This window comes from Roseomonas sp. KE0001, assembly GCF_016107285.1.
Classification (GTDB): Bacteria; Pseudomonadota; Alphaproteobacteria; order Acetobacterales; family Acetobacteraceae; genus Pseudoroseomonas.
On the sequence record NZ_RCVQ01000003.1, the window covers coordinates 1 to 111,557 of the forward strand.

The window sequence follows — 111,557 nt, forward strand, 5'->3', positions numbered from 1 at the left end:
TTGAATCAGAAACAGAACATCGTGCGCAGCACTCCCTTCCTCTGGAAGCGGGTGCTAAAAGCCGTTTGTGCATTCCTCTCCGCCGCTGCGCCTGTCGCGCCTGATGCTGCATGATTTCCGCAGCTACGCCGAACTCGATCAGCGCTTCTCCGATCCCATCGTCGTTGTCACGGGCGCCAATGGCGTGGGCAAGACCAACCTGCTGGAAGCGATCAGCCTCCTTGCCCCCGGCCGCGGCCTGCGCCAGGCGAGGGCAGCGGAGCTTCCGCGACGGTCTGCCGATGCCGGGGGCGGCTGGTCTGTCGCGGGCCACTTCGAGGGATTCGCGGGGCCCCTGGTGGTCGGGACCGGCTGCGAGGCCGGCCAGGATCGCCGCAGCTTTCGGCTGGACGGAAACTTGCTGCGCAATCAGGCCGAACTGTCCGCGCATATCGCCGCGCTCTGGCTGACGCCGCAGATGGACCGACTGTTCCAGGAAGGCGCCAGTGGCCGTCGCCGCTTTCTCGACCGTCTGGTCTGGGCGTTGGAGCCAAGCCATGCACGGGACGTCGCCGCCCATGATACCGCCATGAGCCAACGCAATCGTCTCCTGAGCGAGGGGGGGCGGGACAGGCGCTGGCTCGCCGCGCTGGAGGACGGCATGGCGCGCCACGCCGTCGCCGCCGTGGCCGCCCGGCGGGCCACCCTTTTTCGGCTGAATGAGGCCCTGAGGGGCGGCATCGCCGGCGGCTTTCCCGCAGCCCGTCTCGAACTGCTCTGCCCCATTGCCGAGGCCCTGGACCGCGAGCCCGCCCTGGCTGTGGAAGATGTTTTACGGGAGGGTCTGGCGGCCGACAGGCCGCGCGATGCCGCGGCCGGCGGCGCGCGTCAGGGGGCGCACCGCACCGACCTTCGCATGCTGCTGCAGCCTGGAGACCTGCCTGCGGAGATCTGTTCCACCGGAGAGCAGAAGGCGCTGCTGGTCAGCGTCGTGCTGGCCCAGGCGGCCCTGGTGGCGGCGCATCGCGGCTTCGCGCCGCTTCTGCTGCTCGACGAGGTGGCGGCGCATCTGGATCCGTCGCGGCGACAGGCGCTGTTCGAAGCCCTGGTGGACCTGCCGGCGCAATGCTTCCTCACCGGCACCGAGCCCGCCCCCTTCGCCAGCCTGGCGGGGCGGGCGCAGATGCTGGAGGCCATGCCGGACGGGCTCCGGCCGGCCGCCGATTTACCCGTGCCGGCCCGGGCGTAAGGTGCTATAAAATCCTGTCTTTCAGCCTGCCAGATTCAGGAGTTTTCCGCCGGCATGAGTGAGTCTGCGCGCGCGCCGTCCCCCGCCTCCGAGCCGGCGGATTCCTATGACAGCGCCTCCATCACCGTGCTTCGCGGACTGGAGGCGGTCCGCAAGCGCCCCGGCATGTATATCGGCGACACCGATGACGGCTCCGGCCTGCATCACATGGCTTTCGAGATCATCGACAACGCCGTGGACGAGGCGCAGGCCGGCTACGCCACCACCTGCACGGTGGTGCTGAACGCCGATGGCTCCGTCACCGTCGTTGATGACGGCCGCGGCATTCCCACCGACATCCACGCCGAGGAGGGCGTCTCGGCAGCCGAGGTGGTGCTGACCCGCCTGCATGCCGGGGGCAAGTTCAACCAGAATTCCTACAAGGTTTCCGGCGGCCTGCACGGCGTCGGCGCCGCTGTCGTGAACGCCCTGTCCGAATGGATGGATGTCACGATCTGGCGCGACGGGCAGGAGCACTTCATCCGCTTCGAGCATGGCGACACGGTGCAGCCGCTGAAGGTTGTGGGCCCGGCCAGTCGCGGCAATGGCACGCGCGTCACCTTCAAGCCTTCGGCCGGGACCTTCACCCGCACGGAATATGATTATGCCGTGCTGGAAAAGCGCCTTCGTGAACTGGCCTTCCTGAATTCCGGCCTCGGCATCACGCTGCGGGACGAGCGCCTGGTCGATGCCGGCGAGGCGCCGCGCGAGACGGTGTTCCGCTTCGATGGCGGGCTCGTGGCTTTCGTCGAATGGCTCGACCGCAGCAAGGAGCCGCTGTTCCGCCCACCGGTCAGCCTCCGGGCCAAGGAGGGCGGCGGCATCCAGGTCGAGATGGCCTTGTGGTGGAACAGCAGCCCGCACGAGGTGGCGCTGTGCTTCACCAACAATATCCCGCAGCGTGACGGCGGAACGCATCAGGCCGGCTTCCGCCAGGCCCTGACCCGCGTGGTCATGAAGTACGCGGAGGAACTGGCCAGGAAGGAGAAGGTCGAGCTGTCCGGCGAGGACATGCGTGAGGGGCTGACCGCGGTCATCTCGGTCAAGGTGCCGGACCCCAAGTTCTCCTCGCAGACCAAGGACAAGCTGGTCTCCTCCGAGGTGCAGCCGGTGGTGCATGCCGCCGTCGCCGATGCCCTCTCGCACTGGTTCGAGACGCATCCCAAGGAAGCGCGGCAGGTGCTCGACCAAGTCGTGCTGGCCGCCGCCGCGCGTAAGGCGGCGCAACTCGCGCGCGAGAAGGTCGGCCGCAAGAACGCGCTCGATATCTCGACCCTGCCCGGCAAGCTGGCCGATTGCCAGGAGAAGGACCCGACGAAGTGCGAGATCTTCCTCGTCGAGGGTGATTCCGCCGGCGGTTCCGCCAAGCAGGGCCGCGACCGGCGCTTCCAGGCGATCCTGCCCCTGAAAGGTAAGATCCTGAATGTCGAGCGCGCGCGCATCGACAAGATGCTGTCCTCCGCCGAGATCGGCACGCTGATCACCGCGCTCGGCACCGGCATCGGCACCGGGCCGGTGGAGCGGGGCGGCTTCTCGGCCGACAAGCTGCGCTACCACCGCATCGTCATCATGACCGACGCCGACGTGGACGGCTCGCATATCCGCACCCTGCTGCTGACCTTCTTCTTCCGGCAGATGCCGGAACTGTTGGCCCGCGGCCATCTCTACATCGCCCAGCCGCCGCTCTACCGCGCCAAGCGCGGCCAGGAGGAACGCTACCTCAAGGACGACCGGGCGCTGGAGGACTACCTGCTCGAGAAGGCGCTGCACGGCGCCAGCCTGCGCTTCGCCGATGGCCGCGAGGCGCGCGAGGACGAACTGCGCGAGGTGGTCGAGAGCATGCGCCAGATCGCCAGCCGCATCCGGCGGCTGGCCGGCAGCCAGCCGGTGGAGCTGATCGAGCAGGCCGCCATCGCCGGCGCCCTGACCACGGATGCCGCCAGCGCGCTGGCCGCCGCCCCCGGCCTGGCGGCGCGCCTCGACACCCTGGCCTTGCCAAATGAACGCGGCTGGAAGGTCGCCACCGGCGCCGAGGGGCTGGTCATGGGCCGGACTGTGCGCGGTGTCGCGGAGCGGCACCGGCTGGATGCCGTCGCCCTCCGCTCGCCCGAGGCGCGCTGGCTGGCAGAACGGCACGGCGCGCTGGCCAGCGCCTGGAGCCAGCCGGTCAGCCTGGTGCTGGAATCCGGCGCGCCCATCGAGGTGCGCGGCCCCCTGGCCGGGTTGGACCGCATCCTGGCCCAGGGCCGCAAGGGCCTGGCCATCCAGCGCTTCAAGGGACTGGGCGAGATGAATCCGGACCAGCTCTGGAGCACCACCCTCGACCCCGCGGCGCGCACCCTGCTGCAGGTCAGGATCGAGGATGTGGAGGATGCCGAGCAGGTCTTCTCCACCCTGATGGGCGATGTCGTCGAGCCGCGCCGCGAGTTCATCGTTGGCAATGCGCTGAAGGTGGCGAATCTCGACGTGTAGCGAAGTTGTTGTCGCGGTCCAGCAATACCTGCACAAAGTGACTATTGCTCGCACTAAATGGGTGCCAAGTGGTTGATTTTGCTTCTTGGCCTCCGTCCTCTTTAGAGGCTGTTATGGATCTGCGGCGAGTTGAGCGGCCTGCTTGAGCCTGATGCAGGCGAAGGCGACGAGGTGGAGATCGGCAAGGGTGCTGGCGTAGCGCTCGTAGTCCCTTACCACGCGCCGGAAGCGGGTTGCCCAGGCGAATGAGCGCTCAACCACCCAGCGCCGCGGCAGCAGCACGAAGCCGCGCTTGGCGTCTGGCAATCTGACCACCTCCAGTTCGATGCCGGGGGCCTTCGCGGCATCGGCTGCTTTGCTTCCCGTATAGCCCTGGTCAACATAGGCCAGATCGACGCTCTGGCCTGTGGAGGCCTGCACTGCTTGGGCAAGCCGCCCAACCTCGGCCCGGTCGTCGACACTGGCGGGCGTGACGTGCAACGCCAGCAGATGCCCCAGCGTGTCGACCGCCAGGTGCAGCTTGGAGCCCTTCTTGCGCTTGGCACCGTCGTACCCGGCGCGGGTTCCGCTTTCGGGTGAGGAGCGCAGCGTCCGGCTGTCCAGGATCGCAGCACCGGGCCGCGCCTTTCTCCCCGCGGCGAGCTGTAGCACCGTGCGCAGATCCTCGGCCAGCGCCTCGAAACACCCCGCCGCCCACCAGCGCTGGGCCTGCTGGTACACCGCGGCCCAGGGCGGCAGGTCGTTCGGCATCCAGCGCCAGGGCGCGCCGGTCTTCACCACGTAGCGCAGACCGTTGAACACCTCGCGCAAGCCGTGCTCACGCTGTTGAGCATCCTCGGACAGCAATGTCAGGTAGGGCGCCACCAACGCCCATTCGTCGTCGGAAACGTCAGAGGGGTAGGGCTTGCGGGCACTCATGCCGCGCAGCCTGATCGTTACCCAGCCGCAGGTCCATAACAGACTCTAGGCATCTCATTGATGCCTCATGAGGTTGTCCCAGGGGACCATTGATGGCGGAGCTGGCCTGTGTCCCGACTCGGACATCGTTCAGGGTACCCTCAAAAGAAAGGCCACGGCCCTGAGAATGCGCCGATCGGCGAAACGTGGGTGATCAGCCCACGGCCTTCCTTCCACTGGTGTAGCAGCAGCGCTGGAGGCTCAAGGAAGGAGCCAGGTGCGGCGTCGGGCGAAAGGCGCAACGCGATCGCCGTCGTCGTGCTTGGGGCCGTCGCGAGCATCGTTCCCGCGAAACGGCACTGCATCGCTCGATGGATGTGCCCGCAGAGGATGCGCTCCACGTTCGGGTAGCGCGTGATGATGTCGGCGAGGCGTTCGCCGCCTCGGCAGTTGTATTTGTCGATGTAAGGGATGCCGCTCTCGACGGGTGGCTGGTGCATCATCACCAGGGTTGGCCGTGACGGTTCCTCGGCGAGCCTTGCGGCAAGCCAGGCGCATGCCTCGTCGGTCATATCGCCGTGGTGCTCGCCGGGCACGGTGATGTCGAGGCCCAGGATGCGCACCGGCCCGAAGGCGCCCTGCGCGAAGTGCAGCGGTCCCTCGGATGGCAGATACCCTCGGTCGCGAAAGCAGCATCGGAAGCGTTCGCGGTGGTCGTGGTTGCCAGGGATGGCAAGCAGTGGCTTCCGGATGGCGGAGAGGGCCTGACGGGCGGCGGCGTATTCCTCGGCCGTTCCCTCATCGACCAGGTCACCGCTGAGCAGCACGAGGTCCGGAGCCGGATCAAGGGCGTTCAGGTGGCGGACTGCCGCGTCAAACATCGCGTTGGAGTCCACCAGGCCCTGGTAGAGGATCCCAGGCGGCCGCAGGTGAGGATCGGATATCTGGGCGATCAGCATCCTTGCCCCCAGTGTAGGCTGCCGTCTCCGAACCTTCTCAGCCGATACCAAGTTGTCACGAGATGACAGCCGCGGTGGTTGCACGCTGCCGGGACGATCGGGGATTGGGCCAGGCCGGCAGGATCGCCGCCCGCAACGCTGCCATGGCAGGCGGTACCGGCCCGGGGCCGAAGGGATCCGCCACCTCCAGCGACTGGCCGTCCTGCATGACGTAGCAGCGGTCGGCGAAGCCTTTCACCAGCCGCAGGTCGTGCGTGACAAACAGGTAGGCCATCCCGGTTCGCCGCCGCAGGCTCCGCAGCAGCTCCAGCACGCGCGCCTGGGTTTCCAGGTCCAGGCTGTTCACCGCCTCGTCCAGCAGCACCAGGCGCGGCGCGGGCGCCAGGGCGCGGGCGATGCAGAGGCGCTGCAACTGCCCGCCGCTCAGGCGATGCGCCAGCCGGTCCATGGCCGCCGGGTCGAGGCCGACATCCTCCAGCAGCGCGGCCACCCGGTCGCGCAGGGTGGACCGATCCAGCTCCTCGGCATGCAGCGGCTCCGCCACCACCTCGAAGGCCGTCAGGCGCGGGCTGGTGGCGCCGTGCGGGTCCTGGAACACCGCCTGGACGGCGCGGCGGTTGCCGGGCGCCATGCGGCCGCGCCGGTTCAGCAGCGGCGCGCCGTCGAACAGCACCTCGCCCGCCCAGGGCCGCTCCAGCCCCAGCGCCAGGCGGCCCAGCGTGCTCTTGCCCGAGCCGGTCGGGCCCAGCAGCGCGACGCACTCGCCGGGCGCGACGCGCAGGGAGGCCTCCCGCAACACCGGCTTCGCCCCGCGCCGCGAGAACAGCCCGCCCTGGCGGTAGCCGTGGGAGACGGCACGGAGGTCCAGCAGGCTCATGCGTAGAGCGCCAGATGCGCGGCCATCAGGGCCTGGGTGCGCGGATGGGCCGGGTCCTCGAAGAGGCGGTGCACGGGTTGCTGCTCCACGATGAGCCCGGCATCCATCACCACGACCTGGTCCGCCAGCCGGGCGATGACGGAGAAGTCGTGCGTCACCAGCAGCAGCCCCAGGCCGCGCCGCACCACCAGCCGTTCCATCAGGTCCAGCAGCTGCGCCTGCACCACGAGGTCGAGGTCGGTGGTCGGCTCGTCGGCCAGCAGGAAGTCGGGGTCGCGGCAGAGCGCCAGGGCCAGCATCACCCGCTGCAACATGCCGCCGCTGAGTTGCGAAGGGTACCGGCCGGTGACCGAGGCCGGATCGTCGAACCCGACTTCTCGCAGCAGCCCCTGCATGGCGTCGCGCGCCGCGGCGCCGCGGACGCCGTCGCAGGCCAGGGTCTCCGCGAAGTGGCGGCCGATCGTCACCAGCGGGTTGAAGCCGCCGCGCGGCGCCTGCTGCACCAGCCCGACCGTCCCGCCGCGCAGCGCCGCGCGGTCGGCCGGCGCGTTGTCCAGCGCCACCATGCCGGAGATCTGCCGCACGCCGGGCGGCAGCAGGTCGAGCATGGCCAGCGTTGTCAGGCTCTTGCCGCTGCCGCTGGTGCCGACCAGCCCCAGCACGCGGCCGCGCCGCAGCGTGAAGGACACGCCCCGCACCAGCAGGCGCCCTTCGGCAGCCAGGTGCAGGCCGCCCACCGACAGGCTGCGCGCGCTCAATGCACGTGGTCCGGCATGGCGGGGTCCAGCCTGTCCCGCACGGCGTCGCCCAGCAGATTGAAGCCCACCACGGTCAGCAGGATGGCGGCGCCGGGCAGCACCACCAGCATCGGCGCGGTGCGGAAGAAGGGCCGGGCGTCGTTGATCATGATGCCCCATTCGGCGGCCGGCGGCGCCAGCCCCAGGCCGAGGAAGGACAGGCCCGCCACATGCAGCATCCAGTGCCCGAGGTCGAGGCTGGCCAGCACCGCCAGCGGCCCGGCGAGTGCCGGAAGCAGGTGCCGCCGCATGATCGCCAGGCGCGACAGGCCCGCCACTTGCGCCGCGGTGACGTAATCCCTGCCGCGCAGCGACAGCGTGATGCCGCGCACCAGCCGCGCGTACCAGGCCCAGTGCGACAGCGCGATGGCCACCACCACATTGGTCAGCCCGGTGCCCAGCGCGCCGATCATGAACAGCGCCAGCACCAGTGTGGGCACGGTCATGAAGGCGTCGCAGATGCGCATCAGCACGGCGTCCACCGCGCCGCCCAGCAGCCCCGCGACCATGCCGACCGTGCAGCCCAGTGTCAGCACAAGCAGCAGGATGGCCGCCACGGCGGCGAAGGAGGCGCGCGCGCCCCAGAGCAGCCGCGACAGAAGGTCGCGCCCCAGATGATCGGTGCCCAGCCAGTGTTCGGCGGAAGGCGGCCGCAGGCGCTGCGACAGGTCGGTCATCGCGGGGTCGTAAGGCGCGAGCCAGGGCGCCAGGAGGGCGGCGCCCAGCATCAACGCCACCAGCGCTATAGCCAGGGGGACAAAGACCCGCTTCATGCCGCACGCTCCAGCCGGATGCGCGGGTCCAGCCAGGCATAGGTCAGGTCCACCAGCAGGTTGCACAGCACGAACACCGTGGTCATCACCACCACGAAGCCTTGCAGCACCGGGTAGTCGCGGTTGGAGATGGCCAGCAAGGCCCAGCGGCCCAGGCCCGGCCAACCGAACACGGTTTCCACCACCATGGCGCCGCCCATCAACTCGCCCAGATGCAGGCCGATCGCGGTTAATGGCGGCACCATGGCGTTGAGCACGATGTGACGACCCAGCAGGGTGCGGGCTGGCAGGCCACGGGCGCGGGCGAAGCGCAGGTGAGGCTCCCCCAGCACGCCCAGCACCGAGGCGCGCACCAGCCGCAGCATGACGCTGGCCGACATGGCCGCCGTGGCCAGCGCGGGAAGGATGATGCTGGAAGGGCCGTCCCGTCCGACGGCAGGCAGCCAGCCCAGTGTCACGGCGAAGAGCAGCACCAGCAGGAAGCCCAGCCAGAAGTTCGGCACCGACACGCCGAGGAAGGTGATGGCCCGTGTCAGGTGGTCCGGCCAGCGGTCGCGGTTCATCGCCGCCCAGATGCCCAGCGGCACCCCGGCCAGGATGGTGACCAGCATGGCCGTGCCCGCCAGTTGCAGGGTGGCGGGCAGGAAGAGCGCGATCTCCTCCGTCACCGGCCGCCCGGTGAACCAGGAGGCGCCAAGGTCGCCGCGCAGCGCGTCGCCCAGCCAGTGGAGGAACTGCACCAGCAGCGGCCGGTCCAGCCCGAGTTGTTGCCGTGCCGTGGCCAGCGCCGCATCGGTGGGCGGGATCTGCGCCAGCCGCAGGTAGTCCAGCGCCGGGTCGCCGCGCCCCAGTCGCAACATGGCAAAGAAGCCGAAGGAGACGATCAGCAGCAGCGGCAGCAGCGTGGCCAGCCGCCGCAGGGCGAAGCCGAGCACGCTCAGCCCCGGCCGATGCGGTCGAAGGGGATGTCCGTGCGCATGTCGCCGAACGGCACCCGGCCGAGCGCGGGGCGGTGGACGACCTTGTTGGTGAAGAAGGAGACCGGGAAGTAGACGGCCTGCTCGTGCAGCGTGGTCAGCAGCCAGCGGTACTCCTCCGCGCGCCGGGCCTCCTCGGTGATGGACAGGACGGCGCCGATGCGGCGGTCGATCTCGGACTTCATCGGCAGGCCGCGCTGCGCCTGGTAATCGGCGTGCGACGGCGCGCGCATGGAGCTCATGAAGGCATGCGGGTCGTAGGGGGCGCCCCAGCTGTCGCCGAAGATCATGCCGAACTCGCCGGAGCGCTGGCGGCCGTAATAGGTGCTGGCATCCTCCCCCACCAGCCGCACCGCGATGCCGATGCGGGCGAGATCGCCCTGTACGGCCTCACCGATGGCCTTCTGCAAGGCATCCGCGCCGATGAAGCAGAGATCCAGCGCCAGTTCCTTGCCACCCTTGCTTCTGACGCGCCCACCCGCGGGCAGGCGCCAGCCCGCAGCGTCCAACCGGGCCGTCGCCGCCGCGCGGTCGAAGGCGGGCGCGCGCAGGCCGAGGTCGGTATAGGGGAAGTTCCTGGCGAAGAGGGTCTCGGCCGCGGGCTCGGTGTCCAGCAGGATGTGGCGGACCAGTGCAGCACGGTCGATGCCCTGGGCAATGGCTTCTCGCACCGCCAGCTCATCCGTAGGAAAACGCGCCGAGTTCAGCGCCAGCATCCGCGTGCCGATCGGCGGCGAGATGGCGGTGGTGAAGCGGGGGTCGGCGGCGAAACGGCGGAAGGTGTCGGCGTCGAGCTGGTCGGTGCCATAGGTCAGGTCGATCTCGCCGCTCTCCAGTGCCAATGCCCGGGCGTTGCTGTCGCCCAGCACGCGCACCAGCACCTCTTCCAGCACCGGCTTCTCGCCCCAGTACTGCTCGTTGCGGCGGAACCGGTCGTGCTGCCCGTGCGCGGTCTCGGCCAGCACCCAGGGACCGGTGCCCACCGGCGCGGCGATGCTGCCATCCGGTCGCAGCGCCGCCGGAGAGACAAAGCGCAGGGGGCGCGGGAGGGCGAGCTCCAGCAAGGCGGGATAGTAAGGCCCCTTCAGCCGCAGGCGGACCGTGCCCGGATCGATGGCTTCGGCCCCGTCGATCTGGTTCACCAGCTCCAGCCAGGCATGGCGCGCCCGGTTGCCCAGCACCGCGTTGACATTGGCCACGGCGGCGGCGGCATCGAAGGGGGTGCCGTCAGTGAAGCGGACACCAGGCCTTAGGGTGAAGCGCCAGGCGCGGCCGTCTTCCTCCATTTCCCAGGCCGTGGCCAATGCCGGGAGGATCTTGCCGCCCTCGACGTAGCGCACCAGGGGCTCGTAGAGCATGGACTGGGCGTACATCTGGTTGGGCGAGTAGAGGTGCGGGTGCAGCGGCCCGGCATTGGTGGGCCAGGAGAAGGTCAGCCTGCGCCGCACGTTCTGGCCGAATGCAGGGGGCAGGGCCGCCAGCGCCGCGAACCCGGACATGGCGTGCAGCATCGAGCGGCGCAGCATGGTAATTCTCGTCCTCGCAAAGAGCGCGGTATGCTAATTTCCATGAATTCGCATATCAACCCCAGCCCGAGAGGCGGCATGCAGCGCATCACCATCACCCTCGACGACGACCTGCTGCGGGAGGTTGATGGCCTGGGTTACGACAACCGCTCGGAAGCGATACGCGACCTCGTTCGCGCGGGTCTCCAGCAGGCGGCGGAGACACGGCAGGCGGCGGGTCCCTCTGTCGGCGCGCTGGCCTATGTCTACGACCACCATCGCCGCGACCTTCCGGAGCGCCTGACGAACTCCTTCCACGACCACCATGACCTTTCGGTGGCCACCCTGCATGTCCACCTGGACCACCACGCCTGCCTGGAGGTGGCGGTGCTGAAGGGCGACGCGGCCCTGGTCCGGCGCTTCGCCGATGCCGTCAGCGCGGAGCGCGGGGTGCAGCATGGCAAGCTGCTGCTGCTCTCCCCCGCTGAGGTCAAGGCATCCACCAAGCGGCAGGCGGCCGAATGAACGTGCTCACGGGCAAGCGCCCGGCCGACCTCAAGGCAATGGGATGTGACCCGACGACCCTGATGACGCCGGACGCGGAACCGTAGCCTTAGGCTTGGCGCCACTCAGGGAACGGGTCCGGTAGCCTTGCCCAAGCCTTCGGCCCGCCCCGCATCTCGACATCTGTCAGTAGGCAGGCATCCAATGCATGGCGCAGCGCAGCCTCGTTCATCTCGACGCCGATGAAGACGATCTCCTGCCGCCGGTCGCCATGAGGCTCTACCCAATTGCGCAGCACGCCCTCACGCCATTCCGGGTCGGTCGGCCAGCGGCTCTCAGGCACGGCAGCGAACCAGAAGCCTGCGGCCTCATGCCGCCCTACCGCCCCGGCCAGTTGCCATGATCCCGCCCAGGCCATACGGCTGGCCAGCCAGAAGAAGCCCTTGGCGCGCACCACCCCGGGCATCTCGGATTGCAGGAAGCGATGGAAGCGCGCCGGACGAAGCTGCGGATGCCGAACTCCTCCGACTCCGGCAGGTGGTGGCCCGCCAGCGCCTGGCTCCACCCCGCCGCCTGCTGGGCGCGGGCGAAGTCGAAACGGCCGGTCTCCAACACCGCCGCCAGCGGCACTTGGCCCAGCGTGGCCGGGATGATAGCCGCTTGCGGGTTGAAGGTGGCCAGGATGCTGGAGAGGCGCTGCAACTCCTCCGCGTTCACCAGGTCCGCCTTGTTCACCACGATGACGTCGGCGAACTCCACCTGCTCCACCAGCAGGTCCACCAGCAGCCGGGTGTCGCCTTCGCCCGCCGTCTCGCCGCGCGTGGCCAGGGTGTCGGCGGAGCCGTAGTCACGCAGGAAGGCCTGGGCATCCACCACCGTCACCATGGTGTCGAGGCGGGCGATATCGTCAAGCGACTGCCCGTTCTCGTCGCGGAAGTCGAAGGTGGCGGCCACCGGCATGGGCTCGCTGATGCCCGTGCTCTCGATCAGAAGCGCGTCGAAGCGGCCTTCCTCGGCCAGGCGCCGCACCTCCTGCATCAGGTCGTCCCGCAGGGTGCAGCAGATGCAGCCATTCGACATCTCCACCAGCTTCTCCTCGGTACGCGATAGGCTGCCGCCCTGCTCGACCAGGGCAGCGTCGATGTTCACCTCCGGACATGTCGTTGACGATGACAGCGACACGCCGTCCTTCGCGGTTCGCCAGGACTTGGTTCAGCAAGGTGGCCTTCCCGGCGCCGAGGAAGCCGGACAGCACGGTGACAGGCAGCCGAGGGTCGGTCGGGGATTGCGCTTGGCTCGCCATGGCGGTCAGTCCTCTTCGGCCGGGTCGATGCAGAGCAGCAGGCGCGGGTGCAAGGCGCGGCCGGTCGCATCACGTGGCATGGGTGGGGATCGGTGGATGCAGCCGTGGCCAGGCATCCTGGCCTCGCCGCGCAGGATGGCGGCGGCACCGATGGGCAGATGCTGAATGCTGGCGCGGTCGGGCAGGGCGTCCCCGTCGCGCAAGCGCCGGGCTTCCGCCGCCCCGCCCGCTCGCGCCAGCCATTCGGTCCCATCGCCGCAATAGGTGCAGAGAAGGCGCAGGCGCACCGCATCGGCATGGAACAGCGCGCAGCTATCGTCCGAAACGGCTTCCAAGCGCAGGCGGACCTGCTGACTGTCCGACACCTCGGCGAACAAGTTGGCGAGGACCAGGATGTCGGCCAGCAGCGCCGGGTGCAGCGGAGGCTCAAAACCCGCGAGCGCCTGCATCACCGCGATATCTGGCTCACCTATCCCGGAACACACGAACGGCGCCTGCTGGGCCAAGCGCTGCGCATCCCGCAGAAGCGGCCTGGGCAGGTTGCGCCCTCAGACCGCGAGCGACACGGTGGGAGCGAGAATGCTGGCGAGGATGATCGGTTCGGCAGCGGCCAGCATGCGCGGCGCCTGCGGATCAGCCGACGTCAAGGCGTCTGATACCAAGGTCACTTAGTAGTGATGTTATAACATATTATCTTTTGCAAGACGGCATGGTGCTGCGGACTGGCGTAACTTCTTGAGTGGGCTGCCGGACAAGGGCTGTCAGAACTTGTACCTGCCAAGCGCCACACGATAGCCTAGGCGCCGCACCGGTCCCGCGCGAGCGGGTGAAAAGGGAACGTCGTGCGGCTCCGATCGGAGTTCAGTCGGCGGCTGCCCCCGCAACTGTTGGCGGATCACCGATGCGCCGTCTGCCCGTTGGGCAGGCCACTGGCACCCCGGTGCCGGGAAGGCAGGCGCATCGGTCAGGATTCGCGAGCCAGGAGACCTGCCGGGGCGTGGTCAACCTTCTGGACCGGCGCGGGGCGCGTCGGCGGAGCGCCTCCTCATGCAGATCCCAGCCACATCGGCTTCCATCCATCAGGCCGCGGCCAGCAGCACTGGCCGCGTGCTGGCCAGCGTCCTCGCCCTGGCCTTCGGCACCCTGCTGCTCTGGGGCGTCGGCTTCGCGCACAACGACCTGCTGCACAACGCCGCGCATGACACCCGCCACTCCAACGGCTTCCCCTGCCACTGAGCCGGACCATGATGGACCATCTCAGGCGGCTTCTGGCCGTGGCGCTGTTCGCGGGCATCCTGGCGGGCGCCGTGGCCAGCCTCGGGCACCAGTGGAACACGGTGCCCACCATCCTCGTGGCCGAGACCTACGAGCACCAGGACAGCGCCGCGCCGGGGCAAGCCGACCACGCTGCCGAGGCGCACGAGCATGGCGCCGAAGCCTGGGCGCCGGAGGACGGGCTGGAGCGGACGCTCTATACCGTGCTGGCCGACATGCTGACCGGCATCGCCTACGCGCTGCTGCTGGGGGCGGCCATGTCCCTGCGCGGCGCCGTGGCGGACTGGCGGCAGGGCCTGCTCTGGGGGCTGGCGGGCTTCGCGGTCTTCACCCTGGCCCCGTCAATCGGCCTGCCACCCAAGCTCCCCGGCACGCCGGTGGCAGAACTCGCCGACCGTCAGGTCTGGTGGGTGGCGACGGCGCTGCTGACGGCGGGCGGCCTGGCGCTGATCGCCTTCACCCGGCGGCTGCCCTGGGCCGTGCTGGCCGTCATCGTCATCGCTCTCCCGCACCTCTGGGGCGCCCCGGCGGCGCCTGCCGAGGCATCGGCCGTGCCGGACGCCTTAACCCAGCGCTTCATCGCGGGGGTGACCGCAGTGAGCCTGCTGTTCTGGGCCACGCTGGGACTGGCGACCGGCTGGCTCCAGGCGCGCCTGAGCCACGCCTCGCACGGCTGACGTCCCTACCGGCCTGATGCAGCAAGAACCTGCGTCAGGCCAACCAACCTTCAGTTCCCACCCGGCTTGCCACAGGACAGCACGAAGCTGTTCCAGATGCCAATGCGCAGCTTCTGCCGCAGCGGCGCACCCCGGCGCTGCGCCGCGTGCGGGCCGCGTGGCTTTTCCAGCCGGAAGTCGGTGAAGCCCGCCTCCTCCAGCATGGCCCGCAGCGGCTCCGGCCGCAGGCCCTGGCGAAAGAACACCTGCCGCTGGATGGCCTCGTGTGCGGCGTAGTCCACCGCCGGGCCGACGACGCCCTGGCGCTCGCTCAGCCAGTCGGACAGCCGCAGACGGAGCCGCCCGATGCGGGACAGGCGCACGTAGTCGCCGTCGGCGATGACCACCCGCCCGCCCGGCCGCAGCACCCGGAACCAGTCGCGAAAGGCCGCCGCCGGGTCCACCAGCGTCCAGACCAGGTGACGGCTGACCACGGCGTCGTAGCGGCCGTCCGGCTCGCGCGTGTCCTCGGCATCGCCCAGGAACAGGCGCAGGTCCTTGGTGCCCGCATGCTTGGCCCGGGCGCGCAGCAGCATGGCCTCGGTCAGGTCCAGCCCCGTCACCTCGCACCCCATGCCCAGCAGCACGCGGGTGACCTCGCCGGTGCCGAAGGCCAGTTCCAGCACGCGACGTGCTTCGGCACCCATGTGGCGGCGGAGCAGCGCCGCCCAGGCGTCGCGCTCCTCCAAGCTCTTCATGCCGTGGCCGGGCGACAGGTCGAAGGTCTCGGCGCGCCGGGTCCAGTATTCCCGGATCTCGTCCTTCAAGGCGTAGTTGGCACCGTGCATGCCATGGGGTTCCCTGGTGCGAGGCACCTGTCTATGCGACCTGCGGCCGGACGCTCAGGATGGAGGCGATGACATCGGTCAGTTCCGGGCGGTCCGGCGTCTCCTCCAACGACATCGTCTCCGTGCACGGTCTCGGATCGCGCAATGCCGATCTCCGCGGCCGCTGGCGGGAGCGGTTCGATGTGTCCCGCCGATCCGTATCGGTGAGAATCTCCTCGGAACACCGAGGGAGCGATCCTCTTTAACCGGATCTGCGGTTCAGCGGCTCACCCCGCCCACCATGGACCAGTGTTCAGGCCGCGAGTTCCCGCCTGATGATGTCCGCACCTGCGCTGAGTGCCTGGAGCTTGCCTCGGGCAACGCGGCGCGAGAGCGGCGCCATGCCGCAGTTGGTGCAGGGACAGAGCTTGTCCGCGTCCACGAACTGGAGCGCCTTGCGCAGGGTCGCGGCGACTTCCTCCGGGGTCTCGATGGTGTCGGTCGCCACGTCGATGGCCCCGACCATCACCTTCTTGCCGCGTACGAGCTCCAGAAGTTCCATCGGAACATGCGAGTTGTGGCACTCCAGGGAAATCAGATCGATGCTGGACGCCTGCAGCTTGGGGAAGGTGGCTTCATACTGGCGCCACTCCGAGCCCAGGGTCTTCTTCCAATCCGTGTTGGCCTTGATGCCATAGCCATAGCAGATGTGGACCGCCGTCTCGCACTTCAGGCCTTCGATCGCCCTTTCCAGGGTCGCGATGCCCCAATCATTCACCTCATCGAAGAACACATTGAAGGCTGGCTCGTCGAACTGGATGATATCGACCCCGGCGGCTTCGAGCTCGCGGGCTTCCTGATTGAGGATCGTCGCGAACTCCCAGGCGAGCTTCTCGCGGCTTCGGTAGTGGGCATCGAAGAGCGTATCGATCATCGTCATCGGTCCGGGCAGAGCCCATTTGATGCGCCCCTTGGTCTGCTGCCGCAAAAATTTGGCGTCCTCGACGAAAACAGGCTTCTCGCGGGACACGGCACCAACGACGGTCGGCACGCTGGCGTCATAGCGATCGCGGATCCTCACGGTCTCGCGCTTCTGGAAATCGACGCCGTTGAGGTGCTCGATGAAGGTCGTGACGAAATGCTGGCGGGTTTGTTCGCCATCGCTGACGATGTCGATGCCCGCGCGCTCCTGCTCGGCCAGAGCCAACTGGAGAGCGTCCCGTTTTCCAGCCATCAGCTCCTCGCCTTCAAGCTTCCAGGGCGACCAGAGCTTCTCGGGCTCTGCGAGCCAGGAGGGCTTGGGGAGACTGCCAGCAGTGGATGTAGGCAAAAGCTTTGTCATGAGAAGCGGCCTCGTCAGGTGTGGCATCACTCAAGCTGCGTATCGGGCGGACCATTCATCCAGAACGGCGCGATACGGCTTGATGAAGTGATCTTCCGTGAACTTGCCTTGTTCGACAGCCAGTTGGCTGCGCTCGTCCCGGTCATAGACGATCCGTGTCAGGGAATGATCCTGGTGTTGCAGGCTGGGCCGATAGCACGCGCCAGCGGCGGAATTGGCGTTGTAGATCTCCGGCCGGTAGATCTTCTGGAATGTCTCCATCGTGCTGATGGTGCCGATCAGCTCGAGATTGGTGTAGTCATCCAGCAGATCACCGAAGAAGTAGAATGCCAGCGGTGCCACGCCGTTCGGCGGCATGAAGTACCGGACCTGCAAGCCCATCTTCCCGAAATACAGATCGGTCAGGGACGTCTCGTCCGTTTGATATTCAGTCCCCAGAGCGGGATGTTGATTTGTCGTCCGCCGATAGGTCTTGTTGTGCGAGACGCTGAGGCAGATCACCGGCATCTTCCGGAAATGCTCTTTGTAGGTGTCGGAGTACACGAAACTCTTGAAGAGCTTCCCGTGCAGGTCACCGAAATCGTCCGGGATGCTGATCCCCGCACGGCCTTTGTTGTGCTCGGGAAGGCGGACGCTGAAATCGTAGTCCCGTACATAGGAGGAAAAGTTGTTCCCAACGATTCCGTCAATCCGCGCACCGGTCTTGCGATCGAGGATGGTCGTTTTCAGAACCTCGATGGCCGGAAAGGCGTTGCCATCCTGGCCGATCTCCAGCTCGACGGAGATGATGTCCAGTTCGACGCTGTAGCGATTGCCGTCAGGATTGTCCCACTGCGCCAGGCTGTTGCAGCGGTTGTCGATCATCTGCAACGCGTTGCGCAGATTCTGCTGACGACGATCGCCTCTCGCGAGGTTCGCGAAGTTCGTGGTGATCCGCGTACTCTCGGATGGCTTGTAGTCTTCGTCGAAACGAATGCTCTTGATGGTGAAGGTCAAGTCTCTGGTCATCGTGATGGTCTCCGGACTTCCGAGACAATGCCCGAGGCCGTTTCGCGCTCGTTCAGGTGGTGCCTGAGCTGGCTGTCAAACAAGCTCAGTCATAGGTCTTCCGCGCCGTCAGCTTGGGGCGACACCTGTCGTATGCCCGAGCGCAAACATGAAGAAAAATGGTATTCCTTCATACAAACATGAATCGGTGTCATGTCGGGGCGGTGCTGGCATCAGTGCTGAGCCGCACGATGCCCTCAGCGCGGGCGTCGGCCCGGGACGAGGTGGGCGGCTTCTCTCAGCCCTGCGGCAACACGTTAGATCTGGACGCTCCTGGCCAGATCGATGAAGCCGTCCAGATAGCTGGCAGTCTTGCCGGTGCGGTGGCCGAGATGAATGGACTTGGCGATCCCCTCGCCGATCCGCACGCCCCTTACCCCTTTGACCCCGCGCAGCAGCCAATCGGGGGTTGCACTGACGGCGCGGCCCGAGGCTACCAGCCGCAACATCAGATCGGTCGTCTCCACCGTGCGGTGACGACGTGGCAGGGCATGGGACGGGACGAGGAACTGCGTATAGATATCCAGTCTCTCACGGGGGACGGGGTATGTAATCAGGGTCTCGCTCGCCAGATCCTCGGGTGCGATCCGCTGTTTCTGTGCCAACGGATGGCTGTCGGCCACCGCCAGAACCAGTTCGTAATCGAAGACAGGCTTATACTCGACGCCTGGACGCTCGGTCGGATCCGGGGTGACCAGAATGTCGATCTCGTGGCCCAGAAGTGCGGACATGCCGCCGAACTGGAAGGCCGTGGTCACATCCAGGTCCACATCAGGCCAGTCCGCCAGAAACGGGTCCACCACCCGCATCAGCCAATCCTGGCAGGGGTGGCACTCCATTCCCACCCGGATCGCGCCACGCCGCCCGCGGGCATAATCCTCCAGGACGACCGCACCGTTTTCGAGTTGTGGAAGAACCCGCATCGCCAGCGCCAGGAGATAGTCCCCCGCCAGCGTCAGCCGCAGCTTGTGTCCCTCGCGCTCCCAAAGTTTGACGCGGTAACGTTCCTCGAAGCGGCGAATCGCATGGCTGACCGCCGACTGTGTCAAATTCAGCCGATCAGCGGCCTGAGTCAGGCTACCGGTCCGGTCGATCTCGCGCAGGATGGCCAGGGGCTGGATATCGATCATAGGACATGAACCGTTGTCATAGACATCCTTCGTAGACTCACTTGGATGTCATGACCAACTGTATCCTGTACCTCTCCGGAAAGAGGCTTTGCAGCGATGGCGCCTGGTCACTTGGTCGAAGAATAATTACCCTCATTGACGACCACCGAACTGCTCATGAGGTCGATGCGATCTGCCGCAAGGACGGAAGCAAAACGGCTACGCCTGGAGTGTGAGTGTTTCCCCAGATGCAGATTGATGCACCTGATGTCCGCTTCCAGGATCTCAGCTCGCTGTCTTCGACGTCCGAGAAGGGCGCTGAGGCGAATGTGCGAGGCTGGCCATCCGGTGAAAAGCGGGTGCTGTGTTGATCCGGTGTGGACTGATCCAGGATCGCATGCTGCTTGACACGATCGCCACGGGCCATCCATAAGCGCCCCGCCTCAACGATCCTGACCACCCACTCTCATCGCTGGTGTACCATGCCCCGCCGACCGGCCCTGGTCGCGCGGAGCTTTCTGCTGGCGACTGCCCTGAAGTCCGCGCGGGCGCGGATCGGGGCCAACGGGCTGGCACCTGTGGGCAGGGACCCGGAGGCCCTCCTTCCCACCGGCCCCCGGAGAGCCTTCCCCCATGCCTCGTCACCGTAGCCCGCGCGCCGGTCGGCGCGTGGCCGAGCACCGTGCCGCCCTGCTCGACTATGCCGCCAACGCCATCGCCGCCGCGACGCCGCTGTCGCCCGAGACCCTGAAGCTGCTGACCCATCTGGAGGCCTCCGCTCCCGAACTGGGTTTGGTCGGGCTGCTGCCCGCCGCCAGCACCCTCTCGACAGGCATGCTGACGACGGGGCTGCTCGACGATCTGTCCCGCCGCATGCGCACGCGGTCACGAGGCCGGCGGCCGTGTCACGGCTTTGAACGGCGCCTGAAGGGATTGGCCGAGCTGGCGGGTCTAGATGCGTCCTCGCGTGCCATCCTTGGCCTGTTCCTGCGGGACGCCATGCTGCCGTCCCTCTCGAGGCTGGCGCAGTGCGTGGCCGAGACGCGGGGCAACCGGCATGCCCATAACCTCTGCCCTGACCTCGTGGCGGTCCTGACCGGCTTCGACCGTGAAACCGTCCATCACGCGCTGCGGCGCCAGGCGCCCCTGGTCTTCACTGGCCTGCTGCGAATGGACGATGAGTACGACACCCTGTTCGTTCCGCCTCTGATCCTCCGCTATGCCAGCGACGAGTTTTCCGACGCGGATGCCCGCGCCGCCCTGCTGGGGAAGCCCGCCGCGGGCTCCCTCGACTGGTCCGACTACGCCCATCTGGGCGAGGAGGCCGGGATGGTTGCGGCCGTGCTGGCCGGCGCGCTCCGGAGCCGCGAGGCGGGGGTGCATGTCCTGCTGTATGGCCCTCCCGGCACGGGAAAGACTGAATTCGCCAAGACCCTCGCCCGGCAGCTGGACGTGCCCTTGCACCCCGTGGCCGAGGCCGACGAGGAGGGTGACGAGCCGAACCGCAACGAGCGCCTGGCCGGCTGGCGCCTGGCGCAACGCCTGACGGCCACGACGCCCGCTCTGCTGCTGCTCGACGAGGCCGAGGATCTGTTCGCCGATCCGAAGCATGCGTCGCGCGTCTTCCTGCATCGCCTGCTGGAGAGCACGCCGACGCCGACGATCTGGACGGTGAACGACCTCGACGCGCTGAGCCCGGCGGTGCGCCGGCGCATGACCTGCTGCCTGGAAGTGAAGGTGCCGCCCGTGCCAGTGCGCGCCGCCCTCTGGCAGCGCCTCGCCGCGGCGGAGCGGGTGCTGCTGCCGGAGGCCGATGCCGAGGCGCTGGCCCGTGAGATCGCGGCCCCTCCGGCCCTGGCCCGCTCCGCCCTGCGCGCGGCCCGGCTCGCGGGCGGTGATCCCGCCCAGGTCCGCCGCGCGCTGCTCGGCACGGCGCGGGCGCTGTTCGGTGAGTCGGGCCGCGCAGGCGCGCCCCCTCCCGCAGCGCCGTGCGATCCGGCCTTGCTCAATGCCGATCTCGACCTGGCCACCCTGGCCGGTCGGCTGGCCCGGCCCGGGGCGCCGTGCGCGGTGTCGCTGCTGCTGTCCGGCCCACCCGGCTCCGGCAAGAGCCTCTATGCCCGTCACCTCGCGGCCGGGATGGGGCTGGAGGTGATGGAGCGCCGCGCCTCCGACCTGCTGTCCATGTGGGTCGGCGGTTCGGAGAAGGCGATCGCCGGGGCCTTCGCCGAGGCCAGGGAACGCGAGGCCTTCCTGATCCTCGACGAGGCGGACGGGCTGCTGTGCGACCGGGCGGGGGCGGTGCGGTCCTGGGAGGTGACGCAGGTGAACGAGATGCTGACCTGGATGGAGTCGCATCCGCTGCCCTTCGCCTGCACCACCAACCGTTCCGACCATCTCGATCCCGCCAGCCTGCGGCGCTTCCTGGTCAAGGCGCGCTTCGACTACCTGTCCCCCGCCCAGGTGACATTGGCCTTCGAGCGGTTCTTCGGCCTGGCGTTGCCGGCAGGGCAGGGCGTGTCCGGCTGCCTGACACCGGCGGACTTCGCCCTGGTGCGCCGCAAGGCCGAACTGATGGGGCAGCAGGGCGACGCCGCGGCGCTGTGCGACCTCCTGGCGGCCGAGGCGGCCGGGCGCCGTGGACCCGCAAGGCGGATCGGCTATGTCGCCGCGGCCTGACAGCAGGGCGGGCGCGCCGCCTTCGCCTGCGGCATGCCCGGGTTGCCGGCAGATCCTGCCCTTGGCAGGCGGAGGCCGGCATGGCCCTTATGGAACAAGCTCCTTCCGACCAGACCAGACTCAAGATTGACATGGCATCGCTTCGTATTTCCGCGAACAGGACCAGGGCCACCGCGATCGGGCTGCTGGCGATCCTGCTGTGGGGTTCCATCGTCGGGCTGATCCGCGGCGTCAGCGAGAGCTTCGGCCCGACCGGCGGCGCCGCCATGATCTACACGGTGGCCTCGGCGATCCTGGCCTTCACGGTCGGCTTCCCCCGGCTGGCGGAATTCCCCCGCCGCTATCTCATCTGGGGCAGCACCCTCTTCGTCGCGTACGAACTCTGCCTGGCCCTGTCGATCGGCTACGCCAACACCGGGCGGCAGGCCATCGAGGTCGGCATGGTGAACTACCTGTGGCCGACCTTCACGATGATGGCCGCGATCCTCTTCAACAACCAGCGGGCGAACCTCCTGATCCTCCCCGGCGTGGCGATGTCGCTGACGGGCATCGGCTGGGTTCTGGGCGGCGACCAGGGGCTGGACGTCCCCGCCATGGCGGAGAACATCCGCGACAATCCCCTGAGCTACGGGCTGGCCTTCACCGGCGCCCTGCTCTGGGCGGCGTATTCCATCCTCACGGTGCGGATCGCCCGGGGCCGGAACGGCATCACGCTCTTCTTCATGCTGACCGCGGCCGTTCTCTGGGCCAAGTACCTGCTGATGGGCGGCGGCGCGATGGAGTTCAGCCCCCGCTCGGTCGTCATCCTGCTCATGGCCGCCTCGGCGATGGGCTTCGGCTACGCCGCCTGGAACGTCGGCATCCTGCATGGGAACGTGACTGTCCTGGTAGGAGCCTCCCATTTCACCCCGGTCCTCTCGGCGGCCCTCGCGGCGCTGGTCCTGCGAACCAGCCTCCCGCTGTCCTTCTGGCAGGGCGCGGCCATGGTCTGCGCGGGGTCGATCCTGTGCTGGGTGGCCACGCGCGGGCGCTGAGGGACGCCCGTTTCCCGGAAGGGCGCCCATGGCCGTGGAATTGCCGGAACGGGCGCGAGGCTCGCCGGTTCCGAGGATTGATGCTGTGATCCCGCAGACGGGCGCCCATATTCGGGTCCGCTGCTCCGCCCTGTGCGACAGTGTCCGCGCCGCCGGCATCTCGGCGCTGATTCATCAAGGGGGCCGCATTGCCGGCTTGCGGTTCCGGGGTCCGCTCCCGGACGGATGGCTGCGTTCCTTGCTTGACCGGGTTCCGGCTCCGCAGATCAACCGCAACCATTTGCGCTGGTGCGGCCGGCCGGTCGTCCCGCCCATCAACCCGGCGATGGCCCCCGCTCCAGGAAGGTGGAGAGGGCGATATAGCTTCGCACCGAGCGGACACCCTCCAGGCTCTGGATTTCCATCAGGAAGGTCTCGAGGGATTCGGTGTCGGCCGCCCGCACCTTCACGAGGACGCAGCCATCCCCGGCGACGGTGTGAAGCTCCTCGACCTCGGGCCGGTTGGCGAACTTCAGCAATTCGCGCGTGGCGCTGTAGCTGCTGGCGTCGATGACGAGGAAAGTCAGCAGCGTCCGGCCGAGCCTGCAGCCGTCGAGGAGAGCGACGGTCCCCTTGATGACGCCGTCGCGTTTCAGGCGCTTCACCCGGTCATGCACGGCGGGTGCGGAGAGGTTCACGAGCCTGCTGAGCTCGGCGTAGCTCCGGGAGGCATCCTCGGCGAGCGCGCCTAACAGCTTTCGGTCAATCGGGTCGAGGTCGGCGGGATGGTGCCGCGTCTGCCGAACGGCATCTGTTTCTTTCTGTGATCCGGCCATTTGCGCTTCATCTCCGAATTTCATACAGGATATCACGATTATCGCTGAATACCATTCGGTATTCCATCGCTATTTCCGGAGCTTTCCCAAATGCCTCCCGCACTCTTCGCCCTGGCGGTCGGCGCCTTCGGCATCGGCCTGACCGAATTCGTCGTCGCCGGAATCCTGCCGCAGATCGCCCAGGATTTCGGCATCGAGATCCCGGCGGCCGGGCTGATGGCCACGACCTATGCGCTCGGTGTCTTCGTCGGTGCGCCGATCCTGACGGTTCTCGGCGCCCGGGTTCCGCGCAAGACCATGCTGATCGGCCTTGCCACCCTCTTCACGCTGGGCAATCTCCTCACCGCACTGGCGCCGAGCCTGCCGCTTGCCCTGGCCGGCCGGATCCTGACCGCCTTCAACCACGGCACCTTCTTCGGCATCGGCTCCATCCTCGCCGCCTCGCTGGTCGCGAAGGACCGGCAGGCGAGTGCCATCGCCTTCATGTTCTCGGGCCTGACCCTGGCGAACCTGCTCGGCGTGCCCTTCGGCACCTGGCTGGCGCAGGCCTATGGCTGGCGGCTGGTGTTCTGGCTGATCGCCGGCATCGGCCTCGCCACCATGCTGAGCGTCGCGCTGCTCGTGCCCCGCACCGAGGCGGGCCGGGCCATCGCGCTGAAGGCGGAACTGCGCGCCTTCGTCGATCCGCAGGTCCTGCTCGCCATGGGCATCACCGTCTTCGGCCCGGCGGCCTTCTTCACCTCCATCACCTACATCGCCCCGATGATGGTGGAGGAGGCCGGCTTTTCCGGCGCCGGTGTCGCCGGGCTGATGGTGCTCTTCGGCCTCGGCCTGGCGGTCGGCAACGCGCTGGGCGGCCGCTTCGCGGACCGCTCCCTCTTCGGCACGCTGTTCGTGACGCTGGCGGCGCAGGCCGTGGTGCTGCTGGTCTTCTGGATGGGCGTCGGCAGCGGCGCCGTGGCCGCGCCCGCGGTCTTCCTGATGGCCGCCTTCGGCTTCGCCACGGTCTCGCCGATCCAGAAGCTGGTGATGGACCGCGCCAGCCGTGCCGGCGCGCCGACCATGGCCGCCTCGGTGAATATCGGCATGTTCAACCTGGGCAACGCCATCGGCGCCTGGCTGGGCGGCGCGACGATCGCGGCCGGCTTCGGCCTCGCCTCCCCGAACTGGGCGGGCGCGCTCCTCTCGCTCCTGGCGCTGGGCCTGGCCACGGCCGCCTGGGCGAGCGCCGGGCGGGCGGCGCCGGCGATGCCGGCGGAATGAGACGGCGGTCCGGGGAGTTCCCTCCGCGGACCTTACCCCGCTATGGCTCATCGGGCGGGGCAGGGGCCGGATCCCGATTCGGCCCCGGGCCCCGCAACGGGCCGGAGCGGCTGGGGAGCGGCGGGTCATGCCGGAGGCGACAGCGAGGCGCGGCGCGTGGTGGCTGATCCGGCAGAGCGTGCTCGGCTTCATCGAGGACGAGGCGCTGAGCCGGGGCGCCGCCATCGCGTTCTACACCGTCATCTCCCTGGCGCCGGTGCTGCTGATCGCCATCGGCATCGCCGGCATGGCCTTCGGCGAGGAGGCGGCGCGCGGTGCCATCCTCGACCAGCTCGGCGGGCTGATGGGCCAGTCCGGGGCGGAGCTGGTGCAGAGCATCCTTCGCAGCGCCGCCAACCCGACCTCCGGCCTGCTGGCCAGCGCCTTCGGCTTCGCCACGCTGCTGGTCACGGCGAGCGGCGTCTTCGGGGAGATCCAGGCGGCGCTGAACGTCATCTGGCACGCCCAGCCCAGCCCGCGGGAGAAGGTCAGCGAGACGGTGTCGCGCCTGCTGCGGGCCCGCGCCCTCAGCCTCAGCCTGGTGGCGGCGCTGGGCTTCCTGCTGCTGGTCTCGCTGGTCGTCAGCGCCGGGCTGCAGGCGCTGGGCGGCCGGCTGGACATGACGATGCCGGGCCTCGCGCCGCTGATCCGCCTGGCCCATGCGGTGCTGTCCTTCCTGCTCATCGCCGTGCTCTTCGCGGCCATCTACAAGATCCTGCCGGATCGCCGGCTGGAATGGCGCGACGTGGCGGTCGGCGCCCTCGTCACCGCCCTGCTGTTCAATCTCGGCAAGGCGGTGATCGGCGCCTGGCTCGGCAACAGCACGATCGGCAGCGTCTATGGCGCCGCCGGCTCGGTCATCATCCTGCTGCTCTGGATCTACTATTCGGCGCAGATCTTCCTGCTGGGGGCCGAGTTCACCAAGGCCTATGCGATCCGGCGCGATGCCGAGAGCTGGCAGCGGCGCGGGCCGGAGTCGCCGGAACGCGCCGCCATCGGCCTGCCGCCGCAGGCGTGACGGCACGCGACAGCCCTTCCCATGGCGCGGCCGGGCCGATAGGCCATTGGCCATGTCCAACCCGCCGATTCCCGCCGCATGAGCCGGGGCCGCCCCTCCACCACCGCCTGGGCGGCCGTCGCCGCCGCCCTCCTCGGCCTGCTCGGCACCGCGCAGCTCACCGAAACCGATCTGCTGCGCCTCGGCCGTGCCGCCTTGCGGGCGGTGCTGCAGGACACCTCTCCCGACCGCGCCGCGCCGCCCGGCAGGGACGCCCTGACCGGCCACCCCCGCATCGCCGATGGCGACACGCTCACCCTGAACGGCACCCGCATCCGCATGCAGGGCATCGACGCCCTGGAATACGATCAGAACTGCACCGGGCCCCAGGGCCGCTTCGCCTGCGGCGCCGAGGGGCGCGCCGCGCTGGAGCGGCTGATCGGCGGGCGCCCCGTGACCTGCACGCCGGACGGCTCTACCTCGCATGACCGCATCGTCGCCACCTGCACCGTCCGGCGCGAGGACGGCTCGGTGCTGGACCTGAACGGCGCCATGGTGCGCTCGGGCTATGCCTTCGACTGCCCGAAATTCTCCCGCGGCCGGTACGCGCCGGAGGAGCGCGCCGCGCGGGCCGCGAAGGATGGCGCCTGGGCCGGGCGTTTCGACTATCCCTGGTCGCACCGCGACCGCGCCGGCGCCTGCGGGCGCTGAGGCCGATGCGGCGCTTCCCCTGGCTGCGGCGCCTGCTCCTGCTGCTGCTGGCGGGGCCGCCGCTGCTGATCCTGCTGTTCCGCTTCCTGCCGGTGCCGGTGACGCCGCTGATGCTGCTGCGCGCGGCCCAGGGCCATGGTTTCGAGAAGGCGTGGGTCGCCTATCCGCGCATCGATCCGCAGCTGGCCCGCTCGGTCATCGCCGCCGAGGACAACCGCTTCTGCGAGCAGTGGCTGGGCTTCGACGTCCAGGAGCTGCGCGGCCAGGTGGCGGCGCTGATGGCGGGCGAGCGGCCGCGCGGCGCCAGCACCATCACCATGCAGGTGGCCAAGAACCTCTTTCTCTGGCCCGGGCGCGACCCCGTCCGCAAGCTGCTGGAAGCCTGGCTGACGCCGCAGATCGCCCTGCTCTGGCCACGGCGGCGGGTGCTGGAGGTCTATCTCAACATCGTCGAGTTCGGCCCGGGGGTCTATGGCGCCGAGGCGGCGTCGCGCCGCTTCTTCGACCGCTCCGCCGCCACGCTGACCGATACCCAGGCGGCGCTGCTGGCCTCGGTGCTGCCGGCCCCGCTGCAATGGTCGGTGGCGCAGCCGGGGCCCTATGTGCGGGAGCGCGCCGGGATCATCCGGCGCCGCGTCGGGCAGCTGGGCGGGCTGACGGACTGCGCCGCGCCGTAAGGCCGGCGGCCGGGAGTCCTTGCTGTCGCGGGCGTCCTCGCCCGATCAGGCGATGCCGCCCGATCGGGAGCCGCTCTATCGCTTCGCCAGCATCTCCGCCAGCGTCAGCGCCACCACCTCGGTCGCCTTGTACAGATCGTCGAGCGGCAGGCGCTCGTCGGCGCGGTGGGCATTGGCCTCCTGGATGCTGCGCGGCCCGGCCCCGTAGAGCACGATTGGCACGCCGGCGGCGGCATAGTGCCGCGCGTCGGTGTAGAGCGGCACGCCCTTCGCCACCACCGGCTCCCCCATCACCGCGCTGGCATGGCGGCAGAGCGCCTCGGTCAGCGCCGCGCCGCCGGGCAGCGGCACCAGCGGCTCGGCCAGCAGGATGCGGCGGATGGTCAGGCGCGCCTCCGGGAAGCCGGCGGCGGCGCGCTCGATCACGCCGCGCAGTTCGGCCTCCACCTCTGCCGGCTTCTCCTCCGGGATCATGCGGCGGTCGAGCCGCAGCGTGACGCGGTCCGGCACGACATTGGTGTTGATGCCGCCCTTGATCAGCCCGACGGTGAGCTGCGGGCTGCCGATGCCCTCCACCGCCGAGACCCGCGCCGCCAGGCCCTTGCGCCAGTCATAGAGGGCGGTGAGCACGCCATTCGCCGCCTCCAGCGCGTCGATGCCGGTGAAGGGCATGGCGGCATGGGCGGAGCGGCCGTCGAGCTGCACCTCGAGGTGCAGGCAGCCATTGTGCGCGGTGGTGACGCCGTAGGAGAAGCCGGCGCCGAGGGCGAGGTCGGGCCTGCTGATGCCCTCCGACAGCAGCCAGGCCGGGCCGATCTCGCCGCCGGTCTCCTCGTCGTAGGTGAGGTGCAGCTCGACCGTGCCGGAGAGCCGCCCCGCCAGCGGCTCGAGCGCCAGCAGGGCGTAGGTGTAGGTGGCGAAGTCGGACTTCGAGACGGCGGCGCCGCGCCCGTACATCCAGCCATCGACCACCGCGGCGCCATAGGGGTCCTGCGTCCAGCCCTCGCCGGGGGGCACCACGTCGCCATGCGCGTTCAGCGCGATGACCGGCCCGCCTTCGCCGAAGCGGCGGCGCACCACGAGGTTGGTGGCGCTGACCATGCCGTGCGCCCGCGCCAGGTCCTCGGGCACCCTGTGCCGCTCGACCTCCAGGCCGAGCCCCTCCAGCAGCCCGGCGGCGAGTTCCGCATGGCGGTCGCAGTCGCCCGGCGGATTGTCGGACGGGCAGCGCACCAGCGCCGCGAGGAAGCGTGTCTCGGCCTCCCGCTGGCCGGCGAGCCAGGCGCGGATGGCGGCGGCGTCGGACTCGGGCAGGGTCTGGGTCATGGGTCGCTCCGTCGCGGCGCTCGGAAGGGGGCAGGGGATCAGGGGCGGGGGGGATCAGAAGAGGGGGCGGGTGAGGCCGGTGGCCAGCGCCGCCTCGGCCCGGCGGAGGTCCATCGGGGTGGAGAGATGGAACCAGGCGCCGTCATGTACCTGTCCGAAGGCGCGGCCGTTCTCGATGGCGCGGTTCCACAGCAGGTTGGTGCTGAAGGCGCCGTCCGGCGCGCCCGCGAAGAGGCGCGGATGCAGGATCTGCAGGCCGCCATAGAGGTAGGGCGCGATCTCCCGCTCCTTCGGGCGCCGCGCGCGGCCGAGCGGGTCGAGCAGGAAGTCGCCGCGGCCGGTCTCGCCCTGGACGGCGGCGGTGCGCACCATCAGCAGCAGGGCATCCATCGTCTCCGGATCGAAGCGCGCGGCGAGGCGCTCGATGGTCGGCACCGGCCCGTCGAGCCAGAAGGCATCGCCGTTCACCACCAGGAAGGGGGCCTGGCCCAGCAGCGGCAGGGCGTTGCGCACGCCGCCCCCGGTCTCCAGGACCGTCTCCTCATGCACCACGGTGGGCGGCCGGGGGCGGCTGGCGCAGGTCGCCTCCACCTGCTCGGCGAACCAGTGGGCGTTCACCACCACCGTATCGATGCCGGCCTCGTCGATGCGGTCCAGCGCGTGGTCGAGCAGGCTGCGTCCGGCGAGCTTCAGCAGCGGCTTGGGGGTCGCCTCGGTCAGCGGCCGCATGCGGGTGCCGAGGCCGGCCGCCAGCACCATGGCGGAGGAGAGGGTGATCACGCGGCGGGATCCTTGCTCGGGCGGAGGCTCTCCGGATTGCGGCGGAGGGCGGGAGGGACGTGGCGATCGAGGAAGGCGGCGAGCGGCGCCGCGGCGGGGTGGCGCAGCGCCTGCTCCAGGAGCGCCCAGCAGCGCGGGCCATGCGCCAGGTAGCGCGGCTTGCCGTCGCGCCGGGCGAGGCGCACCCAGAGGGCGGCGACGCGCAGGTGACGCTGCGCCGCCTGGGCGGCGAAGGCGGCGCGGAAGCCCTCGGCCTCCAGCTCCGGCCGGGCGGCGAGGTAGCGGGCGATGGTTGCCTCCCGGACATCCGGCCGCACGTCGCGCCGGGCATCCTCCACCAGGCTCACCAGATCGTAGGCGGGATGGCCGAGGCCGGCATCCTGGAAGTCGAGGATGCCGGTGCGGCGCGGCCCGGCGCGGTCCGGCAGGTCGATGAGATTGGCCGGGAAGTAGTCCCGGTGCACCAGGCAGCCGGCGCCGCGGAACGGATCGAGCATGGTGCGCAGCGCGTCGTGGAAGGCCGCGCGGATGGCGGGGGAGGGCGGTTCGCCGAAGCTCTCCGGCCACCACCAGTCGAGGAAGGTCAGACCCGCCGTCTCGGCCATGCGGGGCGCCTCCCAGGCCGGCAGGCCGGGCGGCGGTGGCGCGGCGTGCAGCGCCGCCAGGGCCTCGGCGGCGGCGGTGTAGAGCGGCAGCGGATCGGCCCCCGCGTCGAGCAGGGCGGCATGGGTCGCCTCGCCCAGATCCTCGACCAGCAGCAGGCCCCGGGCCGGGTCCTCGCCCAGCACCTCGGGGGCGGAGAGGCCGAGGCCGCGGATGTGCCGGGCGAGCCTCAGGAAGGGGATCAGGTCCTCCTCCGGCGTCAGCCCGACCCTGGCGGCGTCGCCGCAATCCATCAACAGGGCCGGGCGCGGGCCGCCGATGAGGCGGGTGTAGCGCCGGTGGCCGGCATCCTGGGGCAGCGGCCGGCGGGCGGCGCCGGCATAGCCCTGGGCGGCGAGGAAGGAATCCACGGGGTTCATCGCGCCGGGTGGTGACGCAGGCTGCGCCGCTTGCCAAGCGCGGATTTCGGGCGGCGGGGCGGCGCGCCCCTGGACGCCCCCCTCAAGCCGGCCTCACAGGCCGGCCAGCGCGGGCAGCCGCGCCTCCCAGCCGCTGAGCCGGACATGCCGGGCCTCGCTCTCGGGGTCCGGGCGCAGCGTGAGGCGCAGCGCGTCCCGCGGCGTCAGCCAGCCCAGGCGGTCCGGCCATTCCACCAGCACGATGCCCTCCCGCGCCTCCTCCCAGCCCAGCTCCTCGAGCTCCTCCGGCCCGGCCAGGCGGTAGAGGTCGAAATGATGCGCCGCGCCGCCCGGCAGGTCGTAGCCCTGCACCAGGGTGAAGCTGGGCGAGGGCACCTCCAGCGCCGGGTCGCCGGCGGCGGCGCGCAGGAAGGCGCGGCAGAAGGCGGACTTGCCGGCGCCGAGCGGCCCTTCCAGCAGCAGCGCGTCGCCGGGCCGCGCGAGGCGGGCGGCGCGGGCGGCGAGCGCCTCGGTGGCGGCGAGGTCGGGCAGCAGGAGGGAGAGGGTTTCGGGCATGGCGCGCGTCAATCTGCCCGCAGCCCGGCCCGGCTTACAAGCCGGGGTTCGGGGCAGGCCCTTTGCCGCTGCCCCGCAAAGCCTCTATGCACGGCGGCCAGACGCGGAGGTGCAGCACCATGTCCGATCCAGAGACCGCGCCGCATGTGGCGGTGGAGACCGATGTCGCCGTCATCGGCGCGGGGCCGACCGGCCTGTTCGCCGTCTTCGAATGCGGCATGCTGCGGATGAAATGCGTGGTGATCGACACGCTGGAGGCGATCGGCGGGCAATGCGCCGCCCTCTATCCGGAGAAGCCGATCTACGACATCCCGGCGCACCCGGCGATCGCCGGCGGCACGCTGATCGAACGGCTGGAGGAGCAGGCGGCGCCCTTCTCGCCGATCTACCTGCTCGGCCGCCGGGTCGAGGGCCTGGCCAGCGAGGCCGATGGCCGCTTCGCGCTGACCACCAGCAAGGGCGAGCGGGTGCGCGCCCGGGCGGTGATCATCGCCGCCGGGGCCGGCGCCTTCGGGCCCAACCGTCCGCCGCTGAACGGCCTGCATGAGTACGAGGCGAGCGGCGCCGTGCGCTACATGGTGGCGCGGCGCGAGGAGCTGCGCGGCAAGCGGGTGGTCATCGCCGGCGGCGGCGATTCGGCGGTGGACTGGGCGCTCAGCCTCAAGGACATCGCCAAGCGCGTGACGGTGGTGCACCGCCGGCCGAAGTTCCGCGCGGCGCCCGAGAGCGTGGCGCAGATGGAGGCGGCGGCGGAGAAGGGCGAGATCGAGCTGGCCATCCCCTACCAGTTGCACGGGCTCCGGGGACAGGACGGCGTGCTGGACCATGTCGTGCTGGCGACGCTGAAGGGCGAGGAGCGGGCGGTGGCGGCGGACCACCTGCTGGCCTTCTTCGGCCTGTCGATGGAGCTGGGCCCGATCGCCGAATGGGGGCTCGGGCTCGAGAAGAGCCACATCGCCGTCAACCCGGCGACGCTCGAGACCAATGTCCCCGGCATCCATGCCATCGGCGACATCGCCACCTATCCGGGCAAGCTGAAGCTGATCCTGCAGGGCTTCTCGGAGGCGGCGATGGCCGCGCACGCCATCCATCCGCGCGTCTTCCCCGGCGAGGCGCTGCACTTCGAATACAGCACCTCGAAGGGCGTGCCGGCGGAGTAAGGTTCCATCCCAGGCCAGAGGAGCGAAGTCATGGCGGAAGGACGTCTCGTCATCGGCACCAGGATGTACTCCTCCTGGTCGCTGCGCGGCTGGCTGGCGGTGCAGCTGGCCGGGCTGAAGGTGGAGGAGGTGGTGATCCCGCTGGCGGGGGGCAGCACGCCCGCGGTGAAGGAGGCGACGCCCTCCGGCACCGTGCCCTACCTGGAGCACCGCGGTGCCCGGGTCTGGGAGAGTCTCGCCATCCTGGAATACTGCGCCGGCCTGGCGCCGCGGCTCTGGCCGGCCGATCCGGTGGCCCGCGCCTGGGCGCGCAGCATCAGCGCCGAGATGCATGCCGGCTTCCGCGGGCTGCGGATGGCCATGCCCATGACCATCCTGAACACCTTCCCCGGCCAGGGCCGCACGCCCGAGGCGCTGGCCGATATCGCCCGCATCGAGGCGATCTGGCGCGAGGCGCTGCTCGATTCCGCCGGCCCCTTCCTGTTCGGCGGCGAGTTCGGCGCGGCGGATGCCATGTTCGCCCCCGTTTGTTGCCGCTTCCTGACCTGGCAGCCCGACCTCACGCCGCTCAGCCAGGGCTATGTCGAGGCGGTGCGCAACCACCCGCTGCTGCGCCGCTGGTACAGCGAGGCCGCCGCCGAGCCCGCCGCCTGGCGCATTCCCCGCTACGAGGCGCCGCAGCCGTGAGCGGGGCGGAGAGCCTCGACCATGTGGGCCTCTGCACGCGGGACGGTCCGGCGCTCTGGGCCGCCTACGAGGCGCTCGGCTTCCAGCTGACCCCCCTGGCGCGCCAGTCCGGCCGCCGCGCGCCCGGCGCGCCGGTCGAGCCCTTCGGCACCGGCAACCGCTGCGCCATGCTGCGCCAGGGCTATCTCGAGCTGCTGGCGATCCTCGACCCGGCGCTGTTCGACAACCGCCTCGGCGCCTTCCTCGACCGCTATGCCGGGATGCACATCCTGGCCTTCGGCATCGGCGGGGCGGAGGCGGAGCTGGCGCGGCTGCGCCGGGCCGGGATCGACCTCCCCGGCGTCGCGCATCTGGAACGCCCGGTGGACGATCCCGAGGGGCCGCGCGCCCGCTTCTCCCGCCTGCCGCTGCCGGATGCGCCGGAGGGGCGGCTGCAGCTGATCGAGCACCACACGCCGGAACTGCTCTGGCAGCCACGCTGGCTGGAGCACCCGAACCATGCCGTGGCGCTGGAGAGCGCCATCCTGGTGGCCCCCGCCCCGGCGGAGAGCGCCGCCGCCCTGGCGCGCCTGACCGGCCAGGTGCTGACGCCCGATCCGGCGGGCGGCTATGCCCTGGCGCTGCCCCGCGGCCTGATCCGCATCCTGCCGCCCGCGGCGCTGGGCGCCGTGCTGCCCGGCGTCACCGCGCCGGACCTGCCCTTCCTGGCCGGCTATGCGGTGCGGACCGATGACGGCAACGCGGCCGTCCGGGCGCTGCTGGGCGGGCGGCTGCGGCCGGTGCCGGGGGGACTGATGGCCCCGCCGGAACTGGCCGGGGGCGCCGCCCTGGTCTTCACGGAATGAGGCTGGCTCCCGGCGCCGCCGCCATCGGCCAGTCGTTGCGCACCTACTACGCCTCCGGGCGGGCGGCGCGGCTGGACCGGCTGCTGGGGCGCTTCCTGGGCCCGGGCGGGTTGGGCTTCGACATCGGCGCCCATGTCGGCGATCGCGCGGCGAGCTTCCGCCGCCTGGGCGCGCGGGCGGTGGCGGTGGAGCCGCAGCCGCGCCTCTGCCGCCTGTTGCGCCTGTTGTTCCGCCGCGACCCGGGTGTCCGGCTGGAGGCCGCCCTGGTCGGCGCCGCCGGGGGGGAGGCGGCGCTGCACCTCAACAGCGCCAATCCGACCGTCGCCACCGCCTCCACCGGCTTCGTCGCGGCGGCCGCCACGGCCGAGGGCTGGCGGGAGCAGCGCTGGGACGCCACCCTGACCCTGCCGGTGACGACGCTGGACGCGCTGGTCGCGCGCCATGGCCGGCCGGACTTCATCAAGATCGATGTCGAGGGTTTCGAGGCCGAGGCCCTGGCCGGGCTGACCTGGCCGGCGCCGGCGCTCAGCTTCGAGTTCACCACGCTGCAGCGCGCGGTGGCGCGGCAGGCGCTGGCGCGCCTCGCCGGGCTCGGCGCCTATCGCTTCAACGCCAGCCTGGGCGAGAGCCTCTCCCTCGCCCTGCCGGGCCCGGTCTCCGCCGTGGCGATGGCCGGCTGGCTGGATAGCCTGCCCGACGCCGCCAATTCCGGCGATGTCTATGCCAGCCTGGAGCCGGACCGCCTGGCATGCGACCGCTGACGCCGCGCCGCCGGCCCGCCGCTCTCCCCTGACTCCCTCTCCGCCGGGTCGATCATGACGCTTCACGCCTTCCTGGAACACCTGAGCTTCGCGGCGGTGCTGGCGCTGGTCTCGGCCCTGCTGGTGCGGCTGATGATCGCCTTCCCGATCCTCGACCACCCCGACCACCGCAAGGCGCACACCCGCCCGACGCCCAAGGGCGGCGGCGTCGGCATCGTCTGCGCCTTCATCCTCGGCATGCTGGTGCTCTACCAGGTGGCGGAGTTCGCCCGCATGGCGGACCGGCGGTTCATCGGCGTCATCCTCGCCGCCGTGGCCATCGGCGTTGTGGCGCTGCTCGATGACATGCGGGACTTCCGCTTCGTCGTGAAGCTCGCCGCGCAGGGTCTGGCGGCGCTGGTGGCGCTGGGCAGCGGGCTGGTGGTGGACCGGCTGGCGATTCCCTGGATCGGGACGATCGAGCTCGGCCTGCTCGGCGCGCTCGGCACGCTGTTCTGGATCGTCGCCTGCACCAACGCGGTGAACTTCATGGACGGGCTGGACGGGCTGGTGGGCGGCACGCTGCTGATCGTCTGCGCCGGGCTGGCCTGGATCGGGCTGCAACAGGGCGCCTGGTTCATCTACGCCGCCTGCCTGATCCTCGGCGCGGGCATCGCCGGCTTCCTGCCCTTCAACCTGCCTCCGGCGCGGATCTTCATGGGCGATGTCGGCAGCCAGTTCCTTGGCTTCATGCTGGCGGTGCTGGGCGTCGCCGCCGCCCGCTTCGACGCGGCGCAGGTCTCCTTCCTGCTGGTGCCGCTGCTGCTGTTCGCGCTGCTCTTCGACACCGGCTTCACCCTGCTGCGCCGGGCCTGGATGGGCGAGCGGGTCAGCGCGCCACACCGCACGCATCTCTACCAGATGGCGCAGCGCAGCGGCCTGCCGGTGCGGGCGGTGGCGGCGGTGCACTGGGGCTTCGCGCTGTTCCATCTGGCGCTGGCGCAGATCTTCCTGCGGCTGCCGGCGGACGAGAAGCCGCTGATCATCCTGCCGCCGCTGCTCGCGCAGCTGCTCTGGCTGGCCTATGTGGCGCGGCGGGTGCGGCGCGCCGGCCTCAGCTGGAAGGCGGCGTGACCACCTCGAGCAGCATCATCCCCGCCTCGCCCACCCATTGCTCGGAGCGATAGATGCCGCCCGTCGCGGGATCGGCCCAGTAGCGGTTGGTGAAGCTGTGTCCGCCGCCGCGGCAGCCCTCGCGGATCAGCAGCGCCGCCCCCGCCGGCCCGGCCGAGACCCGGCAGGTGAGCGACAGGCCGAAGCGCATCTCGTCCGGCTTGCGGCTGTTGCGCATCAGGTCGATCTGGCGCCGCAGCCCCACCGGCCGGGCCGGGATGGCGAGGGGCTCGTCCAGCGGATCGGGGCCGTCGAGCCGGCTGCCGGCGATCCATTCCCGAAGGCCCGCCGTCGCCACCACCCGCGCGCCATCGGTCGCCACCACCAGGCCGCCGGCGCTGCGCCAGAGGCGGTTCTCGCCGTTCTGCTGAACCAGCCGGGCAAGGGCCCGGCGGCCCTGCCAGGTCAGGCCCAGCGCCGGCGCGCCGTCCGGTGGCGGGGCGAAGCCGGGCTGCGGGGCATCCGCCTCGGCCTCGGGCGGGGGCGCTTCCCACAGCGTCTGCCACAGGCTGGAGGGGTCGGCCCAATCCGGCACCGGGAGGCCGGCGCAGCCGGGCAGGAGCAGCAGCAGGCCGAGGCGGGGCAGGAGACGCATACCGGCCAGCCTAGCACATCACGCATTCGTGAAGAATACGCGAATCCGCGCTTGGCGGTGCGGCCGCGCGTCTGGCGAGGCGCCCGCCGCTGCGCTGAAATGCGCCGCGAATCGGGGAAAGGAAGCAGGCGATGATGGAGCCGGATGTTCTGGTCGTGGGCGGCGGGCCGGCCGGCTCCACCGCCGCCGCCCTGCTGGCCAGGGCGGGGCGGTCGGTCGCGGTGCTGGAGAAGGAAGCGCATCCCCGCTTCCACATCGGCGAGAGCCTGCTGCCGCGCAATCTCGACATCCTGGAGCGGCTCGGCCTGCTGGAGGCGGTGCGCGGCATCGGCGTGCACAAGCCGGGCGCCGAATTCGTCTCCGACCGCACCGGGCGGAGCTGCGCCTTTCCCTTCGCCCAGGCGCTCAACCGGTCCCGCACCCATGCCTGGCAGGTGCGACGCTCGGAGTTCGACGCGCTGCTCTTCGGCCATGCCCGGCGGCTGGGCGCCGATGCGCGGGAGAACACCCGCGTCACCGACATCGCCTTCGGCGCGGCGGGCGAGCGCGCCACCGTGACGGCGCGCGGCGCCGGCGGCGAGACGCTGTCCTTCCGCCCGCGCTACCTGCTGGACGCCTCCGGGCGGGACACCTTCCTGGCCGGGCGGATGCGGGTGAAGGACAGCAACAAGTACAACAACACCGCCGCCATCTACGCGCATTTCCGGGGCGTCGCCCGGCGGGAGGGCGAACTCGACGGCTATATCAGCATCCATCTCGCCGAGGATGGCTGGTTCTGGCTGATCCCGCTGCCGGGCGATGTCATGAGCATCGGCTTCGTCGGCAATCCCTCGGCCTGGAAGGGCCGCAAGGGCACGCCGGAGGATCTCTTCGCGGCGCGCATCGCCGGCAGCCCCACGGTCTCGGCCCGGACGGCGGGCGCCGAGCGCATCTCCGAAGTCCACAGCACCGGCAACTACAGCTACCGGGCCCGGCAGGGACATGGCGAGAACTTCCTGATGATCGGCGACGCCTACGGCTTCGTCGATCCGATGTTCTCGACCGGCGTGCTGATGGCGATGACGGCCGGCGAACTGGGCGCCGGCGCGGCGGATGCCTGGCTCGACGACCCGGCGAAGGGCAACCGCATGGCGGCGCGCGCCAATCGCGAGCTGGCCGATGCCATGGACCGCATCAGCTGGCTGATCTACCGCATCAACGACCCGGTGATGCGCTCGCTCTTCATGGCCCCGAAGAACACGCTCTGGATGCGCGACGGCATCATCAACATGCTGGCCGGGAACCTGCGCGGCGATCCGCGCGCGGTGCTGCCGATCCTGTCCTTCAAGGCCGTCTATCACACGCTCTCGGCCCTGCACCGGGTCGGGCTCGGGCCGCGCATGGAGGAGGCGCTCCCGGCACCGGCCTGATCCCGCGCCAGGGGGACGCTATCGGCGCGGAACGGGTCCGCGCCGGAGGCAGGCCGCTCAGCCGATCCAGATGTCGCTCAGGACGACGCCGGCACCGGGCTGCAGCAGGGCGATGGTAACCGCCGCCGCCGCGCCGGACCCATCGGCATCGAAGGCCAGGATGCCGGTCGCGGCGTCGAAGAGCACGCGCTGTTCCGCGGTCATGGCGCTGGCGCCGAGGCCGAAGCCGGCGGCGCCGAAGTGGCCATTCTCGCCGGACAGACCGAAGCTCGCGCCCATCAACTGCAGGCGGTCGATGCCGGAGGCGAAGTCGGTGATGATGTCCCGGTCCTTGCCGGGCGCCTGGTCGAAGCGGAAGAGATCGCGGCCAGCGCCGCCCGTGAGCTTGTCGAAGCCGGCGCCGCCGATCAGGTAGTCGTCGCCGTCGCCGCCCAGGAGGTGGTCATTCCCGGCGCCGCCGTCGAGACGGTCCTTGCCCGCATCGCCGAGCAGCCAGTCATGGCCCTCGTCGCCATAGAGCGCGTCGTTGCCGTCCTGGCCGCGCAGGCTGTCATTGGCCTGGTTGCCATGCAGGCTGTCATCGCCAGCGCCGCCGAAGAGTCGGTCGCGGCCGGTGCCGCCATGGAGATAATCCCGGCCGGTGCCGCCGACCATCCAGTCGTCGCCGCCCTCGCCGGCCAGCCAGTCATCGCCCTCGCCACCGAGCAGGACATCATCGCCGTTGCCGCCCTGAAGCCGGTCCTGCCCGGCGCCGCCATCGAGGCGGTCCTTGCCGGCATCGCCGCACAGCCAGTCGTCACCGGCCTCGCCATGCAGCCGGTCGTCGCCCTCGCAACCCTGGAGCCGGTCCTGTCCGGCGCCGCCGCGCAGGGTGTCGTTCCCGGCCTGGCCGAGCAGCCGGTCGTCGCCCTCGCCGCCGGACAGCCAGTCCTGGCCATCGCCGCCCTCGATCCGGTCGGCCCCGGCGCCGCCGCCGAGGATGTCGTCGCCCTCGCCGCCGAAGAGGATGTCCGCGCCGTCGCCGCCCCAGGCGCGATCGTTTCCGGCCTCGCCGGCGAGCAGGTCGTCGCCGCTGCCGCCATGCAGGATGTCGGCGCCGTCGGTGCCGAAAAGCCGGTCGTTCCCGGCCTCGCCATAGAGCATGTCGTCGCCGCTGCCGCCGCGCAGGGTGTCGTCGCCGCTGCCGCCCCGCAACGTGTCGGTGTCGCCGTCGCCGGCGAGGGAATCGTCGCCCCGGCCGCCCAGCAACCGATCGCTGCCGGCCCAGCCCCGCAGGATGTCGTCGCCCGCGCCTCCGCCGAGCACGTCGCCGGTCGCGGTGCCGGAGAGCAGGGCGGGGGTGGTTCCGTAGCGGAAGATAGTAGCCATGGGAGCAACTCCTCACTGAGCGAGGCGGCCAGGAAGGGCCTCGGTGGAGTGCTCTATGGAGATATTTAACTTATTGGATCATTTCGGCGGCGTGAGGGATTGCTCACGTGAATGTGATAATTGTAAACTTCATCGTCGGAAAGCGAGCCCCGACCAGGGATCCGACCGGCACGACCGCATATAGGAATAAAATCTTATATCTGCATCCGGTCGCCGCCGGCAAGCGGTTCCGGCCGGACGCCACCGGCCGGAACCCTGCCTCAGGTCAGCGAGGCGTGCCGGCCTGACCGTCTTCCGTCCAGGACCAGGAGGAGAACGGCCAGCGCGGCGCCCCAGGCGACCGGAACCGGCAGCAGCGGCGCGGCCAGGGCAGGAAAGATCAGCAGGATGCCGGCCAGGGCGAAGCCCAGCCGTCCGGCCGGGCCCAGCGGCCGGCGCGCATGCCCCTGGCAGGCTGCCGCCAGGGCCGCGAGCCCGGCCGCGGCGAGCAGGATCTGCCAGGCCACGTCGAGCCAACCCATCTCCGGCGTCAGGCTGAGCAGCAGGCCCACCCCCTCGGGATCGGTGACGAAGACGAAGGGCAGGACGAAGGCGGGCAGGGTGTACTTCCAGGCCTGCAGCGTGGTGCGGTAGGGCCCGGCCCCGGTGATCGCCGCCGCCGCGAAGGGCGAGAGGGCGGTGGGCGGCGAGACCTCGGACAGCACGGCGTAGTAGAAGACGAACATATGCGCCGCGTAGTCGGGCACGCCGAGCTTCATCAGCGCCGGGGCGGCGACCACGGCGGAGATGATGTAGCTCGCCGTCACCGGCACGGCGAGGCCGACGATCCAGACGATCAGCGCCGTGTAGATCGCCGTGACCACGAGGCTGCCGCCCGCGGCCTGGATGGCGATCTCGGAGAATTTCAGCCCCAGCCCGGTGAGCGTGATGCAGCCGACGATGATGCCGGCCGAGGCGCAGGTGGCGGCGATGCCCACCGCCTGCACCGCGCCGCCGGCCAGCGCCTGGACCAGCCGGCGGGGCGTCATCGCCGTCTCGCGCCGCAGCCAGGACAGCACCACCGCCACCGCCATGGCGTAGAGCACCGCCAGCGTCGCGCTGTAGCCCAGGGCCATGAAGACGATGATCGCGATGAGCGAGGAGAAGTGGAAGCCGTAGCGCCGCGCCAGCTCGCCCGCCGGCGTCACCGCCAGGCTCTCGGCCGTGACGGCGCCGGCGCCGAGCCGCCGCTGGTCCAGTTCCACCATGAACAGCAGCGAGGCGTAGTAGAGCACGGTCGGCACCGCCGCCATGCGCAGCACGTCGAGGTAGCCGAGCTTGAGGTACTCGGCGATCAGGAAGGCCGCCGCGCCCAGCACCGGCGGCGAGATGATGGCGCCGAGCCCGCCCGCCGCCAGCAGCCCGCCCGCATCGTCGGCGCGGTAGCCCACGCGCTTCATCATCGGCCAGGCGACGGTGCCGAGCGTGACGGTGGTGGCGACGCCCGAACCCGAGGGGCCGCCCAGCAGGAAGGAGGAGAGCACCACAGTGCGCCCGGCGCTGGAGGGCTTGCCGCCGGTCAGGGCGAAGCTGAAATCGACGAAGAACTTGCCCGCGCCGCTGCTCTGCAGGATGGCGCCATAGATGGTGAAGAGGATGATCAGCGTCGCCGAGACATCCACCGCCGTGCCGTAGATGCCGTCCAGCGTGATGGTCAGGTGCGGGATCAGCCGCTCGGCGTCGTAGCCGCGGTGCGACCAGGGCGGCGGCAGCAGGTTGCCGTAGAAGCTGTAGAGGATGAAGGCGATGGCGACGGCCGGCATGATCCAGCCCGTGGCGCGCCGCGTCGCCTCCAGCACCAGCGCCACCAGCATCCAGCCGACGACGATGTCCATCGGCTCGGGGAAGACGTAGCGGTCGAGCAGCGCGTCACCGCCGTCGATCAGGTACCAGGTGCAGTAGAGCCCGGCGGCGATCAGCACGATGTCCCAGGGCATCAGCCGGTCGCGGAAGCGGCGCGCGGCGGGGAACAGGTAGAAGCCCAGCGCCATGGCGAAGCCGACATGGACGAAGCGCAGCGTGGTGGTGGGCACGATGTCCCAGGCGGCCCAGAGGTGAAACAGGCTCATCGCCAGGGCGAGGCCGGTGGCGCCGAGGCCGAGCGCCCCGGTGAAGCGGTTCTGGATCCCCTCTTCTTCCTCGATCAGCCGCTCCACCCGGGCGGCGGTGCCTTCGTCGAGGGCGTCGGGGGCGATCTCCGGCGGCAGGTTGCTGCCGGCCGGAGGCTTCGGCGGGGCGCCGGCCATTCAGCGCCCCGTCACGCGAACTGCGCGCCCTGCGCGGTCCAGTAGGCCTTGGCCGCTGGATGCCATTCGATGCCGGCGGCGGCGCTCTTCTGCGCCTCGAGGCGGAAGTTCCGTCCCTCGGCATGCACCTGGCCCAGCTCCTGCCGCCCTTCCCAGGCGGTCTTCAGCAGGGTGGTGACCATGGCCTCCGGCATGTCCTCGCGCACGGCGAGGATATTGGCCACCGACATCTGCCGGTTGTCGGTCTTCTGACCCGGATAGGTGCCGGCCGGGATCACCTCGGGGAAGTAGACCGGGCCGTACTTCTCGACGATGCGCGGGATGTATTCGTCATGGTCGATCATCTGGATCTGCACGCCGGGCGAGGCGCCGAGATCGGTGATGGCGCTGGTCGGCACGCCGGAGACGAAGAAATAGGCGTCGAGCTTGCCGTCCTTCACCGCATTGGTGCTCTCCGCCGGGGAGAGCCGCTCGCGCGCGCGGAAGCTCTTGTCGCGGTCGAGGCCGGCGGCCTCGATCAGGCGGAAGGCCATGACCTCGGTGGCGGAACCGGGCGCGCCGGTCGAGACGCGCTTGTCCTTCATCCCCGCGATGCTGGTGATGCCGCTCGCCGTCGTCGTCACCGCCTGCATGCGGTTGGTGTAGAGCACGGCGATGGCGCGCGCCGGCACCGGGCGGCCCTTGAAACGGTCGTTGCCGCGCACCGCGTCCACCGCCGCATCCACCTGGGCGAAAACGAGGTCGACGCGGCCGGCGCCCAGCAACTGCAGATTGGCCACCGATCCACCGGTGACCTCCACGGTGGCGGACATCCCGCCCGAACGCGAGAGCATGTTCGCCAGCCCGCCGCCGAGCGGATAGTAGACGCCGCCCGTGGTGCCGGTGGCGATCGAGATCTGGCCGGACTGGGCGAGGGCGGCGCGGGTCAGGGCGGGCAGGGCGAGGCCGCTCGTGGCCGCGCCGGCCAGCAGGCCGCGGCGTGTCAGGCTTGGCATGGGGTGCTCCCTGGACGTTCTCTTTCTGTAGGAAAGCTTAGTCCGCCGGCCGCTGATCATGAAAGTGGAATGGTTCGGCGAAAGTGCCGGCCGCGCCGCAACCATTCGGCACGGCCGCGACTGAGCATTGATGGAGATCAAGGCGCGGCCGATGCTGCGGGTCCATCATCGACCCGGTGCGGAAAGCCCCGCCAGCAGCCAGGAGGAATCATCATGCAACTTCCCACCGCCCGAGACCTGATGACCCCCGACGTGGTCACCGTGCCGCCGGAGACGCCGTTCTTCACGGTGGCCCAGATGCTGGCGCAGCGGCATATCTCGGCCGTCCCGGTCGTCGGGCCGGCGGGCGAGGTGCTGGGCATCGTCACCGAGGCCGACCTGATCCGCCGGCTGGCCGGGGATGCCAAGGCGCCGATGGGCCTGCTGCGCAGCCTCTTCTCCAACATGGACCGGCTGGCGGACCGCTATGCCAGCACCCATGGCACCACCGCCGCCGAGATCATGACGCCCGACGCCGTCACCGTGGCACCCGGCGCGACGGCGGGTGAGATCGCGGAGCTGATGGAGAAGAAGCAGGTCCGCCGCGTGCTGGTGACGGAGGGCGGCAAGCTGCTCGGCCTGGTCAGCCGCGCCGACCTGCTGCGCGCCCTGGTGGCGCCCAAGGCCGAGGGCGGCGACTATCCCGATGAGCGCCTGCGGCGTGCCGTGCTGGCGGCGATGAAGCGCGAGCCCTGGGCGGACAGCTATTTCCTGACCGTCGAGGTGAAGGACGGCGTGGTCGAGTTCCACGGCTTCCGCCAGAGCGATTCGGTGCTGCGGGGCCTGAAGGTGCTGGCCGAGCAGGTGCCGGGCGTGAAGCGGGTCGAGGACAAGACCTCGCCGCTGCCGGGCCCCTATTACGCCGGCATCTGAAGGCCGGGCGCGGGGCCGGCCTCCGGTCCCGCCGCCCTGGATCCCGATCCGGCGGGATCACCCGATCAAGCGACGACGCGCTAGCGGCCGCGGAAGACCGGCCGGCGCTTGTCCAGGAAGGCGCGGACCGCCTCCTGAAAATCCTCCGTCTCGGCATAGCGGCCGGCGGCCTCGATCTCCTCCGGCGCCACCGGCAGCGGGCCACGCAGCGCCTGCAGGGCACGCTTGTGGAACCGGTTGGAGAGCGGCGCGCCTTCCGCGATGCGGGCGGCGGTCGCCTCCACCTCGTCGAAGATCGCCTCGTCCGGCACCAGCCGCGTCAGCACGCCGCGCGCCAGGCACTCCTCCCCCTCCAGCACGCGGCCCTCGATCAGCAGCTCGCAGGCGGTGGGATAGCTCGTCACCTGCAGCAGGGCATCGAGCGCCGCATAGGGATACCAGATGCCGAGCTTGCGGGCCGGGATGCCGAAGCGCGTGCCCGGCCCGCCGATGCGGAAGTCGCAGACGCTGGCGAGGCCCGCGCCGCCACCCATGCACCAGCCGGACAGCGCGGCGACCACCGGATGCGCGCAGCGGCGGATCGCCTCCAGCGCGCCGTCGAGCGCGGCGGCGAAGCGCGCGTTCTGCGCCCGGTCGCCATAGTCCCGCTCGAAGCTGCCGATGTCGGCGCCGGCACAGAAGGCCGCTGCCCCGGCGCCGCGCAGGATGACGCAGCCCAGCGTCCGGTCGGCCGACAGCGTGGTGAAGGTCGCCGCCATCGCCTCCCACATGGGCAGGTCGAGGCAGTTGCGCTTTTCGGCGCGGTCGATCAGCACGGTGGCGATGGCGCCGGCGTGACGGACACGGATCTGGGAGTGCGGCATGACGGCCGCACGGTGCGGGCCGGGAGCCTGGCTGTCAACGTCGCCCCGCCTGCCGCAACCTGTCGGCGGCCCGGCGGGTTCTCTCCGGCAAGCCAAACCCGGGAGAGCCGCCATGCACAGCGACCGCAACGAGGACGAGATGCGCATGAAGGTGCGCGAGATGATCGGCGAGATCGGCACTGCCATCTTCACCACCGTCGACGCCGAGGGCCGACTGCGCGGCCGGCCGATGCGGACCCAGAAGCCGGACGCGGATGGCCGCACCCTGTGGTTCTTCACCCGCGCCGACAGTCCCAAGGTGGCCGAGCTGGAGCAGGATTCCCGCGTGCAGCTGGGCTATTCCGAGCCGAAGAGCCAGGACTACGTCTCCCTCTTCGGGCGCGGGAGGGTGGTGCGCGAGGTGGCGCGGAAGCGGGACCTCTGGACCGACGGGCTACGCACCTGGCTGCCGGAGGGGCCGGAGAGCGACGAGGTGGCGCTGATCGCGGTGGAGATCGAGGGCGCCGAGTACTGGGACGGCGTCTCCTCCAGCCTGCGCTATGCCTATGGCTATGCCCAGTCCCTGCTGACCGGCGAGCCCGACCGCGGCGGCGAGAATGCCAAGGTCGATTTCCGCGGCTGACAGCGGCGGCGGCTCAACGCCAGGAGAGCTTGAAGAACCATTTGGTTGATTGAATAATGCCGACTTCCCCGCCATGGGGCGGAATCCGGGGGAGGCGCGGGTGGCCGAATGGTTTTCCAGGCTGGTGGGCAGGTCGGCCCCCGCCGAGTTGTCCGCCAGGCCCTCCCCTGACGCCGCGGGCATCCGCCGGGGCTTCGCGGAGGCGCCCGTCAGGAAGCTCGGCGGCGCGAAGGCGGGCGGGACCAAGCCCGGCCATTCCCCCATGCTGGACCTGCCCGAGCTGATCACCGAGCGGCCGCCCGCGCCGGACTTCCCGGAGGAGGAGCGCGCCTGGGCCCGGCCGGTCCCGCATGAGCGGGCGCGGCCGGCGGCGGAGGGAGAGCCGGAGGCGCCCTTCGTCAGCACCGGCCCGCACGGCCACCGCGCCCGGATGCGCGAGAAGCTGCTGGAGCGCGGCCCGGATTCCCTGGCCGATTACGAACTTCTCGAGATGCTGCTCTTCTTTGCCTTCAAGCAGGGCGACACCAAGCCCCTGGCCAAATCGCTGATCAACCGCTTCGGCAGCTTCGCCGGGGTGATGACCGCGCCGCAGGCCGTGCTGATGGAGACGCGGGGGCTCGGCGTGCACAGCGTGGCGGCCCTGAAGCTGGTGCAGGCGGCGGCGCTGCGACTGGCCAAGGCGGAGGTGATGGACACCCCAGTGCTGAACAACTGGGACCGGCTGATCACCTACCTCAATGCCGCCATCTCGCGCGAGAAGATCGAACAGTTCCGCATCCTCTTCCTCGACAGCAAGAACCGGCTGATCGCCGACGAGGCGCAGGCCCGGGGAACGGTGAACCACACCCCGGTCTACCCGCGCGAGGTGATGAAGCGCGCGCTGGAGCTGCACGCCACGGCCCTCATCCTGGTCCACAATCACCCCACTCACTGATTTTGATCCCGCTAGATCACGCTCAAACACGTTGAAACACTAAGGAATTGGCGATTTTTAGCCCTTGCGTAGTGGGGGCGGTTTTGGCAAATTGGGGGCTGTAAGAGGGGTAACAAACGGCCTTCCGCTCCCAGCAAGCGATCCCTGTTTCTCCCCGACCGATCCCAGTCCCGGAAAGGAGGAAACGCCATGGCCGCACTCACCGACACCACGATCCGACATGCGCTCAAGCGCGTCGAGATAAGCCAGAAGCAGGAAAACCTCGCCGATGGCGAAGGACGCGGCACCGGCCGTCTCGTCCTCGTTCTCAAGCCCATGCCGAAGCGCGTCACCGCCGACTGGATGGCGCAACAATGGCGCGACGGTAAGCGCACGAAGAAGAAGCTCGGCGCCTATCCCTCAATGTCGCTCGCCCAGGCCCGCGAAATCTTCAAGCGCGACTTTGCCGACGTCATCCAGAAAGGCCGAAGCATCAAGATCGCCACCGACACGCGCCCCGGCACGGTCGCCGATCTGTTCGAGGGCTATGTCGCCGCCCTCAAGGACGCTGGGAAGCCCTCGTGGAAGGAGACCGAAAAGGGTCTCAACAAGATCGCCGACACGCTCGGGCGCAATCGCCTCGCCCGCGAGATCGAGGCCGAGGAGATCATCGAGCTGATCCGCCCGATCTACGATCGCGGCGCGAAGTCGATGGCCGACCATGTGCGCTCCTATCTCCATGCCGCCTTCGCCTGGGGCATGAAGTCCGACAATGATTATCGGCAGCAGTCCTCCCGCCGCTTCCGCATCCCCTTCAATCCGGCGACAGGCATTCCGACCGAGCCCAAGGTTCACGGCACGCGCTGGCTCGACGAAGATGAGTTCGTCCAGCTCTATCGCTGGCTCGAATGCCCCGATACGCCGGTCCATCCGTCCTACCCGCGCGCCGTGCAGATCATCATGTTGACCGGCCAGCGCGTCGAGGAGATCGCGCGCCTGCATGTCGATCAGTGGGACGCCAAGGAGCGGATTATCGACTGGTCGAAGACCAAGAACGACCAGCCACACGCCGTTCCGGTGCCGTTGCTCGCCGCCGAGTTGATCGAGTCGATCACGCCGAACGAATGGGGATGGTATTTCCCGTCGGCCAAAGACCCGTCGAAGCCGGTCAGCCACGGCACGCTCTATAGCTTCGTCTGGCGTCAGCGGGACCGCGGCGTGATCCCCTATGCGACGAACCGCGATCTCCGCCGCACCTTCAAGACGCTCGCCGGCAAGGCGGGCATATCGAAGGAAATCCGCGACCGCCTCCAGAACCACGCGCTGCAGGACGTCAGCTCCAAACATTACGACCGCTGGCACTATATGGTCGAGAAGCGCGCGGGCATGGCGAAGTGGGACAAGTTCGTCCGCGCCATGCTGGCGAAGAAGCGCCTGAAGGCGGCCGCTTGATGACGCGGCCGCCCAAATCCCCCGCCCCGCGCCGCGTCGGGACAGCCGCGCCGGCCGCCGACATCGACGCGCAAAGCTATGCGGCCTTCGTCGGCGACCTGAAGCAGAGGATCATCGAAGCCCGGCACCGCGCCAGCCTGTCGGTCAACCGCGAGATGATCATGCTCTACTGGACCATCGGGCGGGATATTCTCACCCGGCAGGAGCGTGAGGGTTGGGGTGCCAAGGTCGTCGACCGGCTGGCCGGGGATCTCCGTCAGGCGTTCCCCGAAATGACCGGGCTTTCTTCCCGAAACCTCAAATATATGCGGGCCTTGGCCGATGCCTGGCCCGATCCCGAAATTGTGCAACGGGTCGTTGCACAATTGCCCTGGGGCCATAACGTGAGCCTGCTCGATACCGTGAAGGCGCCCGAAGAACGCGCCTGGTATGCCCGACAGGCCATCGAACATGGCTGGACGCGCCCCGTCCTCGTCCATCAGATCGAGAGCAATCTGTTCGTCCGCCAAGGCAGCGCGCTCACCAATTTCTCACGAACCTTACCGGCCGCGCAATCCGAGCTTGCCCAACAGATTCTCAAAGACCCCTACACCTTCGACTTCCTCTCGCTCGGCCCGGACATGCTGGAGCGCGATCTGGAGCGCGGGCTGATCGAACATCTGCGCGCGATGATCCTCGAACTCGGCAAGGGCTTCGCCTTCGTCGGGAGCCAGTATCATCTCGAAGTCGGAGGTCAGGATTATTACCTCGACCTGCTTTTCTATCACCTCCGTCTGCGCTGCTTCGTGGTGATCGAACTGAAGATCGAGGACTTCAAGCCCGAGTTCGCGGGCAAGATGAACTTCTACCTCTCGGCTGTCGACGACCAGCTCCGTCACCCGGACGACCAGCCGACCATCGGCATCATTCTCTGCAAAGGCCGTAACGAGGTGATCGTCGAATACACCTTGCGCGACACCAGCAAGCCGATGGGCGTCGCGCAATACCGGCTGTCGCCGGGCCTGCCGCCACAGCTTCAACGCGACCTGCCGACCGTCGAGGAGCTGGCGCGCGAATTTCCGCTCATGTCCGTCGTCAAGCTGCGCATCGAGATCGAGCGGACCTTGCGGGATTTCATGATCGACAATGGCGGCACGCCGGAACGACCGGCCGGTATCAGCGAAATGGTGAGCGCCTTGCAGAAGCGTAGGATCGCGCCCGCCAGCACGAAACCGTTCCTCGCTTCGCTCCGCGTCATGCTGGAAGCCTCGCATGGTGTCGATGTGGACGGGACAAGCGCACAGCGCGCGATCGATGTCGGCACGACGTTCCTGGCGGAACTGAGGGAGCTGCGGGCGCGTCGCGGAAAGGACGGCTGAATGTTCCGCCGTCTGGCCGCCTGGATCGAGAAGCGCAGACAGATTCGCCAACGCTGGCAGCAGGACGCGCGGGCGATGATCGCGGCGCACGGCCGTCACGCCTATTATGAAGCGCAGCGCCTCGCCGCACGCAGTCGTGCGCAGGGAAACAGGTCCGAGTTCTGGCATTGGGCCAAGGTCGCGTCAGAAGTCGCGCGCCTTTCTCCTGTCGTGGAAATGGACATGAAGGTGGTGCAGGCCATCGCCGATGAGGAAATGCGATCGCTCCGGCATCCATGATGATGGCGGGGGAAAGCCTTCCCCCTGGCCGGCGCCAAGGTCGCCGGCACACCCCCTTCTGCGGGGAGACCCCCAGGCTGTGCAGAAACTCGCCGTGATGGCGCAGGTGCAGCCCCCAAAAACGCCGGCCGCGAAGCGGCCTGGCCCCGTTCAGCTCGCCCCGATCATTGCCCCGGTTCCGACCGTGTTCGTCGCTCGGATAATGTTGAAGGCCAGGACCGATAGCGCCGCTTCCGCCTTTACCCTCCGTAATCCTCTGGTGAGGAACCGGCCTCCGCCGGACATTCGTTTGATCGTTCCAAACGGGTGCTCAACGGTGCATCGCCTGATCCGCATCAGATTCGGGTCGGCGTAGATTCGTGCCTCCATCCGATCGAGCGCACCTTGATCGTAAAGCCGATGGATCGTTCGCTGAGCGCCTGGTGTGCATCGCGGCTTCAGGGCGCAGGTCTTGCACGCCGATGTCCGGTATCGGATCGCGCGGTTGCGAGTATGCTTGCCGGATGGACGCAGAGTGTGGCCGCCGGGGCATCTGATCGTATCACTGTCCTCATCATAGATGAACTGAGTGGGCCGAAAGTGCTCGGTGTTCATTGCTCCGCGCTTGATCGGCGCCGACACGGTGATCGCCTCGGTTTCGCAACGGGCGACCTCCTCGGCATTGGAGTAGCCGCCGTCTGTCAGGACGTGCAATTCGTCAGCTTCCAGCACCTCCTTGGCCGCCAGTGATACGGGGTGAAGGAGATGACTGTCGTTGGCGTCGTTGAACACGTCGTAGTGGACGATCAGACCGCTCGTTACATCGACTACGCTCTGAAGGTTGTAGGACGGCAGCTTCGGTGCATGTGCGTAACCCATCGGCTTCGCTTCCGGCTCGCCGAAAACGATCACCTTCTCCTCGCGTTCGGCCAATTCGGATTGGCGCCTGGCGAGACGGTTCTTGCGACGCTGGAGGGACGCGACCGCCCTACTGAACGCATCCCGGTGCGCGGGCTGGTCGTCGAAACCTCGTGCCACCTGATCGTCGATCGCGTCCAGGCGATCGAGATAATAGGCGATCTCTCGCTCGGTATGGGCCACGTCACGCGCCAAGCGTTCGGCACCGGCGATGTTCTTGGGGCTGGCGACTGCCCGCATCTTCGTTCCGTCGAGCGCGACGGTGTGACCGCCGATCAGACCTTGCTCGCGGCAGAACTGCACGAAGGCGGCGCTGGCTCCGATAATCGCTTCGGGATTGTCGTGCCGGAACGCGGCGATGGTGCGGTAATCGGGCGCGAGGCGGCGCAACAGCCACAACGCCTCAAGGTCACGCGAACAGGCCCGCTCCAGCATACGGGACGAACGGACCTGATTGAGATAGCCCCAGATATAGAGACGGAGCATATCGCCAGGATGGAAGCCCGGCCTCCCTGTTACGGCCGAGACGGCGCGCTAGAAGCCAAGTTCGCCCAGGTCCAATCTGTCGACGAACATATCCACGACGCGCACCAATGCGTCCGGCGCGATGTAATCGTCGATACAAGGAGGCAGCAGGCTGCCCTGCGTTCTATCCTGACCCTCGATGAAGCTCACCGACGCTCTCCCCCACGGCCTCCGATGGTCGAGAGATTACGGCCATTCGCCGCGAAGCAACAGCAAGCCCAGCAGCAAACAGGCTCAACCGTGGCAGAGATGAGTAAGGCTTATTCAGTCCCGCTCATCGCAGCGGTGATATGTTCAGCGCCATGTGGAACGCGCCCCTCGGCCTTCCGCTCGCTATAGCGATCGACAAGATAATCTGCCCGGTCGCGGGTCAGGAGCGTGAACTTGTAGAGTTCTTCCATCACGTCCACGAGCCGCTCATAATAGGAAGACGGCTTCATGCGACCGGCCTCATCGAACTGCTCATAGGCTTTGGCGACCGATGACTGATTGGGCACGGTAATCATCCGCATCCAGCGGCCGAGAACGCGAAGCTGGTTGACGGCGTTGAACGACTGAGAGCCGCCTGACACCTGGCATACGGCAAGCGTGCGCCCCTGCGTCGGCCGCACGCCGCCGCTCTCAAGCGGCAGCCAGTCGATCTGGCTTTTGAAGATGCCGGTCATCGCGCCGTGGCGCTCGGGCGAACACCAGACATGCCCCTCCGACCAGATCGAAAGCTCGCGCAGCTCGGTCACCTTCGGATGGCTCGCCGGGGCATCGTCCGGCTGTGGTAGCCCGCGCGGATCGAAGATGCGGGTTTCCGCGCCGAAGCTGCGGAGCAGCCGGTCCGCTTCCTCGATCAGAAGGCGGCTGTAACTGCGCTCGCGCAAGGAGCCATAGAGCAGCAGGAATCGCGGCGGATGCGGCGACACGCGAACGGGGGAGAGTTTATCGAGGGTCGGCGTATCAAGGAACGCAGAATCGAGCGCGGGAAAGCTGTCTGTCATCGGGATACTCTGGCTTGGCAAATCGCCATACTTCTAATATCGTAGAAATATGGAAATCAAGATCGCCGTCACCGCTTTATCCGCACTGGCCCATGAAGGCCGGCTCGAAGTCTTCCGTATGCTGGTGCAGGCAGGGGGTGACGGCCTCCCGGCGGGCGAGATCGCCAAACGCCTTGGCGTGCCGCCAAACACGCTGTCCGCCAACCTCAATGTGCTAAGCCATGCCGCGCTGATCGGCTCCCGGCGCGAGGGCCGATCCATCATCTATACAGCGTCCTACGATCGCATGGCCGGACTGCTCGGCTTCCTCATGGAAGATTGCTGCCAGGGCGCATCCGAAATCTGCGTCCCCTTGGCCGAGGTCGTGAACCGCGCAGCCTGTTGCGCAGCCGAGAACAAAGCCGTGCAATCATGACCGCATTCGACTTGCCACGCCGGCTCGCCGCCGAGGCGCTCGGCACGGCACTACTGCTCGCAATCGTCATTGGCTCGGGCATCATGGGGGATCGCCTTTCCGGCGGGAACGTCGCCATCGCGCTTCTCGGCAACACGCTTGCAACCGGCGCGGGGCTTGTGGTGCTCATCACCATGTTCGTCCCGATCTCAGGCGCCCATTTCAACCCTGCCGTTACGCTAGTTTTCGCAGCGCGGCGGGAGATCAGGGCGACGGTCGCGGTCGCCTACATCGTGGTCCAGATGATCGCCGGGATCATGGGCGTGTGGGTCGCGCATCTCATGTTCGGCGAGACGGCGTTCCAAATCTCGACTGTTGATTGCCACTGAGAACCGACCCGGGGTTGCCACGGAGATCTGACCCGGGTTGTGGATGTGGGGTTTCGAAGCCCGTCAGGTCGGCTGTGGTTTCCTTTCGCGATGGGCCTGGGTGGCGGAGCTGTTCCTGAAGCGGAAGCTGTCGTTGCCGGTCTCCAGGATGTGGCAGTGGTGGGTGAGCCGGTCGAGGAGCGCGGTGGTCATCTTGGCATCTCCGAAGATCGCCGCCCACTCACTGAAACTGAGGTTGGTGGTGATGATGACGCTGGTCTGCTCGTAGAGCTTGCTGAGCAGGTGAAACAACAGGGCGCCGCCTGAGGCACTGAATGGCAGGTAGCCCAGTTCGTCGAGGATCAGCAGGTCGGCGTGGAGCAGGCGAGCCGCGATCTGTCCGGCCTTTCCGGCGGCTTTCTCCTGCTCGAGCATGTTGACCAGCTCCACCGTGGAGAAGAACCGCACGCGCTTGCGGTGATGCTCGACGGCTTGGACGCCGAGCGCGGTGGCTACGTGGGTCTTGCCGGTACCCGGCCCACCGACCAGCACGACGTTGTCGGCGCCGTCCATGAAGGCACCGGCGTGGAGCTGGCGCACCAGGGCCTCGTTGAGCTGGCTGCTGGCGAAGTCGAAGCCCGTCAGGTCCTTGTAGGTGGGGAAGCGGGCGGCCTTGAGCTGGTAGGCGATGGAGCGGACCTCGCGCTCGGCGATCTCGGCCTTGAGCAGCTGCGACAGGATCGGGACCGCGCTCTGGAAGGCGGGCGCGCCCTGCTCGGTCAGTTCGGCCGCGGCCTGCGCCATGCCGTGCATCTTGAGGCTGCGCAGCATGATGGTGATGGCGGCGGCCGCCGGGTCATGACGCATGACGGCCTCCCTGCCTCGGGCGCAGGCTGTCATAGCGGGCGACGTTGGCCTTGGGCTCCTGTGCCAGCACCAGGGCCTGGGGCGCCTCGATCGGCAGCGCCTGGGAGGTAGCGCTATCAGTCAGCCGGTGCAGCAGGTTGAGGATGTGGGTCTTGCTGGCAACCCCGGCCTGCAGCGCCATCTCCACGGCGACCAGCACGGCCTGCTCGTCGTGCTGCAGCACCAGGGAAAGGATCTCCACCATCTCCCGGTCGCCGCCGGACCTGCCGTGCAGCTGACGCTGGAGCTGGCGGAACGCCTCTGGCAGTTCGGCGAAGGGCGCGCCGTTGCGCAGGGCGCCGGGCTTGCGCTGGACCACGGCCAGGTAGTGGTGCCAATCGTAGACGGTCCGGCCCTGCCCGTGGTGCGACCGCTCGATGATCCGCGGGTGCTCGCAGACAACGGCGCCCTCGGCGACCACCACGATGCGGTTGGGGTAGATCCGCAGGCTGACCGGCCGGTTGGCGAAGGCGGCGGGCACGCTGTAGCGGTTGCGGTCGAAGTGCACGAGGCAGGTGGGCGAGACCCGCTTGGTCTCCTCCACGAAGCCGTCGAAGACCCGCCGGACCGGCATCAGGCAGTCCACCTCCTGCCGCCAGACCGCGGCGACGCTGCCGGGCTCCACCCCGTGCGGGATCTCCGCCCAAAGGGTGAGGCAGCGTTGCTCCAGCCAGGCGTTCAGTGCCTCCAGGCTGGTGACCTGGGGCACCGGCTGCCACAGCCGGTGCCGGGCGTCCTGGACGTTCTTCTCGACCTGACCTTTCTCCCACCCCGAAGCCGGATTGCAGAATTCAGGCTCGAACAGATAGTGGCTCGCCATCGCCAGGAAGCGGGCGTTGATCTGCCGCTCCCGGCTCGGGCCGATGCGGTCCACGGCGGTGCGCATGTTGTCGTAGATGCCACGCCGCGGCACGCCGCCCAGCACGCGAAAGCCGTGGTTGTGGGCGTCGAACAGCATCTCGTGCGTCTGCAGCAGATAGGCCCGCACCAGGAAGGCCCGGCTGTGGCAGAGCTTGAGATGGGCGACCTGCAGCTTGGTTCGCTCGCCGCCGATGACGGCATGCTCCTCGCTCCAGTCGAACTGGAACGCCTCGCCCGGGCCAAAGGCCAGCGGCACGAAGGCACCGCGGCCGGAGGTCTGCTGCTGGCGCTGCCAGTCGTCCCGCCAGGCCCGCACAAAGGCGGCGACGCGGCGGTACGAGCCGTCATAGCCCAGCCCGGCCAGCTCCGCGTGGAACTGCCGCGCGGTGCGTTTCTGTTTGCGTGGCCTGCGGGCGTCCGTCCGCAGCCAAGCCGCCAACCGCTCGGCAAAGGGATCCAGCTTGCTGGGCCGATCGGGGGTCCTGAACACAGGCTCCACCGTCTCGGACCGCAGGTACTTGCGGATGGTGTTCCGCGACAGGCCGGTCCGGCGGGCGATCGCGCGGATCGACAGGTGTTCCCGGAAATGCCAGCGCCGGATCACGCTCAACAACGCCATGTCCAACACTCCCGCTGCCCCCACCCAAAAGGCCGAGGCTAGCGTCCGAACATGGGTCAACTCTCAGTGGCAACTTCACCCCAAACCGGGTCGGTTCTCAGTGGCAATCAACAGTGCATTACGGCAAGACGCCCGAACCAGAAACGCCCTATCAGAAGGCCGCGCAGGTCTGGGACGATCGCATCGGCTCGGCCCGCGTCCAGGCCAAGAACTGGCGCTATATGGCCTTCGGCTCGCTCATCCTCTCGGCGGGCTTCGCTGGCGCGCTCGTCATCCAGTCGGCGCGCGGGACCGTCGTGCCGTGGGTTGTCCAGGTCGATAAGCTCGGCCAGGCGCAGAGCGTCGCTCCGGCCACGGCGGATTTCCGCCCCACCGACCCGCAAATCGCGTGGCATCTCGCCCGCTTCATCGAGCAGGTCCGCTCGATCCCCGCCGATCCGATCATCGTCCGCCAGAACTGGCTTCGCGCCTATGAGTGGACGACCGATCGCGGCGCAGGCGCGCTCAACGACTATGCCCGCACCAACGACCCCTTCACCAAGGTCGGCAAGCAGCAGATCGCTGTCGACGTCTCCAGCGTCATCCGCGCGTCACCGGATTCGTTCCGCGTCGCCTGGACGGAACGACGCTACGAGAACGGGCTGCTTTCCGCGACCGAGCGTTGGACCGCGATCCTCACCATCGCCGTTCAGCCGCCGCGCGACGCCGAACGGCTCAAGGCCAATCCCCTCGGAATCTATGTCAATGCGATTTCGTGGTCGCGGGAGATCGGCCAATGAAAGCGGCTTTCCGTAAATCCGTAGTCCCGGCTGTACTGCTGACCGCGACCGCATTGGCAGGCTGCGCCACCAACAAGCCGCCGTCGATCAGCTACGACGCCAGTGTGCCGCCGTTACCGGCCATTCCCGCTGCCGTCATCGATGACCGGCCGAAGCCGGTGCTGATCCCGCCGGCCTGGACGGTCGCACGCGGTGGCGAGACCGCCGGAACCCCGACCGGCCGCGTCGAGAACGCCAATGCCGCTGCCCGCGTGCAGCCGCGCCGCGAGGGCTATTTCAACGCCATTCAGGTCTATCCATGGTCGGAAGGCGCGCTCTATCAGGTCTATGCCGTTCCCGGTCAGATCACCGACATCGCACTGGAGCCGGGCGAAAGCCTGACCGGCGCGGGACCGATCGCGGCCGGCGACACGGCGCGCTGGATCATCGGCGATACCGAGAGCGGTTCCGGTGTCACGCGCCGCGTCCACATCCTCGTCAAGCCGACCCGGCCCGACATCACCACCAACCTGATCGTGACGACCGACCGGCGCACCTACATGCTGGAGCTGCGCTCCGGCGAGAAGCCCTACATGCCATCGGTCGCCTGGGCCTATCCGCAACCGCCGGCCAGCCAGCGTCAGAGCGTTCCGGCCACGCCGGTCATTCCGGCCGTGGCCGCCCGCAACTATCGCTACGGCCTGACCGCAACCGGGAATCCACCGTGGAAGCCGATCGCCGTCTATGACGATGGCCGGCATGTCTATGTCGAGTTCCCGCGCGGCATCGTGCAGGGCGAAATGCCGCCGCTCTTCGTCATCGGTCCCGAAGGCGAAGCCCAGATCGCCAACAGCCGCATCTATCAACACATCCTGATCGTCGATCGCCTGTTCGGCGCGGCCGAGCTGCGCCTCGGTGCCGGCGACCGCCAGCAGACCGTCAGGATCGTCCGCACCGACGGGAGGCCGTCATAATGACCGATACCGCGACCAATACCGAATCCAGTCCCCCCGTCGCGCCGATGCGGCTTCGCGCCGAACCGCCGCGCGTCACACGCCTGTCGCGCAAGATGCTCGCGAGCGCCGCCGCCATAGCCCTGGTCGGGATCGGCGGCGCGCTGATCTACGCTCTTCAGACCCCTGGTCCCGGCGATGGCGGGGAAGAACTCTATTCCACCTCGAACCGGCAGACTGCCGATGGTCTCTCGGGCCTGCCGCGCGACTATACCGGCCCGATCCTTGGGCCGGCGCTTCCCGGCGATCTCGGCCGCCCCATCTTGAGCGGACAGAACGTCGGCCAGCCGGTCCCTTCGCCCGTTGTGCCAATTCCTGGCGTCGACGAGGCCGAGCAGCGCCGCCGTGCCGAAGAGGAAGCCGCACGCCTCAGCACGGTTTTCTTCCAGTCGCGAGCCGCAACGCCTGCGGCAATCGCCGCGCCGACGCCTGGTCTCACCGGCTTCGATATGACCAGCCAACCGGGACAGCAGACCGCACAGGATAAACAACTCGCCTTCCTCAACGCCGCGGCTGACCGGCGCACGGTCACACCCGATCGCGTGACGCCGCCAGCGTCGCCCTATGTGCTTCAGGCCGGAGCCGTGATCTCCGGCGCGCTCATCACCGGCATCCGCTCCGATCTTCCCGGCCAGATCATCGCCCAGGTCACGGAGCCGATCTATGACAGCCCCACGGGGCGCATCCTGCTCGTGCCGCAGGGGACGCGGATCATCGGCCAGTACGACGCCAACGTGCAGTTTGGCCAGCGCAGGGTCTTGCTCGTCTGGAACCGGCTCATCATGCCGAATGGCCGCTCGATCGTTCTCGAACGCCAGCCTGGGACCGATACACAGGGCTATGCAGGGCTTGAGGATGGCGTCGACTATCACTGGTGGGATCTCGCCAAGGCCGCCGGCCTCTCGACGCTGCTCTCGGTTGGAGCCGAGCTTGCCGTCGACGATCAGGACCGGCTCCTGCGCGCCATCCGCAATGGTGGCCAGGACACCATCAATGACGCCGGCCAGCAGATCGTCCGCCGCCAGCTCAACGTCGCGCCGACGCTGACCATCCGGCCGGGCTTCCCGGTCAGGATTGTGGTGACGCGCGATCTTGTCCTCGAACCCTTCAGGAACTGATTATGAGCAAGCTGAAACTCGGCCCTATCGCCGACGACAAGCCCATCAAGGCGACGGTAGAGCTGCCCGCCGACCTCCATCGCGATCTCGTCGCTTATGCCGAGGTGCTGGCCCGCGAGACGGGCCAGCCCGCCGCTGATCCGATGAAACTGATCGTGCCGATGCTCGAACGGTTTATTGGAACTGATCGCGGCTTTGCAAAGGCCCGTCGCCAGATGGTGGCGGGTCAGGCCGGTTCATAGGCATCACGGCCTGACGCTTCGACTGCACCTTCGCGATACTGATGAAACGTCGGAGCGCCGGATTATCGTTCTTGGGCGACCACACGGCCGAGAAGGGAAGCACCTCCCCTATAATCGGCCGATAGCAGATACCCGGTATCTGGGTGGCCGTCGTCGCCTCGCTGGTCACTGTCAGTCCGGTCCCGAGACCAACCATGGTGAGCAGACTGTCACGGCCGACAAATTGCGACTCGATACGCGGATGGTGCCCGAGGCTGCCGACATGCTTCACGAGATAATCGTGGATCTCCTGGCCGGGTGCCGAATCCATCACGATGAATTTCTCGTGGACGATTTCGTGCCAGCTCACTTCGTCCTTCCCGGCCAGCGGGTGTGAGTCCGGCAGCACCACGAACACGCGCTCGTTCCACAGATGATCGACCTCGCATTGAGGCCACTCATGCGTGCCGGTCAGAAAGGCGACGTCGAGCCTGAACTGCCGGATGGCCGCAACGTGCTCGGCCGGGTTCCCATCCAGAACCTGGAACTCCACGCCCTCATGCTGCTCATGAAACGACTTCAACAGCTCCTGCAGGAACCCCGACGAAAGCGAGGAAAAGATGCCAATGCGAAGATGGCCGTCCTTCACACGGCCAACCGCATTCACGATCTTGGCACCTTCGCCGAGGTTGCGAATGATCTGGCGCGCGCGCTGGAGGAATCGCCTGCCAGCGACGGTGAGATGCACACCGCCGCTGTGACGGTGGAAGAGGGACGCGCCGAGGCGGTCTTCAAGATCGCGAATGCGGCGACTGATGGCGGACTCCTGCACCCCTATAACATCCGCAGCCTTGCGGAAGCTGCCATGCTCCGCAGCGGCTACAAAATAGCGCAAATGACGAATTTCAATGCCGAGATTGTGCGTCACCACTTGCTTTAAGACTTCGCGGGTGAGACCGGCTCAGCAACGGGGCGCCTGTCAGCTTCCTTCTCGCCGATCTTCAAGATGGAGCGTCTTCGGCAAGATGCCGACTCACATATATTTCTTGAATCTATAGTCTCAGACACCATCCCTCACTTCCTTAGGGGGCGACCAAGAGTGCTTCACTGAACATAGATTCCAGTCAGGACCAAATAGGATTTCGATAGTGTATGACAGCGATTTTTGTAGTAATCTCATAGGGATGTTTGGGCGCATGCCAGAACGAACCAGGATGGCTGAGGAAGCCTGACCCAAAAGGAACTCGCCTCCTTGCGGCATCGCCGAAGCTCGCGCCGTCTGGGACAAGCGACGTTGCTCGATCAAACGGGGGTTCAGGTCAACTACAGCAATGGCCATTTCAGCGCCTCCGTATCGTTAAACGACGGATTCTATTCGGAAAAATACAATTTGGCATCAGGCCTGGTGTCCTATGCGGCGACCCCTTCCAGCACGATCACCTTGGTCGCGGCAGGAAATCTGTCGGATACCGATAAAACCGGCGCCGCCACGCCATTGGGCCGCATCCTGCCCGTGCCGCTGGGCACCTGCATCATCGGTGAATATGACAATGGGGTCGGTACGATGCGCTCATTCCGACCGATTGTTACAGGACTCGAGCAGAGCTGCGGTAAAGCCGAGGCCCGTAAAAAGGAAGGTGCTGGTGCGGTCGCTCGCGTCGGAAATCCTGCTATTCGGCAGGCGACATCTTCCGAAGAGTGCCGTCCTTCAGCACAAACTGATGGTATATTGCCATGAGCGCGTGCAGACCCGCCAGGGCAAGAAGCACGGTTCCACCGGTGCTATGGAGTTCTGCGATGAGGCCTGGGGGTTGCTGAACGGGCGCCGTAAGCGCTGGCAGCGTCACTCCGAGCACCGTAACCGGAATGCCCAGCGCCGAGGCGGCATACCAGCCCGAGATCGGCATGGCGAAGAGAAACGCATAGAGCGTCGCATGTCCGGCTTTGGCGGCGAACCGCAACAGGGCCGGGTTGCGAGGATCGGCCGGCGGAGTGCCGCCAGCCAGGCGGGCGATGAGACGCGACACGACAAGGACCAGCACGGCGAGGCCGAACGCAAAATGCCATATCGGCGGGTTCTGTAGAATCTTTGGCCCGCCCTCACTGAGGAGCCAGGCGATCAACACGCAGAGCGCCGTCAGCCAATGGAGGACGATCATGATTTTCGAATAATGCTGAACGACAGGTTTTTCCATTTGTCTTTCCACCGAATTGTTGTTCAGTCCCATAGACTGTGCCAAGCTGACGCCAATCTGAAGACGTCACCAGAAAGCCAAGGGGATCACGCGACAGTACCGAAGACGGCGCCGATTGCCGCTGTCAGGCCCATTGCGAATGCGCCCCAGAACGTCACCCGAATCGTCGGTTTCAGGATGCCGGCGCCACCGGCCCTGGCGCCGATCGTGCCGAGAAGCGCGAGGAACACCAGGGAACCGATGGACACGATCGGGAGCAGCAGATTGGCCGGTGACACGAGAACGAGGATCAGCGGCGCTGCCGCGCCCACGGAAAAAGTCGCTGCCGATGCGAGTGCTGCCTGAACGGGGCGAGCGGTGGTGATCTCCGAGATGCCAAGTTCGTCGCGGGCATGGGCGCCCAAAGCGTCTCTCGCCATCAGTTGGCTGGCCACCTGCCGGGCAAGTCCGGCCTCCACTCCACGAGAGACATAGATCTGGGCAAGTTCCTGTTGCTCGAAATCGGGATCCTGCACCAGTTCCTGCTTTTCACGGGCGAGATCGGCCCGTTCGGTATCGGACTGCGAGCTGACGGAGACATATTCGCCCGCCGCCATTGACATGGCGCCAGCGACCAGGCCCGCTACCCCCGCCAGCAGGATATTGCCCTGGGCCGACGCCGCCGACGCCACCCCCAATATCAGGCTGGCTGTCGAAATGATTCCGTCATTCGCCCCGAGCACAGCGGCTCGAAGCCATCCGATTCGGCCGACAAGGTGTTTTTCAGTGTGTATACGGCTCATTGGTCAATCTGACTCCGTTGAGTAAGAAAAAGCGTTGCAATACATGCATGCCAAGCACGCGAAGGTGCCAATCGCAGCATGTACCTGATGAAGACGGGCCGCCGGCCATCCGGCGCAGTCTGTGCCGGCCGTCCTGCTGCATTCTACGGCCATGTGAGCACCGCCTCGAAGCCGCTGTCTCTACCTGACGGCGGAGATCGAAGGATCAAGCGCCCGCCGGCCTGATCCATGATTGAGCGGACGATCGACAGGCCGAGGCCGGTGCCCTGTGCCGACGTCGTCCCACGGCTAAAGGGCTCGGCGATCCGGGCCAGGACATCGGCGGGGATCACCGGCGCTGAATTGACAACGCGGACTTGCCGCCCCGGACCAGCGATGACTTCGACCGGTGCATCCGGCGCTCCGTGGATCAGGGCGTTGTGAATGAGATTGTGCACGGCGATCGCAAAGGCGTCGAGATTGATCGGGCCTTCCAGTTCCAGTTCATCCGGCATCTCGAGCGTCACGCGTGATTTCGTGCCCGATGCAGAGTGAAAGTCCCTGATGACCAGTCGCAAGGCCGGAAGAAGGTCTTCTTCGGTTTCGGCCCGCGCGAAGCCGGCGTCGAGGCGGGAGAGCTGCAGGAGCTTTTCCGAAAGCTGGGCCAGGCGCCTCAGCGAGAACTCGACTTCCTTGACGCGCAGGCCTACCGGCTGATCGTGGAGCTCGATCGCCAGTTGCTGGGTTTGCGCCAGGGCGCCGGCAATCGGCGTGCGCAGTTCATGGGCGCTAGAGGCAGCGAAAGCCCGCTCGGCATCGAGCGCGGCGCGCAGCCGTTCAAGCAGGCTGGCGACGGCCTCGGCGATCGGCGCGAGCTCCGCCGGCTGGTCATCCGTCACCAGAGGCGAGAGATTTTGGCTGTTCCGCTCCGAAATGTCCTGCGTCAGGCGCCTGACCGGCCGCATGGCCAGACGGATTGCGATCCAGATACCGCCCGCGATCAGCGGAATAAGCCCCGCGAGCGGCCACAACAGCGCAGCAAGCGCCCCCTTGAGGGCGGTGATGCGTTGTTCGGTGCGTTCGATGAGAACGATGGAGAAGCCGGAGCGCCGATCGGTTCGCGAGAACAGTCGCTTGCCTTCAAAAGATGAAAACCCCTGGATGATCGGTACGCTCATGACATCGCGCGGCGCATCGTCGGCGCTGACGACGAGATTGCGGTCGCGGTCGAGAACGAAATAGGTGAAATATCCTTCGTCCACGTCGATATCGAGCTCACGGACGCGCTGCCTGCCGTGCTCGGCGGATTCCCTCGTTTCATGCACGACCAGCGGCAGAAGGCGGAGCGCTCCCTGTCTCAAGGTTTCGTCGAACGCCTCGTTAAGCTGCCTGTACATGACCGTACCGGCGATTGCCGCGGCGCCAAGCCACAGCAATGTCGTACTGAGCGTAAGACCGACGGCCAACCGCCAGGCGATCGAGGTGCGGGCCATCCTCAACCTTCGATCCTGTAGCCGAGCCCGCGGATCGTCGTCATAAAGTCGCGCCCGAGCTTCTTGCGCAATCGACTGATATAGACCTCGACAGCATTGCTCTCGATCTCGGCGCCGAATTCGTAGAGTGAATCCTCGATCTCGCTGCGGGTGACGATGGCGCGGCGATCGCGGACGAGACGTTTCAGGACGGCCCATTCGCGTGCGGTAAGCGCAACCTCCTCGCCGGAGACGACGATCAGCTTTCGGGCGAGATCGATCGATACGGCGCCGATCCTGAGCACGGGGTTGGGGTTGCCGGCGTAGCGACGGGCGACCGCCGTGATCCGGGCGGTCATTTCGCTGAGATCGAATGGCTTTATGAGATAATCGTCCGCGCCCGAGTTCAGGCCCTCGATACGCACCGCGACCTGATCCTGGGCTGTCGTAATGATGACGGGAACGGGGTTCTGCTCGGCGCGCAGTTTGCGCAACAGGTCGAGCCCGCGACCATCCGGCAGGGCGAGATCGAGCAAGATCAATTCATAGTCGACGCTGGTGAGGGCCAGGCACGCATCATCGATCCGCCGCATCCAGTCGACACCATGGCCATGTGAGGCGATGTGGTCGCGAATGGCGGCACCGAGTACATGGTCGTCCTCGATCAACAAGACGCGCAAAATCATCTCCGTTCAGCCTGTGGCGCAAAGTGGTCCGCGAACCTGACGTGGATCTGAATATTTGTCCCGCAAATCTTCAGATCCACGTCAGATCGGCATTGTCTATTCGGTGCATCGAAACATCGGCTGGAAGAAGACATGAAGAAGCTCGCATTCGCCCTGTTGCTCACGACGTCGATCGTCGCACCCGGGCTCGCCCTGGCGCGGCCCGCGACCATCGCCATCCAGATGGCGCCCTATCAGGGACCAGGAGCCTATCTCGCCATCTATGTCGTCGGGCCGGATGGAAAATACCAGTCCACACTCTGGGTTGCCGGCGAGAAGCCCAAATACCAGAGGCACCTGCGCGGCTGGTCGCGGGCTTACTCGACCTCTGGCGGCAGCATCGACGCCATTACCGGTGCCAGCGTCGGTAGCGGACGGACGTTGAGGATCGACGTCGATCTTGCCGACGCGTTGATCGACGCCGGCTACGAGATCCGTGTCGACAGTGCGGTCGAAGACGGCAGCGACTATTCGGGCGACGCCGTGGCGCCGCTTCGCAGTGGCGGCTCAGGCACAACCGTCCGCGGGACCGGCTACGTCGCTACGTTCGCCGTCAAGATGTGACGCCTTCATCCAAGGATTGACGATGCTCCGCCGTGTCCATTCCATCGCGGGACTGGCTGCCGCATGCCTGATCGGCTTCCTGGCCGTGACTGGTGCGCTCCTGTCCTTCGAGCCTGCCATCGATGCGTGGCCTGCGACCGCGATCCCATCAACGGGTATCACGGTCGCCTATACGGCCGGCGCGGTGGCGGCCCGTTTCCCGGATGTCGAACGCCTGGTGCGGTCGGCCTCCGGCAATCTGGTCGCCTATCATGGCTCAAACGGAAAACAGGGTGCGGATTATGTCGATCCGCAGACGGGCGTCGGCCTCGGCCCCTATGAGCGATCCGCGTTTTTCGGCTTCGTGACGGAACTGCACCGGTCGCTGTTCCTCAAGACGGGAGGGCGAGCGATCGCGGGGCTTGGGGCGCTGGCGCTGCTGATTCTCTCGATCTCAGGTCTTGTTATGACCGCCGCGCGGCTTGGCGGATGGTTGAGGCTCCTTGTCGCGGCCCGCGGAACGGTCGGCCAGCGGCTGCATGTCGATGCGGGCCGCGCGATCGTGCCAGCGCTGCTGCTGACCACCGTGACCGGCCTCTATATGACGCTCGCCACGTTCGGGATCGTCCCGGAAGGAGGTGGCGACCTGGCAGCCTTTCCGGCCGGTGTCGACGGCGGGACGCCGGCACCGGTGGCAAGGCTCGCGGCGTTGCGCGCCGTCGATCTGTCTTCGCTTCGGGAACTCGTCTTTCCGGTAGAGGGCGACGCCACCGACGTTTTCACCATCACCACCGACAAAGGCCAAGGTTACATAGATCAGGCGACCGGAGCCATGCTGTCGTTCCAGCCGAACAGTACGGCGCAGACCGTCTACGAGACGATCTACAGGCTCCATACCGGCCAGGGTCTGTGGTGGCTCGGCCTGCTGCTCGGCGCTGCCGCCACGGCTGTGCCGGTGATGGCGGTCAGCGGCATCGTGATCTGGTGGAAAAGGTGGCGCGCCTTTCCGAGGTTGCGTCGCAATGTAGCGGCGCAAGGCGCGGACACCGTCATTCTGGTCGGCAGCGAGGCAAACGCGACCTGGGGCTTCGCGGCCTGCCTGCACGAGGCCATGACCCAGGCCGGGCACCGCGTCCATACCGCCACCCTGAACCGGTTCGCCTCGTCCTACCCGAAAGCGCAACGGCTGTTCATCCTGACGGCCACCTATGGCGACGGAACGGCACCGGCCTCCGCCAACCGTTTCCTGGACCGGCTGGCGAAAACGGATATTTCCCGTTGGCCGGAATTCGCGGTTCTCGGCTTCGGCGATCGGCAATTCCCGCATTTCTGCCGCTTCGCCACAGACGTCCAGGCCGCTCTGGAAGCCCGAGGCGCCCAGTCGTTGCAGCCGCTGGCGATGATCGACCGGCAGTCCTCGCAGGCGTTCGCAGAATGGGGCGATGCCACCGGATCCCATATCGGCGTACCCTTGACCTTGCGCCACGCGCCCCAGCGTCCCGCCACTTTTACGCTGACGCTGGCCTCGCGCATCGACTATGGCGCGGCGGTCGGTGCCCCGACGGCCGTGCTGCGCTTCGTCGCCGCCCCATCGACAGGACGCGAGAGCCATTCTCCTTTCGCTCGTTTCAAGCGCTCGCTGCCCTCATGCGAAGCCGGCGATCTCATCGGCATCGTTCCACCCGGCGACGCCAGCCCACGCTACTATTCGCTGGCGTCGGGCGCGCGGGACGGCTTCATCGAGATCTGCGTTCGCAAGCAGGCTGGCGGCTTGTGCTCCGGCTTCCTGCATGACCTTCAGCCGGGCGCCTCGATCCAGGCCTTCGTCAAGGCCAATCCGCAGTTCAGGCCCGCCCGAGGTAGAGCACCCGTGATCATGATCGGCGCCGGCACCGGAATCGCACCCTTCCTGGGTTTTATCCGAAACAATACCGGGCAGCGCGCGATGCATCTCTACTGGGGCGGTCGCGACCCGAAGTCTGATTTCCTCTACGCGGATCTCTTGTCGTGGTTCCAGAGGGACCGGCGCGTGACAAGACGCGTCACCGCGTTCTCCCGCGTGTCGGGCGGCAGCTATGTGCAGGACAGCCTTCGCGAGGATGCCAATACCGTTCGCGCCCTCCTCGCCCGCGGCGCGCAGATCCTGGTGTGTGGCGGCTCCGATATGGCCAAGGCCGTGCAAAGCACCATCGACGAGATCACCGCGCCGATCGGCGCCAGTGTCGCCACTCTGAAAGCGAAAGGGCGTTATGTCGAAGACAGTTACTGACGGTGACGAGACGGCCGAGTCCTATGACCAGACGAGCGGTTCTGGCAATATCTCTGCGCCCGCCGCTTGCCCGCAAAAGCGGTATGCCGTGAATGGTGTCACTATGGGAACGCGGTATGCGGCGGCCTTTTATGCGCCGGCGCAACTGGACGTGGCTCCAATCGAGACCGCGCTCCGGAATGCAGTGGGCACCGTGGACGATCAGATGTCGACCTGGAAGCCGGAATCGGATCTTTGCCGGTTCAACGCCGCGCCACCCGGCGTGTGGGTCGAGGTTCCGGCCGAATTGCTGGCCGTGGTCGAGGCCGGCCTGGCCATCGGCATGGCCTCCGGCGGCGCCTTCGACATTGGTGTCGGCGACGCCGTCAACGCCTGGGGTTTTGGTCCCAGCGGAAGGGTTCCCGATTCCCAGCGTATCTTACGTGCGACGGCCGGGCCATCACTCCCGGCTTCGGCGACATTGGAAATCGACGTCGCGGGAGGATGGCTGCGCAAGCGCGCACCAGTTTCGCTCGATCTTTCGGGCATCGCCAAGGGCTTCGGTGTCGATCAACTTTCCGGTGTGCTCCAGCGGGCGGGCTTCCAGGATCATGTCGTTTCGATCGACGGCGAGATTCGCGCACATGGCCGCAAGGCAGACGGCACGCTGTGGCGGGTGGCGGTGGAGCAGCCGGATCGAACGGCGCGCACGGTCGCCCGGATCGTCTCCCTTTCAGATCGGGCGATCGCGACATCCGGCGACTACCGGCACCGGGTCGAACATGAAGGCGGAAGCGTCTCGCACACCGTCGATCCCCGGACGCGGCGCCCGGTCAGCAACGCTCTCGCCTCGGTCACCGTGCTGGCGTCGACATGCTGCGAGGCCGATGCCTGGGCGACGGCCTTGATGGTCCTCGGGGAGAGGCACGGTCCGGCGCTCGCGATCCGGAGAAACCTCGATGCGCTCTTTCTGATCCGCGAGGGCCGGACGATGCAGGAGATCACGACAGGCCGAAGCTGGCGGTGAGCCGCCAGCGGATCGATGCAGGACGTCAGGTGCCGCCTCTTTTCTTGCCACCCTGCCTGTCGCTGCGGATCGGGTCGGCCAGCAGCCGCAGCCCGTTCAGCACCACCAGCACCGTGCCGCCCTCGTGCCCCACCACCGCGAGTGGCAGGGGCAGGGCGAAGAACAGGCTTGAGGTGACCAACACCGCCATCGCCCCCATTGCGAAGATCAGGTTCTGCCGGATTACCGCCCGGGTGCGCCGCGCGAGTCTGCGGGCAGCAGCCAGACGCTCCATGTCGTCCGACAAGAGCGCCACATCGGCGGCTTGAAGCGCCACCTCGCTGCCGGCGGCGCCCATGGCGATGCCGACATCGGCCCGCGCCAGCGCCGCCGCATCGTTCACCCCGTCGCCGACGAAGGCCACCTTGCCGCGCGCGGCCAGTTCGCCCACCAGCCGAACCTTGTCCTGCGGCAGCAGGTCGGCATGGATATCCCCCGGCGCGAAGCCCAGTTCCGCGCCGATCCGCAGCCCTACCGGGCGGCGGTCGCCGGTCATCATCATGATCGTGCCCACGCCCGCCGCCCGCAGAGCCGCCAGCCCAGCGGCCGAGGTCTCGCGCGGGCGGTCGGTGACGCTGAGCGCCCCCAACACCTGCGTGCCCCGGCCGAGCCAGACTACCGTCTGCGTCCCGTCGGCGAGCGCTGCGAACTCCGGCGCGCGGATGCACGCGCGCATCCGCTCTGCCATACGCGGATTGCCGGCCCAGACCGGACCATCGAGTGTCATGCCAGTAACACCTTCGCTCGGGATGCTATGCACCTCGCCGACCAGGACGGGAGCAATGCCCCGTTCCCCTGCATGGCGGCGGATCGCGTCGGCGATCGGGTGTTCCGACTGTGCCTCCAGCCCCGCGATCAGCGCGAGGAACCCCGCCTCGGGGACAAGTGTCACGAACTGCGTCACCTCGGCCCGGCCGGTGGTCAGCGTGCCGGTCTTGTCGAAGGCGAAGATATCGACGACAGCCAGCGTTTCCAGCGCCGCACCGCCCTTGAACAACACGCCGCCCCGCGCCGCCGCAGCCAGCGCCGAAAGGATCGCGGCGGGCACCGAAATCACGATGGCACAGGGACTGGCCGCGACCAGCAGGGTCGCGGCGCGGTAAAGCGCGTCATGGATGCCCCAGCCCAGCCACAGGAAAACGATCAGCGCCAGCACCGACCCCGCCAGCACAGCCACGGTGTATCGCTGGCCGAACCATTCGCTGAACCGCTCGGACGGAGCGCGCGCGGTCTGCGCCTCGGTCACCAGCGCAATCATCCGTGCCACCGTGCTATCGGCGACGCCGTGCACGACCTCGACCGCCAGTACGCCGTCGAGATTCACCGTGGCCTCGAACACCTTGGCACCGGGGCGCTTGTGCACCGGCATGGATTCCCCGGTGATGGTGGCTTCGTCCAGCGATCCTTCTCCTTCGAGGATCAGGCCATCCACTGGCACCCGCGCGCCGGGGCGCAGCACCACCACCTCACCGGGGATCAGATCCGCGACTGCAACCTCGGCCACCCTGCCGTCAGCGCCCCGCCGGAGCGCGGTATCGGGGCGCAACGCCATCAGTGCCTCGACCGCCCGACGCGCCTTGCCCATCGCGCGATGTTCAAGCGTGGTGGACAGGCTGAACAGAGTCAGCAGCACCGCCCCCTCCAGCGCCGCGCCGACAGCGGCGGCAGCGAGCGCCGCGATGACCATCAGCAGGTCTATATCGAGCACCCGTTCGCGCCACAGCGCCGTCAGCGCCCGGCCTCCCGCCGGAACCCCGCCTGCAAGATAGACGAGCGCCAGCCCGGCGAAACCCCAGGGCCCTGGCGTCGCAAAGGCGTCGAATGCAGCCGAGACCATGCCTGCAAGTGTCAGACCGGTGAGCGCCGCCATCAGGCGATCGGAAGAAAGATCGAGTGTCATCTAGAACCCTGGCTTGCCGCGCTATACTGGCTATACCGCCAAGGCGGCAGTGGCTGGGTGGCAGAGTTTTCTGACAGCACGCTGAAAGGCGATTTGCCCGCTGTCAGCGTCGGTCAGTCACGTCGACGTCCCCCGGCCTTCGGACATGGTCAGATCAGGGAAAGCCCCGCGCCGGCCACTGCTGCAAACAGAACGACGATCCAGGGCGGGCATCTCCACGCCATCAGCGCCGCGAAACAGGTCAGCGCCAGGGCGAAATCCGGGGGCCCGAAGATCGCGCCGGTCCAGACCGGATCGTAAAGCGCCGCGCCGAGAATGCCGACCACTGCGGCATTGGCGCCCCGCATCAGCGCCTGCGCTGCCGGCCGCACCCGCAGGCTGTTCCAGAACGGCAGCACGCCCAGCAGCAGCAGGAAACCCGGCAGGAAGATCGCCACCAACGCCAGCGCAGCCCCGGCCAGACCGTTCGGCCATGGCCCGAGCACCATGCCGAGATAGGCGGCAAAACTGAACAGCGGCCCCGGCACTGCCTGGGCTGCGCCGTATCCGGCAAGGAAAGCATCGGGCGAGACCCAGCCGGGCGTCACGATCTCAGCCTCCAGCAGCGGCAGCACCACATGCCCGCCGCCGAACACCAGTGCGCCAGCGCGAAAGAAGGCATCGACCACCGCGAGAGCCTGCGACGGGATCAGCGCCACGGCGATCGGCAGACCTGCAAGCAGAACGAAGAACAGAATGAGCGCGATGACCCCCATACGCCGCGACACCGGGAAATGCAGCTCGCCTCCCAAAGCCCGCTCCCCGTTCCGGCACATCCAGGTCCCGGCCAGCGCACCCAGGACGATCGCGCCGACCTGCCCCGTCACACCGGGCAGGACGGTCGCTGCCAGCACCGCCGCCACCGCGATGCCGGTCCGCTCCCGGTCTGGACAGAGTGTACGTGCCATGCCCCAGACCGCCTGCGCGACGATCGCCACCGCCACGATCTTCAGCCCATGCAGCACACCAGCCCCGAGTGGCCCGGAAAACGCAGACGCCCCAAGCGCGAACAGCATGATCAGGATCGCCGAGGGCAGAGTGAAGCCAGCCCAGGCCGCCAACGCTCCCAACCTGCCGCCACGTAGAAGCCCGAGTGCGAAGCCGACCTGGCTCGACGCCGGGCCGGGCAGGAATTGGCACAGCGCCACCAGATCGGCATAGCCCCGGTCATCGATCCATTTGCGGCGGGTCACAAATTCCTCGCGGAAATAGCCGAGATGCGCGATGGGGCCACCGAAGGAGGTCAGACCGAGCTTGAGAAAGGCTGTGAGGACTTCACCGGATGTGCCTCTCGCGGCTGCATCGCGGCCAATCATCGACGTGTCGGTCATTTTCGCATCGCCTCTCCGGTAAATTCCCGCACCCGCTCCTTGGCCAGAGCCAGACCCGCTTTGCCTTTTTCGGTGATCGAATAGAGCTTGCGCACCGTCCGGCCGTCGCGCTCTTCGCGGGACAAGAGATATCCGTCCCGCTCCATCTTGTGCAGCATCGGATAAAGCGTACCCGGCGAGAGCCGATAGCCGTGGTTGGCCAGTTCATCGATCATCCACTGTCCGTAGATCTCGTGCTCTGCGGCGTGATGCAGCACATGCAGCCGCACCAGTCCTGAGAGCAGATCGTGATGCTCCAGCTTGTGGTCTTGCATTCGCTCCATCATATCGCTTTTCGTTATCGAATATCGTTTCATGAAATGCAAGCCGATACGTCCATGTCACCAAAACTTCATGAACGGCGGCGATTGGCCGCGATGGCTACTCGAACACTTTCCGCCTGGGCCCCGCGCCGCATCTCTGGACTCCAACTACAGTGGTCGATTGGCCGTCGCAAAGACATCCGACCAGCGATCACTCGCGCCCCTACAAAGGGAAAAACGGCCAGTGCAAAGAGAGCACCGAAAAAGGTGGCCTCATAAGGCAATGTCCTCTCGATCAGCTTGACACTAGCGTCGCTGAACGAGAAGGCCGCGAAAGACGCAAAACCGAGTGCGACGCCCTTCGTCGCAAGGTCCGAGTCACTGCGCTCGGAATCATCCGAAGACGAAGTGATCGACGAATTTGACATCGCGGCTTTACTTTGCCGCCGTGCGCTCGATCCAGTCGGCGAAAGCGTCCGTGAAAGTCTTCAGAAAGCTCCGTGTGCCCTCGTTGACAAGCTTTCCGTCCGCGTCGAGCAGGTCCCCAACCTTCGAGATGTAAGCTTCCGGCCGCTGCAGAGCCGGCATGTTGAGGAACACCAGCGGCTGCCGAAGATGGTGGTTGGCGCCGAAAGCGCCGAGCCCGCCGGGACTGACGCTGATGATGGCCGCCGGCTTGGCGTTCCAGGCGCTTTGACCATAAGGGCGCGAGCCGACATCGAGCGCATTCTTCAGTGCCGCGGGGACCGATCGATTGTATTCCGGCGTCACGAAGAGGATGGCATCGGCCTTTCGTATGTTCTCGCGCAGGCGCACCCAGAGCGCAGGTGGCGCGCCGACTACACCAGCCGGAAACGCTGGATGCCGCGCTGTCCGGTGTCGACACCCTGTTGCTGATCTCCTCAAGCGAAATCGACCAGCGCGCCGCATAGCACAGGAATGTCATCGATTCCGCTAGAAAGACCGGCGTAAAGTGGATCGTCTAGGTGAGTAGCTTCCCGCAAAGCCTCGGTTGCCCGACACTGGCGAAAATCGACCTCCTTGACGGTGGCTGACCCGCCGATTTCTAACCGCGAATAGCCGCCAACCCTACTACGACCGAAATACCCTTCCTGTTGGAAGGCTGTCACTACATGGTCGCTCGTGTAGCAGCGTGAGGCAATGCGCACAGGCGGTTCCGATAGTGATCGCGATTCCAGCTGGCAGACCGTTTCACGCTCCACCATCAGCAGAAGACCGGCAAGTTCACGCCGATGATAGGAGGACGGATGACAGACGGAAAATTTCTCACCGCTGAGGAAGTAGCGGAACGCTATCGCGGGGAGGTGTCTATAGGAACGCTGCGCAATTGGCGCGCGATGAAAATCGGACCTTCCTTCGTGAAGATCGGCAAAGCCGTGCTTTATCCCATCGTGGAGCTTGAAGCCTGGGACGAAACGAATAAGATTCATTGTCGTGCTTCGAAGCGATCCACCGGGAGCGACAGGGATCAGGTGTGAGGTCACGGACGATCAGAAAAACCGATCCCAATCACCGGCACCAATTCAGTGAACACATCAAAAAACACTGTAAAATCAATATCATATTGAATTACGTCGGACGTTCCACAACCACCCGAGCGGCGACCCGACGCCGAGCCGCGCCGATATCGAGATGACCGCCGAGATCCGACGGGCGGGCGAGGTCTTCGATGTCGTGGTGCATGACCACCTGATCGTCGGCAACGGGCGGCATCTGAGCTTCCGGCGGGAAGGGTTGCTCTGAGGCCGGAGGCGGCGCCTCACCACCGGGCGCGCATCAGGGCCAGGGCACGCGCCGCCCGGATGTCCATGTCCGAGCGGTCGTCGGTCAGCACCGGCTGGCCTTCCGCCAGCTCCCCGGTCTCCGAGAGCGTCGCCGCGAGGCGGCGCGCGGCCGATTGCGCGGCCGCCGGCGCCGCGTCCAGCCGGGCCCGGGCCTCGGCCGGCGCCACCGGCTCGGTCCAGGCCAGCAGGATGGCGTTGCCGCTGCCCGAGCGCGCCGCCAGTACGGCGGGGAAGGCGGCGCGCAGGCTGGCCGCCAGCGGGCCGGCGATGCTGTCGGGATCGCCGGCGCCGAAGACGTTCATCGCCACCACCCCGCCCGGCGCCAGCCGCGCGGCCACCAGCCGGAAGAACTCCACCGTCGCGACATGCGCCGGCACCTGCCCGGTGGCGTAGAGATCGATGACGATGACCTGATGCCGGGCGGGGTCGGCCGCCAGGACGCGCCGCGCGTCGCCATGCGTGACAGGAATGGCGAGGTCGAAATACGCTCGCCCCGCCGCCGTCACGCCGGGGTCGATCTCGACGCCCCGCAGGCGCCAGCCGGGCCAGGCCCGCCGCGTCGCGGTGATGGCGGAGCCGCCGGCGACACCGAGGAACAGCGCGCTGCCGCCCGGGGCGGCGCCCGGCCGCGCCAGGGCGGGGACGGCGGCCAGCAACTCCCAGTAGGAGCCGGTCTCGCCGCCATCATGCCGCCGGGCCGATTGCACGATGCGCGTCGTGTTCAGCATCAGGCTGCTGGTCTCGCGGTCGCGGCGGACCATGACGGTGTTGTAGGGCGTCTCGCGATAGAGGGCGAAGGCGGCCTGCCGCTGCTGTTCGGCCAGGAAGCCGGGCAGCAGCGGCGCCAGGGCGAGGGCGGCGCGCAGCGGGGGCAGGCCGGTGGCCAGGGCGGCCAGCGCCGCCACCAGCGCGGCCAGGGCGTAGCCTCCGGTCAGGCCGAGATAGGGGATGGCGAGGAAGGCGGCGAAGAAGGTGCCGCCGATGCTGCCCAGCGCCTGGCAGGCCGAGACCAGCCCCGAGGCGCGCGCCGCGCCCTCCAGCGGCGCCAGCCGGGCGACGCAGAGCGGCGAGGCGGCGGCGAGGGCGAAGGCGGGCGGGCCGATCAGCAGCATGGAGGCGCCGACCGCGCCCGCCAGCGGCCCCAGCGCGGCCTCGGCGCCGGCGGTGATGGCGCGGCCCAGCCAGGGGGTGAGGGCGGCGAGGCCGGCGGCGGCGCCGAGCAGCAGCGGCAGCGCCCTGGCGCCATCGGGGCGGGCGCCGAGCCGCCCGCCCACCACGTACCCGGCGGACATGAAGGCCAGGGCGGTGCCGATGATGGCGCCCCATTGATGGATGGTCTGGCCGAAGACCGGCGCCATCAACCGGCCATCGAGCATTTCCAGCGCCATGACGCTCCAGCCCGCCGCGAAGGCGGCGAAGCCGGTGACGAGGCGCTGGCGCCTCACGCCGCCCTCACCGGGTCGGCTTCGGCGGATCCTGGCTGTAGTCGTAGAAGCCGCGGCCGGCCTTGCGGCCCAGCCAGCCGGCCTCGACATACTTCACCAGCAGCGGGGAGGGGCGGTACTTGCTGTCGCCCATGCCCTCATGCAGTACCCGCATGATGGCCAGGCAGGTGTCGAGCCCGATGAAGTCGCCGAGCTGCAGCGGCCCCATCGGGTGGTTGGCGCCGAGCCTCATCGCCGCGTCGATCGAGCGCACGTCGCCGACGCCCTCCTGCAGCGCCTGCACCGCCTCGTTGATCATCGGGACCAGGATGCGGTTGACGATGAAGGCCGGGTAGTCCTGCGCTACCGCCGTGGTCTTGCCGAGCGTGGCGGCCAGCGCCGCGACGGCCTCGAAGGTCTCGTCCGAGGTGGCGATGCCGCGGATGATCTCGACCAGCTTCATGACCGGCACCGGGTTCATGAAATGCATGCCGATGACCCGCTCCGGCCGGTCGGTCGCGGCGGCCAGGCGGGTGATCGGGATCGAGGAGGTGTTGGAGGCGAGGATGGCCGCGGGCTTCAGCACCGGGCAGACCGACCGGAACAGGGAGAGCTTCAGCTCCTCCTTCTCGGTCGCCGCCTCGATGACGATGTCGCAGTCGGAGAAGAGGGACATCTCGGTGCCGGTGCGGATGCGGCCGAGCGCCGCATCCTTGTCCGCCCCGCTGAGGCCGCCCTTGGCGACCTGCCGGTCCATGTTCCTGGCGACGGTCGCCAGCGCCTTCTCCAGCGCCTCCGCCTTCACGTCCAGCAGCGCGACGGAGAGGCCCGCCAGGGCTGCCACATGGGCGATGCCGTTGCCCATCTGGCCGGCGCCGATGACGCCGACCGAGCGGATCTCCGTCACGCCCATGCCTCAGCCGAGCTCCTGTTCGAGTTCGGGGAGGAGCTTGAAGAGGTCACCGACGAGGCCGTAGTCGGCGACCTGGAAGATCGGTGCCTCCTCGTCCTTGTTGATGGCGACGATCACCTTGCTGTCCTTCATGCCGGCCAGGTGCTGGATGGCGCCGGAGATGCCGACCGCGATGTAGAGCTCGGGCGCGACGATCTTGCCGGTCTGGCCCACCTGGTGGTCGTTCGGCGCGTAGCCGGCATCGACCGCGGCGCGGCTGGCGCCGATCGCCGCGCCCAGCTTGTCGGCGATGCCCTCCAGCAGGTGGAAGTTCTCCGCCGAGCCCATGGCGCGGCCGCCGGAGATCACCACGCGGGCCGCGGTCAGCTCCGGCCGCTCGCTCTGCGCGATCTCGGCGCTGACGAAGCGCGACACGCCCGGATCCTCCGCCGCCGGCGCCGTCTCGACCGCGGCCGAGCCGCCCTCGGCGGCCACCGGGTCGAAGGAGGCGGCGCGGACCGTCAGCACCTTCCTCGCATCCGAGGTCCTCACCGTCGCCAGCGCGTTGCCGGCATAGATGAAGCGGCGGAAGGTGTCCGGCCCCTCGACCCCGGCGACATCGGTGATCACCTGCACGTCGAGCAGCGCCGCGACGCGCGGCATGATGTTCTTGCCGAGCGCGCTGCCCGGCGCCACCAGATGGTCATAGCCCGGCGCCAGCGCCACCAGCAGGGCGGCGGCGGGCTCGGCCAGCGCGTGCTCATATGCGGCGCCATCGGCCTGCAGCACCTTGGCGACGCCGGGCAGCCGGGCCGCGGCCTGGGCCGCCTCGGCGCCGAGGGCCAGGACATGCACGTCGCCGCCGATCTGCGCCGCGGCGGCCACGGCGCAACGGGTCGGCTGGCTGACGGTCGCGCCGGTGCTGTCGGAAAGGACAAGGACGGCCATGCTCAGATCACCTTCGCTTCGGTCTTCAGCTTGGACACCAGCTCGGCCACCGAGCCGACCCTGACGCCAGCCTGGCGCTTCGGCGGCTCCTCGACCTTCAGCACGGTGAGGCGCGGCGTGACGTCCACACCGAGATCCGCCGCCTTCAGCGTCTCCAGCGGCTTCTTGCGCGCCTTCATGATGTTGGGCAGCGAGGCGTAGCGCGGCTCGTTCAGGCGCAGGTCGGTGGTGACGATCGCCGGCAGCGTGAGCTGCACCGTCTCCAGCCCGCCATCGACCTCGCGCGTCACCGTCGCGCCCTCCGCCGACAGCTCGACCTTGCTGGCGTAGGTGCCCTGGCCCCAGCCAAGCAGCGCCGCCAGCATCTGGCCCGTCGCGTTCATGTCGTCGTCGATCGCCTGCTTGCCCATCACGACCAGCTGCGGCTGCTCGCGCTCGACCAGCGCCTTCAGGATCTTGGCTACCGCCAGCGGCTCCGTGCCCTCGGCCTCCACCAGGATGCCGCGATCCGCCCCCATCGCCATCGCCGTGCGCAGCTGCTCCTGCGCCTGCGCCGGTCCCACGGAAACCGCGACGATCTCCGTCACCGCGCCCTTCTCCCTGAGACGCACCGCCTCCTCGACCGCGATCTCGTCGAAGGGGTTCATCGACATCTTCACGTTCGCCGTCTCGACGCCCGTGCCGTCCGCCTTCACGCGGACCTTCACATTGTAATCCACCACCCGCTTGACGGGGACGAGGAGCTTCATCGCCTGACCGTGTCCTGCTTCCTGGAGTTTGAGCCTGTTGAGCCGGGGCTGCACCGGGCGGCCGCCCCGAAGATGCGGACCACCCCTTGCCGCCGCCGCCGCCTCTCTCGGGGCGGGCATTCTGCGTTGCGGCGCGGAGCCTAGGCGTGCGCTCCGTATCAGGCAAGGTGAGGCAGGGCAGGGCGGGTCCCGGCGGGCCCGTCCGCCGGGGCGGATTGAAGGACCCAGGGCCTCCCTGACCACCGATCCGGCCTATCCGCGCATGCTCCAGACCAGGGCCAGGAAGAGCGCGATGGACAGGCCCTGCAACACCACGCGCCAGCGCATCAGGCGGTTCGAGCGGGCGCCGGCGGCCGCGCCCCCGTCACGCCCCAGCCCCGCCATGCCGGCGAACAGGACGCCGAGGGTGGCCAGCATGGAGAGGCCGAGCAGGATGGACAGGAAAACGGTCATCCGCAGCACATAGCGCCGCCGGCGCGGGGCGCAAGGCATGCCATGCCGGCCCCGGAGGTTGACGCGAGGGAACGCTTCGGCTTGGCCTCGCAGCCATGCGCCTCCCGATTCCGCTGACGCTGCTGCTCGCCCTGCTCCTTCTGCCGCTGCCCGGCCTCGCTCCGGCGGCCTGGGCCCAGCCGGCGCCTGCCGCATCGGTGCCCGCCCAGCCGGCGCCCGCCCCGCCGCCTGCCTCCCCGGCGGTGGCGCCGGCCGAGATTCAGCGGCTGCTCGCCCTGCTGCGGGACGAGGCGCGGCGGCAGGAGCTGATCCGCACCCTGGAGGCCCTGTCCGCGGCGGCCCCGGCCCCGGCGCAGCCGGGGGAGGGGGCTCCCCCCGCGGCCGCCCCTGGTGCGGCCCCTGGTGCCACCCCTTCGGCCGAGGCGCCCCCGGCCAATGCGGCGGCGGCGGCGGTGGAGCAGCTCCTGGCGCCCGACACGCTGGGCGGCCAGCTTCTGCAGGGCCTCTCCCGCCGCCTCCACTGGCTCTCGGAGCAGGTGGTCGGCGGCGTGCAGACGGTGGCCGACCTGCCCGCCCTGATCTCCTGGTTCTCGTCCCTGGCCTATGATCCGGTGACCCGCGCCCGGGTGGCCGACGCCTCCTGGAAGTTGGCCCTGCTCTTCGGCCTCGGCCTGCTGGCCGAGATGCTGGCGCGCCGCGCCACCGCCCGGCCGTTGCGCGCGCTGGAGGCCCGGGCGACGGGACCCCGGCCGAAGCTGCCCGTCCTGCTGCGCCGGCTGCCGCTGGTGCTGGGGCGGCTGCTGCTCGACCTGGCGCCGGTGGCCGCCTTCGCCCTGCTCTCCTACGGGCTGATCGGCGCGGTACAGCCGCTGCCCACCACCCAGCTCGTGCTGCTGATCGCCAACAACGCCTATATCGCCTGCCTTCTGCTCGGCCTGCTGTCGCGCCTGGCCCTCGCCCCCGCCGTGCCGGGCCTGCGCCTGCTGCCGGTCTCGGACGAGACCGCCGCCTATGTCGACCTCTGGCTGCGCCGGCTCTGGGTCATCCTGGTCGGCGGCTATGCCCTGGCCGAGGCCGGGCTGCTCCTCGGCCTGCCCTGGGGCGCCTATGATGCCATCCAGCGCCTGTCGCACCTGGTCATCTCCATCGCCCTCGGCGTCATGGTGCTGCAGAACCGCGTGGCGGTGGCGCGGGTGCTGCGCGCGCCGCCGCTGCGCCCGGGGGACCAGCCGCACCGCGCCCGCGCCGCCGCCCGCCGCTTCCGCGACGGCCTGGCCGAGATCTGGCACATCCTCGCCATCCTCTATCTGCTGGCCTTCTGGGCAGTCTGGGCCCTGCAGATCGAGCACGGCCTCTACCGCCTGCTGCGCGCCAGCCTGCTGTCCCTGCTGGTGCTGGCGGGCGCCAGGGGCCTCGACCTGCTGCTGCGCCGGGCGCTCTCGGGCAGCCTGCGGGTGGCGCCCGGCCTGACCGGCCGCTACCCGGCGCTGGAGAGCCGCGCCAACCGGTACATGCCGCTGGCCAAGGGCGCCATCTCGGCCGGGCTGACGCTGCTTGTGCTGATGATGCTGATGGAGGTCTGGGGCATCGGGTCCTTCGCCTGGTTCGCCCCCGGCGCGCTGGGCAACCGGGTGCTGCGCTCGCTCGCCTCGGTGGGCTTCACCGCGCTGATGGCGGCGCTGGTCTGGGAGGCGATGAACCTGGCCATCGAACGCCATCTGGAGCGGCTCTCGCGCGATGCCGATGCCGCGCGCAGCGCCCGGGTGCGCACGCTGATGCCGATGCTGCGCACCACGCTGCTGGCCGTCATCCTGCTCTTCGTCGCCTTCAACCTGCTGACCGAGCTCGGTGTGAACGTGGCGCCGCTGCTGGCCGGCGCCGGCGTCATCGGCCTGGCGCTGGGCTTCGGTTCGCAGAAGCTGGTGCAGGACGTCATCACCGGCATCTTCCTGCTCTTCGAGGACGCCATGGCGGTGGGCGACGTGGTCGATCTCGGCGGCAAGTCGGGAGTGGTGGAGCAGCTCTCGATCCGCTCGATCAAGCTCCGCGCGCTGGATGGCAGCCTGCACATCATCCCCTTCAGCGCCGTCAACGGCGTGACCAACATGACGCGGGACTTCTCCTTCGCCCTGCTCGACGTGCAGGTGGCCTACAAGGAGGACACCGACCGGGTGGTGGAGGCGCTGCAGGGCCTCTGCCAGGAGATGCGCTCGGAGGCGAAGTGGGGGCTGGTGATCCGCGACGCCATGGAGGTGCTCGGCGTCAATCAGCTCTCGCCCGACGGGCCGGTGATCCGCGTCCGGATCAAGACCGAGCCGCTGGAGCGCTGGAACGTGATGCGCGAGATGAACCGCCGCATCAAGCGGTGCTTCGACGAGCTCGGCATCGAGATCCCGGCGCACCGGCAGAAGCTGATGATGGAGCCCGGCGGGGCCTTTCCATCGCCGCCGGGCCGGCCGGCCTGAGGCGCCCATGCCAATGGCGGGGATCAGCCATGCACGATCCCCGCTGGCGGTTCGGCTTGCCAGCACCGGCGCGCCAAACCTATCCTCCTGGCATGTGCTGCACCGGCCCCTTCGGGATCGTCATTAGCGGCCCGGCCGCCTGAGCGCCCTGCGGGGGGCAGCGGCCGGGACAGCCCCGCGCACCCTCCGATCCGAACGCTCCGGAAGCCCCTCTCCCATGTCCGATTGTCTGTCTCCGCTCACCGCCGCCCGTTTCACCGTGGTCGCCGAGGCCTATCCCGGCCTGCTCTCCCGCGTGCTGGAGCCCTTCGCCAGGCGCGACCTGACGCCCGACCGCTTCCGCTCGCAGCGCGAGGGCGCCCTGTTGCGCACCGAGATCGCGCTCGACGCCATGCCGGTCGAGATGCTGCACCTCGTCGCCGGCAATCTGGGCCAGATCGTCGGCGTGATCCGCGTCGAGGCGATGGAAGGCCGCCACATCCGGCTGGTGGCCTGATCCCCCGCTTTTCAGGGACCCCGCTTTTTAGTGGACCTCTGGCAGGCGGCGCGGCGGCGCATCACAATGGGAGCATCATGGCCGCTCCGCTCCCCGCCCCCGATCCCGCCTCCGACCCCTCCTTCGCCGAGCTGATCGCGGCGAGGCCCGCCCTCTCCGCCCATGCGATGGACGGCCTGATGCTGGAGGAGGTGCCGCTCGCCCGCATCGCCGCCGAGGCCGGCACGCCTGTCTGGGTCTATTCCGCCGGCACGCTGCGCCGCCGCTACCGCGCGCTGCGCGCCGCGCTGGAGGGCGCCGGATTGCGCGCCGGCATCCATTACGCCACCAAGGCGAACGACAACCAGGCGGTGCTGCGGGTGCTGGCCGCCGAGGGGGCCGGGGCGGACATCGTCAGCGCCGGCGAGCTGCGCGCCACCCTGGCCGCCGGCATCCCGGCCTCGGCCACGGTCTTCTCCGGCGTCGGCAAGACGGCGGAGGAGATCCGCTTCGCGCTCGGGCAGGGCATCTACCAGCTGAACGCCGAGAGCGCCGAGGAGATCGCCATGATCTCCGCCATCGCCGAGGGCATGGGGCTGCGCGCCCCGGTGGCGCTGCGGGTCAATCCCGATGTCGATGCCCGCACCCATGCCAAGATCACCACCGGCAAGGCGGACAACAAGTTCGGCATCGCCTATGAGGACGCGGCCGGGCTCTATGCCCGCATGGCGGCGCTGCCCGGCATCCGGCCGATCGGCATCGCCACCCATATCGGCAGCCAGATCACCGAGGGCATGGCGGCCTATCGCGCCGCCTATGCCCGGCTTGCCGAGATGATCCGTGGCTTCCGCGCCGCCGGCCTGCCGGTCGAGCGCGTCGATTGCGGCGGCGGGCTCGGCATCCCCTATCGCGACGAGCCGGCGCCCTCGCCCGAGGCCCTGGCCGGCGTCATCCGGGCGACGCTGGGCGATCTCGGCCTGCCGGTGATGCTGGAGCCGGGCCGCTGGATCGCCGGCCCGGCCGGGCTGCTGCTGGCCTCGGTGGTGCTGCAGAAGCAGGGGCGGGGACGGCGCTTCCTGGTGCTGGACGCCGCCATGAACGACCTGATCCGCCCCGCCATGTACGAGGCCTGGCACGGGCTCCTGCCGGTCTCGCCCCGCCGGTTGCAGGCGGCGCTGGCGCCCGCCGATATCGTCGGCCCGGTCTGCGAGAGCGGCGACACCTTCGCCCGTGACCGCGCCATGCCCGACATGGCCCCTGCGGATTTGGTCGCATTCCTGGACGCGGGTGCCTATGGTGCGGTCATGAGCAGCACCTACAACGCCCGCCCCCTGGCGGCCGAAGTGCTGGTGGATGGCACCCGCTTCGCCACCGTGCGCGCGCGCCAGACGCATGAGGATCTGCTGGCGCGGCAGCGCGTTCCCGAATGGCTGGCGGCCGCGCCGGCCGGGGGATCCCCCCCCGCATGACGCCGCCGCGCGATCCGCTGGCCCGGCGCCTCGCGCGCGGGCGGTGGCTCGCGCGGGTCGCCCTGGCCTGGGAGGCGCTCTGGCCACGGCTCTGGCCGGCGCTCGGCGTCGCGGGCCTGTTCCTCATCCTGGCTTTGGCGGGGCTGTTCCTTCACCTGCCGCCCTGGCTGCATGTCGCGCTTCTCGCCGGCTTCGCCCTGGCGCTGGGGCTGGCCGCCTGGCGCGGCGCGCGCGGCTTCCGCCTGCCTGGCGCGGCGGCGGCCGAGCGGCGCATCGAGACCGCCTCGGGCCTGCGGCACCGGCCGATCTCCACCCTGCGCGACCACGCCGTGAGCCAGGATCCGGCGGCACAGGCCCTCTGGCGCGCGCACCAGCGCCGCGCGCTCGCGGGGCTGGACCGGCTGCGGGTCGGGGCACCGCGCCCCAACCTCGCCGCGCGCGACCCTCGCGCGCTCCGGCTCGGGCTGCTGGTCGGCCTCTTCGCCGCCGTCGCCGTCGCCGGGGGCGAGGCCGGGGAGCGGCTCCGCCGCGCCGTCTGGCCCAGCCTCCAGGCCGCCACGCCCATGGCGCCGGCGCTGCGGCTCGAAGCCTGGGTGACGCCGCCGGCCTATACCGGCGCCGCGCCGCTGTTCCTGGACCCGGCCGGCGGCGCGCTCTCCGTCCCGCAGGGCAGCCGGCTCCAGATCGCGCTGTCCGGCGGGCGCGGCGGCGTGCCCGAATGGCAGGGCAACGGCCCGGCCGAGCCCCTGCGCACGCTGGAGCCGGGCAGCTTCGCCGCCGAGACGGTGCTGCAGCAGGGCACGCGCATCCTGCTGCGGCGCGACGGGCGGGAGCTGGCCGCCTGGAGCTTCGGCGTGCAGGCCGACGCGCCGCCCACCGCCGCCTTCGCCGAGCCGCCGGGGCCGGCCCCGCGCGGCCTGGCCCTGCGCCTGCCCTGGCGCGCCGAGGATGACTGGGGCATCGCCGCGATGCAGGCGGAGATCCGCCTCGCCGCCCGCGCCGATGCCGCGCCGCTGCGCCTCGACCTGGCACTGACCGGCGGCAATCCGCGGCAGCCGCGCGGCCTCGCGCAGCCGGACCTGTCCGCCCATCCCTGGGCCGGGCTGCCTGTGCGGCTGCGCCTCCTGGCGCGCGACGGGGCCGGGCAGGAGGGGGTTTCCGAGACGGTGCTGGTCACCCTGCCGGAGCGCGTCTTCAACCATCCTGTCGCCCGGCAGCTCGTGGCCCTGCGCAAATCCCTCTCGCTCGACCCCCTGGCGCGCGACGCCGTGCGGCGCGGCCTCGACGACCTGGCCGCCGCGCCCGAGGCCTTCGAGCATGACCTGACCACCTTCCTGGCGCTGCGCGTCGCCCGCTTCCGCCTGCTGCGCGACCGCCGCCCCGAGGGGGTGGAGGAAGCCCAGGCGCTGATGTGGCAGACCGCCTTGGCGCTGGAGGAAGGCCGGACCGACCGCACGGCCCGCGCCCTGGCCGAGGCGCGCGAGGCGCTGCGCGAGGCCCTGGCCGAGGCCGAGCGCACGCCGCCGGACGCGGCGGGCCGGGCCGAGCTGGAACGCCGGGTGCAGGAGCTGCGCGAGGCCGTCCAGCGCCATCTCGAGGCCCTGGCCGAACGCCTGCGGCAGGAGAATGCCGAGGTCCAGCCGATCGAGCCCGGGCAGCGGATGATGGACCAGCAGGAGCTCGATCGCCGCACCGAGCGGATGGAGCAGTCGGCCCGCGAGGGGCGCACCGACCAGTTGCAGCAGGAGCTGGCCGAACTCGAGCGGATGCTGGACGCGCTCCAGCAGGGCCGCGTCGCCCGCGCCGAGGGTGGCGACCCGCAGCGCCAGCAGCAGCGCCAGCGTGGCCAGCAGCAGACGGGGGCGGTGCAGGACATGGTGCGGCGCCAGGGCGAGATGCTCGACCGGAGCCATCAGCGCGGCGAGGCCGCCCAGGGCGAGGCGCAACGGCCCGGCCGCCGGAACCAGCCGCAGGCGCGCCCGCAGCCTTCGCCGGGCCAGCGGGACGGAGAGGCCCGGCCCCGGCAGGACGCTCAACCGGACGCCCAACAGGACGCCCGGCAGCAGCGCGCCCTGCGCCGCGCCCTGGGCGAGCTGATGCAGCAGTTCGGCGACCTGACCGGCGAGATTCCCGAGGCGCTGGGCCGCGCCGATCAGGCGATGCGGCAGGCGCAGGAGGCGCTGGGCCAGGGTGGCGACCCGAGCGCGCATCAGCAGCAGGCCATCCGCGAGCTGCAGGAAGGCGGGCGGCAGATGGCCGAGACCATGCAGCGCCAGTTCGGCCAGGGGCAGCAGGGCGAGGGGGAAGGGCCGGGCGAGGGCCAGGGCAACCCTGGCCAGGCCGAGGGCGGCCAGGGCCAGGACCGCATGACCGGGCAGAACCAGGGCCGCGACCCCCTGGGCCGCCCCTCCCGCGAGGCGCCCGGCGCCAATGACCAGGGCAGCGACACCCGGGTGCCGCAGGAGGCGGAGATGCTGCGCAGCCGCCGCATCCAGGAGGAGCTGCGCCGGCGCGGCGCGGACCGCGAGCGGCCGGCCACCGAGCTGGACTACATCGAGCGGCTGCTGAAGTCCTTCTGAGGCCCGCCCGCGGGGCGGAACTCAGTCCCAGGCCAGAGGAGGCAGGCGCAGCAGCGGAATGCGGGCGGCGGTGAGCCGGCCCTGTTCCAGCGTGACCGGGACCTCGAGCTGCGGCGGGCCGCCTGCCGCCCCCGGGCGTTGCAGCATCGGCAGCAGGCTCCGCGCCAGGCCGGCATTGCGCGGATCGATCACGCCGGCCCGCAGCAACGCCTCCAGCACCAGGTCGGGATTGAACAGCCGCAGCGTGCCGGCACCCACCGGCTGCAGTCCGCCATCCAGCGCCAGCGTGGCGGCCGCGCTGGCAGCGACCGCGCCGGCGCGCAGCGTCAGGGCCCGCAGTTCCAGGGTCCCGCCGGCGTCGCGCCATGCCGCCGCCCGCTGTGCCGGCGGCGCGGCGGTAAACAGCCCGCCGGGCAGAGGGCCGTTCAACGCGGCGTCCAGCGTGGCCGTATCGACGCGGCCTCCGGGAAGCAGGCCGCCGGTGGCGCCCGGCAGGCTCAGCCCCCGCAGCGCGGCGGTCAGCACCAGGCCCGGCCCGCCAGGGGAAGTGTCCTGGCCGTCGATCCGGGCCTCCAGCGCGTCCAGCCCCATGCCCTGCTCCGCGCCGGGCGCGCCGCCGAGCCGGAGTCCCGCGCCGCGCAGCGTGACCCCGGCGGGCGGTCCGGACCCGGCCAGCGGCAGATCGGCCGTCAGGCTTTCCGCGGTGAAGGGCCAGTCCCACCCGGCCCGGTACAGGACGTGCCGGCCTTCCGCCGCGATATGCAGCAGACCGGGATCGGTCGGGCGGAGGCTGAGCTCCGCCCGCTCCGTCCGCCAGCCGAAGCCGGAGGGCGGTGTCAAAGCGAGATCCGGCAGGATGAGCGTGGCCAGGAACGGCCAGCCTCCGGCCCTGGGGGTGCCATGCGTCACCTGCCAGCCCTGGGCGCGGCGCCCCTCGGCCCAATCCTGGAAGCCTGCCTCCAGCCGGCCCGTCACATGGTGCCAGACCAGGGCATGGCCGGCCGCCAGCACGCCGGCCAGCAGGAGGAACCAGAGGAGGAGCCGGCGGTGGCGGGCGGGGCGCGGAACGGTACTCACCGGTACGATATAGGGGCGGTCAGAGGCGGCGGGAACGGTGCCGGGGCGCGGCCTCTCCGGGGACAGGCCGGGTGGAAAAAGGGAAGGGGGCCCGGCGGCTCGCCGAGTCGCGATTGAGGAATCAAGGTGCCGTACAGCTTTTCCGCAGAGTTATCCACAGAACGGGGGCGGTGGCCTTGGCATAACTCGCGGGAATCCGCCAGATTTTGGAGGGTTCGCTGAAAGTATGAGATTTTTCAGTATCTTATTGCAGAGAGCCGGGCCGGACATCGGGCCGCCGAGGATGTGCGCAGCAAAAAACGCTGGAGGCTGAGAGGCTTATTTGCCGTCATTCGGCGGCCCGCGCAGCCCTCCGGGCGGTTCATCCCACAGAATTATCCACAAGCTCTCCCCTTTGGGGCGAGAAGCCCTGCAGGGCGGCCAGCCTGTCGCTCTCCGTCTCGATCGCATCGGTCAGCCGGGCGATGAGCTGGGCCCGCGACAGGCCGGGGGGCAGGGGCGGCAGGATGGCGACATGGATGGTACCGGGCCATTTGGCGAAGGCGCGCCGGCCCCAGAACAGCCCGCTGTCGGTGGCGGCCGGCACCACGGGCGCGCCGCTGGCCGAGGCAAGGGCGACGACACCGGGCAGGTAGGGGACGCGCTGTCCCGGCGCGGTGCGGGTGCCCTCGGGAAAGATGACGATCTGGTCGCCGGCCGCCAGGGCCTGGCTCGCCTGGCGGACCATGCGCTTCAGCGCCGCCGCGCCGCCCGTCCGGTCGACCGCCACCGCGCCGTAATGCCGCGCCATCCAGCCCCAGGCGGGAATCCGCAGCAGTTCCTGCTTCAGCACATAGACGGGCTCGGGCAGCAGGGCGAGCCAGACGATGGTGTCGTAGGCCGACTGGTGCTTGGCGGCGATCACCACCGGCCCCTCGGGGAGGTTCTCGCGGCCGGTGACGGCCAGCCGGATGCCGCAGACCACCCGGAGGAGGAACAGCATCAGCCTCGCCCAGCCCTGCACGTAACGGCGCAACAGGCGGCGCGGCAGCGGCAGGAGCAGGATGCCGCTCAGGCAGCAAAGGGCGGTCAGGCTGAAGAACAGCGCGTTGAACAGCAGCGAACGCAGGACCACAGCCAGGGGAGGACGCCCGGCGGGACGATGTCCGGGCGGGGGAACGGCTGGCTTCACGGACGTGGATTCTCCGGCTTCAGGACGGACAGGCCCAGCATCGCGCCAAGCAGCTTCACATACTCCCGCACCAGGAGGCCGGTGCGGGGCCCCGCGGCCTGCACCGGATGCGGCACCAGGGTGACGCCCGGCAGCGTCCGGCGCAGCTCCAGCAGGGCTCGCGGCATATGGAAGGCGGCGGTGACGACGCGCAGGGAGTGGATCTGCCGCGCCCGGGCCCATTGCGCAACCTCCAGCGCATTGCCGCGCGTCGAGGTCGCCGCATGGCCCAGCGTGGTGCGCTCGGCCAGCGCCTCGGCGGAGAGGCCGGCGCGCCCCGCCAGCTCCGCCAGGGCCGCGTCGCGGCCGACGCCGGAGACGATCAGCCAGTCTCCCTGCCCCTCCGCCAGCAGGGTGAGGCCGACGGCCACGCGCTCCGGGCCGCCGGTCAGCACGGCGATGCCGTCGGTCGCGCGGAGCGGCAGCTCGGGCCGCGCCCGACTCTGCCCGGTGAACAGGGCGAAGCCGCCCAGCAGCAGCAGCGCCAGCAGCAGCGGCGGCCACCACAGCCGGCTCCAGGGCCCGCGGCGGCTGCCATCCGGCAGGACAGGCGGCGTCATGGCAGCCGCTTCAGCCATCGCCGGACACTGAGCTGGGCCGTGGCCCAGCCGATCAGCCCCGCCACCGGGGGCAGCAGGGCGAGGTCGAGCCAGGGCAGGGCCGCCCAGGGCTGGATGACGCCGCCCGAGAGCGGCGCGGCGAGTCCCGCCAGCCCCGCCAGGGTGGGCACGGCGATGGCCGCCCCCGCCAGCGCCCCGCCCGCCGCCAGCAGGCCGATGCGGCGCGCGAAGCGACCGGCGATGTCGCCCTGCGTGGCGCCGAGGTCGTGCAGGATCTCGATCGCCTGGCGGCGCGAGGCCAGTCCGGCCCGCGTCGCCACCGCCACCACGGCGACGGCGACGCCCACCACCAGCGCCAGCACGCTGAGCGCCACCCCCTGCACGCTGCGGGCCAGCGCGGCGAGGCGCGCCACCCAGATCCCGTGGGCCTCGACCTCCGCGCCCGGCACCGCCGCCGCCAGCTCGCGGGCGATCGGGGCGGGGTCGATCGAGAGGTCGGCCAGACGCAGCTCCAGCACCAGCGGCAGCGGCAGGGCCGGCACCTCGCCGAGCCAGGGGCGGAGCAGCTCGCGCATGCGCTCGGCATCCACCGGCTCGGCGCTGGCGACCTGCGGCATGCGGCGCAGCAGCGCCAGGGCATCCTCCATCCGGCTGGCCTGCTCGGGCGGCAGCTGCACGGTCACGGCGGCGGCCGCGCCGTGTTGCCAGCGGTCCTTCAGGGCCGCGGCGCCGCGGCTTCCGGCCAGCGCCAGCGCCGCCAGCAGCGCCATGGCGGCGACCAGCCCAGGCAGCAGCTTGTCGGACAGGGCGCGCTTGAGGCCCAGCGGATCGCGCGAGAAGCGGGTGCGGCGCTCAGCCATGATGCACCATCCGGCCGGCCTGCAGGACCAGCGAGGGGGCCGCGAACTGCGACACCAGATCCTCGCTGTGGGTCGCCACCACCACCGTCGTGCCCAGCCGGTTCATCTGCGTCAGCAGGGCCAGCAGCCGCCGCGCCTGATGCGAATCGAGATTGCCGGTCGGCTCGTCGGCCACCAGGAGCTGCGGCCGGGTGACGACGGCGCGGGCGATGGCGACACGCTGCTGCTCGCCGCCCGAGAGCTGCTGCGGCAAGGACATTTCCTTCCCCTGCAGCCCGACCCAGCGCAGCATCTCCGTCACGTCCGGGCGCAGGCTGCCCTCGGAGCGGCCGGTGAGGCGCAGCGGCAGGGCGACATTGTCGAAGGCCGACAGGTAGGGCAGCAGGCGGAAGTCCTGGAACACCACGCCGATCCGGCGGCGCAGGCGCGGCAGGGCTCCGCGCCGCGCGCCGCGCACCTCGGTGCCGAGCACCTCCAGGCGCCCGCGCGTCGGCAGCTGCGCCAGATGCATCAGCCGCAGCAGCGAGGACTTGCCGGCGCCCGAGGCGCCCAGCAGCCAGGTGAAGCTGCCCTCCGGCAGGGTGAAGGTCAGATCGGCCAGGGCCTCCGGCGCCTCCTCCCCGTCAGGGGACGGATAGCGCAGCCCTACCTCGGTGAAGCGCACCATGGCGCAGGGGAATGCCATGCCCGGCGCGGGGCGGCTACCCGGCAGAATTGACAAAGGGTTGCAGCGGCACGGCCCGCCGGTCATAGCGGCGCCATGCGCATCGAATGTCCCCACTGCGCCGCCGCCTATGACGTGCCGGATTCCGCCCTCAGCCCGGGCCGCGAGGTCCGCTGCGCGCGCTGCGCCCACGACTGGGCGCCGGTTCCCGCCCCACCGCCGCCGCCCGCGCCGCGCCGATCGGCCACCGCGCCGGTGCAGCCCGTGGCCGCCCTCAGCGTCGGCCAGGCGCCGTCGCGGCCGGAGCCGCTGAAGCTCGCCCGCGAGGCCGCCCCCGACCGGGGCAACCTCGTCCTGGCCTGGATCGCCTCGCTGCTGCTGGTGGCGGCGGCGCTGGCGGGGCTGTGGGTCTGGCGCGAGGCCCTGGCGGAAGCCTGGCCGCCGCTGGCCCGGCTGTACCGCGCCCTGGGCGCCTGAGGCGGACGGGCCCGGCGGGGCGGCTCAGCCGAGCGGGTCGTCGGTGCGGTGCTCGATCAGCAGGCCGCGCTCGATATAGTGGCGGGTGGCCGCCTGCAGGTCATCGCCGAAGGCGGCGCGCAGATCGGCGTAGTTCTCTAGATACTGTGCGGCATCGAAACCGGCGCGGGCGCGGTGCTCCTGGACGCCGAAGTGCAGCCAGTGCAGCGTGCCCTGCCGCGCGTCCGTGCCGATCGCCTCGGTCAGGTCACGATGCGAGGCGATGTAGGTCAGCGGATCGAAGCTGGCGGAGCGCCCCTCGATGCGCGCCCGGTCGAGGAAATGCGCCGTGGCGCCGGCCTGATCGGTGCCGAAGGCCAGGGACAGGTCGTCATAGGAGGCGGCGTAGCGCAGGCCGTCGAAAGTGATGCTCCGCCCCTCGGCGCGGCCGGTGGTGATGTAGTGGCCGGCCGCCGCCTCGGCATCGCGGCCGAAGACCGCCCGGAGGTCGTCGTAGGAGGCGAGGTAGGCGGCGCTGTCGAAGCCGGCCGCGCGGCCTTCCAGGCGGCCGAACTGGATGAAGTGCCGCGCGCCGGCCTCCTCGTCGGCGCCGAAGGCGGCGGAGAGGTCGGCATGGCTGGCGATGTAGGAAAGCCCGTCGAAGCCGATGGCGCGGTGCTCGGCCAGGCCGTGGCGGAGCAGGTGCGTCCAGCCGGCGGCGGCATCGGTGCCGAAGGCCGCCATCAGGTCGGCGTGGCTCGCGACGTATTCCAGCGGGCTGGACGAATGCAGGGCCGTCACCTTGACCAGGACATTGTCGCCGAAGCGGATCTGCTCGATGTCGCGGCCATGGTCGGTCTCGCCGGTGGCGCGGTTGACCAGGAAGACATCGTCACCGCGCCGCAGCACCGCCCAGCCGGCGGAGACGCCGCCGACCAGCAGCGTGTCCACCCCCGGCCCGCCGGCGAAGCTTTCGCTGATCCCGTCGGTGGCGTGCAGCACCTGGTTGGGGACGAAGCCCTGGCCGGCGATCCTCTGAAGCTGCTGGATCTTGGCGGCGATCGGGGTGCTCCAGTTGCCGGACAGGATGCCGCCGGTGTCGCCGGAGCTGGGGTTCCAGGACCACCAGGCCCAGGAGAGGCCGGCGGCCGGGGCGCCGGGATCGGTCACTCCATCCCCGTTCGCATCGCCGTTCAGGGCACGGATCAGCACGTCGAGCCAGGCCCAGTCCTTGCTGTCGCCCTCCAGCTTGCTGCCGAACTCGCCGAGCAGGATCGGGGCGATGCCCTGGCTGGAGAGATAGCCCCACTGCTTCTGGAAGACCTCGTGCAGGTTGCCGGGGAAGTTCGGGTCGTTGAACCAGGGCTGGCCGTAGACGGAATTCGGGTAGTCGTGCGGCGAATAGACCAGCTTGTTGGCGACCGGCAGCACCACCGGGTCGGTCGCGGCGCCCTGGAGATTGCCGCCCCACCAGTACCAGTCGCCATTGTGGATCTCGACGCCCTCGACCAGGATCAGCCAGTCGGGGTTGACCGCCTGGATGGCGGCGCCGGCGCGCTCGGCGGCGGCGCTCCACGCCGCCCAGCTGGCGCCGGCATGCGGCTCATTGTGCAGGTCCGCCCCGATGACCGTGGCATTGCCCTTGTAGCGGGCGGCGAGCATCTGCCAGTCGTCGATCCAGTCCTGCTCGCTGTAGCGGCCGTCATACCAGAGGCCGCTGCCGTTCGGCCCGTCCCCGGCGGGACCGCGATGCCGGTCGAGGATGATGCGCAGGCCGATCTGGCCGGCATAATCGACGATCTTGTCGATGAACTGCACGCCGGACAGGCCCTGAAGGTCGGGGTTGCGGCCATAGTCGATGCCGACGGGCGCCAGTCCGCCCTCCAGCAGCTCGGAGGAATAGGGCAGGCGGATCGTGTTGAAGCCGAGCGACTTCATCTGATCCATCATGTCCATCCAGTTGCGCTGGAACAGGCCGTCGGGCGAGGCGTTGCGCGTCTCGAGCCCGTACCAGTTCACCGCGGCGATGCGGACGGCATGGCCATCCGCGTCGAGGATCTCATTGCCGCGGGTCGAGAAAAAGCCTGTTCCATTTTCGGCACGAGACAGCATGGGGCCCCACAAGCAAGAGTAGCGTCCGACCGTCGGACGCACTCTTACTGTTCTGGCTGCCCCGGAAAATCTACAGAAATGAGACTGCGTATAAAAAAACTAAACGTGAGCGCCGGTATCCGGCGCCCGTGACGGGGCCGCCCGCCGCCTCAGATCAGAACAGCGGGTCGTCCGTGCGGCCCTCATGGCGGCCGAAGATGATCCAATGCGTCGCCGCCGCATCCTGGTCCCAGCCGAAGGCATCGCGCAGGTCGCCATAATTGGCCAGGTAGGTGTTGGCATCGAAGGTCACCGGCTCGCGCCGCTCGACGACGCCGTACTGGAAGTAGTGACGGACGCCCGCCTCGGCATTGGCGCCGAAGGCGTCGATGAGATCGCCATAGGAGGCGATGTACTGGAGGCCGTTCAGCTTCCATTCGGCATTCGGGTTCTGGAAGGCCGAAATATAGGCATTGCCGGAATTGGGCTGCGTGCCGTCCGACATCTTGCCCAGATAGTCGTCATCCGAATCCCAGCGGGACTGGAAGACGACATCATGCGTGTCGAACCACATCTTCATGGCATTGATGTAGGGCGCGGCATTGTCCGTCATGACGCCCCATTCGGAGTAGGCGGTGGGCTTGCCCATGGCATCGGCGAAATCCTGGTGCCACTGCATGCCGAACTGCTGGGTCAGCAGGTTCTGCCAGGCATAGTACGGATCCTCGCCCCAATAGGCGGTGTTCCAGTAGACATCCATGCCGATGATGTCGACATAGTCGTTGCCGGGATAGGCGGTGGCGGGGTCGATGCCGGCCCAGGCCTCGTTGACGTTCCATTCGAAGACGAAGCGGTCGGAGACGGACCGGAAGGTGTCCACGAACTGGCGGAAGGCGCCGATATACTCCTGCTCATGCCCGATGGCCGACCAGGGGAACCAGTCTCCGTTCAGTTCCCAGCCGACACGGATGTTGATCGGCACATCGGTGGGGCCGGCCTGCAGGATGGTTTCGGCCGCCTGGCGATAATAGTCGTTGTAGGCACCCGTCGCGGCCACGGCGAGGCTGGAGTCGACGGTAATCAGCGGCACCGACCAGTGCAGCTCGCGCTGGGTTTCATGGAACATGTCGGCCACCAGCGCCGTGCTGCCCAGGAAGTCGCCCCAGCTCTGGAAGCCGATGGCCGTATGCACGCCCGTGACATCCCGGCCGAGCCAGTTTTCGAAGTCGGTGAGGGCCGCGGTCGAGTTACCGACATAGATCCCGAGCTGGGTCATGAAAGCCTTTTCCTCCGCTTCAGAAATGACATCAGGAGAGCAATGCAACCGGCAATTGGCCCCTTCCTGGGAAGGCAGACAATTTTTGAGATGCAGCAATAATATGCGGCTCTAATGACGCATTCGTTAGAATAAGTCCATGGAAAACTGCATTCGCGCGGATAATTCAGGGGTGCGGCGAGGAATTCTATTCCAGATTGAAAATCATTTACTTTGAATTGTATTGGATGGAAAGAAACATTTTCAGGGTAGTATTTCAAGTACTGAGCATCGTTTTGATCGATGTTCAGCGTTTCCAGTGCAACCTGGAATGGCGATCCCGGCCGGCCCCGGGAACGGGGCCTATCCCTCCGTGGGAAGCAGCAGCCCGATCAGCCACACGATAAGGATGCCGCTGGGGATGGAGAGGGCCAGGCTGCCCGTCCGCCGCTGCACCAGGACCACCCCCAGCGCCCCGACCAGGCCGAGCGGCCCGTACTTGGCCAGGGCCAGGGTGACATAGGCGGCGAAGATGGGCCCCGGCAGATTGCGCAGCATGGCCTGGACAAAGGGCGGCAGGCCGAAGGTCCGCAGCACGGCATAGCCGCCGGCGCGACAGAAATAGGTGGCGGCGGCCATGCCCAGGATGGTCAGCACGACATCCGCCCTCACCTCCCGTCCTCCTGCCCGGCGGGTGGTGGCGGGCGGGCCTCGTGCCAGGCGGCCAGCGCGGCGCCCGCCAGGGCCCCGCCGAGCAGCGGAAAGGGCTGCGGCAGGCCAAGGACATGCGCGGCGAGGGCGAGGGCCCCGGCCAGCAGCCAAGGGGCCATATCCTGCCGCGGGCCACGCCAGAGCGGCACCAGCAGGGAGACGAAGGCGGCGATGCCGCCGAAATAGAGCGGGTGCCCCGGCGGCAGCCGGACACTGCCTCCCAGCACATGGCCGAGGCCCACGCAGACCATCCAGGCCACCCAGAGGAGCAGGCCGACGCCCAGCAGATATCCGGCGTCCCGCCCGCCGCGCCGCTGCTCCGCGATGCTGAGGGCGAAGGAATGGTCCACCAGCGTCGCCAGCGTGCCCCACAGGCGCCAGCCCCGCAGCCGGTCGAGCCAGGGAGCGAGGGCGGCCCCCATCGGGGCCATGCGGATGTTCACCACCAGCGCCGCCAGCGTCGCCGCCAGGATGGAGGGGGGATCGGTCCAGAGCTCCAGGCTGAGAAGCTGCGCCGCGCCGGCATAGACGATGCCGGACATCAGCAGGGTCTCACCCAGGCTCAGCCCCTTGCCGGCGGCCACCACGCCCACCAGGGCGCCGAAGGGCAGCAGGCCCAGGAGCAGGGGCAGGCCGGCGGCGGCGCCCCGGAGCATCCCGGCGCGGGTGAAGCTCACCTTGTAGGGGCCGGCGGCCGGCTCAGTCACGGCGGGCGGCCAGCAGACGATCCTCCGCCTCCTCCGGCGCCATGTCGAGGGCGCGCTCCGCGACATCCCGCGCGAAGCCGCCCCGGGCCAGCGCGGCCAGGGCCTTCAGGCGCTGCTCGGGGGAGGGCGGCTCGGCGGCGAAGGGCCCGGCACGGCGGCGGCGCAGATGGCCGAGCGCCGCGGCGAGATCGTCCGGCGGCGCCGCCTCCAGCAGCGTGGCGGCGGTGTCCGGCCGCACGCCCTTGGCGGCGAGATGGGCGGCAATGGCGCGGCGGGAGCGGCCCGCCTGGTTCAGCCGCCGCGCCCGGCTGGCGGCGAAGGCGGCATCGTCCACTGCCCCCGTGTCACTGAGGCGGTGGGCCACGGCCACGGCCTCGGCCCGGGCGGCGGCGACCCTCGCGGCCACCGCCTCGGCCTCCTGCCCCTCCGCCTCGGCGCGGCGGGCCCAGCGGTCGATCCGGCGGTGCAGGACACGGATCAGCCCCGCCTCGGTGGCGGCGAAGCGCGCCAGATGCGCCAGTGCGGCCTCGCGCAGGCGCGCGGCATCCGGCGGCGGGCCTGCCCGCACCTCCTCCCGTCTTCCGGTCATGCGGCGATAGTGCCACGCCGCCGCGGCCCTCGGAAGGCGGCGCCCGGCGCCGTTTGCGGCCTTACCTGCTGGGCGGCGTCTGGTCCGGGCGGGTGGAGGGCGGAACCTGCCGCATCTCCAGCGAGGGCGCCTCGGTGGTGCTGGTGGAGGGCGAGGCCGGCTGGTTGCGCTGGCTCTCCGGACGCGAGGCGGTGTTGCCCGAGCCGGTGGGGGGTGTGGCGCCGCTGTTGTTGGCGGCGCCGCCCTGCGCGTTGCTGCCGCTGCGCGCGCTGCCCTGCGGCGCGCCCTGGCCCAGGTTGTTCTGCGCCTGCCGTTCCTGGCCGGGATAGGCGCCGGAGGTGTTGGTCCCCGCCGCGCGGTCGAGCGCCCGCGTCGCCGCCGTCCCCGGCGGGTTGGCCGGGGTGCCGTCCGCCTGGCCGGGATAGGCACCGGAGACATTGGTGCCGGCGGCGCGGTCCAGCGCCCGGGTGGCGGCGTTGTTCTGGAGCGTCTGCTCGCCCGGCGGGGCGTCCGACGTGGCGTTCGGCGCGGGGCGGGCCTGGGCCAGGGCCGCGCCGGACCAGCCGATCAGGGCGGCCGCCGCGAGCGGGAGGAGGCGGGGGGAGAGAGGACGGGACATCGGGGCGTCTCCATGTTCTGGCGTCATCTCCAGAACAGGGCGGCCCCCCGGCGGGTTGCTCCCTGCCATGTCCGGAGGGTGGGGCGGCACGGCGGGTGCGGGCTTTGACCGCGGCTGTCCTTTGCGGCAATGTCGACGTTTCCGCGGAACACCGCGCGGTGGTCGCGCGGGGCTGCGGTGCAGCGGAGAAATATTCGCGTGATCCCCGCCCTGATGCCGACCTACAACCGTGCCGACCTCGCCTTCGAGCGGGGTGAGGGCGCCTGGCTGTGGACGGCGGATCAGCGACGATTCCTCGATTTCGGCAGCGGCATCGCCACCACCAGCATCGGCCATGGCCATCCGCACCTGGTGAGGACCGTCGCCGAGCAGGCGGCGAAGGTGATGCATGTCTCGAACCTCTACCGCGTGCCCCAGGCCGAGCGGCTGGCGGCGCGGCATGTCGAGGCCTCCTTCGCCGACAGCGTCTTCTTCTGCAATTCGGGCGCCGAGGCGAACGAGGGCATGATCAAGGCCGTCCGCAAGTATCATGCGGAGAACGGCCACCCCGAGCGCTTCCACATGATCTGCTTCGAGGGCGCCTTCCATGGCCGGACGCTGGCCACCCTCTCGGCCACCGGCAACGAGAAGTACCTCGCCGGCTTCGGCCCGCCGGTGCAGGGCTTCGACCATGTGCCCTTCGGCAACATGAACGCGGTGCGCGACGCCATCGGGCCGCAGACCGCCGGCATCATGATCGAGCCGATCCAGGGCGAGGGTGGCGTGCGCCCGGCGGATCTCCGCTTCCTGCGGGAGCTGCGCGCCGTCTGCGACGAGTTCGGCCTGCTGCTGGCGCTGGATGAGGTGCAGACCGGCATGGGCCGCTCCGGCAAGCTCTGGGCGCACCAGTGGGCGAACATCGAGCCGGACGTGATGTCCTCGGCCAAGGGCATCGGCGGCGGCTTCCCGCTCGGCGCCGTGCTGGCCAAGGAGAAGGTGGCCAGGCACCTGAAGCCCGGCACCCATGGCACCACCTACGGCGGCAACCCGCTGGCCTGCGCCGCCGGCAACGCCGTGCTGGACGTGGTGCTGGAGGCGGGCTTCCTCGACCGCGTGGACCGCACCGCCCGCTACCTGTGGGACGGGCTGCAGGCCCTGTCGCGCCAGCATCCGCGCGTCGCCTCGGGGGTGCGCGGCGCCGGGCTGCTGGTCGGGCTGCAGCTGGTGCCGGAGGTGACCAACGGCGACCTGCAGGCGGCCGCGGTGGAGGAGGGGCTGCTGAGCGTCGCCGCCGGGCAGAACGTGCTGCGCCTGGCCCCGCCGCTGATCGTCACCGAGGCCGAGGTGGACCAGGCCCTCGCCATGCTGGGCCGTGCCCTGGCCCGGCTGACGCCGCAGGGCGCCGCGCAGTGACGGCGGCGACGGGGAAGGGGGGCGCCGGCGGCGCCCCTCGCCACTTTCTGGAACTGTCGGACTTCGAGGCGCCGACGCTGCGCCGCATGCTCGATCTCGCCGCCGCCAGCAAGGCCGGGCGCCGTGACGACCGTCCCCTGGCCGGCAAGACGGTGGCGCTGATCTTCGAGAAGCCCTCCACCCGCACCCGCGTCTCCTTCGAGGTCGGCATCCACCAGCTCGGCGGCCACGCGGTGGTGCTCTCGGCGCGGGACATGCAGCTCGGCCGCGGCGAGTCGGCGGCCGATACGGCCCGCGTCCTGTCGCGCTACGTCGATGCCATCATGCTGCGCACCGACAGCGTGGCGAAGCTGCGCGAACTGGCGCAGCACGCCACCGTGCCGGTGATCAACGGCCTCACCGACGTCTCCCACCCCTGCCAGCTGATGGCCGACGTCCTCACCTTCGAGGAGCATCGCGGCCCGATCGCCGGCCAGACCCTGGCCTGGGTGGGCGATGGCAACAATGTCGCGCAGAGCTTCATCCAGGCGGCGGCGCGCTTCGGCTTCACGCTCCGCCTCGCCACCCCGCCCGAGCTGGCGCCGCCGGCCCAGCTGGTGGACTGGGCCCGGCGCGAGGGTGCGACGATCGAGCTGACCTCCGACCCGGTGGCGGCGGTGCGCGGCGCGCGCTGCGTCGTCACCGACACCTGGGTCAGCATGTCGGACGAGAAGGAGGGCGGGCCGACGGCGCGCCACAACCTTCTCGCCCCCTATCAGCTGAACGAGGCGCTGCTGGCCCACGCGGCGCCGGACGCGCTGGTCATGCACTGCCTGCCGGCGCATCGCGGCGAGGAGATCACCGAGGCGGTCATCGAGGGCCCGCAATCGGTGGTCTTCGACGAGGCGGAGAACCGGCTGCACGCGCAGAAGGGCGTGCTGCTCTGGGCGCTGGGAGGCTGAGGCGGCGCCGGCCGGGTCATTGGCACCCGCCCGCGCCGGCCCTACCTATCCGGCAGGGCCCCGGAACCGCCGGCGGCCCTGCCGGCCAGCGGGTCGGCCAATGGAGGGCGCCTGATGCAGTTTGACATCGTGATCGTGGGCGGCGGCCCGGCCGGGCTCGCCCTCGCCGCCTCGCTGCGGGGCAGCGGCCTCTCGGCCGCGGTGGTCGAGCGGCAGGCCGCCTCCGCCCTGGCCGAGCCGGCCTTCGACGGGCGCGAGATCGCGCTGACGCACCATTCCCAGGACATCCTGCGCCGGCTCGGCGCCTGGGACCACCTGCCGCCGGACAGCATCGCCCCACTGCGCGAGGCCCGCGTGCTGAACGGCGGCTCGGCCTATGCGCTGCGCTTCGACACGGCCGGGCGCCCTGAGGCGGAGCTGGGCCGGCTGGTGCCGAACCACGCCATCCGCCGGGCGCTGCACCGCGTTGTCGCCGCCGCCCCGGAGGTGACCCTGCTCGCCGGCCGGGGGGTGGCGCGGATGGCCACCGACGTGGACGGCGCCTGGCTGGACCTCGAGGACGGGCAGCGCCTGCGGGCCGGGCTGCTGGTCGCCGCGGACAGCCGCTTCTCCGGGGCGCGGCAGGCGCTGGGCATCGGCGCCGAGACCCGCGATTTCGGCAAGCGCATGATGGTCTGCCGCCTGCGCCATGCCGGCGAGCATGGCGGCATCGCCACCGAATGGTTCGACTATGGCCAGACCATCGCCATGCTGCCGCTGAACGGCCGGCACTCCTCGGCCGTGATCACCCTTCCGCCGGATGAGATGGCGAGGCTGGAGGCGCTGCCGCCGGAGGCCTTCGGGCCGGAGATCGCCCGGCGCTACCGCCAGCGGCTCGGCGCCATGGAGCTGGTCAGCACCCGGCATGTCTATCCGCTGGTGTCGGTCTATGCCGAGCGCTTCGCCACCACCCGCGCCACGCTGATCGGCGACGCGGCGGTGGGCATGCATCCGGTTACCGCGCATGGCTTCAACTTCGGCCTGCGCGGCCAGGACCTGCTGGCCCGGGAGATCCGCGCCGCCCATGCGGCCGGGCGCGACTTCGCGGCGCCGGCGGTGCTGCGGCGCTATGCCCTGGCGCATCGTCGGGCGACGCGTGGCCTCTACCTCGCCACCAATGCCACGGCGCTGATCTATGGCGAGGCGGCGCTGCCGGCGCGGCTGCTCCGCAACGCCGCTCTGCGCCTCGGCAACCATCTGCGGCCGGTGCGGCAGCGCATCGTCGCCCAGCTGATGGAGGCGGGGCCGGCCTGAGGGGGCCGACCACGCCGCGGGGCTGCCCGGCTCGCAGCGCGTGGGCCGGCACCCTATCTCTTGCCCTTTCAGACAGTTTCAGGCCCCTGCCGCGTGATGGATCCGACCCAACCTTCCGCCACCCCCGATTTCCTCAACCACGACCGCCCGCCCGTGCCGCACCTGACCGTGCCGCGCGGCGTGCAGCCTTTCCACCTCGCGGAGAAGCCCGTGCGGGGCCGGCTGGTGCGGCTCGGCCCCCTGGCCGATGCGCTGCTCACCCGCCATGACATGCCCGCGCCGGTCACGGCCCTGCTCGGCCAGGCCCTGGCGCTGACCGCCGGGCTGGCGGCCGCCCTGAAGTTCCAGGGCAGCTTCAGCCTGCAGGCCAAGGGGGACGGGCCGGTCGGCATGCTGCTGGCCGATTGCACCGAGGCCGGCGCCCTGCGCGGCTATGCCCGGGCCGAGGCCGGGACGCTGGCTGGGGACGGGCCGGCGGGGGCCGCGGCGCTGCTCGGCAAGGGCTATCTCGCCTTCACCGTGGACCAGGGCGCGGAGATGGAGCGCTACCAGGGCATCATCGGCATCGAGGGCGACAGCCTGGCCGAGATGACCGGGCACTACTTCGCCACATCGGAACAGCTCGCCAGCCGGGTCTGGCTGGCGGCGGCGCCGACACCGGCAGGCTGGCGCGCCTCGGCGCTGATCCTGGAGCGGGTGGCCGGGCAGGGCGGCGTCGGGCCGGAGCTGGACGAGGCCGCGCAGCAGGATGCCTGGGAGACCGCCCTGGCGCTGGCCGGCACCATCACCGAGGCCGAGCTGCTGGATGATGCGCTGAGCGGCGAGCGGCTGCTGCACCGCCTGTTCCATGCCGAGGGGCTGGCGGTGGACCGGCCGCGCCCGCTGTCCTACGGCTGCCGCTGCTCCCGCTCCCGCCTGGCCTCGGTGCTGGCCGGCTTCGGCACGGAGGATCTGGACCACATGGCCGAGAACGGCGACATCACCATGACCTGCGAGTTCTGCAACCTCGGCTTCCGCTTCGCGCGGGACGAGGTGCGGGCGGCGGGCGCAGGATGAGCGGGCGGAACTGCAGGGGAGCGGTTAGGGGAATGAGGATGCCGATCACGCGCCGCCGGGCGCTGCGGGGGGCGGCCCTGGGAATGCCGGCGCTGCTGGCCGCCTGTGCCACGGGCGATGCCCAGCCGCCGCTGCAGCCGGAGCCGGGCTATGCCCATCTGACGCCGCTGCGGCTGAACGTGCTGGAGATCGAGGTGGTGGAGCCGTCGCCGGGCCCGGCCTTTCGCGTCGATCCGCCGGCACCGCTCTCGCCCGTCACCCAGGCGCTGCGGATGGGGCGGGAGCGGCTCTCCGCCGTCGGCACCCAGGGTCGCGGCCGGTACGTGCTGGATGCGGCGAGTCTGACGCGGGAGACCGCGGATGGCGGCGGGCTCTTCTCGGAGCGGACGGAGCGGCTGACCGTCCTGCTGCGCGCGCGGGTGGAGATCCTGGGCGCCGATGGCGGGCGGATCGGCTTCTCCGAGGCGGAGGTGCGGCGCACCGCGACCTCGGTGGCCGACAGCCCGGCCGCCCGGGCCCGCGCGGCGGACCTGATCGTGCGCCAGGCGATGGATGACCTGAACGTGGAGTTCGAGTTCCAGCTGCGCCGCAACCTGCGCGACTGGATCATGACCGGGGAGCCGAGCGCCCCACTGCCGGGGCCGGTGCTGCAGGAAACCCTGCCGACCGGCTGAGCCGCCGGGCTGTCGGCTCAGGCCTCCGGCAGCGGCCGTCCCTGGCCGACCAGCCCCATGAACTCCTGGCGCAGCGCCCGGTCGGTGCGGAACTCGCCCAGCATGCGGCTGGTGATCATCGCGACCCCCGGCTTGTGCACGCCGCGGGTCGTCATGCACTGGTGCGACGCCTCGATGACCACGGCGACGCCGCGCGGGCGCAGCACCTCGTCGATGCTGTTGGCGATCTGCGCCGTCAGCTTCTCCTGGATCTGCAGGCGGCGGCTATAGGCCTCGACCACCCGCGCCAGCTTGCTGATGCCGACCACGCGGCCGGCCGGGAGATAGGCGACATGCGCGCGGCCGATGATCGGCACCATGTGATGCTCGCAATGACTCTCCAGCCGGATGTCGCGCAGCAGCACCATCTCGTCATAGCCCTCCGTCTCCTCGAAGGAGCGGGCGAGCAGCGCGACCGGATCCTCGCCATAGCCGGAGAAGAATTCCTCATAGGCGCGGGCGACGCGGGAGGGGGTGTCGCGAAGGCCCTCGCGCTCCGGGTCATCCCCGGCCCAGAGCAGCAGGGTGCGGATGGCGGCCTCGGCCTCGGCGCGGCTGGGGCGCGGCACGGCCCCGGGGATGTCATCCCGGGCGGAGGTGGCGAGCTTCGCGTCAGCGGACGGGCGGGCGGTGGGGAGGGCGAGATTCACGTCGGGATTTCCCGTCAGTTTCCGGAGGCGGCGCGACCCGGCATGAAATGGCCAGCCGCGGCCCGGAGGCAAGACCCGGTTGAGCAGGGCTCGCCCCCGCTTTCGGCGGGGCAGGCACCCGGAGGGAGGGCCAAGGGAGGATCAGTGGACCGCCCCGGCCTGGTGGGGGCTGTCCAGGCTGAAGGCGGGGATGACGACGTCGAAGGCCTCGCCGCTGGCCGTCTCGATCATGTGGTAGAGGCCGCGCATGAAGCCGGAGGGCGTCGAGAGCGGCGTGCCGGAGGTGTATTCGAAGTCCTCCCCGGGCTCCAGCACCGGCTGCTCGCCCACCACGCCCGGCCCGTGCACGCGCTGCTCGCGGCCCAGCCCATCGGTGATCCGCCAGCTCCGCTTCAGGAGTTGCACCGTCACCTGTCCCAGGTTCTCGATGGTGACCCGGTAGGCCCAGACGAAATGCGCCTGCTCGGGCCGCGACTGGTCGGTGAGATAGAAGGCGCGGACGGTGACGCGGATATCGCGGGTCGTGGCGGTGAAGGCGGGCGGCTGGGTCATGGGGATGTTCTGGCCCGTTCGGGAGGGCTGCCAGGTGGCGGGGCGTCGGGAGGTCCGGGGCGGCGCCCTCCGGCCATCTTGCGCCGGGAGGGCCGCCGCGTCGAGGCCGGAAGGGCGCCGGCGCGGGGCTCCGGAGGGGTTCGCCAGGGAGGTCGGCCAGGGAGGTCGGCCGGGTAGGTCGGCCGGGTAGGTCGGCCGGGGAGGTCAGCGCCGCCGCCGTGCCGGGGCGGGCTGCTGGAACAGGTCCGGCTCCTCGGCGGCCGGCTCGGCCGGGGCCGGGCGGGGGGCCGGCGCGGTCTCGGCGGAGGGCGCCTTGGGAGCGCGGGCGCGAGGCTTCCGGGCCGGCGCCGCCGCCTCGTCGGCGACGATCCGGGCCAGCGGCTTCCGCCGCGGTGCCGGCTGTCCCGCCGCGGCATCGAGGGCGGCGGCCAGGTCCTCCACCAGGTCCGCCACATCCTCCAGCCCGATCGAGAGCCGCACCGTGCCGTCCGAGATGCCGAGCCTCGCCCGCTCCTCCGCCGCCACGCGCATATGCGTGGTGGTCGCCGGATGGGTGATCAGGCTCCTGGAATCGCCCAGGTTGTTGGAGATGTCGATCACCCGGAGCGCGTCGAGGAAGCGGAAGGCGGCCTCCTTGCCCCCGGCGATGTCGAAGCTGACCAGCGTGCCGCCGGCCGACATCTGCTGCTTGGCCAGGTCGAACTGCGGATGGCTGGCGAGATAGGGGTAGTAGACCCGCTCCACCTCGGCCCGTTCCTCCAGCATCTGCGCCACGGCGGCGGCGTTGCGGCACATGGCGGGCACGCGCAGGTGCAGCGTCTCCAGCCCCTTCAGGATGGTCCAGGCGTTGAAGGGCGACAGGGCTGGGCCAGTGTTGCGGGTGAAGGGCTGCAGCACCTCCTCGATCCACTTCTTCGCGCCCAGGACGGCGCCGCCCAGCACCCGGCCCTGGCCGTCGAAGTGCTTGGTGGCGGAATAGACCACGACATCGGCTCCGAACTGCATCGGCTTCTGCAGGAGCGGCGTAGCGAAGACATTGTCCACCACCACGATGGCCCCGGCGGCATGAGCGAGATCGCAGACCGCCCGCAGATCCACCAGCTCCAGCATCGGGTTGGAGGGGGTCTCCAGCAGCACAAGCTGGCAGGGGCGCTTCAGCGCCGTGGCCCACTGGTCGAGATCGGCGCCATCGACGAATTCGGTCTGGATGCCGTAGCGGGGCAGCAGGGTGGAGACGATCCAGTGGCAGGAGCCGAACAGGGCGCGGCTGGCCACCATCCGGTCGCCGGTCTTCAGATGCGACAGCAGGGCGGCGGAGACGGCCGCCATGCCGGTGGCCGTGGAGCGGCAGGCCTCGGCACCCTCGAGCGCCGCCAGGCGCGCCTCCAGCGCGGCGATCGTCGGATTGCCGAAGCGGGAATACTGGTAGTGCTGGACCGCGCCGGTGAAGGTCTGCTCGGCCTGCAGCGCGCTGTCGTAGACGAAGCCGGAAGTGAGGTAGAGGGCCTCGGACGTCTCGTCCTGGTTGCTGCGCATCAGGCCGCCGCGCACCAGCAGGGTGGCGGGACGCAACGGGCGGTCAGGAGCTGGCTTGGCCATGGAGACGACTCTCGGGCTTGTCGTTCACCGGCCCGGTCGGGCGGTTCCGCGCGCGCGCCTCCCCGCCACGGCCGTTTAGCGCGATTGTTTAAGCTCGCCGCAAGCTGGCCGGACAAATCGCGAGCACCCCGTCGCCGGGGCGGGCGGACCTTACGCCCCGCTTGCCGGCCGCACAAGGGCGGGGTAGAAGGCAGGGCAAGGCGGGCGTAGTTCAGAGGTAGAACGTCAGCTTCCCAAGCTGAATGTCGTGGGTTCAATTCCCATCGCCCGCTCCATCTCCCCAATGCTTTAAGCGGTTTTGCCGACTCGGCAGGGTCCAGTCAGCCTGAGCCTGGCGTGACGGTGGAGCGGACCACTGGCGGCCCGATCGTGGCGCGTGGTTCCTCTGCCTCGGCCGTCCTCCTGCGTCGCTGCCTTACCAGAGAACGCCGCCCTCAATCCCTCCGCCGCATATCGCGTCCGCTTGCCTGACATCCAAGTCGGTCCTTCTCCAGGGCGAACCGGGCTTATCCCCTGTCCAGGGGACGGGGTCGCCTTCACCTTGCCCCGCGCCGGCTCCAGATGCAGCCAGTCGTGGAAGTGCTGAACTTTCGCGTCGTTCTGAGCGCCTCCCGGAAACACGACGTGATAGCCGCTGCCACTGGCGAAGCTCCGCCGGAAGAGTGACACCAGCGTCCCCGCATCGAGTTCCTCCTTGACGATGGCGCGAGGGACCAGGGCAAGGCCAAGCCCGGCCACTGGGGCCTGGATGATCATGCAGTAAGTCCTGTCAGATCTTGATCCAATCGTCGGCGACTACGAGGCATAGGATGCCGAGAAAGGATCCGGCAGTCTTCTCGTAGCGGGTGACCGGCGGCATCGGCGAGGAGGCGAAGGCTTACTGCAAAGCCCTCGACTTCCTGGACGCGCACCGCGCGCGCTCCCGTTCCATCGCATCCTCTCGGGCAGATATCGGCTCGACGATGTGAACACCGTCTTCCAGCGCACAAGGACCAGGTGGAGGTCAAGCCGGTCATCGAGAGGGCATGAGACGGAAAGGAACCGCGGGCCTGCGGGGTGCATCCCGACGCTCGCGGCCGAGGTCCGATGCAGGTCGTGGCCCCGCGTCAGCATGGCGTTAGAACGGGGCATGGTGCCGTCCGCGGTCCTTGCTCCGCAGTGACGCCGGTACGTCGCCCTGGGCGAGAGTTGGGAGAGGACTTACAAGGTCAGCACGGCCTGGATCGGCCTGCCCCTGTGGAAGCGGCCCGCTGGCCATGCAGGGCCGGCGGAACCCGGTCCCGCCCCCGTCTCCAGTCCGAGGTCTATGCGAGCCTCCTTGGTCGAGGCTTCACTGCTCCACGGGCAGCCGGGAAAGCCGTACCCAGGATCGGCGGCAGATCATCGCCAGAATTGCCGGCGCTCCCTGCAACAGCCGCCCGGGTGAAGCCTGTCCGAACCGCGCTAGCCCTTCTTCAGGTTGTAGAAGAGGGGCATTCCGGTGAGGACACCGCTCACATTCCTGCGGTAAGCTGTGAGATCGCGCCAGCGCCCGGTCGGGATGTAAGGCACGTCCCTGAAGGCCTGCTCCTGGATCTCCCGAGCGATAGCCTGGCGCGCGGCGGCGTCCGGCGCCACAACCCACCTGTCGCGCAACTCCTCCAGGCTCGGTGCTGTCGGCCAGCCGAACCAGGCACGCTCGCCATTGCCACGAAGCGGCAGGTGCGAGGTCGGATCCCAGAAATCGAGCCCTGGCAGCAGTGTCGTGGTACAGCTCCAGCCGCCCTGGTCGACCGGCCCCTTGTTGGTGCGGCGCTGCAGCCAAAGACCGAAATCCACAGGGATGATCTCGACGTTCATCCCGGCACGGCGCAGTTGGTCGGCGGCGACATCCGCCTGCTGGCTCATGGTGAAGAAGTTGGTGGCTGACAGGAAGCCGACCTTCTCGCCCTTGTAGCCGGCCGCCACCAAGTCACGCTTGACCTTGTCATAGTCCCGGGGGGACCGAAGCGCGGTGATTCCGGCATCGGAAGCCATCGGGGAATCCGGACAGAAGTAGCCCACCCCGTCATTCCACAGGGCCCGGTCGCTTCCCGCAATGGCGGACATGATCTCCGCCTGGTCGATGGCACCGAGTACCGCTCGCCGAACCGCTGGATTGTCAAACGGTGGCTGCAGGTGGTTCAGGCCGAGCACGCCCATGTTGCCCGCAGGGTTGTAGCTGCTGAGAACGATGTCGCGCGAGCGTCGGAGCATCGGCGCGAGGTCGGGCATGACGTCCTCGTACCAGTCCACCTCACCGCTGGTGATCGCAGCCGCGGCGGTGGGATGGTCAGGGATGATATGCCATTCGACGCGGTCGACATAGGCGATCTTTGGCCCGGAGGTGAACTCGGCCTCCCCGCCGGACCGTGGCACGTAGCCCTCGAACTTCGCCCAGACGGATCGCGATCCGTCGACATGCTCATTGGCAAGGTAACGAAACGGCCCGCTGCCCACGACTTCCGTGACCGCGCGTCGCTCCTTCGGAATCAACCGCTCCGGCATGATGACCGGGATGTAGCTGGTGCTCTTCGCCAGGGCATTCGGCAGAAGCGGGAACGGGCGCTTCAGCCGGAAAACGATCTCCTTGTCGGACGGTGCCGAGAGATCATCCGTCATGGAGAACAGAAGCTGCCCCATGGCGTCCACGGTGCCCCAGCGCCGCAGGCTGGCGACGCAATCGCGTGCCAGAACCGGCTCGCCATCATGGAAGCGAAGACCCTCGCGAAGGGTCAGGCGCCAGAGCTTACCGTCCTCTTCAATCTCGTGTCCCGCGACCATTTGCGGGTGCGGATTGAGAGCGTTGTCCATCCCGTACAGCGTGTCGTAGCTGAGCATCGCCAGGTAACGGGTGGAGAAGGCCGTCGTGAATACCGGATCGACGATGGTGGCATCCGCGTTGGGCTTGAACCGCAAGACTTTACTGTTCTGCGCCAGTCCAAGACGCGGTGCCGACAATGCGGCAAGGGCAGCCGCGGATCCTTGCAGCAGGGTACGTCTTCTCATGGGAAACCCTCGCTCACGGTTCTGTTGAAATCAGCCGGCGGCCCAGGCGGCAGCCCTTTCGGCGGAAACGATGCCATCCTCGGCGTCGCGCCGCATCGCCTCGGGCGGCCGGAGTGCCGGGTCGCCATAGCCACCTCCGCCGCCCAGGCGAATGGTCACGACGTCGCCGCGGCGCAGTTGGAAGGCATCCTTGCTGCGCAGCCGGATCACCTCGCCGTCTCGCAGGATCTCGCAACTGCCCGAGGCGCCCGGTCCACCGCCGAACAGGCCCGCGGCATGCCCCTCGAAGCGGTCGCTGTAATGAGCGACCTGCGCATTGTCCGTGAGGATCTCGTAGCTGCGCTGGAAGCCGGCACCGCCGCGCCATTGCCCGGCGCCGCAGCTGTCCATCCGCAGCGAATAGTCGGTGACCCGGAAGAAGGAGAAGTCCTGATCCATGGCCTCAACGGGTGTGTTGGAGCAGTTCGACAAAGGGTTATCGACCGCATCGCAGCCATCGTTGCCGAAGCCGGCACCGTACCCGCCGCCGTAGACTTCGAGGTACACGGACCAGCCCTTCTCGCCGAGGTACGAAAGGCAGAAGGCCGTGGTCGTGTCGTATCCCTGCGCGATCGCCTTCTCCGGGGCGGCCTGTGCGACGGCCGCCATCACCGCGTTCCAGGCGCGCGAGACCGAGATCATCCGAGCCCGCACCGGCGCCGGATGGTTCGGGTTGAGCAGGCTTCCTTTGGGGGCCTTCACCGTGATCGGCCGCAACGAGCCGTCGTTGAACGGGATGTCGGGGCTGGTCAGCGCTCCCTTCAGGCAGGACACCGCCGACGAGATCACCGAGGCGAATGGCGCGTTGACGTTGGTACGAACCTGCGGAGCTGTGCCAGCGAAGTCCACCTCGATGCTGTCACCACGGACAGTGACCGTAGCCCGCACGGGCAGGGGGCCGCTGCCGAGGCCGTCATCGTCGAGGAACGCTTCGCCCTTGTAGGTTCCGTCCGGCACTTCGCGGATCGCCGCACGCATCCGGGTCTCGGAGTAATCCTGCAGGGCCGCCATGGTCTCGGTGACCTTCGCCACGCCGTAGCGCTTCGCCAGTTCCTGGACCCGCAGCGCGCCGACGTTGTTGGCCGCGATCTGCGCGTCGAAATCGCCCATCGTCTGCTGCGGCACGCGGACGTTGGCGCGCAGCAGGCGCTGAAAGCCGCCGCCGTGCCAGTCCCGCTGCATGTTTACCTTCATGGGCGGAATGATGATGCCCTCGGCGTAGAGATCCTGCGCCGACGCATTCAGGCCGGGGCTGCCACCACCGATGTCGAGGTGGTGGGCGACGGAGGCTGCAAAGCCGATAACCTGCCCCTCGAAGAAGATCGGGTGAAAGAAGAAGACATCCTGCAGATGCTGGCCGCCGGAATACGGATCGTTGATGACCAGGAAGTCGCCTTCCTCCAACGTTTCGGGCGGAAACATCGCGGCGCAGGGCTGAAAGATCCTGCCGATGCTGCCGAGTTGCATCGGGATCAGCTCCGCCTGCGCCACGGTATTCCCTTGTGCGTCGAGAAGGGCCGCGGAGCCGTCCCGTGCCTCGCGCAGGATGGTGGAGTAGGCGGAGCGGATCAGCTTCACGCCCATCTCGCGCGCCGCCGCGATGAGCGACTGGCTGAGGATCGCGTATTCGACCGGATCGAGCATCTCAGCCCTCCTTCCGCATTAGCATATTGCCTGCACCATCTCGTGCGATGCGCCATCCCGGCGGCACCCATGTCGTGGAGGAGTATCCCTCCACGAGGGCGGGGCCGATGACGGCCTCGCCCTCGAGCAGCGAGGCCGCATCGGCCAGGCGCGCTGCCACGACGCGCCCGCCTGTCGTCACCTCCGCCGCCTCCGGCCGAGACAGGTTTGAAGCCCGCTCCCGAACCTCTGGAAGCGCCTCAAGCGGGTGTCGCACCCCGAAGCGCAAGCCGACCAGTTCTACCGTCCGTCCCGGCTCGCCGCCGTGCAGGTAAACCCGTTGGTGAGCCTCCGCGAAGCGGTCGCCGAGGTCGGCGGCGGTGAGCGACGGGAGGTGGCCCGGGTCCACTGCGACGGGGATCTCAAAAGCCTGGCCAACGAAGCGCATGTCGACCTCCAGCGTGTGCTCCAGCGCACCCTCCAGCCCCATGGAGGCGAAAGCGCGCCCCGCGGCTTCCCGGAAGCGCCCGTGCTCGGCCAGCAGCGCGCCCGGTGCGTCGTTGTCGAGGGGCATGCGGCGGGTTACGCCCTGGGCCATGGCATAGTCCGCGGAGAGCAGTCCGAGAGCCGAGATGACACCGGGGTTCGGCGGGACCAGGATCTCCCGGATGCCGAGTTCCTCGGCGATCTCGGCCGCGAGCAGCGGGCCGGCGCCACCGAAGGGCAGGAGCGCATAGTCGCGGGGATCCCTGCCGCGCTCGGTCGAGACCAGCTGGATCGCGCGTACGATGTTCGCGACTGCGAGCCGGATCGCCGCGGCCGCGGCTTCCCGGACATTCATGCCGAGCCGCCCGGCGATGCTCTCGAAAGCCTTGTGCGCGGCATTGGCGTCAAGCTTCATGCCTCCGCCCAGAAAGGCGTCGGGCCGAATGGTGCCGCGGACCACATGGGCGTCGGTCACCGTCGGCTGGGTGCCACCGCGTCCATAGCAGGCCGGCCCGGGATCCGCACCGGCGCTGCGTGGGCCGACGCGGAGCATGCCACCGTCGTCGATCCATACGAGGCTGCCGCCGCCAGCACCCACGGTGTTGATGTCGAGCACGGGTGTCCGGATCGGCAGGCCGTCGACTTCGGTCTCCGGCGCCAAGGAGGGCAGGCCGTCGCGAACCAGCGCGACGTCGGTTGAGGTGCCTCCCATGTCGAAGGTGATCAGGTTGCCGCGCTCGGACCGACCGGCCTGCCGGATGGCCCCCACCACGCCTGCGGCGGGCCCGCTCAGCAGAGCGCTGATGGCGTTGCTACGCATGGCAACCGCCGGTATGCGGCCGCCATTGGATTGCATAACACTGAAATGACCAGAGAAACCGGCCTTGCCCAGCGCGGCCTCGAAGCGGTCCAGGTACCCATCGATCACAGGCTGAACGTAGGCAGACAGGGCGGTGGTCGAGGCGCGTTCGAATTCGCGGAACTCGGGGGCGACCTCGTGGCTGCATGCGATGCGCACGCCAGGGATGGCATCGGCGATGATCGCGCGGAGGCGCTTCTCGTGCACCGGTTCGGCATAGGCGGAGAGGAGGCAGATGGCCACCGCTCCGTAGCCGCCGGCGCGGAGCGCCGGAATCAGGTCACGCCGGACAGTCTCCTCATCCAGTGCGAGGAGGACCTCTCCTCCTGAGCCAATGCGCTCCACCACTTCGAAGCAGTCCCGCCGCCGGACGGGCGGGACGGGCTTCCGGTAATGCAGGTCGTAGATCTGGCGGCGGTCGTGCCGCTGCATGAACAGGATGTCACGGAACCCGGCGGTGGCGATGAAGGCGATCTCCGCGCCACGCCGCTCCAGGATGGCGTTGGTGGCGACGGTCGAGCCATGCACCAGGTCCGTCACCGCTCCTGGAGCGATCCCTGCGACCTCCAGCGCATTGAAGGCGCCGATGTCGGGGCTGCGCGGTGTCGACGGAACTTTGACCACACGCACTTCGCCTCGTTCGACCGCCACGAGATCCGTGAAGGTGCCCCCGACTTCGATGCCGACCCGCATGCTCTCTACTCGCCTCTGTTCGAAGAAAGCTTAACCATCTAAGGTGGCCATGCAACAAGAGTGAAAATTAGGCCTGAAATTTTCAATGCGTGATGAGACCATGGCTTCCCCGTCTGAATCTCAGGACCTGGGCACAACGGACAGCGAGGACCGTGCCACTTCCGTCGGGCGCAAGCTGCGCGCGATGCGTCAGCGCCGCGGCTGGACGCTGGCCGAGCTATCCACCCGCTGCGGTCTTTCCCTGGGTATGCTGAGCCAAGTCGAGCGCGGTCTGTCATCGCCCTCGATCCGCTCGCTGCAGAAGCTGGCAGGCATCTTCGGCATTCCGGTCGGCTGGTTCTTCAGCGATCCCGAACCTGCGGGAGCGGGACCCAACTGGGTGCTCCGGCGCCCTCAGCGGCGGGTGCTGGACCTGCCGGCGAAGGGAATCACGAAGGAACTGCTGGTCCCAGAGGGGGACGGCAGCATGGAGCTGATGATGATCACCGTGGAACCGGGTGGCTCCTCTGGCGAAGCGCCGTATTCTCACACCGGTGAGGACGCCGGCACGGTGATTGAGGGGATGCTGGAGTTGGAGGTCGACGGCGTCTGTTCCCTGCTGCAGACCGGGGACTCCTTCCGCTTCGCGAGTACCTTGCCTCACCGCTTCAGCAATCCAGGGACTCTTCGCTGTGTGGTGGTCTGGGCCGTGACGCCGCCGCTCTATTGACGACCGAAGTGCCAGAGCACGCAGGGAAAGCCGGCTCGAGCGGTGAGCGCCAGTGATCTCCGAACGGCGGCATCATCCCGTCATGCCCATCGTTCCGGGTGATCCGCGTGAACGCAGGACAGCAAGCTTCAGGACACTGATCCATGACCCCTTTGCCGCCTAGTCTCTACGCCGCAACCGCCCGCTCCGCCCCAGCGACGCCGCCGCTCGACGGCGACCGTCAGACGGACGTCGTGGTGATCGGCGCGGGGTTCACAGGCCTTTCGACGGCCCTGCACCTCGCGGAGCGCGGTGTCCGGGTCACCGTGCTGGAGGCCAATGAGCCGGGCTGGGGAGCGTCGGGACGCAATGGTGGGCAGGTCAATCCCGGCCTGAAGCCCGATCCCGACGAGGTGGAGGCAGCGTTCGGCCCAGACCTCGGTGCCCGCATGGTGCGCTTCGCCTGGAGCGCGCCGGAAGCCACCTTTTCATTGATCCGGCGCTGGCAGATCGACTGCGATGCGCGTCAGGGTGGAACTCTGCGCGCGGCGTATCGACCTGGACCGGCCGACGCCCTGCGACGGTCCACCGAGCAAGGCCTGCGCCGGAACTTCCCGGTGACGCTGCTGGACCAGGACGCGGCATGTGAGGCGACGGGGACCGATCGTTACAGCGCGGTGATGCGCGACGCGAGTGGTGGCGATCTCCAACCTCTGGATTACGCACGCGGCCTCGCCGGAGCGGCGATGCGTGCGGGCGCGTCGATCCACGGGAGAACCCGCATCACCGGAATGCGCCGCGCGGAGGGCCGTTGGCAGGTCAGCGCCGCAACTGGCACTGTGACAGCCGAAACGGTCGTGATGGGCACCAACGGGTACACGGACGACCTGCTGCCGGGCCTGCGGCGCAGCATCGTGCCGGTCTTCAGCTCCATTGTTGCGACGGCCCCGTTGCCTGACGCGATGGCGGCCAGCATCATGCCGATGCGTGCTTCGCTGTACGAGAGCGGCCATATCACCGTCTATCTCCGGGTGGACGCGAACAATCGCCTTCTCATCGGTGGCCGGGGTCCGCAGCGCCCCATCGAGAACGCGACACCGGTTGCCTACCTGATGCGCTACGCTGAACGCCTTTGGCCGCAGGTGACCGGTGTCGCATGGACCCACGCCTGGAATGGTCAGCTGGCGATGACCAAGGATCACTATCCGCACGTCCACCAACCCGCGCCGGGTCTGGTGTGCTGCCTGGGCTACAATGGCCGTGGCGTGGCGTTGTCGACCGCGATGGGCCGGGAGATCGCGCGGCTTGCGATCGGGACACCCGCCACCGAGATCGACATGCCTGTGTCATCGATAAAGCCGATCCCTTTTCACGGGTGCTGGCGCCTCGGCGTCCTGGCAAAGGTTCTGGAAGGGCGCGTGAGAGACCGGTTCGGTCTCTGACAGCGGTTCGCTGAGGCTTCCGCGATGTGAGTTGGCGCAACCTGGGCATTCCAAAGTGCCTTTCAGAACCGCCCTGAAGCGTGTCGGGGCGGATGAGGGAGCAGGCGAGCGGCGAGGGCCTGGTGGATGTTGAGCGGCGCACGTAGCCGGTGGCCAGGCGGCGAAAGCGATTGATTCGGGCGAATGCGCGCTCGATGATCTCGGTGCGGCCCTACCGTCCGCCCAAATTCTGGAAGGCGCTGCAGATCCCACTCTAAAGGCGTATCGCCTGCTCCATCTTTCCCCCCAACAGCGACGATGGATCCGGAAGGCGGCGACCGCTTCCGCAACCTCGTGGGGTCGTTTCCACCGGTCCGCGATCTGCTCTAGGCTTCTCCGTAAGAAATTCGGAGGCGCCGCCATGAAGCATCCCCTCGTCGCCCTTGTCCTCGCCCTGGTCCTCACACTGGGAATCGGCGCCGCGCAGGCCGAGGCGCAGGCTCCCGCCCCGCTGCCGCCGGTGCGCGAGATCGGCAGCCTGCATGTCGGGGGACGGGTCCGCGCCCTGGATGGCCTGCCGCTGCGCGACATGGTCCCGTCCCCCGGCGCGCCGCCCATCCGCACCGACCCCAACGGCGAGTTCATGGTCGAGGGGATGTACGCGCAGTACGTGAAGCTGGTGGAGCCGCGCGCCCGCCATCCCCTCCTGTTGTGGCATGGCGGCGGCCTGACCGGCGTGACCTGGGAGACGACGCCGGATGGCCGGCCCGGCTGGCAGATGTACTTCCTGCGCCAGGGCCACGATGTCTATGTCAGCGACGCGGTCGAGCGCGGCCGCGCCGGCTGGGCCCGGTTCCCGGAGATCTTTCCCGGCGAGCCCGTCTTCCGCACCATGGGCGAGGGCTGGGGCCTGTTCCGCGTCGGCCCGCAGGAGGGCTGGAGCGCCAACCCCGCCCGCCGCCGCGCCTTCCCGGACACGCTCTTTCCCGTGGCGGCCTGGGATGCCTTCACGCGCCAGTCGGTGCCGCGCTGGACCACGACCGACAGCCAGATCCAGGCGGCGTACAACGACTAC

The 111,557-nt window shown here is 69.2% G+C and carries 104 protein-coding genes, 1 tRNA gene, 4 pseudogenes and 2 riboswitches (1 of these 111 running past the window's edge); of the genes and pseudogenes, 48 read left to right on the top strand and 61 right to left on the bottom strand.

What is annotated here, in order from left to right; translation table 11 throughout:
• Positions 1-103: 103 nt before the first annotated feature.
• Positions 104-1,228, top strand: coding sequence for a DNA replication/repair protein RecF (gene recF, locus D9598_RS06430; protein ID WP_198365603.1), 1,125 nt, complete (start codon positions 104-106; stop codon positions 1,226-1,228).
• A gap of 54 nt (positions 1,229-1,282) precedes the next feature.
• Positions 1,283-3,739 carry a DNA topoisomerase (ATP-hydrolyzing) subunit B gene (gene gyrB, locus D9598_RS06435; RefSeq protein ID WP_198365604.1) on the top strand — a complete coding sequence of 819 codons (2,457 nt, stop codon included), beginning with the start codon at positions 1,283-1,285 and terminating at the stop codon, positions 3,737-3,739.
• Between the two features lie 111 nt (positions 3,740-3,850).
• Here the strand turns inward: gyrB and D9598_RS06440 are convergent, their stop codons facing one another.
• From D9598_RS06440 to nikA, 7 genes are all read right to left on the bottom strand, one after another.
• Positions 3,851-4,657 carry an IS5 family transposase gene (locus D9598_RS06440; RefSeq protein WP_198365605.1) on the bottom strand — a complete coding sequence of 269 codons (807 nt, stop codon included), beginning with the start codon at positions 4,655-4,657 and terminating at the stop codon, positions 3,851-3,853.
• A 140-nt stretch (positions 4,658-4,797) separates the two neighbouring features.
• Complete coding sequence (locus D9598_RS06445; RefSeq protein ID WP_198365606.1) at positions 4,798-5,595, bottom strand: phosphodiesterase; 798 nt, start codon at positions 5,593-5,595, stop codon at positions 4,798-4,800.
• A 55-nt stretch (positions 5,596-5,650) separates the two neighbouring features.
• Complete coding sequence (locus tag D9598_RS06450) at positions 5,651-6,472, bottom strand: ATP-binding cassette domain-containing protein (RefSeq protein WP_198365607.1); 822 nt, start codon at positions 6,470-6,472, stop codon at positions 5,651-5,653.
• Positions 6,469-7,230, bottom strand: a complete 762-nt coding sequence (locus D9598_RS06455) for an ATP-binding cassette domain-containing protein (RefSeq protein WP_198365608.1) — start codon at positions 7,228-7,230, stop codon at positions 6,469-6,471. Before D9598_RS06455 ends, D9598_RS06450 begins: the two co-directional genes overlap by 4 nt.
• The gene (gene nikC, locus D9598_RS06460) at positions 7,227-8,042 is read right to left on the bottom strand and encodes a nickel ABC transporter permease subunit NikC (protein ID WP_198365609.1); all 816 of its coding nucleotides are present in this window, start codon (positions 8,040-8,042) and stop codon (positions 7,227-7,229) included. Before nikC ends, D9598_RS06455 begins: the two co-directional genes overlap by 4 nt.
• Positions 8,039-8,977, bottom strand: a complete 939-nt coding sequence (gene nikB / locus D9598_RS06465; protein WP_198365610.1) for a nickel ABC transporter permease subunit NikB — start codon at positions 8,975-8,977, stop codon at positions 8,039-8,041. The genes nikC and nikB overlap by 4 nt, the downstream gene beginning before the upstream one ends.
• Before the next feature lie 2 nt (positions 8,978-8,979).
• A complete protein-coding gene (gene nikA / locus D9598_RS06470) occupies positions 8,980-10,545 on the bottom strand; it encodes a nickel ABC transporter substrate-binding protein (protein WP_198365611.1) in 1,566 nt (521 codons plus the stop codon).
• A 78-nt stretch (positions 10,546-10,623) separates the two neighbouring features.
• Between nikA and nikR the strand changes: the two genes are divergently transcribed.
• A complete protein-coding gene (nikR, locus tag D9598_RS06475; protein WP_198365612.1) occupies positions 10,624-11,049 on the top strand; it encodes a nickel-responsive transcriptional regulator NikR in 426 nt (141 codons plus the stop codon).
• 88 nt (positions 11,050-11,137) lie between these two features.
• Here nikR and zigA read toward each other — a convergent pair.
• Positions 11,138-12,331 (bottom strand): annotated as a pseudogene (zigA, locus tag D9598_RS06480) (zinc metallochaperone GTPase ZigA).
• A gap of 5 nt (positions 12,332-12,336) precedes the next feature.
• Positions 12,337-12,837 carry a DUF1826 domain-containing protein gene (locus tag D9598_RS06485; protein WP_198365613.1) on the bottom strand — a complete coding sequence of 167 codons (501 nt, stop codon included), beginning with the start codon at positions 12,835-12,837 and terminating at the stop codon, positions 12,337-12,339.
• A gap of 286 nt (positions 12,838-13,123) precedes the next feature.
• A riboswitch (cobalamin riboswitch) is annotated at positions 13,124-13,341 on the top strand.
• Between the two features lie 37 nt (positions 13,342-13,378).
• Here D9598_RS06485 and D9598_RS06490 point away from each other — a divergent pair.
• Both D9598_RS06490 and D9598_RS06495 read left to right on the top strand, forming a co-directional pair.
• Complete coding sequence (locus D9598_RS06490; protein WP_198365614.1) at positions 13,379-13,567, top strand: CbtB domain-containing protein; 189 nt, start codon at positions 13,379-13,381, stop codon at positions 13,565-13,567.
• 8 nt (positions 13,568-13,575) lie between these two features.
• Positions 13,576-14,283, top strand: coding sequence for a CbtA family protein (locus D9598_RS06495; protein WP_198365615.1), 708 nt, complete (start codon positions 13,576-13,578; stop codon positions 14,281-14,283).
• Between the two features lie 50 nt (positions 14,284-14,333).
• Here D9598_RS06495 and D9598_RS06500 read toward each other — a convergent pair whose 3' ends face one another.
• The 4 genes from D9598_RS06500 to D9598_RS06515 all read right to left on the bottom strand — a co-directional run bounded on the left by D9598_RS06500 (position 14,334) and on the right by D9598_RS06515 (position 18,608).
• Positions 14,334-15,110, bottom strand: a complete 777-nt coding sequence (locus D9598_RS06500) for a class I SAM-dependent methyltransferase (RefSeq protein ID WP_198365616.1) — start codon at positions 15,108-15,110, stop codon at positions 14,334-14,336.
• A 292-nt stretch (positions 15,111-15,402) separates the two neighbouring features.
• Positions 15,403-16,431 carry a methionine synthase gene (locus D9598_RS06505; RefSeq protein ID WP_198365617.1) on the bottom strand — a complete coding sequence of 343 codons (1,029 nt, stop codon included), beginning with the start codon at positions 16,429-16,431 and terminating at the stop codon, positions 15,403-15,405.
• Positions 16,432-16,461: 30 nt separating this feature from the next.
• Positions 16,462-17,427: a DUF1852 domain-containing protein gene (locus tag D9598_RS06510; protein ID WP_370591953.1), complete on the bottom strand. Its 966-nt coding sequence runs from the start codon at positions 17,425-17,427 to the stop codon at positions 16,462-16,464.
• 308 nt (positions 17,428-17,735) lie between these two features.
• Positions 17,736-18,608, bottom strand: coding sequence for a LysR family transcriptional regulator (locus D9598_RS06515; RefSeq protein ID WP_198365619.1), 873 nt, complete (start codon positions 18,606-18,608; stop codon positions 17,736-17,738).
• Positions 18,609-19,220: 612 nt separating this feature from the next.
• On the opposite strand from D9598_RS06515, the gene D9598_RS06520 reads away from it, so the two are divergent.
• Both D9598_RS06520 and yddG read left to right on the top strand, forming a co-directional pair.
• Entirely contained in the window at positions 19,221-21,266 is a 2,046-nt protein-coding gene (locus D9598_RS06520) for an AAA family ATPase (RefSeq protein WP_198365620.1), read from the top strand.
• Between the two features lie 131 nt (positions 21,267-21,397).
• Positions 21,398-22,300 (top strand): aromatic amino acid DMT transporter YddG, encoded by a 903-nt coding sequence (yddG, locus tag D9598_RS06525; RefSeq protein WP_198365621.1) that lies wholly within the window; start codon positions 21,398-21,400, stop codon positions 22,298-22,300.
• A gap of 314 nt (positions 22,301-22,614) precedes the next feature.
• Here yddG and D9598_RS06530 read toward each other — a convergent pair whose 3' ends face one another.
• On the bottom strand, positions 22,615-23,139 hold the full coding sequence (locus tag D9598_RS06530; protein WP_232476993.1) for an Lrp/AsnC family transcriptional regulator: 525 nt from the start codon (positions 23,137-23,139) through the stop codon (positions 22,615-22,617).
• 66 nt (positions 23,140-23,205) lie between these two features.
• On the opposite strand from D9598_RS06530, the gene D9598_RS06535 reads away from it, so the two are divergent.
• From D9598_RS06535 to mtgA, 4 genes are all read left to right on the top strand, one after another.
• The gene (locus D9598_RS06535; protein ID WP_198365622.1) at positions 23,206-24,378 is read left to right on the top strand and encodes an MFS transporter; all 1,173 of its coding nucleotides are present in this window, start codon (positions 23,206-23,208) and stop codon (positions 24,376-24,378) included.
• A 127-nt stretch (positions 24,379-24,505) separates the two neighbouring features.
• Positions 24,506-25,435, top strand: coding sequence for a YihY/virulence factor BrkB family protein (locus D9598_RS06540; protein ID WP_198365623.1), 930 nt, complete (start codon positions 24,506-24,508; stop codon positions 25,433-25,435).
• A 78-nt stretch (positions 25,436-25,513) separates the two neighbouring features.
• Entirely contained in the window at positions 25,514-26,125 is a 612-nt protein-coding gene (locus D9598_RS06545; RefSeq protein WP_198365624.1) for a thermonuclease family protein, read from the top strand.
• A 5-nt stretch (positions 26,126-26,130) separates the two neighbouring features.
• Complete coding sequence (gene mtgA, locus D9598_RS06550) at positions 26,131-26,802, top strand: monofunctional biosynthetic peptidoglycan transglycosylase (RefSeq protein WP_198365625.1); 672 nt, start codon at positions 26,131-26,133, stop codon at positions 26,800-26,802.
• A gap of 75 nt (positions 26,803-26,877) precedes the next feature.
• On the opposite strand, the gene D9598_RS06555 is transcribed toward mtgA, so the two are convergent.
• The 4 genes from D9598_RS06555 to tsaE all read right to left on the bottom strand — a co-directional run bounded on the left by D9598_RS06555 (position 26,878) and on the right by tsaE (position 30,485).
• The gene (locus tag D9598_RS06555; RefSeq protein WP_198365626.1) at positions 26,878-28,128 is read right to left on the bottom strand and encodes a M20/M25/M40 family metallo-hydrolase; all 1,251 of its coding nucleotides are present in this window, start codon (positions 28,126-28,128) and stop codon (positions 26,878-26,880) included.
• 54 nt (positions 28,129-28,182) lie between these two features.
• On the bottom strand, positions 28,183-28,908 hold the full coding sequence (locus tag D9598_RS06560; RefSeq protein WP_198365627.1) for a nucleotidyltransferase family protein: 726 nt from the start codon (positions 28,906-28,908) through the stop codon (positions 28,183-28,185).
• Positions 28,905-29,930 carry an aminoglycoside phosphotransferase family protein gene (locus tag D9598_RS06565; RefSeq protein ID WP_198365628.1) on the bottom strand — a complete coding sequence of 342 codons (1,026 nt, stop codon included), beginning with the start codon at positions 29,928-29,930 and terminating at the stop codon, positions 28,905-28,907. Before D9598_RS06565 ends, D9598_RS06560 begins: the two co-directional genes overlap by 4 nt.
• Before the next feature lie 93 nt (positions 29,931-30,023).
• Entirely contained in the window at positions 30,024-30,485 is a 462-nt protein-coding gene (gene tsaE, locus D9598_RS06570; RefSeq protein ID WP_198365629.1) for a tRNA (adenosine(37)-N6)-threonylcarbamoyltransferase complex ATPase subunit type 1 TsaE, read from the bottom strand.
• Between the two features lie 119 nt (positions 30,486-30,604).
• On the opposite strand from tsaE, the gene D9598_RS06575 reads away from it, so the two are divergent.
• From D9598_RS06575 to D9598_RS06595, 5 genes are read left to right on the top strand one after another with little or no spacing between them, the layout of a single operon-like run.
• Entirely contained in the window at positions 30,605-31,645 is a 1,041-nt protein-coding gene (locus D9598_RS06575) for an NAD(P)/FAD-dependent oxidoreductase (RefSeq protein WP_198365630.1), read from the top strand.
• Positions 31,646-31,675: 30 nt separating this feature from the next.
• Complete coding sequence (locus tag D9598_RS06580; RefSeq protein ID WP_198365631.1) at positions 31,676-32,332, top strand: glutathione S-transferase; 657 nt, start codon at positions 31,676-31,678, stop codon at positions 32,330-32,332.
• Entirely contained in the window at positions 32,329-33,177 is an 849-nt protein-coding gene (locus D9598_RS06585) for a VOC family protein (RefSeq protein ID WP_198365632.1), read from the top strand. The genes D9598_RS06580 and D9598_RS06585 overlap by 4 nt, the downstream gene beginning before the upstream one ends.
• Positions 33,174-33,938 (top strand): FkbM family methyltransferase, encoded by a 765-nt coding sequence (locus tag D9598_RS06590; protein WP_198365633.1) that lies wholly within the window; start codon positions 33,174-33,176, stop codon positions 33,936-33,938. The genes D9598_RS06585 and D9598_RS06590 overlap by 4 nt, the downstream gene beginning before the upstream one ends.
• A 54-nt stretch (positions 33,939-33,992) precedes the next feature.
• A complete protein-coding gene (locus D9598_RS06595; RefSeq protein WP_198365634.1) occupies positions 33,993-35,051 on the top strand; it encodes a glycosyltransferase family 4 protein in 1,059 nt (352 codons plus the stop codon).
• On the opposite strand, the gene D9598_RS06600 is transcribed toward D9598_RS06595, so the two are convergent.
• Positions 35,032-35,685, bottom strand: coding sequence for a YjbF family lipoprotein (locus D9598_RS06600; RefSeq protein ID WP_198365635.1), 654 nt, complete (start codon positions 35,683-35,685; stop codon positions 35,032-35,034). The two genes, D9598_RS06595 and D9598_RS06600, sit on opposite strands and share 20 nt — an antisense overlap.
• A gap of 131 nt (positions 35,686-35,816) precedes the next feature.
• On the opposite strand from D9598_RS06600, the gene D9598_RS06605 reads away from it, so the two are divergent.
• The gene (locus D9598_RS06605) at positions 35,817-37,094 is read left to right on the top strand and encodes an NAD(P)/FAD-dependent oxidoreductase (protein WP_198365636.1); all 1,278 of its coding nucleotides are present in this window, start codon (positions 35,817-35,819) and stop codon (positions 37,092-37,094) included.
• Between the two features lie 57 nt (positions 37,095-37,151).
• Here D9598_RS06605 and D9598_RS06610 read toward each other — a convergent pair whose 3' ends face one another.
• The 3 genes from D9598_RS06610 to D9598_RS06620 all read right to left on the bottom strand — a co-directional run bounded on the left by D9598_RS06610 (position 37,152) and on the right by D9598_RS06620 (position 41,742).
• Positions 37,152-38,462: a calcium-binding protein gene (locus tag D9598_RS06610; RefSeq protein WP_198365637.1), complete on the bottom strand. Its 1,311-nt coding sequence runs from the start codon at positions 38,460-38,462 to the stop codon at positions 37,152-37,154.
• Positions 38,463-38,722: 260 nt separating this feature from the next.
• The gene (locus D9598_RS06615; RefSeq protein WP_198365638.1) at positions 38,723-40,747 is read right to left on the bottom strand and encodes a TRAP transporter fused permease subunit; all 2,025 of its coding nucleotides are present in this window, start codon (positions 40,745-40,747) and stop codon (positions 38,723-38,725) included.
• Between the two features lie 11 nt (positions 40,748-40,758).
• Positions 40,759-41,742, bottom strand: coding sequence for a TAXI family TRAP transporter solute-binding subunit (locus D9598_RS06620; RefSeq protein ID WP_198365639.1), 984 nt, complete (start codon positions 41,740-41,742; stop codon positions 40,759-40,761).
• A 213-nt stretch (positions 41,743-41,955) separates the two neighbouring features.
• On the opposite strand from D9598_RS06620, the gene D9598_RS06625 reads away from it, so the two are divergent.
• Positions 41,956-42,654, top strand: a complete 699-nt coding sequence (locus D9598_RS06625; RefSeq protein ID WP_232476994.1) for a CBS domain-containing protein — start codon at positions 41,956-41,958, stop codon at positions 42,652-42,654.
• Between the two features lie 80 nt (positions 42,655-42,734).
• Here the strand turns inward: D9598_RS06625 and D9598_RS06630 are convergent, their stop codons facing one another.
• The gene (locus tag D9598_RS06630) at positions 42,735-43,517 is read right to left on the bottom strand and encodes an enoyl-CoA hydratase/isomerase family protein (RefSeq protein WP_232476995.1); all 783 of its coding nucleotides are present in this window, start codon (positions 43,515-43,517) and stop codon (positions 42,735-42,737) included.
• Between the two features lie 112 nt (positions 43,518-43,629).
• Here D9598_RS06630 and D9598_RS06635 point away from each other — a divergent pair, with 112 nt between their 5' ends.
• The 5 genes from D9598_RS06635 to D9598_RS06655 all read left to right on the top strand — a co-directional run bounded on the left by D9598_RS06635 (position 43,630) and on the right by D9598_RS06655 (position 48,141).
• The gene (locus D9598_RS06635) at positions 43,630-44,139 is read left to right on the top strand and encodes a pyridoxamine 5'-phosphate oxidase family protein (protein WP_232476996.1); all 510 of its coding nucleotides are present in this window, start codon (positions 43,630-43,632) and stop codon (positions 44,137-44,139) included.
• A gap of 49 nt (positions 44,140-44,188) precedes the next feature.
• The gene (locus D9598_RS21590; RefSeq protein ID WP_370591954.1) at positions 44,189-45,073 is read left to right on the top strand and encodes a RadC family protein; all 885 of its coding nucleotides are present in this window, start codon (positions 44,189-44,191) and stop codon (positions 45,071-45,073) included.
• A gap of 189 nt (positions 45,074-45,262) precedes the next feature.
• Positions 45,263-46,504, top strand: coding sequence for a site-specific integrase (locus D9598_RS06645; RefSeq protein ID WP_198365642.1), 1,242 nt, complete (start codon positions 45,263-45,265; stop codon positions 46,502-46,504).
• The gene (locus D9598_RS06650; protein ID WP_198365643.1) at positions 46,504-47,862 is read left to right on the top strand and encodes a YhcG family protein; all 1,359 of its coding nucleotides are present in this window, start codon (positions 46,504-46,506) and stop codon (positions 47,860-47,862) included. Before D9598_RS06645 ends, D9598_RS06650 begins: the two co-directional genes overlap by 1 nt.
• Positions 47,863-48,141 (top strand): hypothetical protein, encoded by a 279-nt coding sequence (locus D9598_RS06655; protein WP_198365644.1) that lies wholly within the window; start codon positions 47,863-47,865, stop codon positions 48,139-48,141.
• Positions 48,142-48,291: 150 nt separating this feature from the next.
• On the opposite strand, the pseudogene D9598_RS06660 reads toward D9598_RS06655, so the two are convergent.
• From D9598_RS06660 to arsH, 3 genes and pseudogenes are all read right to left on the bottom strand, one after another.
• A pseudogene (locus D9598_RS06660) lies at positions 48,292-49,548 on the bottom strand (IS1182 family transposase); the annotation flags it as partial.
• Between the two features lie 24 nt (positions 49,549-49,572).
• Entirely contained in the window at positions 49,573-49,713 is a 141-nt protein-coding gene (locus D9598_RS06665) for a hypothetical protein (RefSeq protein WP_198365646.1), read from the bottom strand.
• Between the two features lie 110 nt (positions 49,714-49,823).
• Complete coding sequence (gene arsH, locus D9598_RS06670; protein WP_198365647.1) at positions 49,824-50,552, bottom strand: arsenical resistance protein ArsH; 729 nt, start codon at positions 50,550-50,552, stop codon at positions 49,824-49,826.
• Positions 50,553-50,601: 49 nt separating this feature from the next.
• Here arsH and D9598_RS06675 point away from each other — a divergent pair, with 49 nt between their 5' ends.
• Both D9598_RS06675 and D9598_RS06680 read left to right on the top strand, forming a co-directional pair.
• Positions 50,602-50,967, top strand: coding sequence for a helix-turn-helix transcriptional regulator (locus D9598_RS06675; RefSeq protein WP_198365648.1), 366 nt, complete (start codon positions 50,602-50,604; stop codon positions 50,965-50,967).
• Positions 50,964-51,335, top strand: coding sequence for an aquaporin (locus tag D9598_RS06680; RefSeq protein ID WP_198365649.1), 372 nt, complete (start codon positions 50,964-50,966; stop codon positions 51,333-51,335). The genes D9598_RS06675 and D9598_RS06680 overlap by 4 nt, the downstream gene beginning before the upstream one ends.
• 63 nt (positions 51,336-51,398) lie before the next feature.
• Here D9598_RS06680 and istB read toward each other — a convergent pair whose 3' ends face one another.
• A complete protein-coding gene (gene istB, locus D9598_RS06685) occupies positions 51,399-52,181 on the bottom strand; it encodes an IS21-like element helper ATPase IstB (RefSeq protein ID WP_198365650.1) in 783 nt (260 codons plus the stop codon).
• A complete protein-coding gene (gene istA, locus D9598_RS06690) occupies positions 52,171-53,700 on the bottom strand; it encodes an IS21 family transposase (RefSeq protein WP_198365651.1) in 1,530 nt (509 codons plus the stop codon). Before istA ends, istB begins: the two co-directional genes overlap by 11 nt.
• A 113-nt stretch (positions 53,701-53,813) precedes the next feature.
• On the opposite strand from istA, the gene trbF reads away from it, so the two are divergent.
• Genes trbF through D9598_RS06710 form a run of 4 tightly spaced genes read left to right on the top strand, consistent with a single transcriptional unit; the run spans position 53,814 to position 56,831 of the window.
• Positions 53,814-54,479 (top strand): conjugal transfer protein TrbF, encoded by a 666-nt coding sequence (trbF, locus tag D9598_RS06695; protein ID WP_198365652.1) that lies wholly within the window; start codon positions 53,814-53,816, stop codon positions 54,477-54,479.
• Entirely contained in the window at positions 54,476-55,432 is a 957-nt protein-coding gene (trbG, locus tag D9598_RS06700; protein WP_198365653.1) for a P-type conjugative transfer protein TrbG, read from the top strand. The genes trbF and trbG overlap by 4 nt, the downstream gene beginning before the upstream one ends.
• Positions 55,432-56,589, top strand: a complete 1,158-nt coding sequence (locus tag D9598_RS06705) for a TrbI/VirB10 family protein (RefSeq protein WP_198365654.1) — start codon at positions 55,432-55,434, stop codon at positions 56,587-56,589. Before trbG ends, D9598_RS06705 begins: the two co-directional genes overlap by 1 nt.
• A gap of 2 nt (positions 56,590-56,591) precedes the next feature.
• Positions 56,592-56,831: a DUF2274 domain-containing protein gene (locus D9598_RS06710; protein WP_198365655.1), complete on the top strand. Its 240-nt coding sequence runs from the start codon at positions 56,592-56,594 to the stop codon at positions 56,829-56,831.
• Here D9598_RS06710 and D9598_RS06715 read toward each other — a convergent pair.
• The gene (locus tag D9598_RS06715; RefSeq protein WP_198365656.1) at positions 56,764-57,738 is read right to left on the bottom strand and encodes a LysR family transcriptional regulator; all 975 of its coding nucleotides are present in this window, start codon (positions 57,736-57,738) and stop codon (positions 56,764-56,766) included. The genes D9598_RS06710 and D9598_RS06715 overlap by 68 nt on opposite strands.
• A 366-nt stretch (positions 57,739-58,104) precedes the next feature.
• Here D9598_RS06715 and D9598_RS20990 point away from each other — a divergent pair, with 366 nt between their 5' ends.
• On the top strand, positions 58,105-58,548 hold the full coding sequence (locus D9598_RS20990) for a hypothetical protein (protein WP_232476997.1): 444 nt from the start codon (positions 58,105-58,107) through the stop codon (positions 58,546-58,548).
• Here the strand turns inward: D9598_RS20990 and D9598_RS06725 are convergent.
• The 4 genes from D9598_RS06725 to D9598_RS06740 form a co-directional block, all read right to left on the bottom strand.
• Positions 58,481-59,038 carry a cytochrome b gene (locus D9598_RS06725; RefSeq protein ID WP_198365657.1) on the bottom strand — a complete coding sequence of 186 codons (558 nt, stop codon included), beginning with the start codon at positions 59,036-59,038 and terminating at the stop codon, positions 58,481-58,483. The two genes, D9598_RS20990 and D9598_RS06725, sit on opposite strands and share 68 nt — an antisense overlap.
• Before the next feature lie 53 nt (positions 59,039-59,091).
• Positions 59,092-59,787: a VIT family protein gene (locus D9598_RS06730; protein WP_198365658.1), complete on the bottom strand. Its 696-nt coding sequence runs from the start codon at positions 59,785-59,787 to the stop codon at positions 59,092-59,094.
• Between the two features lie 143 nt (positions 59,788-59,930).
• On the bottom strand, positions 59,931-61,259 hold the full coding sequence (locus tag D9598_RS06735; protein ID WP_198365659.1) for a HAMP domain-containing sensor histidine kinase: 1,329 nt from the start codon (positions 61,257-61,259) through the stop codon (positions 59,931-59,933).
• A gap of 2 nt (positions 61,260-61,261) precedes the next feature.
• On the bottom strand, positions 61,262-61,924 hold the full coding sequence (locus tag D9598_RS06740; RefSeq protein ID WP_232476998.1) for a response regulator: 663 nt from the start codon (positions 61,922-61,924) through the stop codon (positions 61,262-61,264).
• Positions 61,925-62,056: 132 nt separating this feature from the next.
• On the opposite strand from D9598_RS06740, the gene D9598_RS06745 reads away from it, so the two are divergent.
• From D9598_RS06745 to D9598_RS06755, 3 genes are read left to right on the top strand one after another with little or no spacing between them, the layout of a single operon-like run.
• The gene (locus tag D9598_RS06745; RefSeq protein WP_198365660.1) at positions 62,057-62,527 is read left to right on the top strand and encodes a DUF2271 domain-containing protein; all 471 of its coding nucleotides are present in this window, start codon (positions 62,057-62,059) and stop codon (positions 62,525-62,527) included.
• Positions 62,528-62,549: 22 nt separating this feature from the next.
• Positions 62,550-64,775, top strand: a complete 2,226-nt coding sequence (locus D9598_RS06750) for a PepSY domain-containing protein (RefSeq protein ID WP_198365661.1) — start codon at positions 62,550-62,552, stop codon at positions 64,773-64,775.
• A complete protein-coding gene (locus D9598_RS06755; RefSeq protein ID WP_198365662.1) occupies positions 64,756-65,781 on the top strand; it encodes an FAD:protein FMN transferase in 1,026 nt (341 codons plus the stop codon). Before D9598_RS06750 ends, D9598_RS06755 begins: the two co-directional genes overlap by 20 nt.
• A 25-nt stretch (positions 65,782-65,806) precedes the next feature.
• Here D9598_RS06755 and D9598_RS06760 read toward each other — a convergent pair whose 3' ends face one another.
• The 5 genes from D9598_RS06760 to D9598_RS21735 form a co-directional block, all read right to left on the bottom strand.
• Positions 65,807-67,720 carry a heavy metal translocating P-type ATPase gene (locus tag D9598_RS06760; protein WP_198365663.1) on the bottom strand — a complete coding sequence of 638 codons (1,914 nt, stop codon included), beginning with the start codon at positions 67,718-67,720 and terminating at the stop codon, positions 65,807-65,809.
• Between the two features lie 149 nt (positions 67,721-67,869).
• Entirely contained in the window at positions 67,870-69,090 is a 1,221-nt protein-coding gene (chrA, locus tag D9598_RS06765; protein ID WP_198365664.1) for a chromate efflux transporter, read from the bottom strand.
• On the bottom strand, positions 69,087-69,389 hold the full coding sequence (locus D9598_RS06770) for a PadR family transcriptional regulator (protein ID WP_198366164.1): 303 nt from the start codon (positions 69,387-69,389) through the stop codon (positions 69,087-69,089). Before D9598_RS06770 ends, chrA begins: the two co-directional genes overlap by 4 nt.
• Positions 69,390-69,827: 438 nt before the next feature.
• Complete coding sequence (locus D9598_RS06775) at positions 69,828-70,208, bottom strand: NADPH-dependent FMN reductase (RefSeq protein WP_370591955.1); 381 nt, start codon at positions 70,206-70,208, stop codon at positions 69,828-69,830.
• Between the two features lie 86 nt (positions 70,209-70,294).
• The gene (locus D9598_RS21735) at positions 70,295-70,843 is read right to left on the bottom strand and encodes a hypothetical protein (RefSeq protein WP_198365666.1); all 549 of its coding nucleotides are present in this window, start codon (positions 70,841-70,843) and stop codon (positions 70,295-70,297) included.
• A 154-nt stretch (positions 70,844-70,997) separates the two neighbouring features.
• Between D9598_RS21735 and D9598_RS06785 the strand changes: the two are divergent.
• Positions 70,998-71,156, top strand: a pseudogene (locus tag D9598_RS06785) (JAB domain-containing protein); the annotation flags it as partial.
• A gap of 16 nt (positions 71,157-71,172) precedes the next feature.
• On the opposite strand, the gene D9598_RS06790 reads toward D9598_RS06785, so the two are convergent.
• From D9598_RS06790 to D9598_RS06810, 5 genes are all read right to left on the bottom strand, one after another.
• On the bottom strand, positions 71,173-72,642 hold the full coding sequence (locus D9598_RS06790) for a fused MFS/spermidine synthase (protein WP_198365667.1): 1,470 nt from the start codon (positions 72,640-72,642) through the stop codon (positions 71,173-71,175).
• Positions 72,643-72,649: 7 nt separating this feature from the next.
• The gene (locus D9598_RS06795) at positions 72,650-73,528 is read right to left on the bottom strand and encodes a 3-hydroxybutyryl-CoA dehydrogenase (RefSeq protein ID WP_198366165.1); all 879 of its coding nucleotides are present in this window, start codon (positions 73,526-73,528) and stop codon (positions 72,650-72,652) included.
• 9 nt (positions 73,529-73,537) lie between these two features.
• Entirely contained in the window at positions 73,538-74,461 is a 924-nt protein-coding gene (locus tag D9598_RS06800; protein ID WP_198365668.1) for an electron transfer flavoprotein subunit alpha/FixB family protein, read from the bottom strand.
• Positions 74,462-74,463: 2 nt separating this feature from the next.
• On the bottom strand, positions 74,464-75,210 hold the full coding sequence (locus D9598_RS06805) for an electron transfer flavoprotein subunit beta/FixA family protein (protein ID WP_198365669.1): 747 nt from the start codon (positions 75,208-75,210) through the stop codon (positions 74,464-74,466).
• Positions 75,211-75,462: 252 nt separating this feature from the next.
• A complete protein-coding gene (locus D9598_RS06810; RefSeq protein WP_198365670.1) occupies positions 75,463-75,663 on the bottom strand; it encodes a twin transmembrane helix small protein in 201 nt (66 codons plus the stop codon).
• A gap of 95 nt (positions 75,664-75,758) precedes the next feature.
• On the opposite strand from D9598_RS06810, the gene D9598_RS06815 reads away from it, so the two are divergent.
• The 4 genes from D9598_RS06815 (at position 75,759) to D9598_RS06830 (ending at position 82,651) form a co-directional block, all read left to right on the top strand.
• Positions 75,759-78,128, top strand: coding sequence for a mechanosensitive ion channel family protein (locus D9598_RS06815; RefSeq protein WP_198365671.1), 2,370 nt, complete (start codon positions 75,759-75,761; stop codon positions 78,126-78,128).
• A 217-nt stretch (positions 78,129-78,345) separates the two neighbouring features.
• The gene (locus D9598_RS06820) at positions 78,346-78,624 is read left to right on the top strand and encodes a hypothetical protein (protein WP_198365672.1); all 279 of its coding nucleotides are present in this window, start codon (positions 78,346-78,348) and stop codon (positions 78,622-78,624) included.
• Between the two features lie 77 nt (positions 78,625-78,701).
• Complete coding sequence (gene lysA, locus D9598_RS06825) at positions 78,702-80,072, top strand: diaminopimelate decarboxylase (protein ID WP_198365673.1); 1,371 nt, start codon at positions 78,702-78,704, stop codon at positions 80,070-80,072.
• Positions 80,069-82,651 carry a TIGR02302 family protein gene (locus tag D9598_RS06830; RefSeq protein WP_198365674.1) on the top strand — a complete coding sequence of 861 codons (2,583 nt, stop codon included), beginning with the start codon at positions 80,069-80,071 and terminating at the stop codon, positions 82,649-82,651. The genes lysA and D9598_RS06830 overlap by 4 nt, the downstream gene beginning before the upstream one ends.
• 21 nt (positions 82,652-82,672) lie before the next feature.
• Here D9598_RS06830 and D9598_RS06835 read toward each other — a convergent pair whose 3' ends face one another.
• From D9598_RS06835 to D9598_RS06855, 5 genes are all read right to left on the bottom strand, one after another.
• Entirely contained in the window at positions 82,673-83,728 is a 1,056-nt protein-coding gene (locus D9598_RS06835; RefSeq protein ID WP_198365675.1) for a DUF2125 domain-containing protein, read from the bottom strand.
• Positions 83,729-84,089: 361 nt separating this feature from the next.
• A complete protein-coding gene (locus tag D9598_RS06840) occupies positions 84,090-84,842 on the bottom strand; it encodes a lysophospholipid acyltransferase family protein (protein ID WP_198365676.1) in 753 nt (250 codons plus the stop codon).
• Positions 84,843-84,895: 53 nt separating this feature from the next.
• A complete protein-coding gene (locus D9598_RS06845) occupies positions 84,896-85,498 on the bottom strand; it encodes a YdcF family protein (protein WP_198365677.1) in 603 nt (200 codons plus the stop codon).
• A complete protein-coding gene (locus D9598_RS06850) occupies positions 85,495-86,358 on the bottom strand; it encodes an ABC transporter permease (protein ID WP_198365678.1) in 864 nt (287 codons plus the stop codon). Before D9598_RS06850 ends, D9598_RS06845 begins: the two co-directional genes overlap by 4 nt.
• On the bottom strand, positions 86,351-87,025 hold the full coding sequence (locus D9598_RS06855; RefSeq protein WP_198366166.1) for a cell division ATP-binding protein FtsE: 675 nt from the start codon (positions 87,023-87,025) through the stop codon (positions 86,351-86,353). The genes D9598_RS06850 and D9598_RS06855 overlap by 8 nt, the downstream gene beginning before the upstream one ends.
• Positions 87,026-87,118: 93 nt before the next feature.
• On the opposite strand from D9598_RS06855, the gene D9598_RS06860 reads away from it, so the two are divergent.
• Entirely contained in the window at positions 87,119-87,499 is a 381-nt protein-coding gene (locus D9598_RS06860; protein WP_198365679.1) for a zinc-ribbon domain-containing protein, read from the top strand.
• A gap of 24 nt (positions 87,500-87,523) precedes the next feature.
• Here D9598_RS06860 and D9598_RS06865 read toward each other — a convergent pair whose 3' ends face one another.
• The 6 genes from D9598_RS06865 to D9598_RS06890 all read right to left on the bottom strand — a co-directional run bounded on the left by D9598_RS06865 (position 87,524) and on the right by D9598_RS06890 (position 93,450).
• Positions 87,524-89,590: a glycoside hydrolase family 5 protein gene (locus D9598_RS06865; RefSeq protein WP_198365680.1), complete on the bottom strand. Its 2,067-nt coding sequence runs from the start codon at positions 89,588-89,590 to the stop codon at positions 87,524-87,526.
• A gap of 154 nt (positions 89,591-89,744) precedes the next feature.
• Complete coding sequence (locus tag D9598_RS06870) at positions 89,745-90,845, bottom strand: glycosyl hydrolase (protein WP_198365681.1); 1,101 nt, start codon at positions 90,843-90,845, stop codon at positions 89,745-89,747.
• A 342-nt stretch (positions 90,846-91,187) separates the two neighbouring features.
• Positions 91,188-91,496: an AzlD domain-containing protein gene (locus tag D9598_RS06875; RefSeq protein WP_198365682.1), complete on the bottom strand. Its 309-nt coding sequence runs from the start codon at positions 91,494-91,496 to the stop codon at positions 91,188-91,190.
• Positions 91,493-92,242, bottom strand: coding sequence for an AzlC family ABC transporter permease (locus D9598_RS06880; RefSeq protein WP_370591956.1), 750 nt, complete (start codon positions 92,240-92,242; stop codon positions 91,493-91,495). The genes D9598_RS06875 and D9598_RS06880 overlap by 4 nt, the downstream gene beginning before the upstream one ends.
• Entirely contained in the window at positions 92,235-92,831 is a 597-nt protein-coding gene (locus D9598_RS06885; RefSeq protein WP_198365683.1) for a RecX family transcriptional regulator, read from the bottom strand. Before D9598_RS06885 ends, D9598_RS06880 begins: the two co-directional genes overlap by 8 nt.
• A gap of 61 nt (positions 92,832-92,892) precedes the next feature.
• On the bottom strand, positions 92,893-93,450 hold the full coding sequence (locus D9598_RS06890) for a hypothetical protein (RefSeq protein WP_198366205.1): 558 nt from the start codon (positions 93,448-93,450) through the stop codon (positions 92,893-92,895).
• Between the two features lie 198 nt (positions 93,451-93,648).
• Between D9598_RS06890 and D9598_RS06895 the strand changes: the two genes are divergently transcribed.
• The 5 genes from D9598_RS06895 (at position 93,649) to D9598_RS06915 (ending at position 98,806) form a co-directional block, all read left to right on the top strand.
• Positions 93,649-94,842 (top strand): aspartate aminotransferase family protein, encoded by a 1,194-nt coding sequence (locus D9598_RS06895; RefSeq protein WP_198365684.1) that lies wholly within the window; start codon positions 93,649-93,651, stop codon positions 94,840-94,842.
• Positions 94,839-95,783: an ornithine carbamoyltransferase gene (gene argF / locus D9598_RS06900; protein ID WP_198365685.1), complete on the top strand. Its 945-nt coding sequence runs from the start codon at positions 94,839-94,841 to the stop codon at positions 95,781-95,783. Before D9598_RS06895 ends, argF begins: the two co-directional genes overlap by 4 nt.
• Positions 95,784-95,897: 114 nt before the next feature.
• Positions 95,898-97,076 (top strand): 5-demethoxyubiquinol-8 5-hydroxylase UbiM, encoded by a 1,179-nt coding sequence (gene ubiM, locus D9598_RS06905; RefSeq protein ID WP_198365686.1) that lies wholly within the window; start codon positions 95,898-95,900, stop codon positions 97,074-97,076.
• A gap of 96 nt (positions 97,077-97,172) precedes the next feature.
• A complete protein-coding gene (locus tag D9598_RS06910) occupies positions 97,173-98,132 on the top strand; it encodes an Hsp33 family molecular chaperone HslO (protein WP_198365687.1) in 960 nt (319 codons plus the stop codon).
• Between the two features lie 38 nt (positions 98,133-98,170).
• Complete coding sequence (locus D9598_RS06915) at positions 98,171-98,806, top strand: hypothetical protein (RefSeq protein ID WP_198365688.1); 636 nt, start codon at positions 98,171-98,173, stop codon at positions 98,804-98,806.
• A gap of 17 nt (positions 98,807-98,823) precedes the next feature.
• Here D9598_RS06915 and folE read toward each other — a convergent pair whose 3' ends face one another.
• The 3 genes and pseudogenes from folE to metZ form a co-directional block, all read right to left on the bottom strand.
• Entirely contained in the window at positions 98,824-99,495 is a 672-nt protein-coding gene (gene folE, locus D9598_RS06920) for a GTP cyclohydrolase I FolE (RefSeq protein WP_198365689.1), read from the bottom strand.
• Positions 99,496-99,636: 141 nt separating this feature from the next.
• A complete protein-coding gene (apaG, locus tag D9598_RS06925; protein WP_198365690.1) occupies positions 99,637-100,047 on the bottom strand; it encodes a Co2+/Mg2+ efflux protein ApaG in 411 nt (136 codons plus the stop codon).
• Between the two features lie 411 nt (positions 100,048-100,458).
• Positions 100,459-101,646: pseudogene (metZ, locus tag D9598_RS06930) on the bottom strand (O-succinylhomoserine sulfhydrylase); the annotation flags it as partial.
• A 55-nt stretch (positions 101,647-101,701) separates the two neighbouring features.
• Positions 101,702-101,780, bottom strand: a riboswitch (SAM riboswitch).
• Between the two features lie 66 nt (positions 101,781-101,846).
• On the opposite strand from metZ, the gene D9598_RS06935 reads away from it, so the two are divergent.
• Positions 101,847-101,921, top strand: a tRNA-Gly gene (locus tag D9598_RS06935).
• 13 nt (positions 101,922-101,934) lie between these two features.
• Here D9598_RS06935 and D9598_RS21595 read toward each other — a convergent pair.
• From D9598_RS21595 to D9598_RS06955, 4 genes are all read right to left on the bottom strand, one after another.
• Positions 101,935-102,402 (bottom strand): LysR substrate-binding domain-containing protein, encoded by a 468-nt coding sequence (locus D9598_RS21595; protein ID WP_198365691.1) that lies wholly within the window; start codon positions 102,400-102,402, stop codon positions 101,935-101,937.
• 687 nt (positions 102,403-103,089) lie between these two features.
• The gene (locus D9598_RS06945) at positions 103,090-104,673 is read right to left on the bottom strand and encodes an ABC transporter substrate-binding protein (RefSeq protein ID WP_198365692.1); all 1,584 of its coding nucleotides are present in this window, start codon (positions 104,671-104,673) and stop codon (positions 103,090-103,092) included.
• 30 nt (positions 104,674-104,703) lie between these two features.
• Positions 104,704-106,356 (bottom strand): hydantoinase B/oxoprolinase family protein, encoded by a 1,653-nt coding sequence (locus D9598_RS06950; RefSeq protein ID WP_198365693.1) that lies wholly within the window; start codon positions 106,354-106,356, stop codon positions 104,704-104,706.
• A 1-nt stretch (position 106,357) separates the two neighbouring features.
• Positions 106,358-108,373, bottom strand: a complete 2,016-nt coding sequence (locus D9598_RS06955; protein WP_198365694.1) for a hydantoinase/oxoprolinase family protein — start codon at positions 108,371-108,373, stop codon at positions 106,358-106,360.
• Between the two features lie 85 nt (positions 108,374-108,458).
• On the opposite strand from D9598_RS06955, the gene D9598_RS06960 reads away from it, so the two are divergent.
• From D9598_RS06960 to D9598_RS06970, 3 genes are all read left to right on the top strand, one after another.
• Positions 108,459-109,082, top strand: coding sequence for a cupin domain-containing protein (locus D9598_RS06960; RefSeq protein WP_198365695.1), 624 nt, complete (start codon positions 108,459-108,461; stop codon positions 109,080-109,082).
• Positions 109,083-109,225: 143 nt separating this feature from the next.
• A complete protein-coding gene (locus D9598_RS06965; protein WP_198365696.1) occupies positions 109,226-110,503 on the top strand; it encodes an FAD-binding oxidoreductase in 1,278 nt (425 codons plus the stop codon).
• A gap of 400 nt (positions 110,504-110,903) precedes the next feature.
• On the top strand, positions 110,904-111,557 hold the 5' portion of the coding sequence (locus D9598_RS06970) for an esterase (RefSeq protein ID WP_232477002.1). 399 nt of this gene lie beyond the right edge of the window; the window shows 654 of its 1,053 coding nt (coding positions 1-654); its start codon is at positions 110,904-110,906; its stop codon lies beyond the right edge, outside the window.

Excerpts from the sequence above, each read along its gene's own strand:
- D9598_RS06595 (WP_198365634.1), top strand. The coding sequence starts at position 33,993 with ATGACGCTTCACGCCTTCCTGGAACACCTGAGCTTCGCGGCGGTGCTG.
- D9598_RS06605 (WP_198365636.1), top strand. The coding sequence starts at position 35,817 with ATGATGGAGCCGGATGTTCTGGTCGTGGGCGGCGGGCCGGCCGGCTCC.
- D9598_RS06945 (WP_198365692.1), bottom strand. The coding sequence starts at position 104,673 with ATGAGAAGACGTACCCTGCTGCAAGGATCCGCGGCTGCCCTTGCCGCA.
- D9598_RS06555 (WP_198365626.1), bottom strand. The coding sequence starts at position 28,128 with ATGACCCAGACCCTGCCCGAGTCCGACGCCGCCGCCATCCGCGCCTGG.
- D9598_RS06870 (WP_198365681.1), bottom strand. The coding sequence starts at position 90,845 with ATGACCCAGCTCGGGATCTATGTCGGTAACTCGACCGCGGCCCTCACC.
- D9598_RS06725 (WP_198365657.1), bottom strand. The coding sequence starts at position 59,038 with ATGGGACTGAACAACAATTCGGTGGAAAGACAAATGGAAAAACCTGTC.
- arsH (WP_198365647.1), bottom strand. The coding sequence starts at position 50,552 with ATGACAGACAGCTTTCCCGCGCTCGATTCTGCGTTCCTTGATACGCCG.
- D9598_RS06535 (WP_198365622.1), top strand. The coding sequence starts at position 23,206 with ATGCCTCCCGCACTCTTCGCCCTGGCGGTCGGCGCCTTCGGCATCGGC.
- D9598_RS06655 (WP_198365644.1), top strand. The coding sequence starts at position 47,863 with ATGTTCCGCCGTCTGGCCGCCTGGATCGAGAAGCGCAGACAGATTCGC.
- D9598_RS06820 (WP_198365672.1), top strand. The coding sequence starts at position 78,346 with ATGTCCGATTGTCTGTCTCCGCTCACCGCCGCCCGTTTCACCGTGGTC.
- D9598_RS21735 (WP_198365666.1), bottom strand. The coding sequence starts at position 70,843 with ATGAATCTTATTCGTTTCGTCCCAGGCTTCAAGCTCCACGATGGGATA.
- D9598_RS06600 (WP_198365635.1), bottom strand. The coding sequence starts at position 35,685 with ATGCGTCTCCTGCCCCGCCTCGGCCTGCTGCTGCTCCTGCCCGGCTGC.
- recF (WP_198365603.1), top strand. The coding sequence starts at position 104 with ATGCTGCATGATTTCCGCAGCTACGCCGAACTCGATCAGCGCTTCTCC.
- tsaE (WP_198365629.1), bottom strand. The coding sequence starts at position 30,485 with ATGCCCGAAACCCTCTCCCTCCTGCTGCCCGACCTCGCCGCCACCGAG.
- D9598_RS06865 (WP_198365680.1), bottom strand. The coding sequence starts at position 89,590 with ATGCTGTCTCGTGCCGAAAATGGAACAGGCTTTTTCTCGACCCGCGGC.
- D9598_RS06740 (WP_232476998.1), bottom strand. The coding sequence starts at position 61,924 with ATGATTTTGCGCGTCTTGTTGATCGAGGACGACCATGTACTCGGTGCC.
- D9598_RS06545 (WP_198365624.1), top strand. The coding sequence starts at position 25,514 with ATGAGCCGGGGCCGCCCCTCCACCACCGCCTGGGCGGCCGTCGCCGCC.
- D9598_RS06645 (WP_198365642.1), top strand. The coding sequence starts at position 45,263 with ATGGCCGCACTCACCGACACCACGATCCGACATGCGCTCAAGCGCGTC.
- D9598_RS06500 (WP_198365616.1), bottom strand. The coding sequence starts at position 15,110 with ATGCACGGTGCCAACTACGCCTTGAAGGACGAGATCCGGGAATACTGG.
- D9598_RS06530 (WP_232476993.1), bottom strand. The coding sequence starts at position 23,139 with ATGAAATTCGGAGATGAAGCGCAAATGGCCGGATCACAGAAAGAAACA.
- D9598_RS06635 (WP_232476996.1), top strand. The coding sequence starts at position 43,630 with ATGCACAGCGACCGCAACGAGGACGAGATGCGCATGAAGGTGCGCGAG.
- D9598_RS06490 (WP_198365614.1), top strand. The coding sequence starts at position 13,379 with ATGCAGATCCCAGCCACATCGGCTTCCATCCATCAGGCCGCGGCCAGC.
- D9598_RS06745 (WP_198365660.1), top strand. The coding sequence starts at position 62,057 with ATGAAGAAGCTCGCATTCGCCCTGTTGCTCACGACGTCGATCGTCGCA.
- D9598_RS06755 (WP_198365662.1), top strand. The coding sequence starts at position 64,756 with ATGTCGAAGACAGTTACTGACGGTGACGAGACGGCCGAGTCCTATGAC.
- D9598_RS06855 (WP_198366166.1), bottom strand. The coding sequence starts at position 87,025 with ATGGTGCGCTTCACCGAGGTAGGGCTGCGCTATCCGTCCCCTGACGGG.
- D9598_RS06680 (WP_198365649.1), top strand. The coding sequence starts at position 50,964 with ATGACCGCATTCGACTTGCCACGCCGGCTCGCCGCCGAGGCGCTCGGC.
- trbG (WP_198365653.1), top strand. The coding sequence starts at position 54,476 with ATGAAAGCGGCTTTCCGTAAATCCGTAGTCCCGGCTGTACTGCTGACC.
- D9598_RS06890 (WP_198366205.1), bottom strand. The coding sequence starts at position 93,450 with ATGTCCCGTCCTCTCTCCCCCCGCCTCCTCCCGCTCGCGGCGGCCGCC.
- D9598_RS06440 (WP_198365605.1), bottom strand. The coding sequence starts at position 4,657 with ATGAGTGCCCGCAAGCCCTACCCCTCTGACGTTTCCGACGACGAATGG.
- D9598_RS06830 (WP_198365674.1), top strand. The coding sequence starts at position 80,069 with ATGACGCCGCCGCGCGATCCGCTGGCCCGGCGCCTCGCGCGCGGGCGG.
- D9598_RS06950 (WP_198365693.1), bottom strand. The coding sequence starts at position 106,356 with ATGCTCGATCCGGTCGAATACGCGATCCTCAGCCAGTCGCTCATCGCG.
- D9598_RS06910 (WP_198365687.1), top strand. The coding sequence starts at position 97,173 with ATGGATCCGACCCAACCTTCCGCCACCCCCGATTTCCTCAACCACGAC.
- D9598_RS06450 (WP_198365607.1), bottom strand. The coding sequence starts at position 6,472 with ATGAGCCTGCTGGACCTCCGTGCCGTCTCCCACGGCTACCGCCAGGGC.
- D9598_RS06520 (WP_198365620.1), top strand. The coding sequence starts at position 19,221 with ATGCCTCGTCACCGTAGCCCGCGCGCCGGTCGGCGCGTGGCCGAGCAC.
- D9598_RS06845 (WP_198365677.1), bottom strand. The coding sequence starts at position 85,498 with ATGACGCCGCCTGTCCTGCCGGATGGCAGCCGCCGCGGGCCCTGGAGC.
- D9598_RS06495 (WP_198365615.1), top strand. The coding sequence starts at position 13,576 with ATGATGGACCATCTCAGGCGGCTTCTGGCCGTGGCGCTGTTCGCGGGC.
- D9598_RS06960 (WP_198365695.1), top strand. The coding sequence starts at position 108,459 with ATGCGTGATGAGACCATGGCTTCCCCGTCTGAATCTCAGGACCTGGGC.
- D9598_RS06915 (WP_198365688.1), top strand. The coding sequence starts at position 98,171 with ATGCCGATCACGCGCCGCCGGGCGCTGCGGGGGGCGGCCCTGGGAATG.
- lysA (WP_198365673.1), top strand. The coding sequence starts at position 78,702 with ATGGCCGCTCCGCTCCCCGCCCCCGATCCCGCCTCCGACCCCTCCTTC.
- D9598_RS06805 (WP_198365669.1), bottom strand. The coding sequence starts at position 75,210 with ATGAAGCTCCTCGTCCCCGTCAAGCGGGTGGTGGATTACAATGTGAAG.
- D9598_RS06625 (WP_232476994.1), top strand. The coding sequence starts at position 41,956 with ATGCAACTTCCCACCGCCCGAGACCTGATGACCCCCGACGTGGTCACC.
- gyrB (WP_198365604.1), top strand. The coding sequence starts at position 1,283 with ATGAGTGAGTCTGCGCGCGCGCCGTCCCCCGCCTCCGAGCCGGCGGAT.
- D9598_RS06580 (WP_198365631.1), top strand. The coding sequence starts at position 31,676 with ATGGCGGAAGGACGTCTCGTCATCGGCACCAGGATGTACTCCTCCTGG.
- D9598_RS06675 (WP_198365648.1), top strand. The coding sequence starts at position 50,602 with ATGGAAATCAAGATCGCCGTCACCGCTTTATCCGCACTGGCCCATGAA.
- D9598_RS06615 (WP_198365638.1), bottom strand. The coding sequence starts at position 40,747 with ATGGCCGGCGCCCCGCCGAAGCCTCCGGCCGGCAGCAACCTGCCGCCG.
- D9598_RS06885 (WP_198365683.1), bottom strand. The coding sequence starts at position 92,831 with ATGACCGGAAGACGGGAGGAGGTGCGGGCAGGCCCGCCGCCGGATGCC.
- D9598_RS06735 (WP_198365659.1), bottom strand. The coding sequence starts at position 61,259 with ATGGCCCGCACCTCGATCGCCTGGCGGTTGGCCGTCGGTCTTACGCTC.
- D9598_RS06800 (WP_198365668.1), bottom strand. The coding sequence starts at position 74,461 with ATGGCCGTCCTTGTCCTTTCCGACAGCACCGGCGCGACCGTCAGCCAG.
- D9598_RS06810 (WP_198365670.1), bottom strand. The coding sequence starts at position 75,663 with ATGACCGTTTTCCTGTCCATCCTGCTCGGCCTCTCCATGCTGGCCACC.
- nikC (WP_198365609.1), bottom strand. The coding sequence starts at position 8,042 with ATGAAGCGGGTCTTTGTCCCCCTGGCTATAGCGCTGGTGGCGTTGATG.
- apaG (WP_198365690.1), bottom strand. The coding sequence starts at position 100,047 with ATGACCCAGCCGCCCGCCTTCACCGCCACGACCCGCGATATCCGCGTC.
- D9598_RS06540 (WP_198365623.1), top strand. The coding sequence starts at position 24,506 with ATGCCGGAGGCGACAGCGAGGCGCGGCGCGTGGTGGCTGATCCGGCAG.
- D9598_RS06705 (WP_198365654.1), top strand. The coding sequence starts at position 55,432 with ATGACCGATACCGCGACCAATACCGAATCCAGTCCCCCCGTCGCGCCG.
- D9598_RS06630 (WP_232476995.1), bottom strand. The coding sequence starts at position 43,517 with ATGCCGCACTCCCAGATCCGTGTCCGTCACGCCGGCGCCATCGCCACC.
- nikR (WP_198365612.1), top strand. The coding sequence starts at position 10,624 with ATGCAGCGCATCACCATCACCCTCGACGACGACCTGCTGCGGGAGGTT.
- D9598_RS06710 (WP_198365655.1), top strand. The coding sequence starts at position 56,592 with ATGAGCAAGCTGAAACTCGGCCCTATCGCCGACGACAAGCCCATCAAG.
- mtgA (WP_198365625.1), top strand. The coding sequence starts at position 26,131 with ATGCGGCGCTTCCCCTGGCTGCGGCGCCTGCTCCTGCTGCTGCTGGCG.
- yddG (WP_198365621.1), top strand. The coding sequence starts at position 21,398 with ATGGCATCGCTTCGTATTTCCGCGAACAGGACCAGGGCCACCGCGATC.
- D9598_RS06565 (WP_198365628.1), bottom strand. The coding sequence starts at position 29,930 with ATGAACCCCGTGGATTCCTTCCTCGCCGCCCAGGGCTATGCCGGCGCC.
- D9598_RS06590 (WP_198365633.1), top strand. The coding sequence starts at position 33,174 with ATGAGGCTGGCTCCCGGCGCCGCCGCCATCGGCCAGTCGTTGCGCACC.
- D9598_RS06730 (WP_198365658.1), bottom strand. The coding sequence starts at position 59,787 with ATGAGCCGTATACACACTGAAAAACACCTTGTCGGCCGAATCGGATGG.
- D9598_RS06955 (WP_198365694.1), bottom strand. The coding sequence starts at position 108,373 with ATGCGGGTCGGCATCGAAGTCGGGGGCACCTTCACGGATCTCGTGGCG.
- D9598_RS06965 (WP_198365696.1), top strand. The coding sequence starts at position 109,226 with ATGACCCCTTTGCCGCCTAGTCTCTACGCCGCAACCGCCCGCTCCGCC.
- chrA (WP_198365664.1), bottom strand. The coding sequence starts at position 69,090 with ATGACCGACACGTCGATGATTGGCCGCGATGCAGCCGCGAGAGGCACA.
- D9598_RS06815 (WP_198365671.1), top strand. The coding sequence starts at position 75,759 with ATGCGCCTCCCGATTCCGCTGACGCTGCTGCTCGCCCTGCTCCTTCTG.
- D9598_RS06515 (WP_198365619.1), bottom strand. The coding sequence starts at position 18,608 with ATGATCGATATCCAGCCCCTGGCCATCCTGCGCGAGATCGACCGGACC.
- D9598_RS06505 (WP_198365617.1), bottom strand. The coding sequence starts at position 16,431 with ATGACAAAGCTTTTGCCTACATCCACTGCTGGCAGTCTCCCCAAGCCC.
- nikA (WP_198365611.1), bottom strand. The coding sequence starts at position 10,545 with ATGCTGCGCCGCTCGATGCTGCACGCCATGTCCGGGTTCGCGGCGCTG.
- D9598_RS06575 (WP_198365630.1), top strand. The coding sequence starts at position 30,605 with ATGTCCGATCCAGAGACCGCGCCGCATGTGGCGGTGGAGACCGATGTC.
- ubiM (WP_198365686.1), top strand. The coding sequence starts at position 95,898 with ATGCAGTTTGACATCGTGATCGTGGGCGGCGGCCCGGCCGGGCTCGCC.
- D9598_RS06760 (WP_198365663.1), bottom strand. The coding sequence starts at position 67,720 with ATGACACTCGATCTTTCTTCCGATCGCCTGATGGCGGCGCTCACCGGT.
- D9598_RS21595 (WP_198365691.1), bottom strand. The coding sequence starts at position 102,402 with ATGATCATCCAGGCCCCAGTGGCCGGGCTTGGCCTTGCCCTGGTCCCT.
- D9598_RS06610 (WP_198365637.1), bottom strand. The coding sequence starts at position 38,462 with ATGGCTACTATCTTCCGCTACGGAACCACCCCCGCCCTGCTCTCCGGC.
- D9598_RS06620 (WP_198365639.1), bottom strand. The coding sequence starts at position 41,742 with ATGCCAAGCCTGACACGCCGCGGCCTGCTGGCCGGCGCGGCCACGAGC.
- D9598_RS06850 (WP_198365678.1), bottom strand. The coding sequence starts at position 86,358 with ATGGCTGAGCGCCGCACCCGCTTCTCGCGCGATCCGCTGGGCCTCAAG.
- D9598_RS06650 (WP_198365643.1), top strand. The coding sequence starts at position 46,504 with ATGACGCGGCCGCCCAAATCCCCCGCCCCGCGCCGCGTCGGGACAGCC.
- D9598_RS06860 (WP_198365679.1), top strand. The coding sequence starts at position 87,119 with ATGCGCATCGAATGTCCCCACTGCGCCGCCGCCTATGACGTGCCGGAT.
- D9598_RS06750 (WP_198365661.1), top strand. The coding sequence starts at position 62,550 with ATGCTCCGCCGTGTCCATTCCATCGCGGGACTGGCTGCCGCATGCCTG.
- istA (WP_198365651.1), bottom strand. The coding sequence starts at position 53,700 with ATGGCGTTGTTGAGCGTGATCCGGCGCTGGCATTTCCGGGAACACCTG.
- D9598_RS06445 (WP_198365606.1), bottom strand. The coding sequence starts at position 5,595 with ATGCTGATCGCCCAGATATCCGATCCTCACCTGCGGCCGCCTGGGATC.
- istB (WP_198365650.1), bottom strand. The coding sequence starts at position 52,181 with ATGCGTCATGACCCGGCGGCCGCCGCCATCACCATCATGCTGCGCAGC.